This window comes from Streptomyces sp. NRRL F-5135 (assembly GCF_000719775.1).
GTDB lineage: Bacteria > Actinomycetota > Actinomycetes > Streptomycetales > Streptomycetaceae > Streptomyces > Streptomyces hebeiensis.
In genome coordinates this window covers 397,981-513,323 of record NZ_JOHR01000001.1, presented here as the reverse complement: position 1 = coordinate 513,323, position 115,343 = coordinate 397,981, and the positions used below count along the sequence as shown (strand labels likewise).

Here is a 115,343-nt window from a genome sequence, read left to right as displayed (position 1 = left end):
GTCCCGTGGACGACGCGGCCGCCGGGCCCCGGTTCGCGCGTTGGCCCCCGGCGCGAGGCGGGTTCCGGGTCAGCGGTATCCGGCCGCGTCGGCCGGCTTGCCGGCGTCCTGGACCTCGGGGATGTACCGCCAGGCGTCCGGCCGGCTGCCGTCGAGATCGGTGAAGCCGTAGACCTGTGCGAGCCCGCCGCTGGACAGCGACTGACCGTTCCAACGGCTCACCTGAGGGTCCGCGGCCAGGGCCGCGACGGCGCGTCCGACGTAGGACGGTGTCTCGGAGATGCAGAAGTGCGGCTCGCGCTCCAGCGCGGCGCGCCACGTCTGCTCGGTGACACCGAATTGATCCAGCATGATCTCCGAGCGCATCCAGCCGGGGGTCAGTGCCACGGCGGTGGCGCCCCGCGGCCCCAGTTCGTGGCCCAGGACGAAGGCCGTCCGGAGCACCGAGGCCTTGGCGAGATCGTAGAAGTACGAGTTCCGGTAGGTGTCCCGGTTGTATTCGGCGGTTCCGTCGGTCATCTCGACCACCAGGCCGCCCTCGTTGCGCAGCAGGAGGGGCAGGGCGTGATGGCTGGTGATGGCGTGGGTCTCCACCGCGAGCCGGAGCAGCCGCAGTCCCTTGTCGAGGTCGTGCTCCCAGACGGGGAGGTTCCACTCGAAGAGGTTTTCCCCGCCCCAGATGTCGTTGACCAGCACGTCCAACCGGCCCTGCTCGGCCTCGACGCGCTCGACGAGAGCGCGGACCTGGTCGGGGTCCAGGTGGTCGGTCGGCACCGCGATACCGCGGCCTCCCGCCTCGGTCACCAGATCGGCCGTGTCCTCGATCGTCTCGGGACGGTCGTACTCCGACCGCTGCCGCCGGGTGCTCCGGCCGGTGACGTAGACGGTGGCCCCGGCCGCGCCGAGTTCGACCGCGATCCCTCTGCCGGCCCCACGCGTCGCTCCCGCGACGAGAGCGATCCTGCCGTGCAGTGCTGCTGACATGTCCGTCCTTCCGTGTTCACGTGCCGTGCCGTGCCGACACCGCGGTGCCGACGCCCGTGCGGCCGGCGGCGATACGATGCTCGCGCGGAAAGCGGACATCTTCTGTCGGCTTTTCCGAAGGTCTTCGGCGGCCTTCCCGCCCGGGTGTCCCCGCCGGGTACGCGGCACGTCCTCGCGCGTGGACGGCTGACGGTCACGGCGTGGTGGCCAGGTCGAGGCCGGGCGGCGGCAGCAGCGGCCGGGCGGATCCCTCGCCGGTTTTGTGGACGAAGGCCGTACGCAGCCGGTGGTAGGGAGCCCGCGGGTCGAAGAAGATCCGGTGCATGGCGGCGAGTTCCGCGCGGCGGTGGTCGGCCAGCGGCCGGGCCGCCTCGTCCCGCTCCAGCGCCGCTCGCTTCGCCGCGACCCTGCGCGCGAGATCCGGGGCGTGCGCCGACTCGGCGGCCATGCGTTCCACCGTGGCGGCGAAGTTCGGCGGGGACACGGGGAGGACGCGGTCCACGAGCCCGGCGCGGGCGCCCGCGGCCGTACTCACCGGGAGTGCCCGCGCCATGAGTTCCTCGGCGGCCTCCGTCCCGGCACGGCGGGGGAGTGTGTACGTCCAGAACTCCGATCCGTACAGCCCCATCCGCCGGTAGTGCGGGTTCAGGACCGCTCCGGCGCGGCACCAGACCTCGTCGGCCGCCAGGGCGAGCATGGCGCCCCCGGCCGCCGCGTTCCCGGCGAGCGCGGCGACCACCAGCCGGTCCGTCGTACGCAGCACCGCCTCGACGAGGTCGTCCATCGCGTTGATGTTCGCCCAGGACTCGGCGGCCGGATCGGCGGCGGCCTCGATGACGTTGAGGTGGATGCCGTTGGAGAAGAAGTCGCGGGTCCCGCCGAGCACCAGCACCCGGGTGGGCCGCGTCAGCGCGTACCGGTAGGCGGCGAGCAGCCGGCGGCAGTGGTCGGTGCTCATGGCGCCCCCGGGGAAGCCGAAGCGCAGGAGGCCCACGTCGCCGCGTTGCGCGTAGCGGATGTCGGCCCAGGTGCGCCGCCGCTCGGGCAGTTCCAGGGGTGCGGGTTCCTCCGGCACACCGGCGAGCCGGCCGCCCAGCACGGCGGCCGCGGGGAGCCGGTACGTGGCGGGGCCGCCCGGCCGGCGCCGGGGCCGCAGCTCGGGGATCCATACGGCACCGTCGAGCGTGGCCCGGCACACGGCGCCCGTACGCGTCGCCAGCAGCTCTCCCGGGCGTCCGCGCAACTCGTCCTCCGGGTGGCCGCCGTGCAGGAAGAACTCCTCGCCGCACAGCTCGTCCAGCACCCCCGGCCGGGAGTCGGCGCCCCGGAGCCTGCCCAGCACCGCCTCCGTCGTGTCCCTCCGCCAGTCGACGCGCCGGTGCTCCTGCCGGCAGGCGCCGCGCCGTACGACGCCGACCGAGGGATCGTGCTGAGGACGCGGTTTGAAGGAGCCGCTGCCGAAACGCTCCACGGCCAGCAGGACCGCCGCCATCGCCGCGTCGGACGCCTCGTTGCGGTACAGGTCGCTCTTGCCGACCGGGGGTACGTCGAACGGGACGCTCGCCCAGATGTCACCGGCGTCCAACTCGGCCTCCGCCTGGAGGACGGTCACCGCCCAGCGTGTCGCTCCCTCGGCGATGGCCCAGTCCAGCGCGGACGGGCCCCGGTCCCCGGGAGGCCCGGGATGGACGATCAGGCACGTACGGGACGACCACACGTCCTCCGGCAGGGCCGTCCTCAGCATCGGCGCGAGAACCAGGTCGGGCCGCCCCTCGCGCACGGCCTCGCGCACCGCCGTGTCCCCGTGCGCGTCCCCGCGCGCCGCGAGCACCACGTCCACGTGGTGGCCCCGGTCGGACAGCTCGGCGTACACCCGCTGGGACAGGCTGTTGAAGGCGCTGGCGACGAGCAGGACGTCCATGAGGCTCCCTGGGAGGTGAGGGGCGGACCGGGGGAGGAGGCCAGCATCGTGACCCGGGGCCCGGGACGGGTGGAGGAGCCCACCCGGCCCACGCGGGGAATTACGTCGAACGGGCGCCGTGGTCGACGGCACGGGCGCCGGGCGGGGCCGCGCCCCGCCCGGAAGGGGTTCCGTGCCCGGGAAGCGGCTCACCGCGGGCGGAACGCGCGGATCGCACGTCACTCCAACGGCCCGAAAAAACGCGGCACCGGACGAGCGGTGCGAGTGTGAGCCCGAGAGGAACGGGCCACGGACCACGGACCTGTCGGGGCGCCCTCCGCCGGACACACCGTGTCCTCGGCCCCGGGCGTGCGAAGGAGACGTGGATCGTCGCGCTGGGAGGCGAGATGGCGCAGCAGCATCCCCCAGGTGGTCATCTCCTGGGTGGTCCTTTCGGGGAACCGGCTGGGAGCGACCCCCTTCAGGGTGGGGAGAGCCCCCTTCGGAGTGTGGACGGCGGCCCCGTGCACGGTACGGACGCGTTCCACGGTATGGCGGCGGTCGCCGATGCCGTCCTGTACGAGGGCTACCTGCTCTACCCCTATCGCAGGTCCTCGCCGAAGAACCGGGTGCGCTGGCAGTTCGGCGTCCTCACACCCAGGAACTGGGCGGAGGCGGACGGCCCCGTGCCGCCGGGCCTCTCCGGCTCGGTCGATTCCTGGTACCAGCAGACCGAATGCCTCACGCGCGCCGAACCCACCGCCGTCGTACGGGTACGGGTGCGCTACCTGCGGGTGTGGCACAAACGCGTGGAGCGCAGAGACCGCGACGGGCGCCACCACCCGGTGGAGTCGCTGGCGTTGGGAACGGGCACCACCCACCTCACGTTCGACGAGGCGCTGCCGTGCGAGACGGACCTCGTCGTCCCGCTGGCGGACCTGCTGGACGGTGAACGGTCCTTCGCGGTGGGCGCGCCGGCCGGGGAGGAGACGGAGGAGCTTCCGGACCTCGCCGGGCGTGTCGTGCGCCGGTGCGAGCGCGTTGCGGCCAGGACGGTGGTACGGGCCCAGCGCCTCACGGGCCCCGACGGCCTCTGCCGGCTCACCGTTCGTACGGAGAACACCGGAACCGCGGCCGGCCCGACGGTCTCCCGCGAGGAAGCCCTGCGGCAGGCGCTCGTCGCCACTCACACGTTCATCGGCGGAGAGGGGCTGGAGTTCCTCTCGCTGATCGATCCGCCGGAGGGGGCCGAGGAACACGCGCGGGACTGCCGGAACCTGTACACGTTCCCGGTGCTGGCCGGGGCGACGGGCTCCCGCCGTGCCGTGCTCTCGTCGCCGATCATCCTCCCCGACCACCCCCAGGTGGCCCCGGAGAGTCCGGGGGACCTGCACGACGCCGCCGAGATCGACGAGATCCTGACACTGCGCACGCTGCTGCTGACCGACGAGGAGAAGCGCGAGGCGCGGGCCACCGACAGCCGTGCCGCGCGGATCCTGGACCGGGTCGAGGCCATGCCGCCGGAAGTCTTCTCCCGACTGCACGGTGCCATCCGCTCGCTCGGGCCCGCCGGGGCCTCCCGGCCGTCCGCGCCGGAGCCCGCCCCGGAGCGCGGTTCCCTTCCCTGGTGGCGGGAGGGCGGCGACGACGGTTTGTCGCCCTCCACGGACAGCGTGCTGGTCGACGGGGTGCCCGTGGCGGGCGGCAGTCTGGTCAGGCTGTGCCCGCGCGGCCGGGGCGCCGACGCGCAGGACATGTTCCTCGCGGGCCGGACCGCGCGCGTGGCGGCGGTGTTCCACGACGTGGACGGCAGTGTGCACGTCGCCGTCACCCTCGACGACGATCCCGCCGCCGAACTCAACGACTGGTACGGCCGGTTCCGCTACTTCCGGCCCGACGAACTCCGGCCGCCGGCCGCCGGCCCGGACGAGGAGGAGCGCCATGGACGCAGCCGAGCCGTCGAGGCGTGACCACCGCCGACCGGTGACCGGACGTGGCCGGGCCCGTGGTCCGTGAGTCGTCCTCGTGCCCCTCACGGCACCAGCACGCGGCGGGAGCGACCCCGGACACGCCGAGCCGGCGACCCCGGACACCCGCGACCCGCGGTCGGCGCCACCGGACATCCGCGGCAGGCGCCCCCGGACAACCGCGGTCAGCACACCGGGCACCCGGAGCCGGCGCTCCCGGGCCCGGCGGCCGCGGCCCTACGGCCGGCCCAGAGACCGACTACAGCGAAGGCCGAGCACATGAGCATCGAAAGCGGCACCACAGAAGTCAGCCGGGAGCCCGGAGGGGACCAGGAACGGGCCGGCTTCGACGAGATCCATATCCTGTGGATCTCCGAGGGAATGAGCTGCGACGGTGACACCGTCTCCATGACGGCCGCCGGCCAGCCGTCGATCGAGGACGTCGTGCTCGGGCTGATCCCCGGGCTGCCGAAGGTGAACCTTTACAACAAGGTGCTCTCCCCGAGCCTCGGCGGGGAGGACTTCCTCGCCCCGTACCGGGCGGCGGCCCGCGGCGAGCTCACCCCGTTCATCCTCGTCATCGAGGGCTCGATCCCCAACCAGAACATCATCGAGGGCGACGGCTACTGGACGTCGTTCGGCAACGACCCGGACACCGGGGAACCGCTCACCCTCAACTGGTGGATCGACCGGCTCGCCCCCAAGGCCTGGGCGGTGGTGACCGCGGGCACCTGCGCCGCCTACGGCGGCATCCACGCGATGGCCGGCAACCCCACCGGCTCCATGGGCCTGTCCGACTACCTCGGCTGGGACTTCACGTCGCGGGGCGGCCTGCCCGTCGTCAACGTCCCCGGCTGCCCCATCCAGCCGGAGAACTTCATGGAGACCCTGATCTGGGTGCTCCACCACGCCGCGGGCTCGGCGCCGCCGCCCCCGCTCGACCACATGCTGCGCCCGCAGTGGCTGTTCGGGAGGACGGTGCACGAGGGGTGCGACCGAGCCGCGTACTACGAGCAGGCCGACTTCGCCAGGGACTACAACTCGCCCAAGTGCCAGGTCAAGGTCGGCTGCTGGGGACCGGTCGTCAACTGCAACGTGCCCAAGCGGGGCTGGATGGCGGGCCTGGGAGGCTGCCCCAACGTCGGCGGCATCTGCATCGGCTGCACGATGCCCGGCTTCCCCGACACCTTCATGCCCTTCATGGACGAGCCCGCGGGCGGCAGCCTGTCGTCGATCCTGATCAAGCCCTACGGGGCCTTCATCCGGCGCATGCGCGGCATCACCAACATCGCGGTGAACCGGGAACCGAAGTGGCACCACAACAAGCCGGAACTGACCAGTGGCTACGCCCCGTACTGGCGCCCCTCACCGGCGCGCCCGCAGCGAGGAACGAGGTAGGAGCACCATGACGTCAACCGAGGAGCGCACCCGGGCCGGGAAGCGGAAACCCGGGCAGATCGTGGACATGTCCTGGGATCCGATCACCCGGATCATCGGCAACCTCGGCATCTACACGAAGATCGACTTCGCCAACCGCGAGGTGGTCGAGTGCCACAGCACCTCGTCCCTCTTCCGCGGCTACTCGGTCTTCATGAAGGGCAAGGACCCGCGCGACGCCGGCTTCATCACGTCACGCATCTGCGGCATCTGCGGCGACAACCACACCACCTGCTCCGACTACGCCCAGCAGATGGCCTACGGCGTCAAACCGCCGCCGCTCGCCGAACACATCGTCAACCTCGGAGAAGCCGCCGAGTACATGTTCGATCACACGATCTTCCAGGACAACCTGGTGTTCGTGGACTTCTGCGAGGCCATGGTCAAGGCCACCAACCCGGGCCTGCTGGCCACGGCGGAACGCACCGAGGCACCGAACGGGCGGATCCACGGCTACCGGACCATCGCCGACATCATGCGCGCCTTCAACCCCTTCGAGGGCGAGGTGTACAAGCAGGCCCTCAAGGTCAGCCGCGTCACGCGCGAGATGTTCTGCCTGATGGAGGGGCGTCACGTCCATCCCTCCACGCTGTATCCCGGCGGTGTCGGCACCATGCCCGAGCCGACCACGTTCACCGACTACCTCTCCCGGCTGATGAGGGTCCTCGACTTCGTCAAGCGGGCGGTGGCGATGAACGACGACGTCTTCGACTTCTTCTACGACGCCCTGCCGGGCTACGAGGAAGTGGGACGCCGCCGGATCCTGCTGGGCTGCTGGGGGGCGTGGCAGAACCCGGACGTCTGCGACTACCGCTACGAGACGATGAACAGCTGGGGGAAGGCGATGTACGTCACCCCCGGCATCGTCGTGGACGGCGCGCTCGTCACCAACAACCTGGTCGACATCAACCTCGGCCTGCGGATCCTGCTCGGCAGCTCCTACTACGAGGACTGGGTGGCCGAGGAGCCGTTCGTCACCCACGACCCCCTCGGCAACCCCGTCGACATGCGCCACCCGTGGAACCAGACGACGGTTCCGGTGCCGCAGAAGCGAGAGTTCGACGGCAAGTACAGCTGGGTGATGAGCCCTCGCTGGTACGACCGGAACACCGACCAGCACCTCGCGCTGGACACCGGGGGCGGCCCGCTCGCCAGGCTGTGGTCGACGGCGCTGAACGGACTGGTCGAGACCCCGTACATCAAGGCCACCGGGCACAGCGTGCGGATCTCCCTGCCCAAGAGCGAGGAACTGCCGGAGATGACGCTGGAGTGGAAGATCCCGAAGTGGAGCAACACCATCGAACGCGACCGGGCGAGGCCGTACTTCGTCGCCTACGCCGCCGCGATGGCCCTCCAGTTCCTCGAACAGGCCATGGGACTGGTCCGCGCCGGGGACACCAGGGTCTTCCAGGAATTCGAGGTACCGGACGAGGCGATCGGCTGCGGCTTCCACGAAGCGGTCCGCGGCGTCCTCTCGCACCACCTGGTGATCAGGGACAAGAAGATCGCCAACTACCACCCGTACCCGCCGACCCCCTGGAACGCCAGCCCCCGCGACAGCTACGGGACGCCCGGTCCCTACGAGGACGCCGTCCAGGGCCAGCCGATCTTCGAGGAGAACGGCCCCGACGACTTCAAGGGCGTCGACATCATGCGCACCGTCCGCAGCTTCGACCCCTGCCTGCCCTGCGGGGTGCACATGTATCTCGGCAAGGGCAAGTCGGTGCAGGTGTCGCACACACCGACGTACGGAGCGAGTCATGGCTGACGTCGCGCGGCTCGACGACACGGCGGTCGCCGGGCGGCTGGGCCGCGTGGACGAACTGCTCGAACAGCTGGAGGCCGATCCCGGGCCGGCCGCGCGGGCGGCGATCGAGACGGTGCGGGCCCTGACGGAGATCTACGGCGAGGCGCTGGCCCGCGTGCTGGACCACGCGGACCGGCGGCTGGCCGGCCGGCTGGCCGACGACGAACTGCTCGGGCACCTGCTGGTGCTGCACGAGATCCACCCCGACCCCACGGACCGCCGTGTCGCGCGCGCCGTCGACGTACTTCGGCCGGCCGTCCGCGAGCGGGGCGGTGACCTGGAACTGGCCGGGATCGACGGTGGCGTGGCCCGGGTACGGCTGACCACCAAGGGGTGCGGTTCCGCGTCCGCCGGCCTCGAGGAGGCGGTCCGGGAAGCACTGTCTGCCGCCGCCCCCGAGCTGTCGGGAGTGGAACGGGTCAAGGACCCGGCCCGGCCGCCCGCGTTCGTCCCCCTCGACACCCTGACGCGGCGTGTCGCCCCGGCGGCCCCGGCGAAAGAGCCGACATGACCACCGGCGCCCTGGCCCGGGTCCTGCGCGGGTCCGCCGACCACGCGGAGGGCCGGTCGACCGCGCGGACCGATGCCGCCGAACCCTGTGACCTCTGCGGCGCTCCCGTACCGGCCGACCACCGGCATGTGTTCGACGTCGGCCGGCAGGAGATCCTGTGCGCCTGCCGGCCCTGCTCACTGCTCTTCGTCAAGGACGAGGCCGGAGAAGGCCATTACCGGCTGGTGCCCCGGCGACGGGTACGGCTGCCCCCGGTCGACACGAAGGCCCTGGGAGTCCCGGTCGGCCTCGCCTTCTTCGTCCGGCGGCCGGACACCACGGTGACCGCGCACTACCCGAGTCCGGCCGGGGCGACCCGGTGGGAGGCGGATCCACGGGCCTGGCGGGAGGCCGTGGCGCGCTGCCCCCCGCTGGACACCCTGGCGCCCGACGTGGAGGCCCTGCTGGTCAACACCGCGCGCGGCCTCCGGCACCACTGGATCGTCCCGGTCGACGACTGTTTCCGGATGGTCGCCCTCGTACGCCGCCATTGGCGGGGGATGTCCGGGGGAGACCGGGTGTGGCCCGCCCTGGAACGGTTCTTCGGGGAACTCACCGAACAGCGGTAAGGAGTGGAGTGGACGATGAGCGGCATCAGAGTCGGCAAACCCCAGGCGAAGCCCGACACCCCGGCACACGTCCGCGGGATGCGGCAGGGCAACAGGGGCCCGTACCGGCGGCAGCCCGGACACCACATGGACGGCACCGCCGACGCCCGGCGGGCCACCGGCATCCACTGGAAGAAGCACAACGCGGTCGCGAAGACCATGCCGAGCATCCCCCCGGGATGACGGTGCCGTGCCGCCACGCGAACCGGAGCGTGCGGCCGGCCGCACGGAGGGCCGGCCGTACGAAAGGACGACGAGGAGCAGAGGACGAGGAGCGAAGGATGAAGGCCGAACGGGTACTGATGGCACAGGGCGCGCTCGTGGGCGGACTGGCGCTCGCGCTGCTGGTGAAGGAGCTCCCCGGGCTGGTGCGTGAGATCAAGATCTGGCGGATCGTGGGCTTCCGGCCCGGCACCCGCCGCCGGCGGTGACCCCACGGGCGATGACGGCCCGTACACCGACGACATTCCGTACCGGTACCGGGAGCGGTCATGCATGAATTGTCGATCGCGACGGCGATCGTCGACCGCGCGGCCGAGGTCGCGCGCGAGCACGGTGCGGCCGGTGTCTCCTCGGTCACCGTACGGCTGGGCGAACTGGCCGGTGTCGTCCCCGACGCCCTCACCTTCTCCTTCGAGGTGGCGCGCGAGGGCACGGCACTGGCCACGGCCGCGCTCGTCGTCGAGACGGTCACCGCCCGGGCGTACTGCGAGCCGTGCGCGGCCGAGTTCCCGGTCGGGATGCCGCCCCTCTTCTGGTGTCCGCGCTGCGAGCAGCCCTCGACCGCGTTGCGTGGGGGACGCGAACTGGAGGTCGTCCGCGTCGAGTTGCGGGAGGACGCGGGGCCGGCCGCCCACCGGCGGTGAACGCGGCCCCGCTCCGCCCGGAGGCCGCGCGGAGCGGGGCCCGTGCCCGGCGCGCCGGGCGCGCCCTCATCAGGAGGCCGACGCGGGCAGGGAGGCCAGAACCGTCCGGGCGCGCCGGGCCACCGGGGGGAGGAAGACGGACGCGAGGGTGGCCGCCGTGGCCGCGGCGAGGGCGATGGACCAGCCGAACGGGCCCAGCGGGGTGCTGCCGAAGAAGTGGCTGACGCCGGGCGTCTGGATGACCGCGGCGAGCGCCGCCATGGAGCCGGCCGCGGATGCCAGGACGGTGAGACTGCGGCCCCCGACCAGCAGGGTCTGGCCGAGCTGGGTGCCCACCAGCGCGGCGAGGGCGACCGTACGGGCCCGGGCGGGGCGGCCCGTGGCGCGGGCCGCGAGCCACGCGGCGGTGGCGCCGAGGGCGGTGGTCACGGCCCGTACGGTGATCTCGTCCGTGAGGGCGGTGCCGAGCGAGGACTCGGGGCCTTCCTGGAGCAGCCGTTCGGCCGCGTCCTCCCCCGGCGGGCGCAGGGCCACGGCGATGGCGGGCGCGAGGTCCGTGAAGAGGTTGACCAACAGGAGCTGACGGGCCGTCAGGGGCGAGGCGCCGGTGACGGTGGCGCCGAGGACCGTGAAGCCGATCTCACCGAGGTTCCCGCCGAGCAGGATGGCCAGGGCCTGGCGCACGGAGGCCCACATCGCGCGGCCCTCGACCAGCGCCGCCAGGATCGTCTCCAGCCGGTCGTCGGTGACGACGAGGTCCGCGGCGGCGCGGGCGGCCGGGGTGGCGCGGGCGCCGAGGGCGATACCGACGTCCGCGAGCCGGATCGCGGGCGCGTCGTTGGCGCCGTCGCCGGTCATCGCGACCGTACGGCCCAGCCGCTGGAACGCCCTGACCACCCGCACCTTGTGGGTCGGGGTGCCCCGGGCGACCACACCGACATGCGGCAGCAGCTCGTCGAGCGCGTCGTCGTCCAGCGCGTCCAGATCCGCGCCGGTGACGACCCGGCGGCCGTCGACCACGTTCAGTTCCCGGGCGATCGCCTCGGCGGTCTGCGGGTGGTCCCCGGTGATCATCACGATGTGCACGCCGGCCTCGGCCAGCTGCCGCACCGAACGGGCCGCGCCCACGCGGACCTTGTCGCTGAGCAGGAGGAAGCCGAGGAAGTCCAGTCCGCGTGCCGTGTCGTCGGTGAGCGGGCCGCCCTTCCCGCCGCGCGCCTCGGCGACCGCCAGGACCCGGTGGCCCCGGGCGGCCAGCCGCTCGCTCTCGGCGAGGAGCGCGTCCTTGTCCGCGCGGCTCAGGGAACAGCGCTCGACGACCCGCTCGGGGGCGCCCTTGACCGACAGCAGCCACTGCCCGTCGCCGTGGGCCCGAGTGGCGTGGAAGCCGCGACTGGGTTCGAACAGCAGGCCGGCGGTGCGCCGCCAGCCGCGTGCCCCTTCGGTACGGGCCACCCCGGCCCGCTCGGCGCCGGTCGTCACGGCGCGATCGGTGAAGTGCTCCAGTTTGCGGCCGCCGCGCGGCCGGGGGGTGGCCCGCAGCCCGGCCGCCAGCACGGCCCGGTGTCCCGGCCCGAGGCGTTCCGGCGGCCGGGCCTCCGGGTCGCCGTACGCGACCACCCCGGCGAGTTCGATCCGGCCGTGCGTGAGCGTGCCGGTCTTGTCGAAGCACAGCACGTCAGCGCGGCCCGCCGCCTCGATGGTGCGCGGGTCGCGGACCAGCACCCCCACGGCGGACAGCCGTCGGGCGGCGGCGAGTTGGGCCGCGGAAACCAGAAACGGCAGCCCCTCCGGCACGCTCGCCACGGCGAGGCCGACACCCGCGCCGACGGTCTCCTTGACCGGCCGGCCGCGCAGCAGCCCGGCCGCCAGCACCGCGCCCGCCGAGCCCAGGGCGAGGGGCAGGGTGGTCCTCGTGATCCGCGCGAGCCGGTGCTCGACCCCCACCGGGGGCGGCGCGCCCCGGGCCGCGCCGGCGCCCCGTCCGGCCTCGGTGGCCCCGCCGGTGGCCACGACGACCGCGCGGGCCCGGCCGGCGGCCACGGTGGTGCCCTCGTAGAGCATGGACGTACGGTCCGCCACATCGGAGGCGAGCACGGGGTCCACCGTCTTGGCGACCGGCAGGGACTCCCCGGTCAGCGCCGATTCGTCCGCCTCCACACCGTGGGCGTCCAGCAGCCGGCAGTCGGCGGGGACGACATCGCCGGAGGAGACGGCGACGACGTCGCCCACGACCAGGTCCTCGGCCGGGATGACGCGCTCCTCGCCGCGGCGTACCACCCGGGCCCGCACGGCGGAGCGCTCGTGCAGGCGTCGTACCGCCCGGTCGGTGACATGGCGCTGGGTGCCGCCGATGAGCCCGGACAGTCCGGTGACGGCGAGGACGATGGCCGCGTCGAGCACGCCGCCGACCGTCGCGGACAGGGCGGCGCCGCCCACCAGCACCGGCGTGAGCGGATTGGCCAGCTCGGTCGCGACGGCGCGGGGCAGCGAGGTGGGCCGCACGGGACGGTCGCCCGACCGCTCGGAGCGGTCCAGGGCCTCGCGTTCGCTCAATCCGTTCCCGGTGCTGCCCGTTCTGGCCAGGACCGTCTCCGGGGTCATCGCGTGCCAGGGCTGCCGGGACGCCACGCGGGCCGGCGGTCGGCGCAGCAGCTCGGCCGCCGACCAGGCCCCGTAGGCCAGGCCGAGCGCGGCGGACCAGTTGACGGCCGCCAGGCTGCGCACGCCCTGCGTGCCCGTCCGCCCGGCGAGCGTCATCGTGCCGCCGAGGCCCGCGGCGCCCTTGGACAGCCATACGCCACGCCGCGAGACCCGGCGGGCCACCCCGCACGCCTCGACCACGACCACGGCGTCGCCGGGGTCGGCGGTGTGCAGATGGGCACCCCAGGCGGGCTGTCCCTCCGAGCCCGCGATGCCGATGCCGACGTCGGCCGCGTCCAGCGCCACGCGGTCCCGGGAGATCAGCAGCACCCCCGCGCCGTCCTCCTGCCGCTCGCGTACGGACGCGGTGAGCCGCACGCCGCCGGGGACGGTGCCGTCGGCCCCGGTCACCACGGCGGGTGTGCCCTCGCCCGTCACCAGCACCCGCAGTCCGGCCCGCCGGGCGGCGCCCACCAGCGCCTCGGCGGCCTCGTGCGCCTCCGGCACGATGCCGACCACCGCCATCAGCCGTGCCTCACGCGCCAGGCCCAGCACCCGCGCGGCGCCCTCCCGCTCCAGTCGCGCCCGGGCCCGGGCCCCGGTGCGGCCGCGCAGGGAGAGCCGGTCGACCGGGCCGAGGCACCAGCCCTCACCGTCCTCGCCGTCCTCACCGTCCTGGCTGAGCCGTTCGGGGTGCTCCGGGTCGAAGAGGCGGTGGGCGGTGGCCGCGAGCTGCCCCGCGGCGCCGTCCGCGTCGAGCGGGACGAGCGTGGTGAGGACGTACGCTCCGGTGGTCAGCGCGGCGGTGTCGAGGACGACGGTGTCGATCCGGTCGAGCCTGCGCAGTGCCTCCGGGGTGGCGACGAGGGTGCCGCTGTGGGCGAGGGCGCCGCCGAGGGCGCAGGCGAACCCCTCCCGGGCCAGCCAGGGCGCCTTGGGGATGGCCGCGAGCGAGGCGGTCGCCGCGTCGGGCACCCGCCGGGTGACCGCCAGCGCCCCGGCGAAGGTCACACCGGCGAGGACGGCGGCCGTGTCGGCGTACCGCTCGACGGGGCCCGGACGCAGGGGAACCGGCCGCGGTGGCAGGTCCTGGAACTCGGCCCCGGCCAGGTGCGGGGCTCCGGCCAGTTCCGGCTCGGCCGTGGTCCAGGAGGCGCGGTGGGCGTTGAGTTCGGCCGTGCGCATGGCATGCCGTACGACGTCGACCGAGAGGCCCAGGAATCCGCCCGCGCTGCCCTGGGCCGCGGCGTTGAGCGTGGCGAGCACCAAGGCGGTGTTCCGCTCGCCCACCATCCGCGACACCATGCGCCGCAGGCGGGGCTGGGTCTCCACGATGGTGACGAACGAGGCCACTTCGAGGGGCAGGGGAGCGCTCCGGGACACGCGGGCGAGGACCGCCACCGGCAGGGCCATGGCCTGGCTCGCCATGGCCCAGGCGGCCCGGCCGGCCGGTTCCGCCGAGACCGGGTGGGGCGGCAGCGGCCCGCGGGCGGTGTCGTGGGCCTGTTCCGCCGCCTCGACCACGTCGATCAGCGCCTGTACGGTCGCCTCCTCGTCCGCCGGGCCCTCGGTGGCGACGACCACGGCCTCCAGGGCCGCGTTCACCGCCGCCCACCGCACCCCGGGCACCTCGGCAAGCTGTCGCTCCACGTGCTCGGCGAGCTTGACGCCCGACGCGCCCCGCAGGCCCCGTACCGCCAGATGCACCCGTTGGTGGTGGAACATCCGTACCCGCGGGTGGGGACGTGGCGAGAGGGGAGTGATCAAGGCTTCCAGAAGGGTGCCGACGGGTCGTCCGACCGCCCTGAACGCGCCGAGTCCCGGGATTCTCAAGGGCTGACCCTCCACCTTCGGCTGATCGGCCCGGGTGTCGGTGGAGCGGCGGCCGGCGCGGATCGCGCCTCGCCGACGGCCGTCGGCGGCCCGGGGCGCACGGCACGGATATGGTGGAAAAGTAGTATAAAAAGGACAAATCCTCAAGGAGGTGGCCGACATGGCAGACGACACCGCGACCACACGCGGGGGCAAACAGGGCAGTGCGGGCAAGAAGAACACGGCCGGGAACCGGTCCGACGGGGATGGTCTGCGGATGCACACGCTCCACGCGAAGCTGCCCATCCCGTACCTCACCCCCGGCGACGTCACCGCCAACGCGCGCGCCGCCGGATCGAAGCTGGCGCCCCCCATGCCGTCCAAGGCGTCGATGCCGTCGATGCCGCCGCCCAAGCGGCTCGCCTTCTACGGCGGACTCGGTGCCCTCGCGGTCTTCGGGGCCGTCGACTGGCCGGTGGCGTTGGCCATCGGGGCGGCGACCGTGGTCGCCCGCGGCGGCCGGCGTCAGGAGGGGAACGGGGACGGGCGTGCCGCGAAGCGCTCGGAGGAGGGCGGAGCCGCGTCGACGGCGACGTCCCGGCGGCGCGGTGGCGGGGCACGGTCCGGTACCGAGGCCGGCGCGGGCGCGGGGGGCGGCACGAAGACCGCCGCGAAGACCACGGCGAAGACCACCGCGAGGGGCGGCTCCAGGGGTGGGACGGGGAGTGCGGCGACGTCCGGCACGCGGAGCGGCGCGAGGAAGCGGACCGCGAAGGCGTGACAGGGAGGGTGATACCGGCCTCCCGCCCCACCCGGCGGCGCCCCGGGCGGCCCGGCGGCACCGACCGCCGGGCCGCCCCGGGACGGGCTCCGGCGGGACCGCCGTGGTCGGTGGACGGGCCGGCGGATGGGCCGGCCGCGGCCGAAGTGCGGCCGTCAGGCGTACGCCGGGGCGGCGGCGCGTCGTGAGCGCGCGTAATCCGTCCACAGCCGCGTCAGCGCGTGGGTGACGACCGCCTCGATCGCGGCGAGTGCCAGCTTGGTGAGGATCGAGCCGAGAATGGCGGGCATGGGGCGCCCTTTCTGTCCGTGGTGTCCTTTCCTCCCTTTGTGAGCGGAACAGGCTTCCGGGTGGCGGACGACGACCGAACGCCAGGTGAACACGTCATGACGAACGAGTCCGGGAAGGGAGGCGGTGGGTCCACGGGCGCACGGTCCGCCAGGACGCGCCCGCGGGACGAGGGCCGGTCGACGGACCTGGACCCGATGGACCTGGAGGGGGTCGCCGACGAGCTGTACGGGCTGCTGCCGGGCGAGTTCGTCGCGGCCCGCGACGCCCGCGCGGCCCAGGCACGGAAGGCCGGGGGACGTGACCTCGCGGACCGGATCCGGGCACTGCGCCGGCCGACTGTGTCGGCCTGGGCGAGCAACCTCCTCGTACGCGAACGGGCGGACCAGGTCGAGCGGCTGGTCGACCTCGGCCGGGCATTGCGCCACGCCCACCAGGAGCTGGACGGGGAGCGGTTGCGCGAGCTGTCCCGCAGGCGGCACGCCCTGGTGACGGCGCTGGCGAGCCAGGCACGTCAGCTGGCGGCCGACGCGGGGCAGCCGGTGGGCGAGCAGGCGCGACGGGAGGTCGAGACCACGTTGCACGCGGTCCTCGCCGACCAGGACGCGGCCGAGCGCTGGGCGGCGGGGCGGCTGGCCAGGCCGCTCAGCCCGCCGGTCGGCTTCACCGCGGCCCGCGCCGCCGCCCCGGCCCCCACGTCCGGGCCGGTCCCCGCCGGCCGAACCGGCCAAGCCGGCCGAGCCGGCCGGAAGAGCGAGGCGGCCACGGTCGGCGACCTGGACGAGGCGCGCCGGCGACGGGCCGGGCGGCGGCGCGAGGAGCGGCGCCGGGCGGAGTTCGCCCGCGCCCGTGAGGCGGCCCGGGCCGCCGAGCGGGAGGTCACCTCGCTGACCGGCCGACTCCGGCGGGCCGAGGCGGAGCGGGACCGGGCCCAGGCCGCGTGGGAGGAGACCGACCGTCGGGCCGCGGACCTGAGACAGCGGCTCGAGGAGACCGAGGAACAGCGCCGCACCGCGCGGCGGGAGGTGGACGACACCCGCTCCCGCGCGCGGGAGGCCGAGCGCGCGGTACGGGAAGCGCGCCGCACGGCCCGGGACGCGGCGACCGTCGTCGAACGCCTCGCGGCCGACGGCCCCTGAGGTCGTCGCACGCCGCGGCCGGCGCGCCGTACCCGCGCCTACGGCAATGGCCCCCGGCTCGCCGGCTCCAGCACGGGCCGCAGCCCGGCCGGGCGCTCCTCCACCGGCAGATGGTCCACGAAGTGCACGGAACAGCCCAACTCGACCGCTCCGCCGTCCGCCCGCCGGTCGTCCCCCACCATCAGGCAGTCGTGCGGATCCTGGCCGAGCAGCTCGCAGGCCGCGGCGAACAGGCGCGTGTCGGGTTTCTGGACGCCGTGTTCGTAGGAGAGCACGTACGCGTCCACCCAGGTGTCCAGGCCATGGGCCCGGAAGACCGGCCGCAGGTCCCAGCCGATGTTGCTCACGACCGCGACACCGATGCCCTCGCGCCGCAGTGTGCTCAGTACCTCGGCGGCGTCTGCGTACGGACGCCAGGCGTCCGGAGTCATATGGCGCTCGTACAGCGCGTCGTACAGGGCGGGGGAGGGCAGCGGCACCGTCCTGGCCAGCCCGGTGTACGCGGCCCGGTGCCGTTCCGCGCTCTCGTCGCGGGTGGCCCATACCTCGGCCAGGTCCGGCGGCACCTGCTGAGGGGCGGTGCCGCCGGGCAGCGCGCCCGCCACGGCCAGCCGCATCGCGTACCGCCGCACCTCCTCGGGCGGCAGGACGATGCCCGCCTCGTCGAGCACGGCCCGCAGCCAGGATCCGGCGGATTCGATGCGGAAGAGGGTTCCGGAGAAATCGAAGAGCACACCCTTGTAGGTCATGCGTCCGATCCTCGCGAAGTCATCGCGCCCGGGACAAGGCCAGTCGTTCGTACCCGGCCACGGACAGCGCGACCAGCAGGCCGCCGACCAGCCAGCCGCCCAGGACGTCGGAGCCCCAGTGAACGCCCAGCCACATCCGGGTGAACCCCACTCCGACCACCGAGACGACCGCGAGGGTCAGGATCGTGGCCCACGCCCAGCCGGACACACCGTGTCGGCGTACCAGCCACAGCACCAGCCCACAGGTCACGGTCGCCGTCAGCGCGTGACCCGAGGGGAAGGCCGCGAAATGGGCGGAGTCGACCGGGTCGGGCCAGTGCGGCCGCGATCGCCCCACGGCGGACTTCATCGCCTGCGAGACGCCCGCACCCACCGCGCTCGTCACCGCGACCCACAGGGCGAGGAGTCGTTCCCGCCGCAGCCACACCACGACCACCGCGACCGCGGTCAGCGCGCGCATGGTCCAGGGGTCCCAGACCCAGTCGGTGAACACCCGGTTGGCGTGGGTGAGGCCCGGGTCGGCGACCGCCTGCCGGTGCAGCCCGACGGCGACCGTCCGGTCGAAGGAGTACAACGGACCCCACTTCGCCACCACCAGCGCCACCAGCACGGCGGACGCGGCGCCGAGCACGATGGCCGCGCGGGCGGCCGTGACCCGCCGAGGACGGACCGGAGGAGGAGGGGCGGGGGCGGGAGCAGGTGCGGAGTGCATGGGGTCGATCTTCGCCGACGGCGTACGTGCCGGGCCAGGGCGCTCGTGAAAAGAGCGCCGTCCGTCCCGAAGCGCGGGGCCGGCGGCGTCCGGTGCGTCGCGCCGAGGTGGCCGCCAGGAACCGGCGCGAGTCACCGGCGGAGATTCGCCGCCAGGTCTCCGAAGGGCCCAACAGCGTCCGGGGTCATCCGTGCGCGGGCGAGAACGGCCGTGTCGCCGCCGAGAGTGACATCGGCCGCTGCGCGGCGGGCGCTCCTTGACGGGCGAACCTTGCCGGTCGCGGCACTGGACCATGTGCGTCGCGCACGACGAATCGCGTCAGCCAAGTGCGCGCAGCGCCGGGAAGAAAGCCACCAGCAGCGGGATCGCGGGCACCGCGGCCGCGGCGGCCGTCAGGCGCAGCCGACGCCCCGCGGTGAGCCGGGGCACGGGCGACAGCAGCCGATTCACGCGCTGCGGCAGCTGTGCCTGCGGGGTGGTGGCGGGCCCGAACACCCCGCGGTCCTCGTTCAGTTCGACCAGGGCGAGGGCGATCGTCAGTCGGCCGAAGCGGCGGGAGGCCACGTCGTCCGCGGCCAGCTCCACCAGCCGGTGCATCTCGTCGCGGAACGCCGCGAACACCGGCACCTGCGGAAAGCCGTTCGCCAGAGCGCCCGAACAGTGCAACAGCCAGTCGTGCCGAGCGCGCGCGTGACCCTGCTCGTGCGCCAGTACGGCATCGAGCTGACGGCCCTTCAGGCGGCGCAACGCGGCCGTGGTGATGACCAGTTGCGGCGCGGCACCGGCCAGCCACCAGGCGTGGGGACGCTCGCCCTCCAGGACGACCAGCGGCTCGTCGCCTGGCTCCTCGCCGGGCAGGACCGGGGCGCGGACGAGAAGTTCCGCCCGGCGCTGCCGCCGCCTGCGGCGCGCCCGGTGGATCTCGCGGGTGAGCATCGCCGCCGTCCATACACCGCCGCTCGCCAGCAGGACGGCGAGCACGGCCGACCACGGCCCGTGCGCGGTGAGCGCGTACGCCTCCACCACCCCGCGCGGTGCCGGCGCGAAGACATGGCCCCTGACGGCCTGCCAGGCAGCTGCCGCGCTGAACACCATGGAGAGCGCGAAACTCAGCAGCACGGCCGCCACCACGCACTGCCACACCCACAGCGCCACCACGGGCTCTCGGTCCGGCCACTCGGCACGCGACAGAAGCCGCGGGGCGACGACGGCGGCCAGTGCGCCGAGCGACAGCAGCGCCAGGGAGACCATCATGGACGACAGACTATGAGGGTCCTGATCCTCAGGGGTATGCCCTGAACCGTCAAGTGACCTACGACACGTTTCATCCTGGGCGGACGGCGGTCGTCATGCCGGGTGGCGGAGCGTCAGAGGATGAGGAGCATCGCCAGCATGGCGAGCCCCATGGACAGCCGGCAGGCCAGGGCCAGTTCGGCCCGCGCGCCCCACGGGACCCAAGCCGTCCCACCGCCGGTCGCTCCGCCCCGGGCCGTACCGTCATCGGTCACCACGCGGCCGGCGACCGCGCCCCGCGTGATGCCGCCGGGTATGGGAGCACCGGGCGTTCCGCCCCCCGGGCCCACGTCCTCGGGCCCGGCCGGTATCGCCACCGGAAGCAGGTGTGTGCCCGCCCGCAGGACGTAGACCGTGTAGTAGATCAGCAGCACACCGGTGACGAGCGGCGCCCCCGACGGCATGTGTCCCGCCGTCGCGCCGTGCGCCCCGGTGGGCGCCGCGGCCATGGCGCCGGCCATGTAGACCATGGCGAGCGTGCCTATCAGGTGGTGCAGGCGGTGCCCCGAACCGCGCGGGCCGTGACCGAGCGCGTGCAGTGCCGCTCCGCCGAACACCACCGCGTACACCAGCCAGACTTCCCGCGGTGGCGTCAGCACGGCGGCCGGTACCGCCATGACCGCCATACCGAACCCCATCACCGCCTCACCGCCGGCCGTGTCACCCCGTCCGCCCGGGCCAGCGCGCCATCGGAGCAGGCAGTACCCTCCGGACGCCGCGCACAGCGCGACGAGCAGCCAGCCGGCCGCTGTCGGTCCATGCATCGCGCGCCTCCCCGCCCCCGTTCGGATGGTGTCGTGTTTTTCCTGCCCCTGGTGCCCGGTGCGCATACGAGCGCAGAGGGTCACAAGGGGAGCGCGGCGGGCGGACGAAGGGCGCCCATCCGGGCGTGCGCGCCGAGCGGTTAGGCTTCCTCGATCACCCGCGACCGACACGACGGACGCGGGGCACGCGATGCCGCGCGCCACGACCGTGCGCCGCCACGGCCGGGAGACCGCACCGTCGGCGCCGTCGCCACGTGCGCGACGCGACACACCGCGCTACCCGACTACGGAGACCGAGCCCATGGACACCGCGCCGCGCACCGCCGACGACCTCATCTACCGGAACGCCACGGCGGCCGACGCGGAAGCGGTCGTCGCGCTCGTGCAGTCGGCCTACCGGGGCGAGTCCAGCCGGGCGGGCTGGACCACGGAGGCGGACATCCTCGACGGGCAGCGGACCGATCCGCAGGGCGTTCTCGAGGCGATCGAGTCCCCCGGCAGCCGGCTGCTGGCGGTCGAGAGGGACGGCGCGCTCGTCGCCTGCTGCCGGCTTGAACGCCAGGGGGACGCCGCCTACTTCGGCATGTTCGCCGTACGGCCCGGCGCGCAGGGCGCGGGGCTCGGCCGGAAGGTGCTCGCCGAGGCGGAACGAACCGCCCGGGAGAGCTGGGGAGCGCGGGAGATGCGGATGACCGTGATCACGGTGCGAGAGGAGCTGATCGCCTGGTACGAGCGGCGCGGCTACCGCCGTACGGGAGAGGTGTCCCCGTTCCCGTACGGCGACGAGCGCTTCGGCGTCCCGCGCCGCCCGGGCCTGGCCTTCGAGCTGCTGGTCAAGCCCCTCGCGGCCTGATGCGCGCCGCCGCCGGGCCCGGGCCGCTCGCCCTGACCCGCCCGGCCGGCGCCTGACCCGCGTCGGCCCGGTGTCCGACCCGCCCGGCCTGCGCGGGGGCGACGGGACCGGCGGCGGACCGGCCCCCGTTCCGGGCCCCGGTCCGCCGCCGGCGGCGGCTTCAGGCCGACTGCCTGGTCGCGTGCCGGATCTCGGGGAAGTCCGTGGTCACCGCGTCCAATTCGAAGGCCCGCGCCAGCCGCAGGTGATCCGCGGTGTTCACGACCCAGCCGATGATCCCGAGCCCCTCCGCGCGGGCGCGCTCGACGGTCTCCAGGGTCAGCCTGCGGATGTTCAGCGCCAGCCGCTCGGCCCCCACCGCCGTGGCGCGGTCCACCACGTCGGCGCCCCAGCGGCTGGCGATCAGCACGGTCCGTACCCCCGGCACCAGGGACTTGATCTCGGCGACCGCCTCGTCGTGGAACGATGACACCTCCACCCGCTCCACCAGCTCGCGTCGGCGCATCACCTCGGCCAGCGCGCGGGCGGCGGCCACGTCCTTGATCTCCGCCTGGACCGGCGATCCCACGGCGTCCAGGACCTCCTCGAAGACCGGTACGCGCTCGCCCTGCCCCGCGTCCAGCTCGCGCAGCTCGGCGAGCGTCCGGTCGGCGATCGCGCCCGTGCCGTCGGTCGTACGGTCCACGTCCGTGTCGTGCATGACGACGAGAGCGCCGTCCTTGCTCAGGTGCAGGTCCAACTCGATGGCGTCCATACCGACGCGCTCGGCGTGCGCGAAGGAGCGCAGGGTGTTCTCCGGTTCGACACCCATCACTCCGCGATGGCCGATGGTGAGGAAACTCAAGGCGGATCTCACTTCCGTCGACGCTGAATCCCGCCCGGGAGCCTAGTCCCTGACCGCGACGCCCGGCCCGCCCCGCGCCGGAGCCTTCGACAGATGAGGGATACACGTGTCTTCCGGTCGTACGACAGGAAAATCAACGGCAATGGAGGGGTTCGGCAGGAAGATTTCCCCAAGGTGCGCTTGTATAGAAGAACGGACGGCCTATACGGTGCCTTGACGCCAGATTCTCCCGTGGAGGAAGTGACATGACGGACATCCTTGTGCGGCCCGGAGCCGAACCCGGAATACATGACGCCCCACGGGTGGTCGACCACCCGGCCTGGCCGGAGCTCAAGGACGCGGTCGAGGAGATCCGTCCCTGGCAGTCCAAGGACGGCTCGATCGACCTCGCCGCGGACGGCGCGCCCGGGCGCGCCACCGTCGAGGCGGCGCTCGACCGGGTCGTGGCCGCGCTCCGGCGGCTCTCCCCGCTGCTCCCGCACGACGCGGCGTACCACTCCGCGCTGGTGACGGACCTGCGGCGATGGGCGGACGGCGGCTTCGGCGTGCCGGACTTCCTGGACTCGCTGCTCGCGTTCCAGCCCGCGGCGCACCGGGCGGACGGCCGCCAGCACCTCGCCGTCTTCCCCATGTACACGCAGAACGGCAACCCGGACCGCAACCTCGAGGCGGTCGTGGTGCGCATGGTCTGGCCGGAGTGGCTGGCCGAGCTGGAACGCACCCGGTACGACAACCCGCTCTTCTGCGGCATCACCTTCGAGGGTTTCACCGCCGGCTACGACACCAACTCCGCGGTGTTCTTCCCGGAGACGATCGCCGTGCGCGAAGCCCCCGAGCGGTTCAGCTGGGGTGCGATCTTCTGTGACCGGGAGGCCGCCCGCTTCCGCCGGGTCATCGGGGCCGCCGTCGACACGCTCGGACTCGAACTCCCCGACGACATCCGCGAGTTGATCGCCGACCAGGACCGCTGCCAGCAGGCGTTCGTGCTCTGGGACATGGTCCACGACCGCACCCACAGCCACGGCGACCTGCCGTTCGACCCCTTCATGATCAAGCAGCGGCAGCCGTTCTGGATGTACGGACTGGAGGAGCTGCGCTGCGACCTCACGGCGTTCCGTGAGGCCGTGCGGCTGGAGTCGGAGGGCGTCGCGCAGGGCAGGGACGTCCAGTACGCCGTGCTCTTCGACCGCATGTTCCGCTTCCCGGTCACCGGGGAACGGGTGCGCAACTACGACGGCCTCGGCGGCCAGCTCCTGTTCGCCTACCTCCACCAGCACGACGTGGTGCGCTGGACCGACAACACCCTGCGCATCGACTGGGAACGGGCGCCACTGGTCACCCAGCGGCTCTGCGCGGAGATCGAGGACCTCTACCGGGCCGGGATCGACCGTCCCAAGCTCGTCCACTGGTTCGCCGCGTACGACCTGGTCTCCACGTATCTCGCCCCGCACCCCGGCTCCCGCTGGGCCAAGGGTCCCGACGCCCTGGACCTGTCACTGCCGCCCCGTAAGCTCGTCGACGACGTGCTTGCGGACGAGTTTCCGCTCAGCATGTTCTACGAGGCGCTCGCCAAGAAGCTCAGGAAGGTGGTCGCCTCGACCAAGGGCATCACCGCGACAACCACCGATCGAGCGGCCGCGTGAGCGCCCGCGGACGGGAGACGACGGACATGAGCGACAGCGACGGTACGGGGAGCGGGCTGGACGGCGCGGTCGTCGCGGTGGCCGGCGCCGGGGGCCCGGCGGGGCGGGCGACCCTGCTCCGGCTGGCCGAGGCGGGCGCCACCGTCGTCGCCGCGGACGCGGACGCCGCCCGGCTGGCCGAAGCGATCGACGCGACCCGGTCCGCGCACGACGGCGCGGTCGTCATCGGGGACACCGTCGACCTCCTCGACCCCGTCGCGGCGCGGGCCTGGGCGGACAAGGCCGAGAAGGAGCACGGCCGGATCGACGGGCTGGTCCATCTCGTGGGCGGCTGGCGGGGCAGCGCCTCGTTCACCGACACCGACCCCGCGGACTGGTTCCTGCTGGAGAAGCTGCTGGTCCGGACCGTCCAGAACACCTCCCTTGCCTTCCACGACGCCCTGCTGCGCAGCGACCGGGGCCGCTTCGTGCTGGTCAGCGCCGCGGGCGCGACCAGGCCGACGGCGGGCAACGCCGCCTACGCCGCCGCCAAGGCCGCGGCCGAGGCGTGGACGCAGGCACTCGCCGACGCCTTCCGCAGGGAGGGGGGCGAGGAGGGGCCCCGCGCGGCCGCTGCCATCCTGGTGGTCAAGGCACTGGTGCACGACGCGATGCGCGCCGAGCGCCCGAACGCGAAGTTCGCGGGCTTCACGGACGTCAAGGACCTGGCCGAGGCCATCGTCGAGGTCTGGGACCTGCCCGCCCGGCAAGTGAACGGAAACCGACTGTGGCTGACCCCCGAGCCGTGAGGCCCCGCACGACCGACGCGCGCCGCCACCACGACCCCGAGGTACGGGGCTTCGCCAGCGACAACTACGCGGGAGCCCACCCCGAGGTGCTCGCCGCCCTCGCCCTGGCCAACGGCGGCCATCAGGTCGCCTACGGCGAGGACGAGTACACCGACCACCTCCGGCGGATCATGCACAGCCACTTCGGGGCGGATGCCGAGACGTTCCCCGTCTTCAACGGCACCGGCGCCAACGTGGTCGCGCTGCAGGCGCTGACCGACCGCCGGGGCGCGGTCGTCTGCGCCGAGACCGCGCACATCAACGTGGACGAGGGCGGCGCCCCTGAGCGGGTGGCGGGCCTGAAGCTGCTGACCGTACCGACACCCGACGGCAAGCTCACGCCCGAGCTGATCGACCGGCAGGCGTACGGCTGGGACGACGAGCACCGGGCCATGCCGCAGGTCGTGTCGATCACCCAGAGCACCGAACTGGGCACCGTCTACACGCCCGACGAGGTCCGGGCCATCTGCGAGCACGCCCATGAACGCGGGATGAAGGTCCACCTGGACGGTGCCCGGATAGCGAACGCCGCCGCGTCGCTGAACGTTCCGATGCGCGCCTTCACCAACGCCGCCGGTGTCGACGTCCTCTCCTACGGCGGCACGAAGAACGGCATGCTCTTCGGCGAGGCCGTCGTCGTGCTGAACCCCGACGCGGCGCGGGCGATGAAGCATCTGCGCAAGCTGTCCATGCAACTGCCGTCCAAGATGCGGTTCGTCTCCGTCCAGTTGGAGGCGCTGCTGGCGAAGGACCTGTGGCTGCGCAACGCCCGGCACAGCAACGCCATGGCCCAGCGCCTGGCGGCGGGCGTGCGCGCGGTCGACGGCGTGGAGATCCTTCACCCCGTCCAGGCCAACGCGGTCTTCGCGCGACTGCCGCACGACGCGGGTGAGCGTCTCCAGGAGCGGTTCCGCTTCTACTTCTGGGACGAGAAGGCGGGGGACGTGCGCTGGATGTGTGCCTTCGACACGACGGAGGAGGACATCGACGCCTTCGTGCAGGCGCTCAAGGAGGAGATGGCCGCCTGACGCCAGAGACCCGCATGAGTATGCAGCGGACCGGAAATCCATTGGATTTCCGGTCCGCTGTGTTCCTAGGTCTTCCTGCTGGAGGGGCTCGCACCGCTCACGCGGGAAGCGCTCGAGGCGGCGGGCGCCGAGCTCGCGGAGTCGCTCCAGAAGCTGAGCCCCGGGGCGCGGATCACGGTCCACGAGGTGGAGTGAGCCGAGCGCCCCACCGTCGACCGGCTCCCGCCGGGCCCGTGGTACGGGCCCGGCGGGGAGGCGTTTCCGTCGGGCCGGGACCAGGTCCGGGAGGTCTCAGCCCGCCTCGGCCGCGCGTGCCTCGGCCGGCGTGGGTGCCGTACCGCCGAGGTGCGCGGGCACCCACCAGGTGTCGTGGGCGTCCTTCGGCCGTACCGGGTAGGCCCGCTGCGCGGCCTCCAGCAACTCCTGCACCCGCTCGCGCACACGCCGGGTGATCGCCCCCGCGTACTGGTCCGTCGCCGCCTCGATCTGCTCGCCGACCCGGATCGTCACCGGGATGTGCTGGCGCTTGAAGTTGCGCGGACGGCCCTTGGTCCACAGCCGCTGTGTGCCCCACAGGGCCACCGGCACCAGCGGCACACCGGCCTCCTGCGCCAGCCGCGCCGCCCCCGACTTGAAACTCTTGAGGGTGAAGGACGGGGAGATGGTCCCCTCGGGGAACATCCCGACGATCTCTCCGGAGCGCAGTGAGTCCAGCGCCTGCGCGTAGGCGTGTTCGCCCTGCTTGCGGTCCACCGGGATGTGTTTCATCCCGCGCATCAGGGGACCCGACACCTTGTGCCGGAAGACCGACTCCTTGGCCATGAACCGCACCAGGCGCTTGTGCGGGAGGGCGGTGAGTCCGGCGAACACGAAGTCCAGATAGCTGATGTGATTGCTGACGAGCACGGCCCCGCCGGTACGCGGGACGTGCTCGGAACCCTGGGTGTCGATCTTCAGGTCCAGCGCCTTGAACATGGTGCGGGCAGCGCCGATGACCGGCCGATAGACGAGGTCTGCCATCTGGTGGAAACCCTTCTTGTCCCGGGCAGGGTTCTCCCCGCGGAAGTTACGCAGCCGTAGGTCTGCGGCATTGGGCCGATCGTGCCGCATACGAGCCTTCGAGGCCAGCCCCGGTCTGCTCGTACGGCGAGATTCTTGTCACGTCGGCGTGTCCGTCAGCTTACGTTCGCTGACGTCAGGGCGGTACGGCGGGGAATAGTGAGCGCTCCGGCGGGCGCTGGGCGAAGGCGCGAGGCACTGTGACCGCGGACCGGCGGACAGGGAAGGGGACAGGTGGTAGGGGTGGCGTACGAGCGGCACATCAACAACACCGACATCGACACCGGCATCGCCGTCGGACCAGGGGCGGAGCGCGGGCGGAACCGCCCGCCCGACCCGGTTCCGGACGGCAGCGTGGGCGAACGGCGCCGGCTCGGGGCGGCCGAACTCGGTGCCGCGCCGGGGGAGCGGGCCACCCTCGTCCAGTTCTCCACCGCGTTCTGCCAGCCCTGCCGGGCGACCCGGCGCGTCCTCGCAGAGGTGGCCGCCATGGTCCCCGGGGTCGCACACGTCGAACTCGACGCCGAGTCCCGGCTCGACCTCGTCCGGGAACTCGGGATCCGGGCGACGCCCACCGTGCTGGTCCTCGACGCGGCGGGCCGTGTCGTACGGCGCGCCACCGGACAGCCGCGCACGGCGGACGTGATCGCCGCGCTGGGGGAGGCGGTCTGACCCGCTCGGTTTCCCGGGGCCCGCGCGTCGGGCGCGCGCCTGTCCGCTTCCGGCTGCTCGCGTTGGGTAGGTCACAGTGCGAAGCGCTTGCTCAGGGGGAACCATCTGGGTGTACTGACGAGTAATATTTACCGCGGGTGCACCGGTCTTCCGGCCGGAAACCGCCTGACAAGGCGCCTATGCTGCGTGCAACGAGGCAGCCCGGAAATAACGATGCAGTAGGAGAGCCGGCGTGAGCTTGAGGATCGTTGTCTGTGTGAAGTACGTGCCCGACGCCACCGGCGACCGCCATTTCGCCGATGACCTGACTCTGGACCGCGACGATGTCGACGGGCTGCTGTCGGAACTCGACGAGTACGCGGTCGAGCAGGCGCTGCAGATCGCGGCCGAGGCGGACGACGCGGAGACCACGGTGCTGACCGTCGGTCCCGAGGACGCCAAGGACGCGCTGCGCAAGGCGCTGTCCATGGGGGCCGACAAGGCCGTTCACGTCGAGGACGACGACCTGCACGGCACCGATGTCCTGGGCACGTCACTGGTGCTGGCCAAGGCCATCGAGAAGACCGGGTACGACCTGGTGATCTGCGGCATGGCGTCCACCGACGGCACGATGGGTGTGCTGCCCGCGGTGCTCGCCGAGCGGCTCGGCGTCCCGCAGGTCACGCTGCTCTCCGAGGTCTCGGTCGAGGGTGGTGCCGGCGGTACGGTCAAGGGCCGCCGGGACGGCGACAGCGCGAGCGAGAGCCTGGAGGCGTCCCTGCCGGCCGTCGTGTCCGTCACCGACCAGTCCGGCGAGGCCCGTTACCCCTCCTTCAAGGGGATCATGGCGGCCAAGAAGAAGCCGGTGCAGGCCTGGGACCTGGGTGACCTGGAGATCGAGGCGGACGAGGTGGGCCTCGAAGGGGCCTGGACGAAGGTCGACTCCGCCACCGAGCGGCCGGCCCGCACGGCCGGAACGATCGTCAAGGACGAGGGTGAGGGCGGCAAGCAGCTCGCGGGCTTCCTCGCGGAGCGGAAGTTCGTCTGACGACGCGGTCCGACGGGTGCCGTCGGCCCGGCCGGCCCGCTCCCGTCACTCCCACCCTCACGACCACCAGCACCGCAGGAGAGAAGAAGTCCCATGGCTGAAGTCCTCGTCTATGTCGACCACGTGGACGGTGCCGTCCGCAAGCCCACTCTGGAGCTGCTGACCCTGGCCCGTCGCCTCGGCGAGCCCGTCGCGCTCGCCCTCGGGGCGGGCGCCGAGGCGACCGCCCCGGCCCTCGCCGAGCACGGTGCGGTCAAGGTGGTCACGGCCGACGCCCCCGAGTTCGCCGATTACCTCGTCGTGCCCAAGGTGGACGCGGTCCAGGCCGCCTACGAGTCGGTCTCGCCGTCCGCCGTCCTGTTCCCCTCCTCCGGCGAGACCAAGGAGATCGCGGCCCGCCTCGCGGTCCGGATCGGCTCGGGCGTCATCACCGACGCGGTGGACCTCCAGGCCGGTGAGGAGGGCCCGGTCGCCACCCAGTCGGTGTTCGCCGCCGCGTACACCACCACCTCCCGGATCACCAAGGGCACCCCGGTCATCACCGTCAAGCCCAACTCGGCGCCGGTCGAGGCCGCCCCCGCCGCCGGCACCGTGGAGCCGCTGACGGTGGCGTTCGGGGAGCTGGCCACCGGCACGAAGATCATCTCCCGCACGCCGCGCGAGTCGACCGGCCGCCCCGAGCTGACCGAGGCGGCGATCGTGGTCTCCGGCGGCCGCGGTGTGAACGGCGCCGACAACTTCGCGATCATCGAGGCGCTGGCCGACTCGCTCGGCGCGGCCGTCGGCGCCTCGCGCGCCGCGGTCGACGCCGGCTGGTACCCGCACTCCCACCAGGTGGGTCAGACCGGCAAGTCCGTCTCCCCGCAGCTGTACATCGCCTCCGGCATCTCCGGCGCCATCCAGCACCGGGCCGGCATGCAGACCTCGAAGACCATCGTCGCGGTCAACAAGGACGCCGAGGCACCCATCTTCGACCTGGTCGACTACGGCGTCGTCGGCGACCTCTTCGAGGTCGTTCCGCAGCTGACCGAGGAGATCAAGGCCCGCAAGGGCTAGCCGGACGGCGGTACGAGTGGTACGGGCCCGGGGTCGCGCGGCGAAAACACCGCACGCCCCCGGGCCCGCCCCGTATCCAGGGCCCCTCCTGGAGGCGCCCGGTCCTCATTGACGGGGAACGAACACCGCTGCTTGACTTCCGCCGCCGGCGGAGCGCCGCTTCCGTGCGGCGGAAACGAGGAGGCCCGGGATGGGACAGCGGGAGACGGTGACGACCAGCCTCACCGACCGGGTCGACGCGGAGATCGGCGCCCTGCTCGCGCCGGTCGACGCCGAACTCGCCCGCCGTTACCCGGGCGATCCCGGCACCCGTCGGCCCGTCCACACGGTCTACGTCCCGGCCGACGTCTTCCACGCCGGCACCATCCGCTCATGGGGCGACCAGGCGCTCGCCGCGCTCGACGAACACGCCCCGGACGCCGCCACGCTGGCCCGGGTGCTCGGCCTGCCCGACGAACTGGCGGGTCCGGTGTACGAACGCGTCCGGGACAAACTCGGCCGCGAGCCCGTCGAGGACCTCCGGATCGACTTCGAGGACGGCTACGGCGCGCGGTCGGACGACGAGGAGGACGAAGCCGCCGCCCGCGCCGCGCGCCTGGTCCGTGAGGCGTACGACGGCGGCACGGCGGCGCCGTACACGGGCATCCGCGCCAAGTGTCTGGAGGCCGCCGTACGGAGCCGGGCCATCCGGACCCTCGACATCTTCCTCAGCGGGCTGGTACGGGCCGGCGGCCTGCCCGACGGGCTCGTGCTCACCCTGCCCAAGGTCACCTACGCCGAGCAGGTCGCCGCGATGGCCCGGCTGGCCGGGGAGTTCGAAAGGGCGCTCGGACTGGCGGCCGGGCGGATCGGCTTCGAGATCCAGATCGAGACCAGCCAGGCGATCCTCGCCGCGGACGGCACCGCCACGGTGGCCCGGATGATCGACGCGGCCGGCGGCCGGGCCACCGGCCTGCATTACGGCACCTTCGACTACAGCGCCTCCCTCGGGGTCGGCGCCGCGCAGCAGGCGAGCGACCACCCGGCCGCCGACCACGCCAAGGCCGTCATGCAGGTCGCCGCCGCCGGCACGGGCGTCCGCGTCAGCGACGGCTCCACCAACGTCCTGCCCGTCGGCCCGACCGCCCAGGTGCACGAGGCGTGGCGGCTGCACTACGGCCTCACCCGGCGCGCCCTCGCCCGCGCCTACTACCAGGGCTGGGACATGCACCCGGGCCACCTGCCCATCCGGTACGCGGCCGTCTACGCCTTCTACCGCGAGGGCCTGCGCCCCGCCGCCGCACGGCTCACCGCCTATGTCGCCAAGGCGGGCGGTGCCGTTCTGGACGAGCCCGCCACGGCGGCGGCGCTCAGTGGTCACCTGCTGCGCGGACTCGACTGCGGCGCGCTCGACCCGGACGAGGTCACCCGGCTCACCGGCCTCACCCGCGCCGACCTGGAAGGTTTCACGAACCCGGCGGCCCGGCACCGACCGGCGTACGGCGTCGCGCCGCACGGCTCCCGTCGGGGCGGAGACCCGAGACCCTAACCGTCCGCCGGCGGCGGGATCTCCCCGGAGCCCCGGGCGATCAGCCGCGTCGGCAGCACCACCCGTGACGGCGCGTCGGCCGCCCCGTCGAGCCGGTGGAAGAGCCGTTCCGCCGCCGTGCGCCCGAGGGCGGCCGCGTCCTGGGCGATCACCGTGACCCCCGGGTCCAGGAGGTCGGCCAGTTCGATGTCGTCGAAGCCGACCAGGGCGACGGGGCGGTGATGGGCCGCCAGGACCCGTACCGCCGTCACCGTCACCCGGTTGTTCCCCGCGAAGATCGCCGTGACCGGCTCGGGGGCGGCGAGCATGGCGGTGACGGCCTCCCGGACGCGGTCGGGGGCGGTCGTACCGAGGGACACCCACGCGTCGTCGATGGCGAGCTCCGCCTCGGCCATCGCCGTGCGGTAGCCGCGCAGCCGCTCGCTCGCCGTGTGGATCCGGGGCAGGTCACCGACGAAGCCGATACGGCGGTGCCCGTGCGCTATCAGGTGCGCGGTGCCCGAACGGGCGCCGCCGAAGCTGTCGGAGAGCACCGCGTCCGCGTCGATCCGGCCGGCCGGGCGGTCCACGAAGACCGTCGCCACCCCCGCCTTGATCTCCGGTTCCAGATAGCGGTGGTCGCAGCCGGCCGGGATCACGATCAGCCCGTCCACCCGGCGCGCGCACAGGGCGAGGGCCAACTCCTGCTCGCGGTCCGGGTCCTCGGCGCTGGAGCCGTTGATGAGCAGTGCGCCGTGGGCCCGGGCCACCTCCTCCACCGCTCGGTTCAGCGGACCGTAGAACGGGTCTGCGAGGTCCTCCAGGACCAGGCCGATGCTCGCCGTACGCCCCTTGCGCAGCACGCGCGCCGAATCGTTGCGGCGGAATCCGAGCGCGTCGATGGCCTCCTGCACCCGGCGCTCGGTGTCGGGGGTGACGCCCTGTTCTCCGTTGACGACTCGGGAGACCGTCTTGAGCCCCACCCCGGCCCGCGCGGCCACGTCCTTCATCGTGGGGCGGGTGCCGTAACGGGGCTCGGGTCGGCGGGCGGTGTCTGCCACGGTGCGCAATCCTCGTCGTCGCTCGGAGATAGGGGCGCCGTGGTGTGCCATGGGACTTGCCATACACGGCGATGGCGTTGAGCATAGGCCCTGGACAACGTTGTCACCGAGGGGAGGGCGTACCGCCGGACCGGAGGTTCACTCACCTTCCTGTAGGTCCGGACCATCCCCTGTCCGTGCGGGGAGACATCATCTTCTGTTGTCCGTCATGTCCGGCCGTCGACTGCCGGCCGTCGGAGCCCCGCCCGGGACCGGCGGCCGCCGTCGCGTCCCCGCCTCTGCCCACCGACCCCTACCCGTGGAGACCCGAAACCGATGCATACCGACACCGTTGCCGCACTCGACATCGGCGGCACCAAGATCGCCGGCGCGTTGGTGGACGGCAGCGGCAGGATTCTTGTCCGTGCCCAGCGGCCGACTCCCGCGCAGGAGGACGGTGAGGCGGTGATGCGCGCGGTGACGGAGGTCGTCGCCGAGGTCTCGGCGTCCCCGCTCTGGCCGTCGGCCACGGCGCTCGGCATCGGCAGCGCGGGGCCCGTGAACGCCCTGGCCGGTACGGTCAGCCCCGTCAACGTGCCCGGGTGGCGCGGATTCCCGCTCGTGGAGCGGGTACGGTCGGCCACCGGCGGACTGCCGGTGACGCTGGTCGGCGACGGTGTCGCGATCGCCGCGGCGGAACACTGGCAGGGCGCGGCCCGCGGGTACGACAACGCCCTGTGCATGGTGGTCTCCACCGGTGTCGGCGGAGGACTCGTCCTGAACGGGAAGGTGTATCCCGGCCCGACCGGCAACGCGGGCCACATCGGCCACATCAGTGTCGACCTGGACGGAGATCTGTGCCCGTGCGGTGGCCGGGGGTGCGTGGAGCGCATCGCCAGCGGACCCAATATCGCCCGCAGGGCACGGGAGGGCGGTTGGGTGCCGGGACCGGACGGTGACACCTCGGCCGCCGCGGTGGCCGCCGCCGCGCGGGCGGGCCATCCGGTCGCCGTCGCGTCCTTCGAGCGGGCCGCGCAGGCGCTGGCCGCCGGGATCGCGGCGACGGCGACCCTGGTCGAGGTGGGCATCGTGGTCGTCGGCGGGGGTGTCGCGGGCGCGGGCGAGGTGCTCTTCGCCCCCCTGCGCCGGTCGCTCCAGGACTACGCCGCGCTCTCGTTCGTCCGACGGCTCACGGTCGCGCCGGCGCTGACCGGCGCCGACGCGGGACTGGTGGGCGCCGCGGCGGCGGCCTCGGCGGCGCTCCGGGACCGGGACCGGGACGGCCGGGCCGCGGCGGTCGGCGGCTGAGGGGTCCTCGCACTGTGCCCGTCCGGACCACGTGACCTGATCGGACGCTCATGGGGCGAGGACGCCTGAGCCGGGGGCGGGCCCGCCGGGGGCCGGGCTCACCGGTGGCGCCCGGCCGGGGCCCGTCGACAGCGCGCACGCCGTCCGCGTGGCGGCAGGCGGGATCCGGTGCGGTGGCCGGCGAGGTGTGCGCCGTCGCGGCGCGCCCTTCGCCGGACGCCCCGGCCGACCGGCCCTACGCGGGCGAGTCCGTCGCCTGCCGCACCACGACGACGAGGAACAGGTCCGCGTCCAGGTCCATCACCACCTCGGCCGGCGTCCCCTCCGCCCGCCGGGCCCGTGCGAACTCCTCCGCCGGCCAACTGCCGCGCGGTCCGCCCGCGGGAAATCTCTCCAACACCGTCCTGCCCATGAGGCACCCCCCCTTGTCGTGGTCCAGGGTCCAGCGTCCGACGATTTCCCGGCGCCGGTGTGACGGCCCGGCGCGGGCATCGGTTCGTACAGTGGACGCTTTGCCGGCATCAGGATGACCTCGAACCGGCCACAGCTCGGCCACAGCCGGCTGGCCGCTCAGGCGCCCTGATCCGAACAGGGGTTTCCGTGGCAGGGTGTTGCGGGCAGTCCACTGGGGGCTATGGAAGAGGGGGAACCGTGATCGTCTGGATCAACGGTGCGTTCGGGGCCGGCAAGACCAGCACCGCGCGCGAACTGATCGACCTGATCCCGAACTGCACGCTCTACGATCCGGAGCTGATCGGCGCGGAAGTGGCGAGACTGCTGCCGCAGAAGCGGCTCGCGGAAGTGAGCGACTATCAGGATCTGCCGATCTGGCGGCGCCTTGTGGTGGACACGGCGGCGGCACTGCTGGCCGAGGTGGGCGGGGCGCTGGTCGTCCCCATGACTCTGCTGCGGCAGGAGTACCGGGACGAGATCTTCGGCGGCCTCGCGGCGCGCCGCATCCCGGTCACACATGTGCTGCTGACAACAGACGAAACGATACTGCGTGGACGGATAGCCGCCCGTGAGGATGTCGAGGAGGGGGCGGAGACGAACGTACGCGGCCGGCAGTGGTGTTACGAGCACATCGAACCCTACCGGGCGGCGCTCGGCTGGCTCACGGCGGACGCCCACGTCATCGACAACACCGCCCTCACCGCACGGGAGACGGCGGCCCTGCTCGCGACGGCCGTCCGGTCCGGCGCGGCCCGCGTCAGCGACATCGTCCAGACACCCGAGCCGACCTCCGAGACGCTCGCCGCCGGCGTGCTGCTCTTCGACGAGGAGGACCGGGTGCTGCTGGTCGATCCCACGTACAAGCCCGGCTGGGAGTTCCCGGGCGGGGTGGTGGAGGCCGGGGAAGCACCGGCCCGCGCGGGGATCCGCGAGGTCGCGGAGGAGATCGGCATAGAACTCAGCCAGGTCCCGCGGCTGCTGGTGGTGGACTGGGAAGTGCCGCGCCCGCCCGGATACGGCGGCCTGCGCCTGCTCTTCGACGGCGGCAGGCTGCCCGCGCGGCTGGTGGAGCAGCTGCTGCTGCCGGGCCAGGAGCTACGGGGCTGGCGCTTCGTCGCCGAGGAGGAGGCCGCGGGGCTGCTGCCGCCCGTACGGTACGAGCGGCTGCGCTGGGCCCTGCGCGCGCGGGAGCGCGGGACGGTCCTCAATCTGGAGGACGGCGTCCCGGTCGGCTGACCAGGACGCCACGGACGGGGCGGGGGCGGGACCGCGGAGGTCCCGCGGCCCGCGCCCGAGGTGCCCTGTACGGCGTCCGAGGTGCCGTGTACCGGGTCCGAGGTGCCGTGTACCGGGTCCGAGGCGCCGTGTACCTCGGCGGGACCGCGGCCGGGCGCCTCAGTCCCGCCCGGCGCCCGCGTAGTTGACCAGGAAGTGGGCCTCGGCCACCGCCAGCCGCCGAAGCTCGTCGGGCGAGACGCTCTCGTTCACGGCGTGGATCCGGGCCTCCGGCTCGCTGAGCCCGATCAGCAGGATCTCCGCCCGCGGGTACAGCGAGGCCAGGGTGTTGCACAGCGGGATGGAACCGCCCTGGCCCGCGACCTGCATCTCCTGTCCGGGGTAGGCCACCCTCATGGCGTCCGCCATCGCGGCGTACGCCGGGCCCGTGGTGTCCGCCCGGAACGGCTGTCCCTCGCCGACCTGTTCGACCCGCACCCGCGCGCCCCACGGCGTGTGCCGCTCGATGTGCGCCGTCAGCAGTTCGGTCGCCGCGCCCGCGTCCTGGCCCGGCGGTACGCGCAGACTGATCAGGGCCCGCGCGCTCGCCTGGACGGACGGGGTGGCCCCCACCACCGGCGGGGCGTCGATGCCGAGGACGGTGACGGCGGGCCGGGCCCAGATCCGGTCGGCGACCGAGCCGTGGCCGATGAGGCCGACCCCGTCGAGGACCTCGGCGTCCCGGCGGAAGTCGTCCTCCGCGTAGTCGAGGCCGTCCCACTCGGCGTCCGCGGCCAGTCCGTCCACCGTGGTGGACCCGTCCGCCGCGCGCAGCGAGTCGAGCACCCGGATGAGCGCGGCGAGCGCGTCGGGGGCCGCCCCGCCGAACTGGCCGGAGTGCAGGTTGCCCGCCAGCGTGTCCACCTCGACGCGCACCATGGTCATGCCGCGCAGGGTGGCCGTGACCGTCGGCAGGCCGGTCCGGAAGTTGCCCGCGTCCCCGACGACGACCGCGTCGGCGGCCAGCAGGTCCGGACGCGCCTCCGCGTACCGTTCCAGTCCGCCGGTGCCCTGCTCCTCCGAGCCCTCGGCGATGATTTTGACGCTCACCGGCACGCCGCCGTTCGCCTTCAGGGCGCGCAGGGCGAGCAGGTGCATCACGAGGCCGCCCTTGCAGTCGGCGGCGCCGCGCCCGTACCAGCGGCCGTCCCGCTCGGTCAGTTCGAACGGAGGCGTCAGCCAGGCGTTCTCGTCCAGCGGCGGCTGCACGTCGTAGTGCGCGTAGAGGAGCACCGTCGGCGCGCCCTCGGGGCCCGGCAGCAGACCGTAGACGGACTGGGTGCCGTCCGGGGTGTCGAGGAGCGCGACGTCCTGGAACCCCTCGGCGCGCAGCGCGTCGGCCACCCAGGCCGCGGCGGCCTCGCACTCGCCGCGGGGGAACACCGCGGGATCCGCCACCGACCGGAACGCGACCAGTTCCGTCAGCTCCGCGCGGGCGCGGGGCATCAGGGACGCCACGGTCTCGGCGATCGGATTCGCGGTCATGGGCACGCTCCTCGTGGGTATGACGTCATGTCGATCAGGCGTACGTCGAAGGCGTGGTCGATCCTCCCACAGTGGGTTCGCCGGTCCCGCGCCGTAGGATGCCGTTCGACAGCAGGGGCCACCGTCGGGATCAGGAGCAGAAGCACATCGTGAGCAGCGAGAACGCAGACGCCACAAGCGGGCACGACGAGTCGGTGTGGGATGTCGTCGTGGTCGGGGCGGGACCGGCGGGAGCCTCCGCGGCATACGCGGCGGCGGTCACGGGGCGAAAGGTACTGCTGCTGGAGAAAGCCGAGTTGCCCCGGTACAAGACCTGTGGGGGCGGGATCATCGGCCCCTCGCGCGACGCGCTGCCTCCGGGCTTCGAGCTGCCGTTCAGGGACCGGGTGCACGCGGTGACGTTCTCCATGAACGGCAGGCTGACCCGGACGCGCAGGTCCAAGCGCATGCTCTTCGGGCTCGTCAACCGCCCGGAGTTCGACGCGAGTCTCGTGGAGCACGCGCGGAAGGCGGGCGCCGTGCTCCGTACGGGCGTGACCGTCTCGCGCGTGGAACAGCACGGCCCGGCCGTGCCCGACCGCCGTACGGTCGCCGTCCTCCTCGCGGACGGCGGGACGGTCCTCGCCCGGGCCGTCGTCGGCGCGGACGGCAGCGCGAGCCGCATAGGCGCGCACGTCGGCGTGAAGACGGACCAGGTCGACCTGGGGCTGGAGGCGGAGATCCCGGTGCCGCCGACGGTGGCGGAGGACTGGGCGGGCCGGGTGCTCATAGACTGGGGTCCGCTGCCCGGGAGTTACGGCTGGGTGTTCCCGAAGGGGGACACGCTCACCGTCGGGGTGATCTCGGCGCGCGGCGAGGGCGCGGCGACGAAGCGGTATCTGGAGGACTTCATCGCACGGCTCGGGCTCGCCGGATTCGAACCGGCGGTCTCGTCGGGGCATCTGACGCGCTGCCGCAGTGACGACTCGCCGCTGTCCCGCGGCCGGGTGCTGGTCTGCGGCGACGCGGCGGGGCTGCTGGAGCCGTGGACGCGGGAGGGAATCTCCTTCGCCCTGCGGTCCGGGCGGCTCGCGGGGGAGTGGGCCGTACGGATCGCGGAGTCGCACGACGCCGTGGACGCCCGCCGCCAGGCGCTGAACTACGCGTTCGCCATCAAGGCCGGCCTCGGCGTGGAGATGGGCGTCGGCCGTCGGATGCTCGCGATCTTCGAGCGCCGGCCCGGCGTGATACACGCGGCGATCACGGGCCTGCGGCCCGCGTGGAACGCGTTCGCGGACATCACGCGCGGCTCGACCTCGCTGGCCGGCCTGGTCCGCACCCACCCGTTGGCACGGCGCGCGCTGGACCTCCTGGACCGCAAGCAGGCGGGGCGGACCGACGCCGACGGCGCCTTGGACACGGACCCGGACGCGGCACCCCGCGAACCGGGCGTGCGGGAGGACGGTGTGCCGTCCTGACGGCCTGTCCGGACCCCGCGGGCGGGTCGGGAGGCGGCTCGACGCCCAGGCGCCTGTACGGAGCCCGGCGGCCGGGAGGACCGGCCGCGGTGCACGGGGCCGGTCAGGTGACACGGGCCGGGCCCCGGTCCGGGGGCGCCGGAGCGGACGATGTTGGTCCGGTGGGCCTCCGCCGGGCCGCGGTCCGTCCGTGCCCCGGAGCGCCCCGCCGTCCCCGTGCCTACGAGCCGGAGCCGGTACGGCCGGGCTGTTCCGACCGGCCCGACGGCCGCGGAAAGCGCCACAGCACCCGAACGACGCGCACCACGAAGGCGACGCCCGCGGCGACCGCCGCCACGCGCGGTGCGAGGTCCGGCAGACCGAGGTACCAGGCCGTCACGGCACCCAGCGCGAACACGGCGCCCGCCAGGACGAGTCCTGTGACCAGGGCGAAGACGATCTCGACGGTGACCGCGTCCCGTACGGCGGCGCTCCGGGTGCTCTGTGGGCGTAAGTCCATGATGGGAGTCTGCCGCGCGGCCCGCACCCCGGGCAAGGACAGCGGCGCCCCCGGCGGACCATGGGAGACTCGCCCCCATGAACGGCAGGGAAACCACCACTCGGACGAGGCTGGAGAGGGGCCGTGGCGCGCTGGGCCCGGCACTTGAACTGGTGCACACGGGCCGGGCGCCCACCCGTGCCGTGCTGACGGCGGAGCTCGGGGTCACCCGCGCCACCGCCGGTGCCGTCGCCGCCGAGTTGGAGGCCCTCGGCCTGATCCGGGTCGACCACCGGCCGGCCTCGGCGGCCGGATCCCAGGGCAGGCCCTCGCACCGGCTCTCGGTTGACGACTCCGGGCCGGTCGCGCTGGCCGCCCAGGTCCACGCGGACGGCTTCCGTGCCGCCCTCGTCGGGCTCGGCGGCCGGATCGTCGCCACCGCGCACGGGAGCGGCACGGCCTCCGCCGACCCCGCGCAAGTCCTCGGGGAGGTCGTGGAGACCGGCGCGGGGCTGCTGTGGGAGACCGGGCGGCGCTGTGTCGGCGCCGGCCTCGCCGTCCCCTCGGCGGTCGCCGAGCCGGAGGGCACCGCCCTCAACCCGCTCCATGTGGCCTGGCCGGTCGGCGCTCCCGTGCGGGAGGTCTTCGCCCGGCTGGTGCGGGACGCGGGCATCGACGGCCCCGCGTTCACCGCGAACGACGTCAATCTCGCCGCTCTCGCCGAGCACCGGCACGGCGCCGGCCAGGGCGCCCGGCATCTGCTCTGCGTCGCCACCGGACACCGGGGCGTGGGCGGCGCGCTCGTGCTCGACGGCCGTCTGCACACCGGGAGTTCCGGCCTCGCCCTCGAAGTGGGCCACCTCACCGTCAACCCCGAGGGCAGGCCCTGCCACTGCGGCAGCAAGGGCTGCCTCGACGTCGAGGCCGACCCGTACGCCTTTCTGACCGCGGCGGGCCGCGCCCCGGGACCCGAGGTCTCGCTGCTCCAGCAGGCGCGCGATCTGCTGCGCAACGAACGCTCCGAGGCGGGCGTGCGCAGGGCCACCGAGGAACTGATCGACCGGCTCGGCCTGGGGCTCGCCGGTCTGGTCAACATCCTCAACCCCGACCGCATCATCCTCGGCGGTCTCCACCGGGAACTGCTCGACGCCGATCCGGAGCGGCTGCACGCCGTCGTCGCCGAGCGGAGTCTGTGGGGGCGCAGTGGCAGCGTGCCCGTCCTGCCCTGCACGCTCGATCACAACAGTCTGGTGGGCGCGGCCGAACTCGCCTGGCAGCCGGTCCTGGACGACCCCCTGGGCGCGCTGGCTCCCGTGTGACCACCGCGTGTGCCGGGGGCGGGTTCTCAGACGACCACGGCCGCGCGCACCGAGGCGTGTGCGTGCTCCCCCGCGAGCGGGCCGAACGCCGCCCCCGGGAAGGGCCCGTCGGTCGTCGCGCCGTAGACCGTGCGCGACGCCAGGGACAGGGCGCCCGGTGGCGCCGGAAGAGTGAACCATATGCTCTTGCCCGTCTCGCCCCGGGCGCGTATGCCCCAGCTCTCGCTCACCGCCGCGATCAGCGCGAGACCCCGGCCGCAGGTGTCGAACAGACGGGCGTCCTTGATGGCGGGGACCCGGGGGTCGCGGTCGCTGACGGAGACCATGAGCCGTTCGAGCAGGAGCTCGATGTCGACCGTGCACGTCTTGTCCGGCTGCGCGTGCCGGTGGACATTGGTGAGCAACTCGGTGACACCGAGTGCCGCTGGGTCGATCAAGGCGTCGAGACGCCAGTACCGCAACTGCGCGGAGATGATTCTGCGAACCTGGCCGATCCGCGACGGCAGGGCCTGGAGCTCCACCGTGCAGTGCCTGCTGTGCTGGCTGATCACGGCTGCGACTCCCCGGATGAGGTGGGAAGAAGACTTGAGAGGATGACCTGGCGGCGGACGTGCCCGCCGAATCCCCGCCCGGACGGGGCCCGGGCCCGATGGACCGGTCGTAGCGTCACGGTCGATACACCCTGAGTGAGACGGAACCAGCGTGACCCAGCCGGCCGGGCGCCGCAACTCGCGCCTGGCCGCCGCGGGCCACCACGGCCGTCCCGGCACGGCACCGGCCGGGCGCGTGACCTGCGGTGTGCCGCCCGGTGCGCGCCGTCCGGTCAGGTGTGCCGTCCGGTCAGGTGTGCCGTCCGGTCAGGTGTGCCGTGCCCGGCTCACCGTCTCCATGAAACGTCCGGCCAGCGTCGCCGCGTCGGACAGTCGCCCCTTCTCGCTCATCGTCAGCCGGTAACGCCTCCCGTTGACGGTGGCGACCGTGCTGCCGCGCCCCGCGAACCACGGTTTCGCGGCTCGGACGGCCCGCAGCGGAGCACTGTCGATGACCCTCCCGTAGCTGGTCAGCAGGGCCAGCCTGCCGTCCTGGATCAGTACCTGGCCCGCTTTGGTCAGCGAGCGTGGCCACCGCTCTATCCGAACACCGCGCGCGCTGAACTCCGGTTCCGCCATGGCTGTTCCGCCCCCTGTCGTTCAGGCCCCTGATGGCAGTGTGCACAAGTATCCGCCCCCGCACCAGAGTGCCCTCACGGTGGGGGCGGGAAGGCATCCCTATGGAAACCCAAAGCAGTCGTTTGCGCAGGTGGTACGGATAGCGTGACCTGTGGCCGACGGTAGTGGCGTGGTGATGACACGGGTGATGACACGGCGCTTCGTCGACCGGGCACGGCTGAGGTGTTGACGAGGGAGGGTGGGTGTGACGCGTATGACACGACCGGAGAGACACGAAGGATCCGCGCACAACAGGGAATCCGTACAAGGAAAACACAACGGCTCCGCACCGGACGGCGTCCCACGGGCGGGATCCGTGGTGGAGACCGTCGACGTCGACCGCAGCGACCCCGCTTACCGCGCCTGGCTCAAGGAAGCCGTCCGCAAGGTGCATGCCGACGCCAACCGCTCGGCGGACACCCACATGCTGCTCTTCCCCCTGCCCGAGGAGTGGGGCATCGACCTGTACCTCAAGGACGAGTCGACACATCCCACCGGCAGCCTCAAACACCGGCTCGCGCGCTCGCTCTTCCTCTACGGCCTGTGCAACGGCTGGATCCGGCCCGGCAAGCCGGTCATCGAGGCGTCCAGCGGATCCACCGCCGTCTCCGAGGCGTATTTCGCGCAGCTGATCGGGGTGCCGTTCATCGCGGTCATGCCCCGGAGCACCAGCGCCGAGAAGTGCCGGCTGATCCAGTTCCACGGCGCCCAATGCCACTTCGTGGACGACGCCCGACAGCTGTACGAGGAATCGGCCCGGCTCGCGGAGCGGACCGGCGGTCACTACATGGACCAGTTCACCTACGCCGAGCGCGCCACCGACTGGCGGGGGAACAACAACATCGCCGAGTCCATCTACCAGCAGCTGCGTCTGGAGCGCTATCCGGAACCCGCGTGGATCGTCGCCACCGCCGGTACGGGCGGCACCTCCGCGACCATCGCGCGCTACGTCCATTACATGCAGTACGACACCCGGGTCTGTGTCCCGGACCCGGAGAACTCCTGTTTCTTCGACGGCTGGACCCGGCACGACCCACTGGCCCACAGCGAGCGCGGCTCCCGGATCGAGGGCATCGGCCGGCCCCGGATGGAGCCCAGCTTCGTCCCCGGCGCCATCGACCGGATGATGAAGGTGCCCGACGCGGCGAGCGTCGCCGCCGTACGCGCCCTGGAGCGGGCCATCGGCCGCAAGGCGGGCGGGTCCACCGGAACGGGCCTGTGGAGCGCCCTGCGCATCGTGGCGGAGATGGTCGCGGCCGGGCGTACCGGCAGTGTGGTCACACTGATCTGCGACCCGGGCGACCGCTATCTCGACAAGTACTACTCGGACGAGTGGCTCGCCTCCCAGGGGCTGGACATCGCTCCGTACACGGCGACGCTGGAGCGGTTCCTGACGCGCGGCGTCTGGCCCGACTGACCGGGCGGACGGTGTCAGTCGCCGACCGCGCGCGACGTGCCGCCTCCGGCGAGGCGCGCCGTCAGTGTCACCGTGCCGTCCCCGTAGCGGGCGCCGCCGCCCCGCCGGCTCAGGACGAGCGCGGCGGCCGTCGTCAGGTCCGCCGCGTCGGTACGGGCCAGGTCCGGCGCCGGTGCGCCGTCCGTCGGGCCGGGCCGCGGTTCGGCGTACCGGGCGGCCCGCTGCCCGTCGTGCGGGGGCGTCAGCCGCGCAGCAGCCCGTCCACCGCCCGGCCGAACACGAGCCGTCCCGCCCGCGCCGTCAGTGCGTCGAGCGCCCCGGGCAACGGGCGGACCCGTAGCTCCTCCTCCCAGCGAACCCGGGTGACGCCGTGTTCCTCGTCGCGCCGTACGCGGATCTCGGCCCAGCCGAGCACGGTCCGGCCACGCTTCTCCAGCCGGCAGCGGCCGGGGGTGCCCGGGGTCGGCGGGTGCCAGTGGACGACCTCCATCGGGTCGTCGACCGCGACCGGGCCGAGCCCGCTGCGGGCGACGAGGACCGTGCCCACGCGCGTGGGGCCCGGGGGCGTGACGGAGATACGCGTCAGCGGCACCCGGTCGCCCTGGGCCCGCCAGTCGGTGAGCCGCCGCCACGCCTCGGCGGCGGACAACCGGGTGGTGCGGTCGATCCGGAACACGGTCACCCCGCGATCGTAGGCCGGGGCCCCGCACCTTCGCCCACCGGGCACGGGACGGCACCCGCGCGCCGTCCACCGGACCCGCCCGGCCCGCCCGCTCAGTCCCGCTCGGCCGGCGGCGGGTCACCCGGCTCGCCCGCCACCACCAGGCGCGGCAGGTGTTCCGCGATCACCTCGCGGTCCTCCCGGGCCAGTCCCGCGTCCGTCACCAGCGTGTCGACCTGGTCCAGCCTCGCGAAGGAACTCAGTCCCACCGTCCCCCACTTGGTGTGATCGGCCACCACCACCAGGCGGCGGGCCGACGACACGAACCCGCGGTTGGTCTCCGCCTCCGCGAGGTTCGGGGTGGACAGACCCGCCTCGACCGAGATGCCGTGCACCCCGAGGAAGACCACGTCGAAGTGGAGCGACCGGATCGCCTGGTCGGCCACCGGCCCCACCAGCGAGTCCGAAGGGGTGCGCACCCCGCCCGTCAGCACCACCATCGCGGCGCCCGGATGCCGGGCCCCCGCGCCGCCGCTCTGCTGCGCCAGGTGGAACACGTCGGCGACGCGCGTCGAGTTCGTCACCACCGTCAGATCCGGTACGTCCAGCAGATGGTGTGCCAACGCGTAGGTCGTGGTGCCGCCGGACAGCGCGATGGCGCTGCCCGGCACGGCCATCGCCGCCGCCGCCCGCGCGATGTCCTCCTTGGCGCTCAGCTCCAGCCCCGACTTCGCCTCGAACCCGGGTTCGTGCGTGCTCGCCTCGGCCACCGGCACCGCGCCGCCGTGCACCTTCTCGATGACGCCCTGCCGGGCCAGCGCGTCCAGGTCCCTGCGCACCGTCATGTCGGAGACGTTGAGCTTGCGCGTCAGGTCGTTGACCCGGGCCCCGCCGTGCCGGCGCACCTCGTCGAGGATCAGGGAGCGGCGCTGCTCCGCGAGCAGGTTGTGGTTGTCGCTCACCGCCGCTCCCGTCCCACCGTGTTGTCGTCCACCCGTTGTCCACCCGTCGTCCGTGCCCGGCCCGTACGCGCGCGTGACGCCACGCCGTACGGCCACCCGGCAACCCCGTGCACCGTGCCCGTACCGTCGCACGCCCGCTGCCGCCCGTCGTGCCCGGCGGGCGGCGGATGTCCGATCGTCACGGGTTCCCCATCCTCCCACGGGCTTTGATCACATGCCGCGGGGTTGGCGGACCCGGCCGACGGGGAGATGGTGTCTGGGACAGCGGCGCGGCCCTCCCGCGCCGGCGGATCCGGCCCAGCGTGAGAGCGAGTCCCGACGTGCCCCCTGACACCCAGCGGCCGCGCAGCGGCGGAGCCGCACTCGAACTGCTCGTGCACGGCGTCGGCGGTGCCACCCCGCAGGAGATGCTCGACGATCCGCGGACGGTACGGGTCACCGGCGACAGGACGGCCGCGGTCTACCGGCGGGCCGACGACGCCGACGCGGAGCGCCACCCCGAGCGGTACGGCGAGCGGCCGATCCCCGAGGCGTACTGCTGGTCCAATCTGACCTCCGGCAACGGCTCACGCGCCCTGTGGCTGCTCCTGCTGCCCTTCATGGTCGTCAACCTCGCCCACTGGATGCGGCCCGCCACCACGGGCCTCGGCAGGTCCCAGCGGCTGTACGGCGTACTGGTCCGGCTGGTGGCGCTGACCCTGACCGTGACTCTGACCGCCGCGGCCTGCGAGGTGGCGCTGGACCTGACGGCGTGGCAGTGCGCGGGTTCGCCGCGCTGTGTCGAGGGCCGGTCCTGGCTCGGCTTCCTCGCCCCGGAGGGGCACGGCTGGTGGTCGCAGCCCGGGCGGCGCCTCGCGCTCGCCGCGGTGGTGCCCGTCGCGCTGGTGACCCTGCTGTGGTACCTGTCCAACCGCACCTGGAGCGCGTACGAGGCCCAGCGCCCGCTCACGGACGACGACACCCCGGGAACAGGCACGGACACCGACACGAACGCCGAGACGGACACGGCGGGGAACGCCGGTGCGCACGCCGTCCCCGCCACCGGCGCGGGAGACGACGACAGCGGGCCCGGCGAGGACGCGGAGGGAGCCGACGGGGACCGGCACCGGGAGCGGGGGCCCGGGATCACCGGGGCCGGACGCCGTGTCACCGTCCGTCCCGCGCTCGGCCGTCCCGGCTTCTGGTACGGACGCCGGCTGGTCGCCAGGCTGCGTGCCGCGCACACCGCCGCGGGTTTCCTCACCGTCGCCGGGGCCCTCACCGCCGCGGCAGTCGACCACGACCGGCGCCTCGGGGGCGCCACGGCGCAGTCCGCGGGCGGGCTGCTCCAGGCGGCGATCGCGGTCTGCGCGGGCGTGGTGGTCTGGGTGGTGTGCAGCAGGGGCCGCAGCGAGCGCAGACGCGACGCAGGTCTCGACCGGATCCTGGTCACCTGGCTGCCGGCCGGCTCGCTCGTCCTGCTCGGCCTGGCCGCCTGCTACGCCGCCTGGTCCCGCCCCGGCTGGGTCTCCGCCGGCGCGCTGCCCGGCAATCTGACCTTCCGGTGGATAACGCTGGCCCAGCTCGCCCTGGTCGTCTCGCTCGCCGTCACCGCCCACGCGCTGCACCGCCGCTCCCGGCACCCGAGGGTGGCGATGCGCGGCCTCGGCGGGCCCGCCGTCGCGATGCTCGCCTGCGGCCTGGGCGGGGTGATGACCGGCGGGGTCGCCCAGCGCGTCGCCGACTGGCTCGACAAGGACGCCACGCCCGGCACGGGCGACGGCGCGATCGTGGGCCCGCCGGTGCTGCTGAGCTGGCAGGCGGCCGTGATCCCGGTACTCCTGGTGCTGCTGCTCGTACCGGTCGTGCTGCTCCTCGCGCGGACCCGGCGGGTCACCCGTCTGCTGGCCCCGCTGGTCGAAGCGGAGTACCGGCCCGTCGAACTCGGCGAGGGGGCGAGCACCCCCGGGGGCCCGAGGGGCCGGCGGGCGGCGTCCGACGGCCTGCGGACCCGGCAGATCGCCGGTGCCAGGGCCAGGGCGGGACTCACCGACTTCGCCCCCCGCCTCGTCGCCGTACTCTCCGGGACCGCCCTGCTGCTCGGCGCCGCCGCCGTCCTCGGTTCCTGGGCGAGCGGGGAGGTGCCGGGACAGGCCGCGGACAGCACCGACTCCTCCCTCGTGCAGTCCGTCGCCGACACCGCCCAGGCGCTGGGCTCCTGGCTGGTCGGCCTCGGTTTCATACTGTTCGTCACCTGGGGCCGCCGCGCCTACCGGGACGCTTCGGCCCGCCGCACCATCGGCATACTCTGGGACGTAGGTACGTTCTGGCCGCGTGCGGCCCACCCCTTCGCGCCCCCGTGTTACGCCGAACGAGCCGTTCCCGACCTCACCTGGCGGATCGCCTCCTGGACCCGCCGCACCGGCGGCCGGCTCGTCCTCTCCGGCCACTCCCAGGGCAGCGTGCTGGCCGCCGCCGCCGTGTGGCAGCTGCCGGACGCGACCCGCCACCGGGTGGCGCTGCTGACCTATGGTTCGCCGTTGGAACGGCTGTACGGCCGCTGGTTCCCCGCCTACTTCGGAGCCGCGCACCTGTCCGCCCTCAGCCGCGAACTGCACTGCTGGCGCAATCTGTGGCGCGACACCGACCCGATCGGCGGGCCGGTCCTGGTCCCCGCCGAGGGGGACCGCCCCGAGGTGGACCGCGGACCGCTGCTGGATCCGCTCGCCTACGGGCGTACGGCCGACCACCCGTTGCCCGAACCGATCCTCGGGCACTCCGACTACCAGGCGGACCCGGTCTTCGCCGAGGAGCGGACCGAGCTGCTGGACCAGCTGCCGCCGCCCCTGCTGCCCCAGCAGCGCCACGAGGGCTCCCGGCCGGGAACCGAGGCGGCCGGGCCGGTGGCGCCAGGACCGGCGGGGGCCGCGCCGACGACGGCCGTATCGGCGACGGTCACCGCCGGGGCGGGCGAGGGACGTGCGGAGCCCGCGGAGCCGCACGGGGACTCCCAGGGCCACGGCACCCGGCGCACGCCGGGCACTCAGGACACGCCGGGGAGGAGTCAGGGCAGCTCGGGCAGGTCGTCCGCGTAGAGCAGCGTCAGATCGTCCGTGCTGGTGAGCGGCAGCTGGGCCACCCGCCCGGCGTGCCGCTCCACCATCGACTCGAACGTCTGGCGCGCGGTGCGGCCATTGCCGAAGGCCGGACCCTTGGGCAGGGCCGTGAAGTACTTCAACAGCGCCTCGCCCGTGCCCTCCGCCAGCCGGTACTCATGTTCCTCGGACTGCTGCTCCACGATCCGCAGCAGCTCCTCGGGCACGTAGTCGCTGAAGGTGATCGTCCGTGAGAACCGGGAGGCCACGCCCGGGTTGACGGTGAGGAAGCGCTCCATCTCGGCGGTGTAGCCCGCGACGATCACCACCACCGCGTCCCGGTGGTCCTCCATCAGTTTCACCAGCGTGTCGATGGCCTCCTTGCCGAAGTCGCGCCCGGAGTCCTCGGGGGACAGCGCGTACGCCTCGTCGATGAAGAGCACCCCGCCACGCGCCCGGTCGAACGCCTCCTGGGTGCGGATCGCGGTCGAGCCGATGTGCTCGCCGACCAGATCCACCCGGGACACCTCGACGAGGTGCCCGCGCTCCAGCACCTCGAGGGAGTGCAGGATCTCGCCGTACAGCCGCGCGACCGTCGTCTTTCCGGTCCCGGGGTTGCCCGTGAACACCAGGTGGCGGCGGACGGACGCGGCCTTGAGCCCCGCCTCCTTGCGCCGGCGGCCCACCTCGATCATGTCGGTGAGCGCCCGGACCTCCCGCTTCACGCTCTCCAGCCCCACCAGCGCGTCCAGTTCGGAAAGGACCTCGTCCGAGGCGCGCGCGGGCCGGTCGGGGACGCTCTCGGGCGCCGGGGCCGCCGTGGCGGCGGACCGGGCCGGAACACCGCCGAGCAGCCCCGGCGACGACTGGGTCGCCGTCAGCACGGACGGCGGTTCCGGGACCGGCGGGGTCAGCACACCGCTCTCGTCGCTGGTGCAGTCCTCGGCGGTCGGGCCGTCCTCGGGGAACTCGTACCCGCCGCGCGCACAGCGCTCCGTGCGGCAGCGGGTGAGCGTCGTACGGCAGCCGTCCATCACATGGAAGCCGTAGCCGCCGCTGCCCGTCACCCGGCAGTGGTGGAAGGATCCCCGGCCCTCGGCGGAGACGTAGAAGCCGGCCTCGGCGGGCGAGGTGACCGTGCACCGCTCGATGGTCGGGTCGGCGCCCTTGGTGACGATGACGCCGGTCTGGACGGTGTCGATCGTGCAGGAGTTGAGCGTCCCGCCGCTGCCGTGGTCACGGAACCAGGCCCCCGTGGACACATCCTTGATCCGGCAGTCGTCCAGCTGCGCGGTGGCGCCGTCGCTCACCGACACCGCCGTGTTGCGCACCGACGACAGATCGCTGTCGACCACGTCCACCCGGGACCCGCGGTCGAGCACGAACAGCGCGTCCGGCACGTCCCGCACCCGGCAGGAGTCGAGCACGGCGGTGGCGCCGTCGCTGACCCAGACGGCCGGATAGTCGCCCGTGCTGTCGTGGATCTCGCACTGGTTGGCGTCCACGCGGGTCCCCGGATCCCAGACCGAGAGCCCGTTGCGGCCGAAGTGCCGGACCGTGGAGCGGGTCAGGGTGAGGACCGAACGCGAGCGCAGGTCGACCGCGTTCTCCGGGATGTCGTGGATGTCGCAGTCGGAGAGCGTGAGCACCGCGTCGGTGTCCAGGGTTATCCCGTCGGCCGAGGTGCGGTGCACGGAGGAGTCCGTGAGGTGGGCCGAGCCCCGCGAGGCGATCTGCACGCCGGTGCCCTTGATCTCGTACACCTCGCAGCCGATCGCCTCCAGGCCGCTGCCCTCGCCGGTCACCGACAGGCCCGCGCCCGAGGCGTGGTGGATCCGGCAGCGCTCCAGACGCGGATGCGCGCCGCCGCGCACCGAGACGCCGGCCTGCCCCGCCGCGAGCACCTCGCACTCCTCGAACACCCCGCCCGACCCGTCGAGCACGCCGATGCCCACGCCCGCCGGATTGTCGACGGAGCAGCGCCGGACGGTGGGGCGGGCGGCCCCCCGCACCTCCAGGCCGGCCGCCGAACGGGTCACGATCCGCAGGTTGGACAGCTCGGGCGCGCCGTCCTCGACGAGCAGCGCGGGGGCCGCCGTGTCCTGGCCCTCCACATGGAGGTCCTGGACCGTGGCGGAGGCCCGCACGGTCAGCGGGACCCCGTCCAGGGGCGCCAGGCGGACCGAGCCCGCCGCCCCGTCCGGGCCGCGCAGCGTGACCGCGCGCGTGACCACCAGATTCTCCCGGTAGGTGCCCGGGGCGATGGTCAGGATGTCACCGTCACCGGCCGCCTCCAGCGCCGCGGCGAGGGAGGCGTACTCGCCCGTGCGGCGCCGCCAACGCGATGTACCGGTGTGTGTCACCTGGACCGTGCCCTGTGCCATGGCGCTGTTGTGCCCCCACCTCGTGCGTGTGCGCGACCGCGGATACGTCCGCGCGTGCCCTGCCGTCCCGGGTGCCGGCCCCGGCCCCCGGCCGCAAGAGCGAGACCGGTCGGCACCACCGTAGCGCGCGCCACACCGCGAAGTTGACGCGAGAGGGAGGACTGCTCGGATACGTCCCGGACTGATCTGTGCAGATGGCGGGAGTGGTGGCGGCCGGCGCGCGTCGGAACCCGGCCGGACCGCCCGCGCGGCGTCAACTGCCGGTGCCGGTACGCCCCCAGTCGGGCCCGACCTGGGCCCACGCCTGGTCGAGCCGCCTGTACCGCCGCTGGACGAGCCGCCATACGACCAGCCGCCGGCCGCCCTCGATCACTCCCGAGGCCAGGAGCACGGTTCCGATTCCGGCCATGACGGCGTGGAAACGGGCCGACGAGACGTTCATCGGCGCGCGCACCGGCCGGCCCTGCGGGTCGGTCCAGAGCGTGAACCTGTCACCGGCGCGCGGCGTGTACAGCGGAGCGGAGACCTGGCCGGTGCGCGCGCCGCCGTCGGGCGCGCGCCAGGAGGCGTGCACGCGGACGCCCGAGCCGGGCTCCGCGGGCGACTCCGTGTCGTACGCGGTGAAGCGCGGCTTCGCGTCGCGGCCGACGACCACGGCGGTCGTACGGTGGCGCTGCTCGTGCTGCTCCCGTACGGTCTTGCGCAGCGTGGCGTCCGCCAGGTTCCCGGAGACCAGGCCGGCGGCCGGGGCGCCGAGCACGAGCAGCAGGAGCGCCGTCAGGGCGGCCCACGCCTCCGCGAGATCGGTTCCTCTGTACAGAGGGTTGTGCCGCCAACGCCAGAGCCCCACGATGGTCCGCAACGTTCCGAACCCCCTTCCGTCTCCCCATGTCCCCATGTCTGCGGTGGCCCGGAGTGGCGCCGCGCACGCGCCGGGCGCAGGACCCCTCACTGCTGCTTCGTGTTTCCCGTAAGGGGCGTGATAACACAGGGCGGACGGGGGCGCACGGAGCACGCCTCGGTGCACGCTCAGTCCAGGACAGTCACCGGATCGCCGGTCCGCAGCGTGCCCGTGGCCTCGGGGACGAGGTTCTGTCCGAAGAGCAACTTGCCGCCGAACCGGCGGTAGCGGCCGAGCGTGCGCAACGGTTCCTTGCCGCGCTCCGCCGTGGCCTGGTCGGTGGTGGTGATGACACACCGACCGCAGGGTTTGGTGACCCGGAAGGTGATGTCCCCGACGGCGATCCGCTGCCAGTCGTCCTCCGCCCAGGGGGCCGTGCCCGTCACCACGAGATTCGGCCGGAACCGGTCCATGGGCAGGGGACCCTCGTCAGGGTGGTCACCCTGTGCGACGAGGGAGTTGAGGGCGTCGAGCGAGGCCGTGGTGGTGACCAGGAGGGGGAAGCCGTCCGCGAAGCTCACCGTTTCGCCGGGGCGCGCGTAGAGCGGGTTCACGGGGCGGCGCCGGGCCGGGTCGTCGAGGTGGACGAGCCGGACGTCCAGGCCGAGGAACGCGCTGAGCCGTCGGTCGACGCCGCCCTCGTCCTCCGCACCGCCGAAGCCGTCCGTGCCGTTCGCGGCGCCGCCGGTGCCGTCCGTGCCGTTGCCGCCGTCCGCACCGCGCGTACGCTCCGTACCGTCCGTGCCGGTGACACACATGCCGTCCGGGCCCGACGGGCGCGCGGTGACGGGTACCGCCTCCACCTTGGTGCCGAAGATGTCCACCACGACCGTGCCGCCGTCGACGCCGGCTCCGGACGGGCGCGCGTCCACGGGGGACGGAACGGCGACCGTGAGCGGGGCGAGGCCGGGCACGTGCAGCCGGATCCCGCCGTCCGGCAGCGTGTGCGCGACGATCAGCGCCAGTCGTGGCTGCTGGCGCTGTGTGACCACCCTCCCCGTGTCGTCCACCAGTGTCCAACGCCGGTCCCCGGCCAGGCCCCACGGTTCCACCACGGCGCTGTCCCGCGTGACGCCGGCCATCGACTTGACCGGGTAGAGCCGCAGGGAGTGCAGAGAGGAACGGGGTGGCTTCGGCATGCGGCCATCATCTCAGCCGGTACCGGCCACCCGCAGGTCAGTACCCCCGGCTCTGGTACGGCCGGTTGTACGGATCGTCGTACTGAGCGGGCGCCGGCGGGCGGGGAGCCACGGGCCGCATCGCCTCGTACCCCGTCCCCGGCGGCACCGGGCGCTGCGGCTGCGGCTGAGGGTGCGGCTGCGCCTGTATCGGGCCCGGCGCCTGCGGCTGCGCGGGGCCCGGGTAGCCGTACCCGCGCGGCGCGGACTGCTGCGGGATGTACGGCGCGGGCGCCTGCTGGAGCGGCGTCGGCGCGGGCGTCGGCGCCGACTGCGGCTGATATCCGCTGTAGGCGCCGGAGGGCTGTGAAGGAGCCGCCGGCAGCGCGGGCAGCGCCGCCGGCAGAGCCGGCAGATAGCTGTTGCCCGAGTCATAGGCGGAAGGCACTCGGATCGGCGCGATCTGAGGCGTGCCCCGCTCCGCGACCAGGGAGTCGTAGATGGGGGTGTCCGGGAACGACGGCGCGGTGTAGTAACCGCCGCCGTAGGGGGCGCGGGGGGAGGTCATAGGACATAAGTTAAGCCCTCCCGTGGTTCGTTGGGGAGTCCGAACAGGGGGTTGTTTCGGCTCTTGTGGGTGACTTCGGATCCTCAATGCGAGCGAACATGGGAAAAACGGTCGCCCGGCGGCGTTCTGATCGTGTAAAGGGCAAGGTGGCGTGGGGTTACCGGCGGGTCTCGGCACGGGGCACTAGCGTGTCGGGACGGAGAACACCGGGCATCCCGACGTGATGAGGGGGGCGAGCATGTCCATGCTTAAAGGAGCCAATCTTCCGGTGCCTGCGGCGGCCGTCCGCGTGGAATTGGGATGGCGCACGGGGCCGGGGGTCCCGGACGTCGACGCGTCGGCGCTGCTGCTCGTGTCCGGAAAGGTCCGTGACGACGAGGACTTCGTCTTTTACAACCAGCCCGCCCACCCCTCCGGAGCGGTACGCCTCGACGGAAAACGGGTGGTGACCGGCGGCGGAGGCGTGGACGGGGGCGCGCGGGCGGGCACGGGCGCCGTGGTGGACACCCTCCGCGTCGACCTCGCGCGCGTCGAGCCCGCCGTCGAGCGGATCGTCCTGGCCGCCTCGGCCGACGGGGGTGACTTCGGCCGGGTGCCCGGGCTCTACGTACGGGTACTGGACGCGGCGTCCGGAGCGGAGATCGCGCGGTACGACAGCCGGGACGCCACCGTCGAGACCGCCTTCCTCCTCGGTGAGCTCTACCGGCGCCAGGGCGCGTGGAAGTTCCGCGCGGTGGGCCAGGGGTACGACAGCGGACTCGCGGGCCTGGCGACGGACTTCGGGATCGCGGTGGACGAGCCGCGACAGCATCCGAAGCCGACGCCGACGCCGACGCCGACGCCGACGACTCCGGCCCCGGCATCGGCCGCAGCCCCGGAACCGACGGTTCCGGCCGCGCCGAGCGCCACGTCCGTACCGTCCGCTCCGCCGGTCTCGTCCGCTCCGTCGGCTCCACCGGCACCTGCCGTACCACCGGCCCCGCCCGCTCCCGGTGCCTTTCCGGCCCCCGCTCCCGCTTCCGCACCCGTGCGTCTCACCAAGGTGACGCTGACGAAGGACACACCGTCCGTCTCCCTGAGCGAACAGGGTGGCACCTCGGGCACCATGCGGGTGAACCTCAACTGGCGGGTCCGTCAGCAGTCCAAGGGCTGGGCGGCCAAACTCGGCAGGTCCGTCGCGTCCCGCAGCGATCTCGATCTCGACCTCTGCGCGCTCTACGAACTCTCCGACGGACGCAAGGGAGTCGTGCAGGCACTCGGCAACGCCTTCGGCGCCGTCGACCGGCCGCCCTACATCCTTCTCGACGGCGACGACCGCAGCGGCACGTCCAGCGGCGGCGAGAACCTCACCATCAATCTCGACCACAAGGACCGGCTGCGGCGGATCGTCATTTTCGTGACGATCTACGAAGGCGCGCGGAGTTTCGCCGACCTCGACGCGACGGTCACACTCGAACCGCGGCTCGGCGCCCCGATCGAGTTCTCGCTCGGCGAATGCACGGTGCCGTCCACGGTCTGCGCGCTCGCGCTGATCACCCACACCGGCGCGGACCTCGTCGTGCAGCGGGAAGCACGCTTCCTCGTCCCCCGGCGCGGGGTCAGTCCGCAGCGGACCGTCGATCACGCCTACGGCTGGGGCATGAACTGGACGCCCGGCCGGAAGTGACCGGGTGCCGGGTGCCGGGTGTCAGGTGTCAGGAGTCAGCGGTCCGGGGCCGTCTCGGGGCGGGGGTACGTGCGTCCCTTCCAGGCCGCGCCCGCCCCCCGGTAGTGCCGTACCGCCGAATCGACCGTCATCAGCAGATAGAGCAGCGCCGTGAACGGCAGCAGCGGCGCGAGCCACACCGACTGCCGGTAATACCGCAGCATGGGCAGGTACGTCGCCGTCATGACCGCCCAGGCGGCCAGGCCCAGCCACCCCGCCGCCGTGTCCCCGGTCACCGCGGCCACGCACACGGCGACGGGCGGCACCAGATAGACCAGCGCCAGTGCCAGCACCGCGCCCGCCAGCAGCAGCGGATTGTGCCGGAGTTGGGCGTAGGCGCTACGGGCCACCATCCGCCACAGGTCGGCGAGGCGGGGATAAGGGCGCACGCTGTCCACCCGCTCCGCGAGCCCCAGCCAGATCCGGCCCCCGGACCGCCGTACCGCCCGGGCCAGCGCGACGTCGTCGATCACGGCGTGGCGGATCGACTCGGGCACCCGGGCCCGCTCGGCGGCCCCGTCGCGCAGCAGGACACAGCCGCCCGCGGCCGCCGCCGTGCGAGCGCCCGGACGGTTGATCCGGCGGAACGGGTAGAGCTGGGCGAAGAAGTACACGAACGCCGGCACGACGAGCTTCTCCCACGTGCTCCGCACGCGCAGCCGTGCCATCTGCGAGACGAGGTCGAGCCCGTGCGACTCGGCGGCGGCCACCAACACCCGCAGACTGTCCGGCTCGTGCGCGATGTCGGCGTCGGTCAGCAGGAGGTACGCGGGGTCGTCGGCGCGTGCCAGCGCGATGCCGTGGCGCAGCGCCCACAGTTTGCCGGTCCAGCCGGGTCCGGGCTCGCCGGGGGAGGTCACCGTCAGCGGCAGCCCGCCGTACCGCGCGGCCAGTTCGCGGGCCAGCGCGCCCGTGCCGTCCGTACTGCCGTCGTCCACCAGGAAGACCTCGGCCCTGCCGGGATACACCTGCGCGAGGAGGGAGGGCAGGCTCTTGGCCAGCACCGCCGCCTCGTCCCGCGCGGGGACGACGACGGCGACGGAGGGCCACCGTTCCGGGTCGTCGGCGTCGTGTGCGGGGGCGTGGCCGTGATCATCGGCATACTCGATGTCGCGGGGCAGACCCTCACGGGTGTACCCACCGCCGGGGCCCGGGCCGCCTCCCGCGGCGTCCGGGCCGCTCGCGTCGGTGTACGAGCCGGTGACCCTCGGCGTACGGCCGGAGCCGGATCCCGTGCGCGGTCCGGGTCCCGGGGAACGGTTCCCGGCCTCGTCGGACGGCGGAAGCCGCTGGTCCGTACGCCAGAAGAAGCCCTGGCCCAGCGACAGCCAGCCCCATGCGGCCAGTGAACCTACGGCGATCCAGGCAATGGCGCTCATTCGTCGCAGTCTGCCCCACATCGTGGGGACCGCACACGCTCGACTATGGTGACCGAGTGAAGATCGCGCTCATGGACTCCGGCATCGGCCTGCTCCCGGCGGCACGCGCGGTGCGCCGGCTTCGGCCCGACGCCGATCTCGTGCTCTCCTCGGACCCCGACGGAATGCCCTGGGGGCCGCGTACCCCGGCCGACCTCACGGAGCGCGCGCTCGTGGTCGCCCGGGCCGCGGCCGAGCACCGGCCGGACGCCCTGATCGTCGCGTGCAACACCGCGTCCGTGCACGCGCTGCCCACGCTCCGGGCCGAACTGGAGCCGGACCTGCCGGTCATCGGGACGGTCCCGGCCATCAAACCGGCGGCGACCGGGGGCGGCCCGTTCGCGATCTGGGCGACCCCGGCCACCACCGGCAGCCCCTACCAGCGCGACCTGATCCGCCGCTTCGCCTCCTCCGTGGCCGTCACCGAGGTGCCCTGTCCCGGCCTGGCGGACGCGGTGCAGCACGTCGACGAGGAGGCGATCGACCGCGCGGTGGCCACGGCCGCCGCGCTGACCCCCCGTGACGTCAGGGCCGTCGTGCTGGGCTGCACCCACTACGAGCTGGTCGCCGAACGCGTCCGGGCCGCCGTCCAGCGGCCGGGCGGGCCCACGGTGGTCCTGTACGGATCGGCGGGCGCGGTCGCCGCGCAGGCGATGCGCCGGGCGGGGGACCGGTCGGCCCCCGGCGCCGCGGGCGTCCCGGGCACGCCGGTCGCGCCGGTGGCCCCGGCCGTCCCGGGCGTCGCCGCCGTTGCACGGGTCCCGGACGGTGCACCGGACGGGCTCCCGGGCGTCCCCGGGACGGCGGGGCTCCTGGACGTCCCGGACGTCCCCGAGGCGCCGACGGGGATCCTGGGCGTCCCCGGCGGGCGGCTCACCGTCCTGCTCAGCGGGCGTGAGTCCACGCTTCCGGAAGAGGCGCTGGCGTACGTGGAAGGGCGGCAGCTCGCCGCCGTCAGCCGGGTGCGCTGACCACCGTCCGCACCGGGCCCACGGGCCGGCGGGGTGGTTCCGGCCGCCCTCCGAGCGGCCTGTCGCCGACGCGGAATCTGAGTACGCTGCATGACATGAGGGAGCACCCCCGGAACGAGGGCCACCCCACAGAGGCCCTGCCCGAGACCTGGACCGGCCGCGCGAGCAACCGAGTGCAGTGGCTGCTGGCGGCCGTGGGCGCGGCGTGTGTCGCGCTCGGGGTCGAGCTGGCCGTCGATTCCAACTGGACCTCCGGTTCAGCCGCCCTGCTGATGTCCGTCGTCGGCTGTGTGGCGGCGGGGCTGCTGATCCTCTTCGGGACCCTGGCGTTCGTCCACGTGGCGGTCAGACTCGACGGCGACTGCGTGGAGGTGCGCTGCGGCCACATGGGCGTGCCACGCCGCCGCATCCAGCTCGCCCACGTGGTGGACGCCGTCTTCGTGCCCCGGGTCACCCCGCGCCAGTGGGGTGGCTGGGGCTACCGCTGGCGCCCGGAGAAGGGCACGGCCGTGGTGGTGCGCCGGGGCGAGGCGCTGGTCCTCAAGCTGGGCGACGGCATGGATTTCACGGTGACCGTGGACGACGCGGAGTCGGCGGTACGGATCATCCGCAACCGTCTGAACCCGCTGCCCGACGCGGACACGGCGAACGCCTGACCGCGCGCCCGCGCCGCCGCACGACGACCGTCCGCCGCCCCTGCGTCCGCGACCGTCCGCCCGCCGCCTCCCCCTCCGACGAGGGCCCGCTCCCGTCGGACTCGTCCGGTCGGCTCACCCGACCGGCCCATAGCCCCCGGACGGCGCCCGTCCGGGGCAATGCCGGGGCGGGCCGGGGACGTACGCCCGGCTCCCGCGCTCCCGCGCCTCCCGGGGGCCGCCGTAGACTCCCCGGGTGAGCGCCACGATCAGCACCGTCGAGACCCCTCCGCCCGCCCCGTCTCCCCGCGGCGGCCGGACGCCGCTGCGGTGGCTCGCCAGGCCCGGCGCGGCGGTGCTGTCGGGACTCCTGCTCTACGTGAGCTTCCCGCCCCGCACCCTGTGGTGGCTGGCTCTGCCGGGCTTCGCCCTGCTCGCCTGGAGCCTGTACGGCCGCCGGCTCCGCGCCGGGCTGGGCCTCGGCTACCTCGCGGGGCTGGGGTTCCTGCTGCCGCTCCTGGTCTGGACCGGTGTGGAGGTCGGCTCCGGCCCCTGGCTCGCGCTGGCCGCGGTCGAGGCGCTGTTCGTCGGCGTCGCCGGCCTCGGGATCGCCGCCGTGAGCCGGCTGCCCGCCTGGCCCGTCTGGGCCGCGGCGGTCTGGATCCTCGGTGAGGCGGTCCGGGCCCGGGTGCCGTTCGGCGGCTTCCCCTGGGGAAAGATCGCCTTCGGTCAGGCCGACGGCGTCTTCCTGCCGCTCGCCGCGCTCGGCGGTACCCCGGTGCTCGGCTTCGGTGTCGTCCTGTGCGGCTTCGGGCTCTACGAGGCGGTGCGCCGGGCCCTCGCGTACCGCGCGACCCGTCGGCTGCCGCGCCGGGCCGCGACCGTCGCCGCGGTCACCGTCCTCGCCCCCGTCGTCACGGCCGTCGCGGCCCTTCCGCTCGTGAGCGACTCCGCCGAGAACGGCACCGCGACCGTGGCCGCCGTACAGGGCAACGTGCCCAGGGCCGGTCTGGAGTTCAACGCGCAGCGGCGCGCCGTCCTCGACAACCACGTCCGCAGGACGCTCCAGCTCGCCGCCGACGTGAAGGCCGGCAAGGAGCCACGGCCCGACTTCGTGCTGTGGCCCGAGAACTCCTCCGACATCGACCCGTATCGCAACGCCGACGCCCGGCTGGTGATCGACCAGGCGGTCGGGGCGATCGGCGTCCCCGTCTCCGTCGGTGCCGTCGTCACCCCCGAGAACGGGCCGATGTTCAACCGGCAGATCCTGTGGGACCCGAAGCTCGGCCCGACCGCCACGTACGACAAGCGGCAGATCCAGCCCTTCGGGGAGTTCCTGCCGCTGCGCTCGGTCGTGCGGAAGATCAGCCCGGGCTACGCGGAGATGGTGCGGCGCGACTTCAGCCGGGGGACCACGACCGGTGTCTTCGACATCAAGGGCACGAAGGTCGGGATCGCCACCTGCTACGAGGCCGCCTTCGACGGGGCCGTGCGGGACACCGTGGCCGACGGCGCCCAGCTGCTGTCCGTACCCAGCAACAACGCGACCTTCGACCGCAGCGAGATGACCTACCAGCAGCTGGCGATGTCGCGGGTACGGGCCGTCGAACACAGCAGGACCGTGGTCGTCCCCGTCACCAGCGGGGTGAGCGCGATCATCCAGCCGGACGGCAGGATCACCGAGAAGACGGGCATGTTCACACCCGGGGCGCTCGTGGCCGCGGTGCCGCTGCGCTCCTCCCTGACCCCCGCCACCCGGCTCGGTGTGCTGCCCGAGGCGGCGCTGGTCGCGGTCGCCGTCGGCGGGCTCGGCCGGGTGGCGTTCCGTTCCGTACGGGAGCGGCGGCGGTCGCGGCCGGCGGCGGTCTGACCGCGCTGTTCGGCCGCGGGTCGGCGCAGCCGCCGCGTCCGGCCGTACGGTCGGCTCCCGGTGGGGCGGCGCCGTCGGCTGACGGACACCGAACCCGCGAGCGGCGGCCGGGCCGTCTCCGCGACAGCCGGTCCGCGGGCCGGTGCCGGAGGGCCGGTGGCGGCGGTCGGCGGTCCCGGTCAGGAGGGCGCGGCCGTGGAGTCCGTGCTCTCGCGGACGATCAGCTCGGGCGTCAGCAGCACATGTTCCGGTGTGCCCCGCGGATCCTTGATCCGGGCCAGCAGCAGCCGGGTGCAGACCTGGCCGACCTCCGTGAGCGGCTGGCGGAGACTGGTCAGGCTCGGTGTGAGCAGCGCGGCCGCGGAGGAGTCGTCGAACCCGACGACCGCGACGTCCCGGCCGGGGGTGCGTCCGGTGTCCCGCAGCGCCCGGTAGCAGCCGAGGGCGAGGGTGTCGCTGGCCGCCACCACGGCCGTCACCCCCGCGGTGAGGTGCGGGCCCACGGCCTCCCGCGCGGCCTCGACGTCGTCCCGCGAGGACGCTCGCAGGCCGCGCGCGGACAGTCCGTGCCGGCGCATCGCCTCGCGCCAGCCCTGTGCCCGGTCGTCGCCGACACCGGAGCCCCGGGGCCAGCCCAGGAAGGCGATCTTCCGGTGACCGAGGGCGACGAGATGGCCGACGGCGGCGGCCGTTCCGTGCGCGCCGTCGACATCCACCCAGTCCCCGGCCTCCCGGTTCGACCACGGCCGGCCGAAGGCGACGAAGGGTATGCCGCGCCTGCGCAGCCAGTCGGGGCGGCGATCGCCCCGGTGGGTGTTGCTCAGCACGAACGCGTCCACGGACCGTTCGCGTAACAACTCGGCGTACGTGTCGGTCTCGTCGTCCGCGTCGCCCGGCGCGGCGAACAGCAGGATCCGGTAACCCGCCCGGTGCGCGGAGTCGGAGAAGGCGTGCAGGAAGCGTTCCATCACCGGACCGGAGACCCCGTCGGGCGTCGGCTGGACGCCGTAGCCGATGAGCCGGCTGGACCGGGAGCGCAGCGAGCGCGCGGCCTGGTGCGGCCGGTAGTCCAGCTCCTCGATCGCCCTGCGCACGCGCTCCAGGGTCCGGGGCGCAAGCAACTCGGGCGAGTTGAGCGCGTTGGACACCGTCTGCGGGGACACGCCGGCCCGCTGGGCGACCACCGCGAGCGTGGCCGGCCCCTCCTGGCGCGCCCTGCCGCGCCCGCCGCCCGGCGTGGTGTCACGTGGCATCAGCTCGCCCCCGCTCCCGGTCGGCCGTCCGCCACCGGCTCACCGTGCGAGGTGTGGGCCGGGTGCGATGCGTGTGACACGTGCGCGGTGCGCGCGCCGGGTGCCCGGGGGCCGTCGGCCGGCCCGCCGTGGCCGTCCGCGCCCGGGTCGAACCAGGTCGGCCCGTCGCCCATGGCCTGTTTGATGCGGAACAGCGAGAACTCGCTGAGCGGGGGAAGGGCGTCCAGCGGGAACCAGCCGACGTCCGTCGACTCCTCGTCGTTGACCCGGGCCTCGCCGCCGGTGGCCCGGCAGCGGAAACACACGTCCACGAACTGGCAACGGTCCTCGTTGGGGTACTGGACCGGTTCCAGTGTCTGGACGAGCACGACGCGCTCCACCACGCAGTGGACGGCCGTCTCCTCGTACACCTCCCGTACGGCGGTGACCCCGGGCTGCTCGCCCGGTTCGGTGATGCCGCCGATCAGGGACCACTCGCCGGTGTCGGCGCGGCGTGCCAGGAGGACCCGGTGGTCGTCGTCGAGCACGACGGCGCTCACCCCGGGCAGGAAGAGCAGTTGGTGGCCCGCGGAGGCCCGGATGGCACGGATGAAGTCGGGCGTTGACATGCTCCGACCCTATCGGGCGGGTGGATCGGCCTCGCACCCGTTATGTTCCCGGGCGGCGGGCGCGCGGCGGCCGGCCGGTGGCCTGTGCGATGGAACCGATGACCTGTGCGACCGGGGCCGTCGCCGGCGGCTGTGATCCCGGCACGCAATGGTCGGCTTCACACCAAAGTCAACGGAAAACGTTCATCGCTCCGGCGGTGTCCCGGGGCGGGGCAGAATGCCGTCAGGCGGTTCTCCGCGCGGGGGCGCGGGAGCGCTCTCGCCCGTACGCACACCCGGTTCCGCGTCCGGCGGAACGGCGAAGACCCAAGGCGGTTCGCATGTCATCCACCGGCCCGCACGGCGCCGGCGCCCGCACCACCCGCTCCGCCGCCACCAGTTGTCCCGGCACCTCCCCGGCCATCCGTTCTTCTGTCACCCGGCCCCGTGTCGCGCTCGTCACCGGGGCCAACAAGGGGATCGGGCGCGCCGTCGCACGACAGCTCGGCGAGCGCGGCATGCGGGTCTATCTGGGCGCCCGGGACGAGGAGCGCGGCCGGGCGGCCGAGCGCGAGCTGCGGAAGGGCGGCCTCGACGCGCGGTGCCTACGCCTCGACGTCACCGACGAGCCCACCGTCGGCCTGGCGGCGAAGCGCATCGAGGAGGAGAGCGGCAGGCTCGACGTCCTGGTGAACAACGCCGGGGTCGGCAGCTCGTCGCACGTGCCCAGCCGTACCTCCGCCGACGAGATCCGGCAGACCTTCGAGACCAATGTCTTCGGCGTCGTCACGGTCATCAACGCGCTGCTGCCGCTCCTGCGCCGCTCGGACGCGGGCCGCATCGTGAACATCAGCAGCACGCTCGGATCGCTCACCGCCCTGGCGGACGACCGCGACCCCACCGGCGCTCTCCCGCCCGGCTCCCTCCCGCTGCCGACCGGTTACAGCACCTCGAAGGCGGCGCTGAACGCGCTGACCGTTCTGTACGCGAGAGAGCTGCACGAGGACGGGATCCTGGTCAACGCGGCCTGTCCCGGTTTCGTGGCGACCGACATCAACGGGAGGCAGGGGCACCTGACGCCGGATCAGGGCGCCCGGATCCCGGTGCTGCTGGCCACCCTCCCCGAAGGGGGCCGCACCGCCACGTTCATCGGCTCGGACGGTAGCCCGGCGGGGGTGGAACTGCCCTGGTGACCCGGGCCGCCGGGGCCCGCCCTCGCCCTCGCCGGGCACCGGGCGGGCGGGCCGTGCCGACTGGATCAGCCGCATCAGCCGCATCGGCGGGGCCGGCCGGACCGGCCGGAGCCCTCGGGGCGCTCACGGCAGGAGCGACAGTTTCTTGACGAGCTTGTCCACCCGGTTGCGCGGGCCCACCACACTGACCGCGTAGTAGCCGATCTCCGCCGCCGGCTTGGCGGCAATCCGCGCCAGGTACTCGTCGTAGACCCGGGTCAGCTGGGCGTCCGCCGGCATGTCGGCGACGTGCACGCCGGGCGAGGCCGCGGCCTTCTCCCGCAGCTCGGAGAGCTGGGCGGTGCTCGCGCCGAGGATCGTGCAGCCCGCCCAGGGCAGCCCCGGGTGCGCGGCGCCCCGGGCGTCCACGGCGTCCGGGCCCAGCAGCCCCGTGACCGCCGAGCCCGTGGCCGTCGCGGCGCAGACCGCGGCGTTCACGGCCCGTCCGGCGGGCAGCGACGCGTCGACGGCGATCACCCACTTCAGCCGGGCCGACCGGGTCGGTTCACCGGTTCTGATCTCCTCCGGCAGGAATCCCGTCGTCTCGTCCGCCCCGCCGTCCCCCGGGGGCAGGCTCCCGGACGCGGGGCTCCCGGACATGGTGCTCCCGGACGTGATGGCCGTCATGGTGCGCTCCTCATTTCGTGCGGTTTCAGGCGTGCACGCTAATCGTCCATCCGCTAGCGTTGCAATCAAGCCGTACTTCATACGGAGAAAGGGTGGATCGGGTGGCTCTGGACGAACTTGATACGGCCATCATCAGGGAATTGCAGGCGGACGCACGGCGCACCAACCGGGACATCGCGGCGGCGGTCGGCGTCTCCCCGACGACCGCGCTGGACCGCACCCGCTCGCTGCGCGAGCGAGGTGTGATCAAGGGGGCGCTCCTCGATGTGGACCTGGCCGCGCTGGGCCGGCCGGTCCAGGCGCTGATCGCGGTCCGGGTCCGCCCGCCCACACGGCGGGCCATCGAGGGCTTCCGGGAGTGGGTGCGGGCACTGCCCGAGACGCTCGGCGTGTTCGTCACCTCCGGTGCGGAGGACTTCCTCATCCATGTCGCCGTGCCGGACAACAACGCCCTCTACGAGTTCGTGATCGACAGGCTGACCGCACGCGAGGAACTGGCCGATGTGCGCACGTCGGTCATCTACGAGCACCTGCGCAACGACCGCATGCCGCCCCACCGGCCGACGTGATCGTCGGCCGGTGGGGCGGGGCGGGTGCCGGACCCCGTACGCGGGCCCGGCGGCGGGGGCTTTCCGTCGCGACGCCGGGGCGACACCGGCTCCGTATACCGAAGGCGTGCGACGAGCGGCCTGGAACGTTTCAATCCCGGCCGGGCGTACGGGGTGCCCGGCCGGGGACCGATCGGGCGGTCGCACACCTGGGGCGGTGACGTACGGGCCGAAATGACCACCGTGCGGGGCCTTGGCCCCGGCGCCCTCCTTCGGTACTGTCCCCCGACAGCCGTGAAACGTTTTACTTCCTGTTTGTCCCCGCGTCCACCCCTCCACTTGCCCCGTCACCCGCCCCGGCTCCCGCCCCCTCCTCGGCCCCGCTCGCTCCGCCCGGTTCCTCCGACACTGCCGTGCCGTACCGCGGTCCGGGGCCGTCCGCCCCGGCAGACGTACCCGTGACACGAAGGATGGTCGTGCCGTGATCTCTCCCGAGCTGCACGCGTTGTTCCGCGATCCGCCCCGTGACTTCGGCCCCACACCGCTGTGGTGGTGGTCGGGCGCGAAGGTCACCCGGGAGCGGCTCGCCTGGCAGATGCGGAAGTTCACCGAGGGCGGTGTCCACAACCTCGTGGTGATCAACCTCGCGCCCGCGGGGCCGAGCTTCGGGGCCCGGGCCGACGACCCCGCCTGGTTCGGCGAGGAGTGGTGGGCGCGGTTCACCGACGCCTGCGAGATCGCCCAGGAACTCGGTACGCGGCTGTGGTTCTACGACCAGCTCGGCTTCTCCGGCGCCAACGTCCAGGGCGGGATCACCCACCGCCATCCCGAGGCGGCCGGGCAGGCGCTGCGTTCGCGCCGCGGTGTCGTCGGCGCGGGACGCGTCGCACTCCTCGGTACGGAGACCCTGGTCGGCGCCTACCGCGCGAACGGTGAACGCCTCGCGACGACGGCGCCGGACCGGGTCGGGGCGGCGGACGGCACCGAGGTACGGATCGTCACCGCGGTTCCGACGGCCTTCGACTACCTCGACGCACGCGCCGCCGGCCTGCTGCTGCGGACCGTCCACCACGAGTTCGACCGTCGCGTCCCGCGGTACCTCGGCAATGTGATCGCCGGGAGCTTCCAGGACGAACTGCCGGGCACCAACTCCTGGACGCGCCGCTTCCCCGAGGAGTTCGCCGCCCGGCGCGGGTACGACCTGCTGGACCATCTGCCCGCGCTCTTCGGCGACGACGGCACGCTCCGTACCGACGGCCTGCACCACGCCGCGAAGGTACGGACCGACTACTACGCCGTCCGCACCGAACTCACCGAGGAAGCCCTCTTCCGGCCGCTCGCCGCCTGGCACGACGAGCGCGGCATGCTCCTCGGCGCGGACCAGAGCAACCCGGCGCGGGCCGGGTTCCCGACCCAGGCCACCCAGATCTACACCGACTACTTCCGCACCCACCGCTGGTACAGCGCCGCCGGCAGCGACCACGAGGGCGATGCGAAGATCCATTCCTCCATGGCCCACCTCTACGGCCATGACCGGGTCTGGATCGAGGCGTTCCACTCCTCCGGCTGGGGCGGCACGCTGGAGGACACCTATGACTGGCTGCTGCCCTTCCTGCGCAGCGGCGCCAACCTCTACAATCCGCACGCCAGTTACTTCGGCACGGCCGGCGGCTGGTTCGAGTGGGCACCACCGTCCACCGACTGGCGCCAGCCCTACTGGAAGCAGTACCCGGCCTTCTCCCGGGCGGTCGCCCGGATCGCCTCCGTCATGTCGTGGGGCACCTACAGCGCCGAGGTCGCCGTGCTGCACCCGACCACCACCGCCCAGGCCCTGCTTCCGCTGGACGTTCCCGTCGCACACTTCGGGGACGGGCAGCTCGGCGCCGGCCACACCGAACTCGACCTGGCCCAACGGCACTATCTGGAGCTGTGCGGCACCAACAACTGGTTCGCCACCCGGCTCGGAGCCCTGGACCGGGCGCGGGTGTCGTTCGACGTCATCGACGACGCCTCCGTGCAGCGCGCCGAGGCGGTGGACGGCGCGCTGCGGGTGCGTGACCTCGGCTACTCGGTGGTGCTGCTGCCGTCGGCGAGCGTCCTGGAGGAGGACACCGCGCGCCGGCTCCGCGCGCTGCTCGACAGCGGCGGGCGGGTCGTCGTCGTGGGGCGCGCGCCCTCGTACGCGGCCGGCGTGCGCGGTGACGACGCGTCGGTCGCGGCCCTGGTGGCGCACCCGCGCCTGGAGTACGCCGATGACGCGGAGGCGGCGGCGAAGGCGGTGGGCGACGCGGCCGGACACGCGACGGGTGACGTACCGCTGCTGGTACGGCGCAAGGGGGCCGAGGGCGCGGCCTTCGTCACCGGCGCGTTCCCGAACGCCTCCGCGTACCCGCTGCGCGAGGGGGCCTGGCTCTGGGAGGACTACGACTTCGACCCCGCCCGGTACGCGACGGTCTCCTCGGTGCGGGTGAACGCGGTGGTCGCCGAGGCGGAGGTGTGGAACCCGGCCACCGGCGCGCGGGAGGCGGCACCGGTGACCGTCCGCGGGGGGACCTCCACCATCACGGTCCCCCTGCGCGGCGCACCGGCCGCGATCGTCGTATGGCGGGAGGAACCGCCGGAGGGGCCGGGAGAGGAAACGGCACAGAAGGCGCCGGGCCGGGGAGGGACGGCGGGGGCGCGGCATCGGGGGTACGCGGCGGCGGGCACGCCGCGTACCCCCGATGCCCCCCGGGCCCGGGCGGTCCCGCACGCCGGGCCGGACGCGTACGCCGAGGCGCGGGACGTCTCGGTCACCGACCTCTCCACGGGCTGGCGCGGGCGCCTGGTGCCCACGATGGACAACACCTGGGGCGACCTGGCGCTCCCCGCCGGCGCCCCGGTCGACGCCGTACCGCTGTGGACCCTGCGGTGGGCGGAGGGCAAGGACGTGGAGGGCGGCGTCGGGGAGCCGGCCGGGACGGTCCGGGCGACGTACGGGAACCGGGTCCGTGTCCTCGGCCCCGTGGCGGCCGAGCGGGCCCCCGCACCGCTCGACGGCGACGAGGCCGACGCCGTACTCGCCGGTGCGCGTCCGCTGGTGCCCGCCCGGGAGGCATGGGCGACCTCGCTCCACTCCACCTCCCGGGGCATCCTCGATCCGGGGCACGGCGCGCTCGGCAACAAGGGCATGGTGGACGAGGAGTTCGTACGGGTCGCGGCGCCGGGCGAGGGAGCCGTCGTCCGGGTCCGCGCCGTCGTGGAGACCGACCGTCTCGGACCGGCCGACCTGGTCCTCGGATCGCCCGCGGCGAAGCGGTGGTGGTGGAACGGCCGGGAACTGCTCCCGGGCGGCGACTATCTCGCCACCGCCCGGATCGAGGTGCGCCGGCCGCGCAATGTCCTCGAGTACGAACTGGCCGACCCCGAACTCGCGGCCGCCGCGGCGACCACGCGCCGGAGCGCCACCCTGGGCAGCTTCTTCTGCCTGGCCCCGCCCGGCGGCTTCGCGCCGCGCCCGCAGTTCATGCGCCTGCCCGGCACGGAGCGCGCGGACGGCCGGGTCACCTACCGGGGGAGGCTGGCCCTGGACCGGGACGCGCTCGAGGCGGTGCTGGTCGTGGGTGCCGCCACCGGCGTCACCGTCACCCTCGACGGGGCGGTGGTGGCACGGCAGGAGAAGGTCGAGTACTACGAGTCCAGTTGGGGCGCGCAGCCGATGTACTTCCGCCACGTCCTGCCTCTCACCGCCGGGGAACACGTCGTGGAGGTCGTCGCCGACAGCGTACGGGCCGACGACGTGGTCTTCGTCGACCTCGTCGCCCGTACGGACGCCCCGCCCGGGACCGGCGGCGGCGCGACGGCGCTCGTCAGCGGTGCCGGGTGGGAGGTGGAGACGGCCGGCCGACGCGGCCGGACCGTCGAACACCGGGGCCGCTGGGCCGAGACGCAGTCCTCCTACGCCGCCGTGCGGCCGCATCCGCTGTCCGGCACCGAGTGGCTGACGGGCGCGCCCGTCCTCGGCACCCGGGTGGACACCGTGCGGACCACCGACGACGTCGTCCCGGCGGCACAGCGCTTCCGGATCACCCTGCCGGTGGGGGCCGTGTCGGTGGACCTGCCGCTCGCGCTGCCCGCCACGGTCCGTCTCGACGGGGTGGCCCAGCCGGTCACGGACGGCGTTCTCGACTTCGGCGGGCCCCTGGAGGCCCGCGCGGAACTCGATGTCGTCACCGAGCCGACGGCCGTGCTGCGCGGCGGTTCGGCCTGGTCGGGGCCGGTGAGCGTACGTACGGCCGAGACCGGGTTCCCGCTCGGCGACTGGCGCGCGTGCCTGGGCCTGGCCGGCTGGAGCGGCGGCGTGGTCCACTCCCGGATGCTCCGGGTGCCGGCCGGGCCCGACCCGGTGCTCGACCTGGGACGGGTGCGCGGGAGTGTCGAGGTGACCGTCGACGGCGAGCCGGCCGGCGAGGCGTTCTGCGCCCCGTACCGGTTCCTCCTGCGCGGCACGGCAGGCCGGACGGTACGGCTGGAGGTGACCGTCTACAACACACTGGCGCCCTTCCTGCACGAGACCACCCCCACCGCCTGGACGTTCCCCTCGCAGCTCGTCTCCGGGCTGCTGGGCCCGGTGACACTGCGCACGCCGCGGGCGGCGGAATGAGCGGGCGCGACGCGACGCCGTACACGGCACGCGGCGCCCCGCACACTCACCGCACCCCCGCGTCCGTCACCTCCCACACTCACGGCACCACCACAGGAGCACACGCACGACGAACCCACTCAAGGAGTCTGAATGCCGGACAAGTCAACGGCCCTGGCCAGGCTGCTGCCGCCCGCGCGGCGGCGCAGGACCCGCGTCGGTCTCGTGGCGGGCGGACTGGGCACCTACTGGCCTCAGTTCCCCGGCCTGCTGCCCCAGTTGAAGGAGTCGACGCGCTATGTCTCGCGTCGCTTCGAGGAGATGGACGCCGATGTCACCGACGTCGGATTCATCTCGGACGAGCGGGAAGGCGCCGCGGCGGCCGAGACGCTGCGGCGGGCGGACTGCGATCTGATCGTCATGTTCCTGACGACCTATCTGACCTCGTCGATGGTCCTCCCCATCGCCCAGCGCTCGAACACGCCGGTCCTCGTGATCGACCTCCAGCCGACGGAGAAGATGAGCCACGCGGACTTCGACACCGGCGCCTGGCTGGCGTACTGCGGCCAGTGCCCCGTGCCCGAGGTCGGCAACGTCTTCCGCCGCGCCGGGATCCCCTTCCGCTCGGTCTCGGGCCATCTGCGCCAGGAGTCGGCCTGGGAGCGCATCGGCCGGTGGATCCGCGCGGCCCACGTACGCGCAGCGCTGCGGCACGCCCGGCACGGACTGATGGGCCACCTCTACCCGGGCATGCTGGACGTCTCCACCGACCTCACGCTGCTGCCCGCCACCTTCGGCTCGCACGTCGAGGTCCTGGAGTTCGACGACCTGCGCCACCGCGTGGAGAAGGTCACGGACGACGAGACGGCGGAACGAGTGAAGGTCGCGCGGGAGATCTTCACCCTGGACGACACGGTCGTGGACGACGACTTCTCCTGGGGCGCGAAGGTCTCCGTGGCGCTCGACCGGCTCGTGGACGACTTCGCGCTGGACTCGCTGGCGTACTACCACCGCGGCCTGGACGGTGAGCAGCACGAGCGGCTGGGCGCGGGCATGATCCTGGGCGCCTCGCTGCTGACGGCGCGCGGGGTGCCCGCGGCGGGGGAGTACGAGCTGCGCACCAGCGTCGCCCAGCTGGTCACCCAGGCGGCCGGGGCGGGCGGGTCCTTCACGGAGATCCAGGCGCTCAACTTCGAGGACGGCGTGGTCGAGATGGGCCATGACGGGCCGGCCCACCTCGCGGTGAGCGCGCGGGAGCCGCTGCTGCGCGGGCTGGGCGTCTACCACGGCAAGCGGGGCTGGGGCGTCAGTGTCGAGTTCGACGTGCGGCACGGGCCGGTCACGCTGCTCGGGCTCGGACAGGACCGCGACGGAACCCTCTCCCTCGTCGCCTCCGAGGGCACGGTCGTCCCCGGACCGCTGCTGGAGATCGGCAACACCACCAGCCGGGTCGACTTCGGGCGCGACCCGGGCCTGTGGGTCGACGAGTGGAGCGCGACCGGGGTGGGGCACCACTGGTCGCTCTCGCTCGGCCACGGGGCGGGCGACTACCGGGCCGCCGCGAGCCTGCTCGGTATCGACTACCGGGAAGTGTGACGGGAGCCGACGGGAGTCGACGGGAGTCACCGGAGCACAACCGGGGTGCTCCCGCCCGGCGCCCACCGTGAGCCCTCGCGCACCACCGTCTCGAATTATTGACGAACCGTCCGGAAATGGCCGGTCAACCGTCGAGAACATACCCGGCGTCCATTCCGGTGCGATGCGCCCACGGAAATGACACATCGCGTCCGGTCGCCTACGACGGGGCATTCGGCCAGCCCCGGCGGGGCATTCGGTGAATGACGTCGCGCGGCCTGTGAACAATCTCCACACCGGTTACCTGGGGGCCACATTCCCGCCCGGCCCGCCGCCCCCTCCGCGGAAGCGTCGGTGTAATGGGCGGGAATGTCGCTTTCCCCGTGGAAGCCGGGCCCAGCCAGCCGATATTCACTCTCGCGAACGCGTGAAGATGGTGTCACCACTTCGTGGACGCGGGGGCACGCCACGTCATTTCCGCGTCACGACGCATCGCGACCGGTGCTCTTCCGAGTTGGCGGCATGATGCGTCCGCGTGCTTTGATCCTTCGCATCGCGGCAGTCGCACCGACAGTCCTCGGAATTCCCCGGGGGCGGCCGGCGCGTCGGAACCGCCGTGGTGACCGAGAGATATCCGAGATATCAGCGCGAAGGGAAACACACATGTCCTTCACCCCCCAGGTCGAGACCCAGGAAATCGCCGACAGCGAGCTGGACAACGTCTCCGGCGGTCTCGTCGACGGCGTCGTCGGCGGCGTCGTGAACACCGTTGACGGCATCGTCCCGGTCTCGGGCGTCGTGGGCACCGTCACCAACACCGCCGGTGGCGTCGTGGGTCTGGCCACGGGCACGGTCGCCGCTCTCTGATCCGGCCGTGTGCCGCTGAGCGGCACGCCCACGTGTGGTGACGACGGTGCGGTCCGACGGTTCCCCGACCGACAGGCCGTACCGGGTGCCCCGGTTCCGCTCCGGTTCCGGGGCACACCGCCGCCCACGTCCTCGACGCCCGGAAAGAATGTCGTGCAGTTCCGTCAACAGGCGCTCTCCAAGCTCCAGTCACCCGAGGAGATCGACCTGCCGGTGCGTTTCGCCCGGCCCCAGGGGTGGCTCGTCCTGGCCGTCACACTCGTCGTGATGGCCGCCGCCGGCGTGTGGGCGGTGACCGGCTCCCTCTCCTCCACCGTCGGCGCGGCCGGCGTCCTCACCCACGCGCAGGGCAGCTACGTCCTCCAGAGCCCGGTCGCGGGCCAGGTCACCGACGTCCTCGTCGACGAAGGCCGGTCCGTCTCGGCCGGGACGCCGCTGCTGAAGGTCCGTACCGACCGGGGAGCCACCGCCGTACGCGCCCTCGCCCCGGGCCGGGTGACGACCCTCGCCGTCACGCTCGGCTCCGTGGTCACGCCCGGCGCGGACGTGGCCGCCATCGAGCGCGTCAAAAACCCCGATGACCCCCTGATGGCGATGCTCTACCTGCCCGCCAGCAGCGGGGCCGCCGTCCCCGTCGGCGCCTCCGTCGACCTCACCGTCCAGTCGGTGCCGGCCGAGCGGTACGGCCTGCTGCGCGGCCGGGTGAAGTCCGTCGGCCGGACCGCCAGGACCGACCGGCAGATCGGGGCGTTCCTCGGGGACAGCCGACTCGGCGAGCAGTTCGCCGAGAACGGTCCGCCGATCCCCGTCCTGGTCACCCTGGACCGCTCCGCCGCCACCCCCTCCGGCCTGGCCTGGTCGTCCTCGCAGGGCCCGCCGTACGAGGTCGCCTCCATGACGCTCGCCTCGGGCTCCGTCCACCTGGCCGAACAGCGTCCGATCGATTGGCTGCTTCCGTGACCCCACCGCACAGATCCACGCCCCGGCGCGAGCGGCCCGGGGCCGCGCCCGGGGCCGCGGGCCACGGCAGGTCCAGGGCCGCCCGGCGGCCCAGGTCCACCCGGCACAAGCGGGTCCGTACCCCCTCCATCCTCCAGATGGAGGCCGTCGAGTGCGGCGCCGCCTCACTGGGCATGGTCCTCGCCCACTACGGACTGCACGTACCGCTCGAAGAACTGCGCATCACCTGCGGGGTCTCCCGGGACGGATCCCGTGCCAGCAATCTGCTCAAGGCCGCTCGCCGGTACGGGCTGAGCGCCAAGGGCATGCAGATGGAGCCGGCCGCGCTCGCCGAGGTGGCGCCGCCCGCCATCCTGTTCTGGGAGTTCAACCACTACGTCGTCTACGACGGCATGAGCCGTCGGCCGGGCCGCCGGGGCGTGTACGTCAACGACCCGGGCAAGGGCCGCCGCTTCGTTCCGGAGGAGGACTTCGACACCAGCTTCACCGGGGTCGTCCTCGTCCTCGAACCGTCGGAGAACTTCCGCGCGGGCGGCAGCAAACCCGGCGTGCTCGGGACCGTCCCGGCCAGGCTGCGCGGTACGGCGGGCACCCTGCTGGCCGCGTTCCTCGCCAGCGTGCTGCTCGTCGTGGTGGGCGCCGCGGTGCCCGCGCTCAGCCGGACGTACATCGACATGTTCGTGGTCGGCGGGCAGAGCTCCCTGCTGGCACCGCTGTTCGCCGCCATGGCCACCCTGGTGGTGCTGACGGCGACGCTCACCGGCCTCCAGCAGGCGAACCTGCTGCGCGGCCGCATCATCTCGGCCACGCTCACGAGCGCCCGCTTCTTCCGCCATCTGCTGCGGCTGCCCGTCACCTTCTTCGCCCAGCGCAGCCCCGCCGACCTCGTCCAACGACTCCAGTCCAACGACACGGTCGCCGAGACCCTGGCCCGGGACCTGGCCGCCGCCGGGGTGGACGGAGTGGTGGTGCTCCTCTACGCCGTCCTGCTGTGGACGTACGATCCCCAGCTCACGGTCGTGGGCGTGCTGATCGCGCTGCTCAACGTGGTCGCGATGCGGATCGTCATACGGCTGCGGGCCGCCCACACCCAGAAGCTGCGCGCGGACGCCGCCCGGCTGACGAACACCGCCTACACCGGTCTGCAGCTGATCGAGACGATGAAGGCCACCGGCGGCGAGAACGGCTACTTCCGCCGCTGGGCGGGCCAGCACGCCACCACACTGGAGGACCAGCAGCGGCTCGGCGTGCCGACCGCGGCCCTCGGTGTCGTCGCGCCGGCCCTCGCCACACTCAACAGCGCGCTGATCCTGTGGATCGGCGGACTGCGCGCCGTCGAGGGCCATCTCTCCATCGGTCTCCTCGTCGCCTTCCAGGCCCTCGTCACCCGTTTCACGGCGCCGATCACCCGGCTGAACGGAGTGGTGGGCCGGATCCAGGACTTCGCCGCCGACGTGGCCCGGCTGAAGGACGTGGAGAGCTTTCCGGCCGACGAGCTGTACACCCGGCCCGAGCCGGCGGCCCGTACCCGCCGGCTCGACGGCCGGGTGGAGCTGGTGGACATCACCTTCGGCTACAGCCCGCTGGACGCGCCGCTGCTCAAGGACTTCTCCCTGACCGTCGCGCCGGGCCGCCAGGTCGCGCTCGTTGGCGGCTCCGGCAGCGGGAAGTCCACCGTCTCCCGGCTGCTCTCCGGCCTGTACCGGCCGTGGGAGGGGACGATCCGGATCGACGGACAGCGCCTGGAGGACATCCCCCGGGGCGCCCTGGCCGCCTCGGTGTCCTTCGTCGACCAGGATGTCTTCCTCTTCGAGGGAACGGTCCGGGACAACGTCGCGCTGTGGGACCCGTCGGTGCCGGACGAGGCCGTGGTCGCGGCCCTGCGGGACGCCGCCCTCTACGACGAGGTGATCGCGCGCCGGCCCGAGGGCATCCACGGCCGGGTGGAGCAGGACGGCCGCAACTTCTCCGGCGGGCAGCGGCAGCGTCTGGAGATCGCGCGGGCGCTCGTGCGGCGGCCGAGCATCCTGGTGCTCGACGAGGTGACCAGCGCCCTGGACGCGCGCACCGAGCAGCTCGTCATCTCCAACCTGCGCCGACGGGGCTGCGCGTGCGTCGTGATCGCGCACCGGCTGAGCACCGTACGGGACAGCGACGAGATCGTGGTGCTCGACCACGGCTCGATCGTGGAGCGGGGGACCCACGACGACCTGGTCGCCGCCGGTGGCGCGTACGCCGCACTGGTCAAGGAGACATGAGGTGACCTTCCCCCAGCCCCGGCCCCAGCCGGAGTCCCAGCCTCGGCACCGGCCCGCCGCCGAGTCCGCGCCACCGTCGCCGGCCGCCGCCGGGCCCGGCGCACCGGCGTCGGGCGACCCGGTGATCCATGCCCTCGGCGGACTCGGCGCCCCCGCCCGGCCCGCGGGCGCGGGCAGCGTGGAGCTGGAGGGCCCCCAGGTGCTGTGGCTCGTCGAGGCCGGGGCGCTGGACCTGTTCGCCGTGGACGCCGGCCGGCAGGGACACTGGCACTTCCTCGGCCGGCTGGAGGCGGGCGCGCTGCTGCTCGGCCCGGTGGCGGGCCCGCTCCACACCCTGGTCGGCAAACCGTCCCCGGAATGCGGGCTGCGCCGGATCCCGCTGCGCGAGCTGCACCCCACGGCGTACCAGGGGCCGTACGACTACGGCCAGGGCCATGCCCAGGGGGACCAGGGCGCGTACGGGTACGCGTACGCCGACCCTCGCGGGCCCGGTGGCGCCCACGGAACCGACGGCTCGCACGGGTCCGGGCGGGCGTACGCCGCCGGGCCGTCCGCGTACGACCCGGTCCACGCGGGCGACCCGTACGCGAGCGGGAGCGAGCCCCCGCCGACCCCCCTGGAGCACGCCTTCGCCCTCGGCACCGCCCGCGGGCTGGGCGTCCTGTTCGAGGCACCCCTCGACGGCCGCCCCGGCGGCGACGAGGGCATGGCCGACGACGACGTCCTGTGGATGCCCGTCCCGCCGGGCGGCGTGCGGTACGGCGCCGAGTACGACGCGGACGCGGCGGGCGACCTGCTGGTCGACGGCGCGATGTGGCAGCGGATGGTCAACCAGCAGTACCGGCTGCTGTCCGCGGTGGACCGCTGGATCGAACAGCTCGAGCGCGCCCACGAGGACCGCACCGCCGCCGGCATCCGGGCGGGCGAGACGGTACGCGCCCGCGCGGACCAGGCGCTGATCGCCTCCATGGGCCGGCCCACCCGCTCGGGCCGCGCCACCGAGGGCGGGCCCGGGACCGGCGACGACACCGTGTTCGCCGTCTGCCGGCTGGTCGCCCGAGAGGCCGGGATCACACTGCGCGAGCCGTCCAGGAGCGACCCGGCGGACGAGCGCACCGACCCGGTCGAGCGGGTCGCCGACGCCGCGCGCGTGCGGACCCGCGCCGTACGGCTCGACGGGCGCTGGTGGCGGACGGACACCGGCCCGTTGGTCGGTCACCGGGCCAAGTCCGGGGCGCCGGTGGCCCTGCTGTGGCGGCGCGGCCGGTACGAGGCCGTGAACCCGGTCTCCGGTCTGCGGCTGCGGATCGGCGAGGACAACGCCGGGGAACTCGCGCCCCGAGCCGTGATGTTCTACCGGCCCCTGCCCGACCGGCCCCTGACGCTCGGCCGGCTGATGTGGTTCAGCCTGCGCGGCGGCCGTACGGACCTGCGCAATCTGGTCCTGAGCGGGCTGGTGACGGTCGGCCTCGGCGCGCTGGTGCCCATCGCCACCGGCCGGGTGCTCGGCGTGTTCGTACCGGCCGCGCGGACGGACCTGATCGCGCAGATCTGCCTGGCGGTGATGGCCACCGCCGTCGTGACCGCGGTCTTCACGCTGTTCCAGAACCTCACCCTCCTCCGGCTGGAGGGCCGCGTCGAGAGCGCGCTCCAGCCCGCCGTGTGGGACCGGCTGCTGCGGCTGCCGACGTCGTTCTTCACCGAGCGCTCCACCGGGGAACTGGCCAGTGCGGCGATGGGCGTCAGCTCCATCCGGCGGCTGCTCTCCGGGACCGGCCCGGTCGCCGTCCAGGCGGGCACGCTCGGCGCGGTGAACCTCGGTCTGCTGCTGTTCCTCAGCGTGCCGCTGGCGCTGGCGGCGCTCGCCATGCTGACCGTCATCGCGGCCGTGTTCCTTGCCCTCGGACTGTGGCAGGTGCGGTGGCAGAGACGGCTGGTGGAGCTGGACCACAAGCTCAACAACCAGGCGTTCCAGACGCTGCGCGGACTGCCCAAGCTGCGGGTCGCGGCGGCGGAGAGCTTCGCGTACGCGGCCTGGGCCGGCGAGTTCGCCCGCTCCCGCGAACTGCACCGGCGGGCGGGCCGGATCAGGAACCTGACCACGGTGCTGGACGCCGTCTACCTGCCGCTCTGCTCGCTCATCATGTTCATGCTGCTGGCGGGGCCGGCCCGGGGCAGCATGGCGGCCGGCTCCTTCCTCACCTTCCACACCGCCGTGACGATGCTGCTGACCGCGGTCACCCAGCTGACCGGCGCGTTCGTGTCGGCCGCGGCGGCACTGCCGATGTTCGAGCAGCTCCGGCCGGTCCTGGACGCGGCCCCGGAGGTCCCCGCGGCCCGGGCCAGGCCCGGCGCCCTGACCGGGGCGATCGAAGCCCGGAAGCTGTCCTTCCGCTACGCCGCCGACGGGCCGCTGGTGCTGGACGACGTCTCGCTGGAGGTACGGCCGGGCGAGTTCGTGGCGGTCGTGGGCCCCAGCGGCTGCGGCAAGTCCACCCTGCTGCGGCTGCTCATCGGCTTCGACGAGCCGGCCTCGGGCAGCGTGCTCTACGACGGCCAGGACCTGGCCGCCCTGGACCAGGCGGCCGTGCGCCGCCAGTGCGGGGTCGTCCTGCAGAACGCCCAGCCGCTCACCGGGTCCGTCCTGGACTGCATCCGCGGCGCCGAGCCCTTCACCCCCGAGGAGGCCATGGCGGCGGCCGAGATGGCCGGACTGGCCGAGGACATCAAGCGCATGCCGATGGGGCTGCACACGATGATCTCCGGCGGGAGCGCGATCTCCGGCGGACAGCGGCAGCGTCTGATGATCGCCCAGGCGCTGATCCGCCGCCCGCGCATCCTCTTCTTCGACGAGGCCACCAGCGCGCTGGACAACGCGACCCAACGCGTCGTGACCGAGAGCACGCGCGCGCTGAACGCCAGTCGCCTGGTGATCGCCCACCGGCTCTCCACGGTCATGGACGCGGACCGGGTGATCGTCATGGACCAGGGGCGCGTGGTGGAACAGGGCCCGCCGGCCGCGCTGCTGGCCGAGGAGGGCGGCCACCTGCGGGAGCTGGTACGGCGTCAGATGACCTAGTGCCGCGTCAGCCCAGGTTTGCCCGGTAGCGAGGCGTCCTGGTGCGGTCAGCCGCAAGGCGCCGAATCGGCCTCGTAGTGGGCCTACTCGGTCGGTTCGGCAACGCCGCGGATGGCCGTGCCAGGGCGGCGAGCGGGGCAAACCTTGGCTGACGCGGCACTAGAGGCCACGGCCGAGGCCGGCTCGGTGCCGGACGGTCGGGGCGGTCCGTGGCGAGCCGGCAACCCTTCGCCCGTCGGCGGCGACTGTCCGATGACAGCCGCCACGCGCACCCGCGCCCCGCTCTCGAGGGAGATACGGCATGGACACCTCATCGCACCACCGGTCAGGAACCGCCGCGCGGTCCCGACGCGGGACCCTGCCGGCGTACGGCGTCGTCCTGACCCTCGCCGTCTGCGCCGGTCCCGTCGGCGGGACCGCCTTCGGCGCCACCGCCCCGGGCGGAGCCGCCGGGCCGACGGGTCCGCGCACCGCGGCGGCCACGACGCTCACCGTGGCCAAGAACGGCACCGGCCAGTACACGACCGTCCAGGCGGCGGTGAACGCCGTCCCCGCGAACAACCCCTCCCGCGTCATCATCTCCATCGCCCCCGGCACCTACCGGGAACTCGTCAAGATCCCGTCGAACAAGCCGCATGTGACGCTCCAGGGCTCGGGAGCGAGCCGCAAGGACACCGTCATCGTCTACAACAACTCCGCCGGCACCCCCAAGCCCGACGGGTCCGGCACCTACGGCACCAGCGGCAGCGCCACGGTCGCGGCCGAGGCGGACGACTTCCAGGCGCGCAACCTCAGCATCACCAACGACTTCGACGAGTCGACCGCCACCGGCGGCGCCCAGGCCGTCGCGCTGCGCACCGCGGCAGACAGGGTGTTCCTCGACGGCGTCATCGTCACCGGCGACCAGGACACACTGCTGCTCGACTCCGCGGCCAAGAGCGCGCTCGGCCGGGTCTATGTCACCAACTCCTACGTCATCGGGAACGTCGACTTCATCTTCGGCCGCGCCACCGCCGTGATCGACAAGTCGGTGATCACCCTGAGGAAGCGCTCGGACGGCAGCTCGGCCGGCTATGTCCTCGCACCCAGCACGGCCGCCGACCGCAAGGGCTTCCTCGTCATCAACTCCACGGTCAACGGCGACGTCTCCAACGCCAGTCACTACCTCGGCCGCAACTGGCACGCGGGCGGCGACGCCGCGCTCGACCCCCAGGCCACCGTGCGCAACACGAATCTGAGCGCCGCCGTCAAGACCACGCCGTGGACGGACATGGGGGGCTTCTCCTGGAAGGACGACCGGTTCGCCGAGTACCGGAACACGGGCCCGGGCGCGGGCCCTGCGAGCGCCAACCGCCCGCAGCTCACCGACGCCCAGGCCGCGGACCAGGAGATCGGCGACTGGCTGGCGGGCTGGACACCCAGCGCGTCCTGAGAGGCCCGGCTTCGCGCACGAGCACCGGCGCCCCGTAGTGACAGGCCCCCTCAGCCGGGGAGGCTGTCGCGGTAGGCGTGCGGGCTCGCGCCGGTGACCCGGCGGAACACCCGGCTGAAGTAGGCCCGGTCCTGGAACCCCACCGACCGGGCCACGCTGTGGACGCTGTCACCGCTCAGCCGGAGCCGGTCGCCCGCCCGCCGGACGCGCAGCCGGATGAGGTACTCCCACACCGTCACCCCGTAACTCCGGTGGAAGAGCCGGCCCAGGTGGTCGGCGCTGACGCCGGCGGCCTCGGCGACCTGCCAGCGTGAGATCCGGTGCCGGTAGTGCTCGTAGAGGAAGACCAGCGCGGTGTGCACCGGCGCGCGGGAGCGGTCCCGGCCGGCCGGCCGCTCCCGCGCCATCCGGCCCAGCAGCGCGGCCGCCTCCTCGTGGCCGAGCACCGTGTGGTCCAGCAGGAGCAGCGCCCGGTGCGGCTCGGCGCGGCGGGCGTCGGCGGCGCTGAACCCCCGGTCGCCGAGCACGACGACGGGGCAGGGCGGGCGGCCGTTGCCGTGGTCCATGTGATCGACGACGTCGAGCGCGTGCATGTCCGGGAGCGTGCGCTCCAGCAGGATCAGCGCGGGTGTCTCCTCGGCCACCAGGCCCAGCGCCGTCGTGCCGTCGGGCGCGATCCGCAGCGGGTGGTCGGGCAGGGCGGCCGCCGCCAGCCGCACGCAGGCCTTGCGGTACCGCTCGGTCGTGGCGGCGGCGATCACGGGCCGGGCCGGGCCGCCGGGGCGCAGCGCCCGCAACGCCCGTGACAGGTCCGGCCCCTCCGCACCGAACAGCAGGAACGGCGTGTGCCGCAGTCGGGGGTCGTCGTGCAGCCGCTGTACGCACGGCCACTCGTCGGGCCCGGCCGAGCCCGCGTCCCAGGCGACGGCCGCGGGCTGCGCGTCGGCCACCAGGGCGTCGAGGTCGTCGTCCGCCGTCGGCCGGCACAGCAGCAGCCCGTGCTGGTCGGCGAGGTCACGCAGTGCGGGTGCCGGTGGTCCCGGGGCGACGACCAGGAGGCGGTCGCCGGGCCGCGCCGCCGGTCCGGGCCGGCCGTCGGGAGTGGGCAGCGGCAGATCCAGATCGAGCGTCAGACGGCCGGGGGAGCGGTCCACCGCCAGCGAACCGCCGTGCAGCATCGCCAGCCGCTGGGCCGTGGCCAGGGCGATCTCCGCCGCGCGGGCGCCGGGGGAGTCGGCGCCACGGCCCTGACCGGGCGGCCGGGGCGCGGCGAGCGCCGCGGACGCGGCGGAGGCGGACCTGCGAGGCCGGGCGTTGGACGCACGCGGCGAGTTCTCGGTCGCGCGGGACGAGCCGACCGTGATCCGGACCGACGCCGGGCCCGGCCGCGCCGCGAGCGTGAGGCTGCCGTCGGCCCCGGCCTGAAAGGCGGCGGCGGACAGGAGGTTGCCGACGAGCCGGCCCAGCCGGGCGCCGTCGACCGGGACCGAGGGCAGCCGGTCGGGCAGGTCGAGCGTCCACGCGTCACCGCCGGTGCGGCCGTCCGCCGCCGTACGGAAGGCCCGGGCCAGCAGCGGGGCCGGGTCCTCCAGACGACGGGACGGCTCCAGGTCGTCGGCCTCGGACCGCGACAGGTCGAGCAGGTTGTCGATCAGGTGCAGCAGGTGCGCGGCGTCCTGGCCGGCCAGCCCGAACGCCCCGCCGGACGCCGCGCCCGGGTGCCGGAGCAGTGCCTCCACGGGCGTGCGCAGTTCCTGGGTGACATGGCCGAGCAGGCGGGTCTTGAACCGGCTGGCCTGCTCCGCCGCGTCCCGTGCGCGCCGTACCTCGTCGAAGAGTCGAACGCCCTTCAGCGCGGCGCTGATCTGATCGCCGAGCGCGCGGTAGACGGCGCCCGCGCGTTCGGCCTCCGGGGCGGTCCTCGCGTCGAAGACGGCGAAGCCGAGGTGGTCGTCCCCGATGTGGAGCGGTTCCAGTACGAGGGCGAAACGTTCCGTGTCCGGCAGCAGCCGGTCGGGGAGCAGCAGAGCGGCGGGAAAGGTGGCGTTCGGCGCCGCGTCACCGCCGCTCCCGGCGCGCTCGGCGCCGCTGAGCAGCACCCGTGCCAGGCCCTGTACCGGCGGCGGGTCCGGACGGCGCTCCCCCTCCTCGTACAGCACCACCCGGCAGCGCGGCATGCCGGCGGTGTCCGCATGGCGCTCCAGCACATCACCGAGCGTCTCGGTGTCCACGACGGTCGTCAGGGCCGTGCCCAGCTCCAACAGCCGCTGGGAGAGCTGCCCTTGGGACCAGCGCTCGTACTCCAGCAGCCGGTGTGCCTTCTCGGCCACCATCAGCCGCGCCTGTCCCAGGAGCAGGGCGCCGTACCGGCCGCGGTCCGGCGGCAGGGCGGCGAGGACACGCCCGCGCAGCCGCTCCAGCGCCCGGTCCCACGCCGCCACGTCCTCCGGGGTACGGACATGGGCCCCCAACAGCCGCTCCAGCAAAGGCAGGAACGTCCCCACAGGCCCGGACCCGGACCCGGCTCCGGACCCGGACCCGGACCCGGCTCCGGACCCGGACCCGGACCCGGCTCCGGACCCGGACCCGGACCCGGCCGGCCCCACCGGTGCGGCCGGCCCGACCGGTCCGCTGGCTCCGGTGTCGTCGGACGCGGCGGTCCCTCCGGGGTCCGCGGCACCGGTGTTCGTGGCCCCGGCGTCGGCGGTGTCGGCGTGGAAGGCGGCGGCGAGCCGGTCGCCGGCGTGCGGCAGCAGCGTGAAGGGGCCCACGTTCCCGGCGGCCCCGGGGCCCGTGGCTTCCACGGCCTCCCGGCCGGCATGGGCCACCAGTGGTGAGTGGCAGCCGCAGGACCGGCGTACCACCAGGGCCCCCGGCACCGCCGTACGGTCCGGCGGACGGGTCCCCCGCAACCGGGCGACCAGCGTGTCCACGGCGAGCGCGCCCAGTTCCGCGAAGGGGAGCGCGACCGAGGTCAGCGGCGGGTCGGACAGCCGGGCCTCGGGCGAGTCGTTGAAGCCGACCACGGAGACGTCCTCCGGGACGCGGATCCCACGAGCGGTCAGAACACGCAGCGCGTCCGCCGCCAGCACATCGCTGCCGGCGACCACGGCGTCGAAGTCGATACCGGGGACCAGCCCCCGGGCCTCGGTCAGCACCCGCATGGCCGCCGCCCCGGCACCCGCGGTGAAGTCGACCGCGGCGCAGGTCAGGGCGCGGTCGTACGGAACGCGCAAGCGTCCCAGCGCCTCGACGCACGCACGGTGGCGCTCCTGGGAGACCGGATTGGCCAACGGGCCGCGAATGCAGGCCACCCGTCGGCGCCCGTGGTGTTCCACGAGGTGCCGGACCGCGTCCCGCACCCCCGCGTACGAATCGACGGTCAGCGTGTCCTGACCACCGCTCAGTGGCTGGTTGAGGCTGACGACGGGCAGATGGGCCAGTCGGCGCGTCAGGCGGTCCGCGCGCTCGCTCCCGGCCGGCAGCCCCAGTGTGGAACTCCAGCACACGACACCGTCCAGCCGCGCCGGGCCGACCAGTTCGTACAGCGCGCTGCGGGGCACGTCACCGTGGCGCAGGGGGCCGCCGGGAAAGCAGACCAGGTTCACGTCGGCGCGTTCGGCGGCCCTGAGCGCGCCCGACCAGAGGGTGGCGCCGACTCCCAGGTGGATGTTGGCGGTGACCAGCCCGATCGTCGGCCGCCGTGCCCCGCGCCGGCCGCTCTGTTCCCCTCCGGCCCGTTCCCGGCCGGGCTGTCCCCGTCCGGCCCGTTCCCGCCCGGTCCGCCCAGGCGCGGGCAGGTCCGCGGGCGGGAGCCGTCCGGGGTGGCGCGTCGCACGGTACGCCGGGTCGTCCGCCATGCAGGAGCCTCGCTCACCGGGGAGGGGCCGTCCGCCGCCGGCCGCGTCGGTGTGGTCGGCGCCGGAAGCGTACTCGCCGGAACCGTAGACGAGCGAGGAGGCCGGGGCAAGACCGGTGGCGTGGGGGATCCACCGGTCCGGCCCCGGCCGGGTACACGGGTGTGCGGGGATCGGGTCAGATCTTGCCGACGCCCGCGCCCGCCGTGACGGACGCCTTCACACCGGACGCGCTCTCCGCGGTGTAGCCGTACGGGATCGCGGCCACGCTGCCGCCGGTCTGGCCGGCCGTGGAGTTGACGAAGTGGTTGTTGCGCGCCACCAGCGAGCCGGGGTCGGAGGACCCCTCGCCGAGGTGGTAGGTGTCGTCCACGTTCTCGAAGTAGTTGCCCTCGACGAGGACGCCCGCCTGTTCCGTGGAGGCGACGCCGTACGCACCGATGTTGCTGAAGTAGTTGTTCAGCACGTGCACCGGGTTGCCGAAGCGCACCCGGGGGTTGCGCTGGGTCGTACCGTCGAACCAGTTGTGGTCGTACGTCACCTTGAGCTTGCCGCTGTCCTCGGACGCGTTATTGTCCGAGTGGCCGAGCAGCATGTTCTTGTCCTGGTTGTGCATCCGGTTCCAGGAGACCGTGACGTTCGTGGCGCCGTGCTTGATGTCGATGCCGCCGTCCTTGGCGTTGGAGACGTCGTTGTGGTCGACCCAGACCCTGGTGGAGCCGTCCACGTTGACCGCGTCGTCGTTCGAGCCGGTGAACGTCAGGTTCTGGATGATCACATTGCTGACCCTGCGGACGTTGAGCCCGCTGCCCGTGATCCTGCCGGCGGTGCCCGCGCCGACGACGGTCTTGTTCGCGGCCACCCGCACCATCTCGCTCAGCGAGATGGTGCCGTTCACCCGGACCACCAGGGCGCCCTCGCGCTGTACCGCCTCGGTGAACTGGGCCGCGTTCGTCACGGTGACGGTGGAGCCTCCGGCGCCGCCGGTGGTCCCGGCACCGAATCCGATCGGGCCCGCGGCGGCTCGCGGACCGTCCAGTGGCGCGGGGGCGGCGCCGGCGGCCGTGGTCCCGGTGAGCGCCAGGGCGACGGCGGCCGCCGCCGCGACGAGGGAGAAGGTGTACGGTGCGCTCGTCCTGCGCATGGGTGTTCTCCGTCCGTGGGGTTTGGAGAGCGGGTTGCTGGTGTGCACCGATGCCGCGCGGCAGGCATGAGGCGAGGCTAGAACGATCCCCGTGGACGATGACGCCGCCTGTGTGGACTATCCCGCGCGGGCGGCGGCGACTGTCGCACCACCGCCGGACGCACCGCGCCGCGGGTGCGGGACCCGCGCGGCGCGTGACACCGGGCGGGGCACCGGCGTGACACCGGTGCCCCGCGTGCCTCCGGACCGGAGGCCTACGCCGTCGGGGCGGCGGCCTCCGCACGCCGGCCGGCCCCGACACGGCGCAGCCCCGTCGCGAGTGCGGCGACGGCGAGGGCGAACGCCACCAGCAGGGCGCTGACCCACACCGGCGAGCGGTAACCGAACCCGGCCGAGATGGCGAGGCCGCCGAGCCAGGGGCCGGCCGCCGCGCCCACGTTGAGCGCGGCGGTCGCGCAGGCCCCGGCGAGTGTCGGCGCCCCGGTCGCCTCGTACAGCGCCCGCGCGATCAGCGTGGACCCGACGGCGAACGAGAGCGTGCCCTGGACGAGCACCAGCACGAGCGCCGTCACGGGGTTCTGGGCGGTCACCGCGAACACGCCCCAGCCGACGAGCAGGGCGGTGCCGCCGCCCACCAGGAGCGGCAGCGGCCGGGTGTCGGCGAACCGGCCGCCGAGGGTGACGCCGAGGAACGACCCGATCCCGAACAGCGCCAGCACGGCGGGGACCCAGGCGTGGCCGATCCCGGAGACCGAGGTGACCAACGGGGCGAGATACGTGAACGTGCAGAAAGTCGCGCCGTTGACGAGGGCACCGAGCACCAGGGTCACCACCAGCCGCGTGGAGCGCAGGGCCCTCAACTCCGCGCGGGCACCGGTGCCTCCGGCCGACCGGGGTGTCCCGGCCGGCTCAGCGGCGGGCCCGGGTGCCACGGCCGGCCCGGGTGTCCCGGCCGCGCCGGTCGCCGGTCGCGTACCGTCCGCGTGGGCCGCGTCGCCGGGGACCGACCGGACGATGGCCACGACGGCGGGCAGGGACACGGCGGCCACGGCCCAGAAGGCGGACCGCCACCCCCACCACTGCCCCAGCAACGCCCCGGCCGGAACCCCCGCCACGCACGCCGCGGTCACCCCGCCGAGCAGGATGGACGTGGCACGCCCCGTGGCGCGCGGTCCGGCCAGCGCGCTCGCGGTCGCCAGGGCCACGGCCAGGAACCCCGCGTTGGCCAGCGCGGCCACGACCCGGGTGGCCAGCAGGACGGGGAAGCTGGTGGTGACGGCACCGACGACATGGACGAGCAGGAAGACGACCAGGAACACGAGCAGCGCCCGCCGCCGCGACCAGCGCAGGCCGACCACCGCCATCAGCGGCGCGCCGACGATCATTCCCACGGCGAACGCCGAGGTCAGCGCGCCCGCCGCCGGAACGGACACCTGGAGGTCGCGCGCGATGTCCGGCACCAGACCGGACAGCATGAATTCGGATGTTCCCTGGGCGAAGACGGCCAGGGCGAGGACGTACAGAACGAGAGGCACAACAAGACTCCACAACCACATCAGGGCTGGATCGACGCGGCGGCGACGAGCCACGGCGGTGCCCCTGCCGGCGCGCGGGAGCGACGGATCCCGAAGGCACGTGAGGGCTCAACGGGGAGGGTGACCGGGGCCCGTGCGACCGCACGGGGAAGGCCTGCCGGTGTCACGCACGGCGACAGCACGGTCGAGGCCGGACACAGTCCGAGAACGCCGATCCGATGGCAACGGTCGCGAACGCGGCGCCACCCGGGCCCGGAGGAGGCTGTGGGGAGCGCTGCTGCTACGACGCGACGACGAGGTCAGCCACCGGACGGGCCGGTGGTTAGTGCCGCGTCAGCCCAGGTTTGCCCCGCTCACCGCCCTGGCACGGCCATCCGCGGTGTTGCCGAACCGACCGAGTAGGCCCACTACGAGGTCGATTCGGCGCCTTGCGGCTGACCGCACCAGGACGCCTCGCTATCGGGCAAACCTGGGCTGACGCGGCACTAGAGTCTTGATGCCTCGGGACTGGACACGCGCGACAGCGTAGCGGCGCGGGGACCGGAGCACCAATCCGTACCGCTCACGCCGTACGGGATGCGATCACCGGGGGTTGGGCGTCCGATGGAGTGAGGAGGTGGCCTGTCCATGGCGCGTCCCCTGTGGAACGGAGTGCTGTCCTTCGGGCTGGTCAGCCTGCCCGTGCGGCTCTACTCCGCCACCGAGAGCCATACCGTGCGCTTTCACCAGCTCCAGCGTGGCACCTCGGACCGGGTCCGCAACCGGCGGGTGAACGAGCGCACCGGGGAAGAGGTCCCCCTGGACGAGATCGTCAAGGGTCTCGACGCGGGGGACGAGTACGTGCTGGTCGAGCCCGACGAGCTGGACGACATCGCCCCGGGGCGCTCCAGGGCGCTGGAGATCGGCGAGTTCGTCGACCTGGACCAGGTGGACCCGATCTTCTTCGACCGCACCTACTACCTCGGCCCACGGGGCGAGGAGTACGCCAAGGTCTACGCGCTGCTGCGGGAGGCCCTGGAGCGGTCGAACAAGGCGGGCATCGCGACCTTCGTCATGCGCAGCCGCGAGTACCTGGTCGCGGTGCGCGCCGAGGGGGACGTCCTCGCCCTGCACACCCTGCACTGGGCGGACGAGGTACGCGATCCCGCCAGTGAGGTGGGCGATCTGCCGGAAGGGCGGAAGGCGGTCTCCGGCCAGGAGAGGGAGATGGCGCTGCGACTGGTGGAGACCATGACCACCGACTGGGATCCCGGCGCGTACCACGACACCTACCAGGAACGGGTACGCCGGCTGGTCGAGGCCAAGCGGTCCGGCGAGACGGTGGAGAAGGCCGAGGAGCCGCCCGAGTCCACCAACGTCGTGGACCTGATGAGCGCGCTGCGCGCGAGCGTCGACTCCGCGCGCTCCTCACGGGGTGCGGGGACGTCAGGCAGCGGACGGACGAGGAGGCGGGCGGACGGGCGCCCGGCCGGGCAAGGGGAGAAGCACGAGGCCGAGCCGCCGAAGCGACAGGCGGAGAAGCGGGCGAAGAACGCCGGGGAAGGGGAAGGGGAAGGGGAAGGGGACGGCCGTCGCCGGGGCGGACGGACGGCGAAGCGGCGGCCTGAGCCGCTCGCGGACCTCAGCAAGACGGAGCTGTACCGGCGCGCCACGGAAGCGGGCGTGCCGGGCCGTTCCTCGATGACCCGCCAGGAACTCCTCGAGGCGCTCTCGGCCGGGGAACCCGCCACGGCTTCGCGGCGCGCACGACGTACGGCGAAGGCGTCGTGAGCGAGTGCCCGCCCCGCGCGCTGCCGTCGCCGACCGCCGGACCCGCGGCCACCACGGCCCGGCGGTCAGCGGCGTGCCGACGCCGCGGCTCAGCGGCCCAGCGCCTTGGAGAGCTGCTGCTTGTTCATCGACGAACGGCCTTCGACACCACGCCGCTTCGCCTCCTCGTACAACTGGTCCTTGGTCGGCCCCTGCGCGCCGCGGTGCGAGCGCTGGCCACCGCGCTCGGAGGCGGACTTGGGATCCCGCACGGAGGTCCTGCTCGCCGACTTGGACTCCCCGGCCCGTGCCCGCTCCTTGTTCACGGTGCGCGCGGCGATCTCCTTCGCCCGGCCGGTGGAGGTGCCGCGCTTCTCGGCACCCTCCTTGATGTGTTCGTACTGTCGCTCCCGTTTCGAACTGGAACCTCGCGGCATGGCGCTACTCCTTCGTCGGGCTCCGCCCGTTCGGGGCCGAGCGCGTGGCGTGGACAACCGGTGACAACGGTGCGCCTACCCACCGGCCCGCCGCTCTCACATCAGCCGCCGGTTCCACTGCACGCCCCCCGGCCGCGGTACGCGACACGGCATGCGCCGTACGGGGCAAAAACGGGCCGTGGCGCCCCGCCGCTCACCCGGTGTCGGCCACGCGCTCCCGGGGCAGGCGCGTCAGTGACAACGGAGAGAACGAAAAAGAACGCGGGAACGCGGGAACGCGGAAGAAAACGGGAGGAGATCCGTCAGATGCCGACCGCACGCACGATCATGAGCCCCGGAACCGAATGCGTCGCCGAGGCCGTCACCATCGGGGCCGACGACGACGCCGACGAGATATTCGCGACCATGGCCCGGCACCGGGTGCGCCGGCTCCCGGTCATCGACGGGCACAGCCTCATCGGCATGGTCACCCTGGCCGACGTCGCCCGGGCGATGCCGGACCCGCAGACCGGTGACCTGCTGGAGGCCCTCTCGACCGACTGAACTCGTCACCCGGGTCCGTCCGCCCCGCCCGAGCAGCGGGCCGGGGACGGGAAGGACAGGGGCAGGAAGGAGCAGTCCCATGAGCGCGCGAGGTATCGACCACGTCGGTGTGACGGTCCCCGACCTGGACGCCGCCACCACCTTCTTCGCCCATGTCCTGGGCGCCGAGCCGCTCTACGACACACTGCCGCGCGGGCAGGGACCGAGGTCCGGCCCCGCTCTGGAGCGCCGCACGGGGGTCCCCGGGGGGACCCGGCAGATCGCGGTCCGCATGCTGCGGCTGCGCGACGGCCCCGGTCTGGAGCTGTTCGAGTTCGACGGTCCGCGCCAGGGGGCCGCGGTGGTGCCGAGCGATCTCGGCTGGCAGCACGTCGCCTGCTACGTGGACGACCTCGACGCGGCCCTGCAGGCCGTGGAGAGCGCCGGCGGCACGATCCTGGACGAGCCGGCGGAGCTGCCGGGGCCCGAATCGGGGCCGAACAACCTGTTCGCGTACTGCCGCACCCCCTGGGGCAGCACCCTGGAGCTGCTGACCTACCCCGATCCGCAGCCCTACGAGGACGACACCGAACTGCGCCGCTGGTGTCCCGCCCCGTAGCCTCGAGCCACCTCGGTGGATCGAGGCTCGGCCACCAACGCGCCCCGGCCCGGGGATCCGCGAGGGGGCAGGACCACATGAAGTCCGCACTCATCGTCATCGACATGATCAACACCTACGATCACCCCGACGCGGATCAGCTCATGCGTTCGGTGAGGAAGGCGCTGCCGTCCGTGGTGCGCCTCCTGGAACGGGCCCGTGCCGCGCGAGTGCCCGTCATCTACGTCAACGACAACTTCGGCGAGTGGCGTTCGCACCACGGCGAGATCCTGGACACCGCGCTCTCCGGCCCCCACGCCGACCTGGTCGAGCCCGTCCGGCCGGACGGCGACTCGCTGTTCGTCGTGAAGGCCCGGCACTCGATCTTCTACGAGACACCGCTCTCGTACCTGCTGGCGCAGCTGGGCACCGAGCGCGTGATCCTGTGCGGGCAGGTCACCGAGCAGTGTGTGCTCTACTCGGCACTCGACGCGCACGTCAGACACCTGACGGTGACCGTCCCCGAGGACGCCGTCGCCCATATCCACGACGATCTCGCGCGGGCCGCGCTGCGGATGATGCGGCGGAACATGGACGCCGAGATCTGCCCCGCCGAACGCGTCGCGTTCACCTGAGCCCTCCGTCGATCCCTCCGTCCCGGCGAACGGTGGGACGCCCGGGCGGACGCCGCGCCCACGACGGACACGACCCTCGTCCACGACCCCGCACCACCGCACCGGCGTGCGTCCGGGACCTCGCGGTGACCGCGCCGTAGTGTGACTCACCCGACGGGCCCCTCCGATGCCCCTCCCACTCTTTCGCACGCCCCTTACGGAGGAACGATGCGCGGCACACGGCTGCGAACCCGCGGGGAGGCCCTGGTGTGGCTGGTCCTCCTGTTCGCCGTGAACGCGGTCTTCATCAGCGACATCACCTGGCTCGAACTGGCCGTCGGCGCCGTGGGCGCGCTGCTCGGCGCCGTCTGCGCACCGCTCGTGCGCGGGGCGGCCGGGGCCCGGCCGGGCGGCTGGGCGCGCGGACCGCGCACCGTACGGGCCTGGCCCCTCGCCCTGCTCGTGGAGACCGGCCGGCTGGCGCTGACGGTGGTACGGGCCCGGGGCGGCGAGAGCCGCGCGGGCGAGTTCCGGACCCTGCGGCTGGGCCCGGGCACCGGGGCGGCCTGGGCCGGGGTGGCGCTGTCGGCCACCCCGGGTGCGTACGTGGTCGACGTGGTCCGCGAGGAGACGGACGGCGACCGGCCCGACCAGGAGGAGCGGTTGCTGCGCGTGCACCGGATGACCGGCGGCCGGTCGGCGCTGGAGCGGGCGCTCGGCGCCGAGGACGTCCGGTGAACACCTGGCTGACGGCCACCGCCGCGCTGCTGACCCTCGGGCTCGGCCCCTGCCTGTGGGTGGCGGCCCGGGGCCCGGGGCATCGCAGGCTCCCCGGTGCGAACCTCGCGACCACGCTGGTGGCGGTCGTCTTCCTGCTGCTGGCGCAGGGCTTCGGGCGGAGTTCGTACACCGACATGGCGCTGGCGCTCGCGGTGCTCGGACCGACCGGGACGCTCGTCTTCACCCGGTTCCTCGGCGCGGGGCCGGAGCCGGCGTCGGAGCCGGAGCCGGAGCCGGACCGCCCGCGACGGGAGGACGGCGCCGCGCGATGACTCCCCGCCAACTGCTCGCGCTCGTCCTGCTCGTCGCCGGTGTCGCGGCGCTGCTGCTGGCGGCCGTGGCCCTGGTGGCGCTGCCCGCGCCGTACCAGCGGCTGCACGCGCTCTCCCCGGCCTCCTCGCTCGGGGCGCCGCTGACCGCCCTGGCCGTGGCGGTGGCGACCGGGCCGGGGCGGGCCGCCGTCAAGGTCCTGGTGATCGGCCTCCTGCTGGCCGTGGGCGGCGCCGTCACCACCATGGCGGTGGCACGCGCCACCGTCAGGTCCGAGGGCCACGGGGGCCACGGGGACCGAGGGGGTCCTGAAGGGCGCGAAAGGCGCGGAGAGAAGTGAGGCGTCCGTCATGACCGGTGTCGATTTCCTGATCGCCGTGGCGCTGCTGTGGGTGGTCGTGGCCGCGACCGTGACCGCGCTCTCCCGTGATCCGGTGCGCCAGGCGGTGACGCTGGCGTTTCTCGGCCTGGCGCTGTCCCTGCTGTTCGCCCTGCTCCAGGCGCCCGACGTGGCGCTCTCCCAACTCGCCGTGGGCTCCGCCCTCACCCCGCTGCTGATCCTGCTGACGGTCCGCCGGGTCCGGCGGCGCCGGTGAACCGCACCGCCCGCACCGCTGTGTTCGTGCTGTCGGCGGCGGTCGTCGCGGGCTTCTACGCCGCCGCGTGCACCGGGCTGCCGCGCTTCGGCTCCTCGGCCCACCCCTACGGTGCCCGGGCCGTGGCCGCCGCGCTCGCGCACCGGACGGCCAACGTGGTCTCCTCGGTCAACTTCGACCTGCGGGCCTTCGACACGCTGGGGGAGGAGTCGATCCTCTACGCCACCGTGCTGCGTGCCACGGTGCTGCTGCGCCTCGCCCGGGACGAAGGCGGCCAGGACCGGCCGCGGGGGCCGGCGCCCGGGGGCCGGCGCCCGGGGGCCCGGCGTCCGTCCAGACGTCCATCCGGCTGTTCGGTGCCGTCCTGCTGCCCGTCGCGCTGCTCACCGGGTGCTACATCGTCGCCCATGGCCAGCTCAGCCCGGGCGGGGGCTTACAGGGCGGTCTGGCCCTCGCGGGACTGCCGCCGTTCGGCACGGCGCTGGGCAAGGCCCTGTCCGAACAGGCCGCGGGGGAGTGGGCCGGGTGGCTGCCCGCCGTGTTCGTCGTCGTCTCCGCGGTCACCGGCGGCGCCGTGCTCAGAGCGGCGCTGCGGGTCTTCCGGGGCGCGGGGCCCGTGCCGGCGGACCGGCCGGGAGAGCCGGAGACCGGGGGCGGGGGCGAGCAGTCCGAGGTGCGTGGGCCGGTGCGGGTGCTGCCCCGCCCGATGCTGGTGGTGCCCGCGCTGCTGCTGCTCGGCAGCCTGTGCGTCGGACTGCTGCCCGGGGCGGCGGCCTCGCTCGCGGACGCCGCCCCGCTGTTCACCGACCACGAGGGCTACCGCGCGGCCACCTTCGCCGGGGAAGAGGCGGAACGTACCGGTGCGGCGGGCGTCGTGACCGTGCCCGGTGCCGGGCCCCCGCCGCACCACGCCTGGGACACGATGGGCGTGCTGCTCGGCCTGCTCTCGGCCGTCTCGGCCGCCGCCCTCGCCGCCGGGGCGGTGTGGGGCACGCGCCTGGACGGCGGCGGGGCGCGCACGGCCCGTACGGTGGCGGCGGCCGTGAGCCGGTCCGTCGTGGTGCCGCTGCGGCGGCTGCACTCCGGGCTGCTCGGGGACTACGTCACCTGGTTCGCCGTGGGCGTCGCCGTGCTGCTGGTCGCCGTCACCGTCCAGACCTGACCCGCACACCCGGGGCCCCGCGGCTCCGGCGGTGTGCGGGTCAGGGGGCGTCAGGAGCGGGCCAGCGTGGCGACCTCGGCGGCCGTGAGCGTCCTCCCGTAGACCCGGAAGTCGTCGACCGCGCCCCTCAGATACGGGTCCGGGTACTGCGACCTGCCGATCCAGGAGGACCTCATGGTGTTGCCGAAGTGCCGCGGCTCGACGGTGATCCCGGTCCTGCGGCCCGCCTCCGCGCCGTCCACGTACAGCACCGCCGTACCGCCGCCGTACGCCACGGCGACATGGGTCCACCGGCCGGTCGCCAGGGCGGGGGCGTCGACGCGCGCCTCCGCGCCGCCGCCGCCCGCCGTCACGGCGAACCGCAGGGTGCCCGAGTCACTGCGCGGGGTCAGGAACAGATTGGCGGTCACCCCCGTCCCGAAGTCGAAGATCCGGCTCCAGGCCGCCGGCTGCCCGTCCAGCCTGACCCAGGTCGCCACCGAGTACGCGGATGCGCCCGCGAGCACGTTGTCCGCCACGACCACATGCCCGTCGGTGCCGTTCAGCGCCACGGCCCCGGCGGTGCGGCCCGCCGTCCAGGAGGCGCCGCCGGCCAGGCGCGCCGTCTTCCCGTTGCCGGTGGCGTCCGCGGCCGCCGTGCCCGTGGACTCGTCGAAGCGGTACCACGCGGCGAAGGCCGGCGGCGGTGGCGGTGGCGTGCCCGTCAGCCAGTAGACGTGGTAGCGCTGGTGGTGCACGCGGGCGATCGGCAGCAGGGAGACCGTGGCCCCGCCGGCGCTCGCCGTGAACCGCATCGGCGCGTCGGCGGTCTTGCGCACCGACGCGGCGTCCAGCCGGGGCATCGACGTGCCGGCGCTGTTCCCGTACGCGCCGGCCAGCACGACCGGCCCGTACAGCACGGCCTGGACGTCCGGGTCGTCCGGCGTCGGCTCGATCGTCACGCGCATCGGCAGCACCACCTCGACCTGGTCGCCGGTGCGCCAGGTGCGCTCGACGGTGAACCAGCCGCCCGGGGCCGGGGTGCCCGGCGCCGGCGCCCCGTTGACCCGGACCGAGGGACCCGAGGTCCAGGAGGGGATACGGATCTGGAGGCGGTGGGCGGCCCCGCCCGCGACCACGGACAGGGTGGTGCCCGCCCCGTCGGGGAAGGTGGTGGTCTGCCGCCAGGTGATGCCCTTCTCGCGCCAGGCCACCTCGGACGGGATGAAGAGGTTGACCAGCAGCCGGTCCGCGTCGTGCGTGTAGACCGTGTCCGCGAACTTCGCGTGGGTCTCCATGCCGGAGCCGTGGTCGCAGGAGAAGTTGTCGTAGTCCGTGGAGTACATGTTCGGGTCGGTGCCCATGAAGGACGGCTGCTGCTTGAACGACCCGGGCGCGAGTCCGGTGTAGTAGATGTTGAAGCCGTGCGCGGAACCGGGGTCCTGTTCGCCGAGCATCTGGTTGAACAGCGTGCGCTCGTAGTATTCGAGGAGTTCCGTGCGCTCGGGGGCGTGGAAGTGCAGCAGCCGGGTCAGCTTCAGCATGTTGTAGCTGTTGCAGTTCTCGCAGCAGTTGTTGCTGAGCTGCGCCGCGATGGCGTCCGGCTCGTGGAACGCCTCACCGTTGCTGTTCCCGCCGATGACATACGTGTGGTGCTCGGTGACGATGCGCCAGAAGTTCTCGGCGATGGTGCGGTAGCGGTCGGGCAGGCCCTCCTCCCACAGCCGCATCGCGCCCACCGCCTTGGGGATCTGGGTGTTGGCGTGCAGCCCGGCCAGCCGGTCCTCCCCGCGGGCCAGCGGGTCGAACACCTTTGCGTGGGTGAAGCGTTCGGCGACCTGGAGCCAGGTCGCGTCGCCGGTGACCGCGTGCAGGTCGGCCAGTACGTCGTTCATCCCGCCGAACTCGGTCTCCAGCACCCGTTGCATCTGGGCCGGTGACAGCCGCGCGGTACGCCGGTCCACCCAGGCGGCCTGGGCGAGGACGACGTCGAGTGCCTGGCTGTTGCCCGCCAGCCGGTACTGGTCGACGAGGCCGGCCATGATCTTGTGAATCGTGTAGTACGGCGCCCAGACCCCCGTCCCGGCCTCCAGCCGGTCGAAGAAATTCTCGGGGAACGCCGAGAGATAGCCCTGGCCGAACCCCGCCCGCGGCGAGCGCGCCTGGCACTCGGCGAGCGCGGCCACCAGCCGGTTCCCCTTGTCGCGCAGCGCGCTCTCACCGGTGTTGGCGTATGTGAGGGCCAGGCCGGAGAGCAGGTGGCCGGTGCTGTGCCCGCGCAGTTCGGTGGTGGGCGACTCCCAGCCGCCGCAGGGCGCGGCGCCGCTCGCCAGCCCGACGTTCAGCCGGAAGGTGTGCAGCAGCCTGTCGAGGTCGACGAAGCGCAGGTAGGCCGTGTTGCGCGACTGGTTGTCCTTGAACGCGCTCGCCAGCAGGGTCACCGCGCCGAGGGGGAAGGGCTGGACGGCGGGGGCCGCGGCCCGCGCCGCCTCGCCGCCCCGTGTGTGCGGTCCGGTGGGCGGTCCGCCGGCCGGCGCCGGTGCCGCGCTCGCGGTGGTGTCGCCCGCCGCCACCAGCGCGGCGGCCGTGGCCCCGCCGGCGGCGGTCGTGAGGAAGTGCCGTCTGTCGAGTGGTCTGGTCATAGCCGGATCTCCGCATGTCGAGGGCCGGTGGGCCCGAGGTGTCCCGTCACCATGAAGTGTTCGGTATGTCGAACGTTGTGCGACATGCTGTGCGCTCCCACGCTACTGGCGCCCCAAGGGAAGTCAATGGACCCTGCGCGGGGCCGAGTTGCGGAGTCCCGGGCCGGGCGGTCGACGCTATTGACTACCTGTCAGTAACGGGCGCAGTGTGGTCGCCATGTCATGGAGTGAGGCGGCGGGGTTACGGATCACGGGGCGGGGCGCGCGGCGGCGAGGGCGCCCGGGACGGCGCGGGGGCCCGAGGCGGCGCGGGCGCGGCGCCCTGCTCGGCGCGGTCGGTCTGCTCCTCGCCACGGTCGTGCTCGGCGGCCCCCCGGCCCGCGCCGCGGACGGCGATCCGCAGTGGTTCGACGGCCGGACGGCCACCGAAGTGAGCGTGGACGACGGCCGGTTCACCGACGGACACGGCCGTGAGGTGGTCCTGCGCGGATTCAACGTCTCCGGCGAGACCAAACTGGAGGAGAACGGCGGCCTGCCCTTCGCCGACGCGGCCGACGCCCGCACCTCCGCCACCGCCATCCGCGCCCTGACCGGGGGCAACGCCGTCCGCTTCCTGCTCTCCTGGGCGCACGCCGAGCCCGCGCCCGGCGTGCTCGACACCGCCTACCTCGACCGGGCCACCGAGCAGATCAAGGCCCTGCTGGCCGCCGGGCTGCGGGTGTTCCCCGACTTCCACCAGGACCTCTACTCACGCCACCTGTTCGACGAGGACAGCTGGTACACCGGCGACGGCGCGCCCCGCTGGGCGGTCGAGGCCGGCGGGTATCCCGACGAGTCCTGTGGCATCTGCGTCCTGTGGGGCCAGAACATCACCCAGAACCAGGCGGTCAAGAGCGCCACCCGGGACTTCTGGGCCAACCGGGTCCTCACCGTTCCCACGTCCTCCGGCCCGGTCTCCGTACCCGTCCGGGACGCCTTCCTCGACACCGCGCAGAAGACGATGGAACACCTGGCCCGCGATCTCGACGCGGACGAGTTCGCGGGCGTCGTCGGCTTCGACCCGTACAACGAGCCCTACGCGGGCGAGTACGCGAGCGGACAGGACAGCCGCGCGTGGGAACGGGACGTCCTGTGGCCCTTCTACGAGGAGTTCCGGGCCCGGATGGACGCCGCTGGCTGGCGCGACAAGCCCGTGTTCGTGGAGCCCAACATGTTCTGGAACGCCAACCTCGACTTCGCCCGGCAGCCTGGCGGCCTCCTCGACGCGGGCGCCGTCGGCGACGACTACGTCTTCAACACCCACTTCTACGACCAGAAGGCCATCTCGGGCATCTTCATGTGGGGCAAGGCGCAGGACGGCCGGTACGCCACCGACTTCGCGGCGGTGCGTGACCGCGCGGCGGCCCTGGCCGCCCCCGGCATCGTCAGCGAGTTCGGCCACCCGCTCAGCGGCACCACCGCCGACAAGGCCCCCTCGGTGCTGAAGGCCATGTACCAGGCGCTCGACTCCCGGCTGCCGGGCGCCGCCTGGTGGTCCGCGGCGGCGCGGTCGGGCCCCGTCCTGTCGGGCACCCAATGGCAGTGGGACCTCTACAGCGGCCGTCACCGTGAGGCGATGAACGGCAACCCCGGCAAAATTCTCACGGACGGGGACGCCTGGAACGACGAGGACCTCTCCTCCGTCGCACTCGACGCGTCCGGCAAGGCCGTCCTGCGCCAGGACGCCCGGCTGCTCGACCGCCTCTACCCCACCGCCGTCGCCGGCCGCGCCCTCGCCTTCACATATGAGGACCGGTCCCGCGACGGCACCTCGGTCATGAGCTGGAACCGCGTTCCGGAAGGGATGCCCAACACCGCGCGGCTGGTGGGCTCCGGGCGCTACGGCGTGATCGTCTGGCGCTCCGAGGGCGCCACGCGGGCGCCGACCGAGCTGCACCTGCCGAGCGGTTTCGACCCGGCCGCCACCACCGTCGTCTCCGACCTCGGCGCCGTGACCGGCCTGCCCGCGTACACCGCGCAGGGGCAGACGGCCGGCCATCCCGTCGCCCGGGCCGCCGAGCGGGGCGGCCCGGGCGCGCACCGGCTGCTGCTGTCCGCCCCGGCGGCGGCCGACGGGCCCGGGACCCTCCACTACGCACTCGTCGCGGACGGCACCACGTCCCCGAGCGCGGAGCTGCGCGCCGCGGCGGGGCGTGAACTCGCCGCGTGGGCGGCGTCCTCGGCCTTCCCGGCGGCGGGCTGACCGGGGGCCCGGTAGGGAGTGGAGATGAGCGCAGTTGAAACGAATATCCACTTAGCTTAGGCTTCCCTAAGCCGCTGTTGACCGGTGTCGCACGGCTGCCTGTGCCCCATGGCCGCAATACGCCGCATCACACAGAGGAATCCGATGTCCACCTGGTCCACCCGAGTGCGCCGCCGCACGCTCACCCTCTCGGCGGCCGCCGCCGCGCTCACCCTCGTCCTCGGCGGTTGCTCGTCGGGAGGATCCGACGAGGGGAAGTCCTCCGGCGGTGCGGCGAAGAGCGGTGGCGGTGCCTTCCCGGTCACGATCAAGAGCTCGCTCGGCGAGGCGAGGATCAGCGAACAGCCCGAACGGATCGTCACCCTCGGGCAGGGCTCGGCCGAGACCGCCATCGCGCTCGGTCACACGCCCGTGGGCATCGAGGAGTACGCGTGGGGGAGCGACAAGACCGGCTACCTGCCCTGGATCCACGAGGCGGTGAAGAAGTCCGGCGACGAACTGCCCGAGCAGTTCGCGGGCGGTGAGGACATCGACTTCGAGGCCATCACGGAACTCGCCCCCGACGTGATCCTCGCCCCCTGGTCGGGCATCACGCAGAAGCAGTACGACATCCTCTCCGACATCGCCCCGACGGTCGCCTACCCCGGGCTGGCCTGGAGCACCAACTGGGACGAGCAGATCGAGATCATCGCCAAGGCACTGGGCAAGCCGGCCGAGGCCAGGACCCTCATCTCGCGGATCGAGAAGCAGCTCGCCGACGCCGCCGCGACCCGCCCCGCGTACAAGGGCGTCTCGTTCTCGTACATCTATACCTCGGGGCCCGGCACGCTCGGGGTCTTCCTGCCCGAGGAGCAGCGGGTCGAGATGGTCTCCTCGCTCGGGCTCACCGTCGACCCGGTCGCCAAGACGTTCAAGGAGACCAAGGGCACCGACTCGGCGCTCATCGGCCTGGAGAACGCCGAGAAGCTCTCCGGCAGTGACGTGATCTTCACCTTCTACACCGACGCCAAGACCCGCGAGGAGATCGAGGCGCAGCCGCTGTACGCGGCGATACCCGCCGTCAAGCGCGGTGCCGTCGTCGCGAGCGACGACACCTCCTTCGTCACCGCGTCGTCGATCATCAACCCCCTCACCGTCCCCTGGGTCGTCGAACGCTATCTGCCACTGATCGACAAGGCCGTGGCCAAGGCCGGTGGCTCGGCGGGCGCCACGTCCTGACACCGCGTGGCGTCCCCGCACGTGCCGGGCCCGACGCGCCTGGTACGCCGCACGTACCGGGCCCGGGCGGCCCGGCGCCGGGCGACCCGTGACAGGCCCACCCGCCGGACAGCGACCATCAGGACCCCATGACCACCACCGACTCAGCCGTCCGCCCGGGCGGTGCCGGTACGTCCCGGCGTACCGGCACCGCTCGGCGGGTGTACGTCCTCCTCGCCGGGCTCGCCGTCCTGGCGTGCGCCGTCGTCGCCAGTGTGATGTTCGGCAGCAGGACCACTTCCTTCGGCGATGTCGTGGACGTGTTCTCCGGCGCCGCCGACCCGTACGTCGCCACCGTCGTCGAGAGCCGCTACCCGAGGACGGCGCTCGGCCTGCTGGCCGGGCTCTGCCTCGCCGTCGCGGGCACGCTCATGCAAGGGGTGACCCGTAACCCGCTGGCCGACCCCGGGCTGCTCGGCATCAACGCGGGCGCCTCCGCGAGCATTGTCGCCGCCACCGCGTTCCTCGGGGCCTCCGGCGCCACCGCCACGTTGTGGTGGGCGCTGCCCGGGGCGCTGGTCGCGGGGGTGCTCGTGCACGCCATCGGATCGGCGGGGGCCGGCCGGAGCATGGTCAGGCTGGTGCTCGCCGGGGCGGTGCTCTCCGCCGTGCTGATGGCGTTCATCCAGGCCGTGACCCTCAGCAGGCCCAAGGTCTTCGACAGCTACCGGTACTGGGTCGTCGGGGCCCTCGGCGGCCGGGACTTCGACGTGTTCTGGTCGGTCCTGCCCTTCGCCGCCGTCGGGTTCGCGCTCGGCGCGCTGGTCGCGCCCGGCCTCAACGCGCTCGCGCTCGGGGACGATTCCGCGACCGCGCTCGGCGCCCGTCCGGCCCTGGTGCGCGGCGGCGGTCTGTTCGCCGCCACGCTGCTGAGCGCGGCGGCCACGGCGGCGGTCGGCCCGATCGCCTTCGTCGGACTGGCCGTCCCCCATGTCGTACGGGCCCTCGTCGGCACCGACTTCCGGACCCAGGTCGCGTTCTCCGCCGTCGCGGGCCCGGCCCTGCTGCTGCTCGCGGACGTCGTGGGCCGCGTCGTGCTGCGGCCGCAGGAGCTGATGGTGGGCGTGGTCACCGCGTTCGTGGGCGCCCCCGCGCTCCTGTACGCCGTACGGAGGATGAAGGGAACGGCGGGATGAAGCACACCATCCGTACCGCGGATCCGCGCGACACCTCACCCGCGTCGCACGGCACACCGAACGGCATACGGAACGGCACCTCGAACGACGCGCCGGACCCGGCGCGCCGACCGTCCCGGCGGACCCGCCCCACCGGCGCGCCACGCGGCTTCCTCGTCATCGGGCGGACCGTCGCGCTCCCGGTCCGGCGGATCTCCGTCGTCACGGCGCTCCTCGTCGTGCTCCTGACCCTCGCCGCCGCGGTCGCGACGCTCTCCCTCGGCCGGATCGGGGTCCCGCTCGCCGACCTGCCGGGCGCCCTCACGGGCGGCGCACGGGGCACGGACGTCTTCGTCCTCGAACGGCTGCGCGGGCCACGCCTCGTGGTCGCCGCGGGGACGGGCGCGGCGCTCGGGCTGTCGGGCGCGCTCTTCCAGTCCGTGACCCGTAACCCCCTCGGGAGCCCGGACGTGATCGGCCTGGGCGCCGGAGCGGGCGCCGGCGCGGCGGTCGTCGCGCTGCTGCTGCCGGGCACCCTGCCGGTGCCCGTCGGCGCGCTCGCGGGGGCGGCCGCCGCCATGGCGCTGGTGTACGTCTCGACGGGTGCCGGGTTCCGCAACGGCGGACGCCTCGTGGTGGCCGGTATCGGAGTCGCCGCCATCGGGACGGCGGTCACGCAGTACGTGGTCTACGCCGTGGAGCGGGACAAGGCCACCGTCCTGACCGCCTACGTCAACGGCAGCCTCGCGGCGCGGTCCTGGAGCGACGCCGGTGTCATCTGGCTGGTGCTGCTGGCCGCGGTCCCCTGCACGGCCCTGATCGCACGGCGCCTGGACATCGGTGAGATGGGCGACGACCTCGCCGAGGGACTCGGCGCCCGTCCCAGGAGCACCAAGTCCCTCGCCGTCACCCTGGCGATCGTGCTCTCCGCGGCGGCCGTCAGCGTCGCGGGGCCCATCGCGTTCATCTCGCTGACCGCACCGCAGATCGCCAAGCGCCTCACGCGCGGCTCCGGCCCCCAGCTGACGCAGGCCACCCTCGTCGGCGCGCTGCTGCTGGTGTCGGCGGACCTCGCGGCCCAGCAACTGCCCCTGTTCGAGGACCTCCCCGTGGGCATCTACACGATGGCCCTCGGCGGCGGCTATCTCGGCTGGCTCCTGATCCGCGAGTGGCGCCGGGGCGTGCTCTGAGCCGTGGCGCCCGGTGCCGGGCGGCCCGTGGCGCGGCGGGTCCGGTGGACCGCGGCCGGGCCGGGCCGTACCAGGGCCGAACGGCCATGGTGAGGCCGAACGGCCCTAGTGCGTGGCCGCGTCGCGCGCGTTGACTGTGTGGTGCACCGCGGGCTGTCCGACGGACAGCCCCGGGAACGGCCCGCGGTGCACCAGCCGGACACACCGCCGAACGGTGTCCGGGACCACAGCGGGGCGCCGGGCGCGGGCCCATGTCGACCAGGAGGGCGAGCCGGTGATAGCGGCCGTAGGACACGGTGATCTGACCATCGGCACAATGGAGTTGGTGGAGGCCGAACTGCGGTCGCGGCTGGCACGCTTCACGGGCGAGGCGGGGCTCGTGCGCGCCGGTGCGGGGCTGCCCCTCACGTTCGCGCGGGCCGTGCGCACCGCCGGGCGGGAGCTGACCGTCCTGCTCCCCTCCCAGGGGTCCGTACCCGCCGTGCTGCCCCTTCGGGACCGGGCCGCCGCCGGCGAACTGATCGTGTTGGCACGGCAGGTGCGGCTGCTCCCCTTCGACCCGGAGGACCGGAACTCCTGCGTGGGAGCGGACGAACAGGTGGTGCGCGTGTGCCGTACGGTGCTCGCGGTGTGGGACGGATCGCCGTCCGACGGCTCGGACGCCACCGCGCACCTGGTCGCCTACGCCCGCGCCCATGGCATCCCCGTCGACATCGTCTGGCCCGAGGGCGCGGCCCGCACCGGCGGTCCCGGCCGCGGCCGCCCCGGCCAACCGGCCCGCCCCGCGCCGCGCCCCGGCACTGGCGGCCGGCCCACCCTCGCGGGAGGTCGGCGCTGACCTCGGCGGCGTCCGCCATCCGCCCCGCCGCCTGACGCCCGGCGGCTGCCGCTTTCCGTGCCCCTGCCCGGCCCGGTGCCGGTGCCGGGCAGGGGGTCAGGTGAGGTTCTTCTCGAGGGCGGTCAGGTAGCTGCGGATGAAGTGGTCGCGCATACCGTCACTGGCCGGTGCGAGGACATCGGCGGTCAGTCCCCTGGCATGGTCGGCGAGCCCGCCGAGCAGGGACATCGACTCGTGGACCCCGCCCCGGGAGTCGATGTGGCGCAGGGCGTTGACGTGGGTGTGGGCGGGCTCCGGCGGAAGGTGGGGGACGACGTCGTTGTTGTTGACGAAGCGGTACATCCGGTCCTTGAAACCCTTGTTGTAGGCCTTGGCCAGGGTCGTGTCGCAGGTGCGGGGCCGGCCGTAGGTGTAGACGCCGTCGGCTGCGAGCCGCGGGTCCTCGAGGTACATGCGCGCTCCGGCGAGCATCGCGAGGGCGCCGCCGAGGCTGTGGCCGGTGAACCAGACGCTCTGCCCGTCGGTGCGCAGGCCGGCGAGCCGGCGCGCACGCCGCCACGTGCCTGCGCGGCCCGTCGGCCGCCCGTCACGGTCCGGTGACGAGCATGACGATCAGGACGAGAACGAGCAGGCCCACGTAGGCGGCCGAGTGGAGCCGGTCGGGGACCCGTGTGGCGGCCCGCCTGACCAGGGCGACGGTCGGCAGCGATCCGCTGAGCAGCGCGGCGCATGCCACGAGATCGATGTAGCCGACGCGGCCCGGGAGTGCCTGGGCGGCGGGAGCGAGCGCGTAGACGATGCTTCCCGCGACGGCGACGGGGACGCTGAGCGCGTTCGCCAGCGCGGTCGTGGTGGCCATGGGCAGCCCGCGCCGGCGCAGCAACGGGACCGTCATGACGCTGCCGCCGACGCCCAGGCCGGCGGCCACTGTGCCGATGCCGACACCGCCGAACGTCGTTGTGATCCGGCCGAGCGGGCGCGGTTCCCCGCCGTCGGTGGCGGTGAGGAACCCCTCGCGCAGCAGGCTGTCCGCGATGGCGATCAGCAGGTACACGACGAACAGGGCGTGCAGCAGGGCGCCGCTGAGCCAGGTGGCCGCGAGCGAGCCGATCGCCGCGCCCAGCAGCACGAAACCGGCCAGGGGCCACAGGTAGTCCCGGCGCGGCCGGCCGGAACGGCGGCGCCCCGACGCGGCGGTCACCGCGTTCACGGCCATGACCGCCGTCGACGTCGCCACGGCCACATGCATGGCGTCGGCGCCGTCGTCCTGACCCGTCGCGATCAGGAACCCGTGGACGACGGGGATGGTGACGAAGCCGCCGCCGAAGCCGAACAGCACCGTCGTGACGCCGGTCAGGCAGCCGAACAGGAGAAGAGTGAGAAACGCGGTCAGCACGGTGGACACGCTAGGAACCGGAGCCGCTGGCGGGCAATCGACTGTTCGACAGCTACTTACTCGTACGCGACAGCGGGGCGTAGAGTCGGAAGGTGCGCAACATCCCCGTCGACGAGGTGGACGGCCTGGACAGAGCGGTGCTCGCCATCGGTACCGACTACCCGTACGAGCATCTGCTCCCCCTCCACGAGCACCGCCGTGCCCAGGTCCTCTACGCCGCGACCGGTGTGATGCGGGTCGAGACGGCGGACGGTGCTTGGACCGTGCCCACGGCACGCGCGGTCCTGATCCCGCCGCGCACCCGCCACCAGGTCACCATGACGGGGGTCAGCACCCGGAGCCTGTACATCGAGCCCGGGGCCGCGCCCTGGTTCCCCGGTCGCTGCCGGGTGGTGGACGTCTCCGCGCTGCTGCGGGCGCTGATCCTCGACGCCGTCGACATGGCCCCCCGCTATCCCGCGCACGGCCGGGACGCGACCGTCGTCGAGCTGATCCTTCACGAGCTGCGGAATCTGACACCGCTCCCGCTCGACCTGCCGCTGCCCGCCGCCCCGGAGCTCCGGCGGCTGTGCGACGCGTTCCTGCGGGCCCCCGACATCCATGACCCGCCCGCCCGCTGGGCGGCCGCCCTGAACGTCAGCGAGCGCACACTCGGCCGCCTGTTCCGGCGCGGAACCGGCCTGAGCTTCGCCCAGTGGCGGCAGCGGGCGTGCGTCTTGAGGTCGGTGCACGAGCTGGCCGCCGGCGTGCCGGTGACCCGGGTCGCGGGAGCACTCGGGTACGAGAACCCCGCCGCGTTCACGGTGGCCTTCCGGAGTCTGCTGGGCCGTGCCCCGTCCGCGTACCGGGCCGAGCACCGCGCCACGCCGGAGGAGGAGCGGCCCACCCGGCCGGACGGTCGGCCGCCGGGGCCCGCCCGCGCGTAGGGCCGGTCGGTCCCGGTGAGGGCCTGTCCGGCCCTAGGGGCCCGGCCCGGCGCCCCGTGATCATCGTTGTGCCGGGAAGAGCTGGACCATGTCCCCCGCATTCCCCAGCTCTTCCCGGCACGTTCGACAGTCGTGAGAGGCGGAGGGTACGGGCCGGTGGACAACGCACGAGCGAAGGGGCAGCCGACTCGACCGGAGCGGGAGCCCGAGGCGGGACCCGGACCGGAGTCCGGGCGGGAGGCCGAACAGGAGTCCCCGGCGGGACCACGGGCCGAGTCCGGGCCGGGACCCGCGGCGAGGCCCGGCCCGAGCGCGGGGGACGCGGCGCTTGCGCACCGCGCCCGTCGGCATGTCGTCGTGGACTGGCTGACCACCACCGACCACAAGCGGATCGGGACGCTCTACCTGGTGTCCGCGTTGTTCTTCTTCCTGATCGGCGGTGTGCTGGCGCTGGTGATGCGCGCCGAACTGGCCCGGCCCGGTACCCAGATCGTCTCCAACGAGCAGTTCAACCAGGCGTTCACCATGCATGGTTCGATCATGCTGCTGCTCTTCGCGATGCCGCTGTTCACCGGATTCGCCAACTGGATCATGCCGCTTCAGATCGGGGCGCCCGATGTGGCCTTCCCCCGGCTGAACGCGCTCGCCTACTGGCTGTTCCTGTTCGGTTCGCTGATCGCCGCCGGTGGTTTCCTCACCCCGCAGGGCGCCGCCGATTTCGGCTGGTTCCTCTACGCGCCGCTCTCGGACGCCGTCCACTCGCCGGGCGTGGGCTCCGACATGTGGATCATGGGTGTGGCCCTGTCGGGCTTCGGCTCCATCCTCGGCGCGGTCAACTTCATCACCACGATCGTCTGCATGCGAGCCCCCGGCATGACGATGTTCCGAATGCCGGTCTTCACCTGGAACGTGCTGCTGACCGGCGTACTGATCCTGCTCGTCTTCCCGGTGCTCGCCGCCGCCCTCTTCGCGCTGGAGTGCGACCGGAAGTTCGGTTCACACATCTTCGACGCGGCGAACGGCGGCGCCCTGCTGTGGCAGCACCTGTTCTGGTTCTTCGGCCACCCCGAGGTCTACGTGCTGGCCCTGCCGTTCTTCGGCATCGTCTCCGAGATCATCCCGGTCTTCTCCCGCAAGCCGATGTTCGGTTACATCGGCCTGGTGGGCGCGACGATCGCGATCGCCGGCCTCTCCGTGACGGTGTGGGCCCACCACATGTACACGACGGGCGGTGTGCTGCTGCCGTTCTTCTCCTTCATGACCTTCCTGATCGCCGTGCCGACGGGGGTGAAGTTCTTCAACTGGATCGGCACGATGTGGAAGGGCTCGCTGTCCTTCGAGACGCCCATGCTCTGGGCGACGGGCTTCCTGCTCACCTTCGTCTTCGGCGGCCTCACGGGCGTCATCCTGGCCGCGCCCCCGCTGGACTTCCACGTGTCCGACACGTACTTCGTGGTCGCGCACTTCCACTACACGCTCTTCGGCACGGTGGTGTACGCGATGTTCGCCGGATTCCACTTCTGGTGGCCCAAGTTCACCGGGAGGATGCTCGACGAACGCCTGGGCAAGATCACCTTCTGGACGCTCACCGCAGGCTTCCACCTGACCTTCCTCGTCCAGCACTGGCTGGGCGCGCAGGGCATGCCCCGCCGGTACGCGGACTACCTCGCCGCCGACGGCTTCACCACCTTGAACACCGTGTCCACGGTGGGTTCGTTCCTGCTCGGCCTGGCCCTGCTCCCGTTCTTCTACAACGTCTGGAAGACCGCGCACTACGGGAAGAGGGTCACCGTCGACGACCCGTGGGGCTACGGCCGCTCCCTGGAGTGGGCGACGTCGTGTCCGCCGCCCCGGCACAACTTCGTCGCCCTGCCCCGTATCCGCAGCGAGTCCCCGGCCTTCGACCTGCGTCATCCCGAGTTCGCCGAGCTGGAGGCGGCGGCGCGGGCCGCGGTCCCCACGCCGCGCGCCTGATGCGCGCGCCTGGTCCGCGCGCCTCGAACCGCCTCCGATCGCCACCGACCGCTTCCGGCCGACCGGGCGGAAGCATGAAGGGAAAACATCATGTCGCACGGTGTTCCGGCCCTGGGGATCGCCCTGCTGTGCGGCGCCGGCTGTGTCTGGTACGTGCCGGCCGTCGCCGACCTGCGCGCGGGGGCGGACCGGCCGGTCTCCCGGCGGCTGGGCGCCGCGGCCGTGCTGACGGGGTGGGGTACCGCGGCCCTGGCCGTACCGCTGCTGCTCCTGGCCACCGCCCGGGGCACGGCCGTCCTGGCGGCGGCCGGTGCCCTGGCGACCCTGGCGCTGGCGGTGTGCTCGGCGGTACGGCGCCGGAACGAGCAGCGCGAGGCGGCCGACCGCTGGGCCCTGCTCCGAGGGGAGCGCGGGCCGTGTGGCGCGACGGAGGCGGCCGCGGGCCGTCCCGACGACGGCCGACGGGCGGAGCGCGCCTTCCTCGCCTGGCTCGTACCGGGCCTGGTGCTGGCGCCCTGCGCGGGCGTGGCCGTCCTCGTCACGGGCGGTGCCCTCACCGCACAGCGGATCGCCGTCGCGGCCGGGGCGGCGACGGTGGTCGAAGCGCTGTTCCTGACGACGGCGGCCATTCGCGCGGGTGCCGCCGCGCGGTGAGATCACCCCGTGACGCGGACGGCGGTACGGGGGCGGCCGACGCCCACGACCGGGCGTCCCGGTCGCCCCACCGGGACGCCCCCGGGCCTCCGTGGCCGCTCTCGGACGGCCCTCATCCGTCCGCCGGCAGGCCCTCCTGAGCGGCCGACGGCATGGCGGCCCGCTCGGCCGACCGCGCCCGGTACGCCATCCAGGCCGCCACCAGCGCTCCCGACACGTTGTGCCAGACCGAGAACACCGCGGCGGGCAGGGCGGCCAGCGGGCTGAAGTGGGCGGTGGCCAGGGAGGCGGCGAGGCCCGAGTTCTGCATGCCGACCTCGAAGGCCATCGCCCGGCTCGCGGGCGCGCCGAGCCGCGCCAGCTTCCCGGCGCCGTAACCGAGGGCCAGCCCCAGACCGTTGTGCAGCACCACGGCGACGAACACGAGCAGCGCGGCCGACCGGATCGCGCTCGCGCTGCCGGCGACCACGACCGCCACGATCACCGCGATCGTGGCCGCCGACAGCCAGGGCAGCGCGCCCATCACCCGGTCCAGGTACCGTCCCGCCAGCAGCCGGACCGCCAGCCCCGCGAGCACCGGCAGCAGCACGGTCTTGAGGATGTCCGCCACCATCGAGCCCGCGTCCACCGGCAGGAACTCGCCCGCCAGCAGCAGTGTGAGCGGCGGTGTCACCACCGGGGCGAGAACGGTGGAGACGGTCGCGACCGAGACCGACAGCGCGACGTCGCCGCGCGCCAGGTAGGTCACCACGTTGGACGCCGTACCGCTCGGCGCACAGCCGACCAGGATCACCCCCGCCGCCAGCTGGGGCGGGAGCCCCAGCGCGTTGGCGATCAGCCAGCCCAGCCCGGGCATGATCACATAGTGCGCGACCAGCCCCAGCCCGACCGCCCACGGCCGCCTGGCGACGCCCTGGAAGTCCTGCGGCGTCATCGTCAGCCCCATGCAGAACATGACCACGCCCAGGAGGTACGGCACCGAGACCGACCAGCTCGCGAAGGTGCCCGGGGTCAGCAGCCCGAGGACGCCCGCGACGAGTACCAGGACCGGGAAGACGGTGACGGCACGCCGGGCCGCACGGTCAGCGGGGTCCGGCGCGGTGGGAGCGGAAACGGTGGGGGGCTTCTGTTCTGATGACACGGCGCGATGGAACGCCTCGCGATGCCGTCGCGCAACACCGTCTCGTCATCTGGTCCCTCCCGCTCACGCCGGGTCACGGCGTAACGCGGAGGGTCACGGCTCGGTACGGGAGGGCCCCGGCCGGTCATGGCGGCCCGGAGCGCGGTGACGCCGCCCGGTGTCCACCGGGCGGCGTCACGGTCGTGCGTGGTGGGCCGACGGGGCGTCACCGGTGTGACGCCCCGTCGACGGTGTGGGTGTGGGTGTTACGGGACGATCTTCAGGAGCTTGTTCGGCGAGCCGGTGCCCGGGCTGGTCACCACGCCCGAGGTGGCGCCGTTCACCAGGGCCGCCCCGACCTGGGCCGGGGTCGCGCTCGTGTGGCCCGCGAGGTAGACCGCCGCCGCGCCCGCGACGTGCGGGGTGGCCATCGAGGTGCCCGAGATGGTGTTGGTGGCCGAGTCGGAGGAGTACCAGGCACTGGTGATGGAGCTGCCCGGGGCGAACAGGTCCACCACCGAGCCGTAGTTGGAGTAGCTCGCGCGGGCGTCGGTGCTGGTCGTCGCCCCGACGGTGATGGCCGAGGCGACCCGGGCCGGCGAGTAGTTCGCGGCGTTGGCACTGGAGTTGCCCGCCGCGATGGCGTAGGTCACCCCGCTGTTGATGGAGTTCTGCACGGCCGTGTCCAGCGCGGTGCTGGCGCCGCCGCCCAGGGAGACGTTGGCGACGGAGGGCCCGCTGTGGTTCGCGGTCACCCAGTCGATGCCCGCGACGACCTGGGCCGTGGTGCCCGAGCCGGAGTTGTTGAGGACCCGCACGGCCACGATCTTGGCGCTCTTGGCCACGCCGTACGAGGAGCCGGCGATGTTGGCCGCGACATGGGTGCCGTGGCCGTTGCCGTCCTGCGCGGTGGTGTCGCCGTCGACGGCGTCGTAACCGTACGAGGCCCGGCCGCCGAAGTCCTGGTGGCTGATGCGGACCCCGGTGTCGATGACGTAGACCGTCGCTCCGGAGCCGGCGCTGTCGGGGTAGGTGTACCGGGAGTCCAGCGGGAGCGACGCCTGGTCGATCCGGTCCAGCCCCCAGGACGGCGGGTTCGTCTGGGTGCCCAGCGCGTGGACCGTACGGTCCTGGACGACCTGGTCCACCGCGGGGTCGGCGGCGAGCCGCGCGGCCTGGGCGGCCGAGAGGCGCACGGCGTATCCGTTGAGGGCGGCCGTATACGTTCTCTCGATCTTCGCGCCGTACTCGGAGACGACCTCCCGGCCGGAGGCCGAGGCGGCCTTGAGGCCGGTGTTCTTCTTGAGCGTGACGATGTAGCTGCCCGGCACGGCGTCCTTGGCCTGGGCGTCGATGACCGTGCCGACGGCGGGCGCGGCCTGGGCGGGAGCGGCGACGGCCGCGAGGGCGGCGGTCGCCGCGAAGGCGGTGAGCGCGGCTGCTATCCGCGTCGTGGTGGTACGGGTCGATGCCATGCTGAGGGGTCCTCCTCATCGGGGCGCGCCAGGGTGCGTGCGCGACAGGGGCGGCATGCCGCAGGCATGCGCGGGGCGGTCCGGACGGGGTCGTGTGACCGCCTGTGAAAAACCATCGCCGAGGAGTGAGAGGCGGAACAAGGAGGACTGACGGATTGTCACCTTCCTGACATGGTCATGCAATAAGCTGATCGTACTGATGCGGGCAACCCGCCCCACCTCGCCAGGTCCCGGACATCTCGCCACGTCCCTTGTGCGAAGCGGGAGTTGACGACGGCAGGCACACACGGCGGAGGGGCCTCGAGGCGCACGCGCTCCTCGAGGCCCCTCCGTCCCGTGCCGTCGGCCCGCGAAGACCGGCCGGACCGGTCCGCACCACGGCCCGCCCGCCCGGCGTCCAGCCGGTGGTGTTCCCCCGCTCAGGAGACGTCGGCGCCGTGTTCCACCGTCACCGGGTCGAAGGTGATACGGGTCCACTCACCGTCCCGCGCCCATTTCACCTCGACCACCTCACCGCGCACCCGGGTCTCGCTCACGGCGTCCGCCGGCGGGGCGGCCCGGGGCCCGGCCGTGAGCGACGCGAGCGCCACGAAGAACGCCGTCCCCTCCGCGCCGCCCGTCAGCCGGGGCACCACCGCCCAGGGCGTGAACGCCGTGCCCTGTGGCGCCCGTCGCTCGTCCGCGTCCTGCCAGCCGTACAGCCCGTGCAGCGCCGACCGCGTGTCCTCGCCGGGCCCGGTCGCCCAGCCCGACTGCCACACCCGCGCGCCGGGCGGCGCGCCCACCACCCGGTGCGCGCGCAGCTCGTACCCGCCCCGGACCACCGTGACGCTGTCCACCCGCAGCCCCGGCACCATCGGGGCGCCGGAGGAGAACACCGGCCGGTGCCAGGAGGCGGCCCAGCCCCAGCCGTCCCCGTGCCCCGCCCCCAGCGGGTGGATGCGGCGGCGTCCGCTGACCGCGCCCGCGACCTCCACAGCCAGCTGGTTGTCCGCGACGTTCGCCGCGGACGTCGGACCGGTCCGGGTGGAGTAGGCCATCCGGCTGTACAGCGGGTCGTCCGGTATCCCCGACTCGCCCTCGTGCGGCCGGACATGGTCGCTGCCGTGGTTGTGCAGCCGTACGATCCCGTCCGCCGCGGTGGACTGGACGAGCAGCCCCGCGGCGGGCAGCGCGAGCACCCGGTCGGCCCCCTCGACGGGTGCCGGCTTCTCCGGGGCCCGCCACAGCGGATGCGCCTCGGGCGCGAGGAGCGCCACGAACGCCTTGGACGCCCAGTACGGCGAGGCCGGGCCCGAGTAGGTCTGGAGCGTGGCGTCGTGCGGACCGTGCCAGCCGAGGTTCAGCAGCCCGTCCGTGCCCGTCGCTCCCCGGTCGGTGAAGTAGCGCAGCGCGCCGCTGATCAGCCGGCGCGAGACACCGGGGGCGAGCGGGGTGTGGCCCGTCACGGCGCCCAGCGCGACGGCCGCGCCCGCCGCGAACCGGTAGGTGAGCGAGCGGCCGAAGTGGATCGGCGCGCCGTCCGCGCCGAACAGCAGCGAGAAGCTCTCCAGGTGCTCGCGCAGCCGGGGACCGTACACGCCGTAGCGGTCCGGGCCGTCGTGGTCCGGACCGCTGCCGTCCCGGTCGTCGGCCAGGCCGGCCGGACGCGTACCACCGGCGCCGGCGTCACCGTCCTCACGGGCCGCCAGATACGCGTCCAGGACCGGATAGAGGTGCAGTGCCCAGCCGTTGTAGTGGTCGAAGGCGCGCCCGTCGCCGTCGGTGTACCAGCCCTGTCCCCGGTACCAGCCCTCCAGCAGGCCGGTCGCCCGCTCCCGTGCCCGGGCCGTCTCGTCGTCGCCGCGCCCCACCGACTCCAGGAACCCGGCCACCGAGTAGGGGAACAGGTACCAGTTGTTGGGCGCCGGGGTGTGCCGCAGGGCGCCGCGCAGCCACTCCTCGGCCCGGTCCTGGACGCCGGCGTCCAGCCGGTCCCACAGCCATCGCCGGGTCAGCCGCAGCCCGAGCGCGACCGACGCGGACTCGACCATGGGCTGGCCCTGCACATGGTGGTCGAGGATCAGCGGCCAGGACTCGGTGTCGTCGCGGCCGGGCGTACGGGTGCCGGCCGCGAGCCCGTCCGCGTACCGCTCCAGCCAGCCGTGCGGGTCCTTCCCGTCCGCGCCCGCGACCCGGAACGCGGCGGCGAGGAACGTCCGGGCATAGCCCTCCAGACCGTCCGAGCGCACGCCCGAACGGGACGGCCTGCCCGGCAGGTCGAGCAGGGCGCGGCCCGGCGTCGCCCACTGCCAGGCGGCGCTCAGCAGCCCGTCGGCGGCGGCCTCCCAGTGGTCCCGGGTGTAGCCGGTGTACGGGCTGTGCGCGCGGTCCTCGCCCGGGAGCACGAGGGGCACGGGCGCCGGGCCCGCGCGGCCCGTCCCGGCGGCGGCGCCCGGACCGGCGGGACCGGCCGCGGTGGCGGTGGCGGCGGGCGGATTCGTACGGGGTGCGGTCATGCGAGGAATGCCAGCCTTTCGCGTCGTACGGGATGGGCGAAGCCGTCACCCGCGGCCCAGCGGGTGACCTCGGCGACGGCCAGTTCCGCCAGCCGCCGCAGTTCGTTGCCCTGCGACCCGGCGAGATGCGGGGTGATGACGGCGTTCTCACACTCCCACAGCGGATGGTCCGGAGGCAGGGTCTCCGGATCAGTGACGTCGAGGATCGCTCGAATCCGTTCCTTCCGGACGACGTCGGTGAGGGCGTCCTGGTCGACGACCGCGCCCCGCGCGGTGTTGATGAGCACACTGTCCTGCCGCATGGCGGCGAGCAGGTCACGGCTGACCAGTCCGGTGGTGGCGGGCAGCAGCGGGGTGTGGACGCTCACCACGTCGCTGCCGGCGAAGAGTTCACCGATCTCCACCTGACGGACACCGAGCGCGGCGGCCTCCTCGGCGGAGACGTACGGGTCGTACAGGGCCACGTCCAGGTCGTACGGGCGCAGCAGTTCGATCACCCGCCGCCCGATCAGCGAGGCGGACAGGATGCCCACGGTCCTGCCGTAGTTGCCCACCACGTCGGGGAGGCGCAGCCAGGGCTCACGGCGGCGCGCGGTCCTGTAGTCGCGGGCCCGTTCCAGGGCCCGCTTGCCGGACAGCAGGATCATCGCGACGGTGTACTCGGCCACCGGCAGCGCGTTGGCGGCGGCGGCCGAGGAGACCGCGATGCCGCGTTCCCAACAGGCCTCGGTGACATGGCCGCGTACCGTCCCCGCGGTGTGGACGATCGCGCGCAGCCGGGGCGCCGCCGCCAGGACCTCCTCGTCCAGCGGCGGGCAGCCCCAGCCCGTGACCAGCAGTTCGGCGCCGGCCAGGGCCGCACGCGCCCGGTCCGTGCCGAAGTCGTCGAGGACGGGTGGCGGCATGAGGTCGCACACCGCGCCGAGGGCGGCCAGGGTGTCGGGACGCAGGACCGCGGCCCCGGCGTCCGGGGACATGGCGAGGGCGGCCCGGGGGCGGGAGCGTGCTGTTGCTGCGGTAGCCATGAATCTCCTGGGTTTCCTGATGCTCCTGATGGGGGTGGGTGTGGCTCCGATGGCCTGTCAGGTGGGCGGTCCGCTGCTCGGGTGGTTCGCTATTTGACGGCGCCCGCGGTGAGTCCGGACCGCCAGAACCGCTGGAGCAGCGTGAAGGCGAGGATCAGCGGCACCACCGCGAGCAGCGAACCCGTGATCACCACCGGGTAGTACTCGGGGGAGACCCTCGCGGCACTGTTCCAGGCGTACAGGCCGAGGCTGACCGGATACAGGTCCTGGTCGGACAGCATCACCATGGGCAGGAAGAAGTTGTTCCAGATGGTCGTGAGTTGGAAGAGGAAGACGGTGACGAGCCCGGGGCCGAGCATCCGCAGGGACACCCGCACATACGTCGTCAGCTCGCCGGCCCCGTCCACCCGCGCCGCTTCCAGCACCTCGTCGGGTACGTACCCCTGGCTGAAGATCCGGCCCAGATAGACCCCGAACGGATTGAACAGGACCGGTATGAAGACCGCCCAGAAGGTGTTGACCAGGCCGACGCCCGACGCCATCAGGTACAGGGGCAGCGCGAGCACGGTCTGCGGCACCATCACGGCCGCCAGCACCAGCCCGAACAGCTTCTCCTTGTGCCGGAAGTGGTACTTGTCGAAGGCGTACCCGCAGGCGATGCTCACCAGCGCCCCGATCGCCGCGCCGAGGACGGCGTACAGCAGGCTGTTGGCGTACCACCGGCTGAAGAGCCCGCCGTCCATCGCGACCACGTCCCGCAGGTTCTGCGCGAAGGAGAAGTCGCTCAGCGACAGCAGGTCGCTGCGGAAGAGCGCGTCCCGGTTCTTGGTGGCGGCCAGCACCAGCCACATGACCGGCAGCAGGGTGTAGAGCACCGAGAGGCCGACGACGAGATTGACGACGGCGCGGCCCAGCAGGTGCGGGCGCCTCGGCGGGGCGGTACGGGGAGCGGTCAGCGCGCTCATCGGGCTGCCTCCTCGGCGCTGTTCGCGCGGTTGGTCCAGCGGGTGACGCCGTAGGAGAGGGCGACGGTGAGGATCAGCAGAATGACCGAGGCGGCCGCCGCCAGACCGTAGTTGTTCCGGGTGAACGCCGCGTCGTAGATGTACATGCTCGGTGAGAACCGCGCGTTGATCATCGGCGAGGACTGGCTCAGCAGCACCGGCTCGGTGAACAGCTGGAGCGCGAAGATCAGGGTGAACATCGCGACCATTACGATCGAGGAGCTCACCAGCGGAGTCTTGACCTGGAGCGCGGTACGGACCGGACCCGCGCCGTCGACGACCGACGCCTCGATGACCTCGCGCGGCACCGCCTGGAGCGCGGCGTAGAAGATGACCATGTTGTAGCCGAGGTTGCTCCACAGCGCGATGTTGACGATGGAGGGCAGGACGGTGTGCACGCCGAGGAAGTCGATGGTGATGTCGGCCTTGGCGAACAGCTCGATGACCGGGCTGATGCCGGGGGTGTAGAGGTAGAGCCAGATGAGGGCGGCGATGATGCCCGGCACGGCGTGCGGCAGGAACAGCCCGAGCTGGGCCCAGGAGCGCAGCCGCACCACCCCGGAGTCCAGCAGGAGCGCCAGGGCCAGCGCGCCGATCACCATCAGCGGGATGTAGACCACGCAGTACAGGACCACGGTGCCGAGGCTGCCGAGGAAGGTCGGGTCGGTCAGGACGGCCGCGTAACTGCGCAGGCCGACGAAGACCGTGCGCTCCGGGCCGAAACCGAGTCCCGGCTGGTCGTCACCGAAGAAGCTCAGCCACACGGCCGTGCCGACCGGTATCAGGAAGACCGTGACGAGGAGGACGTAGAACGGGGTCATCAGGGTGGCGGCCGCGGCGAGTTCGCGGCGCCGGGCGGAGGCGCGGGTGGCGGTACGGCCACCGGGGGAGGAGGCGCCCCCCGCGCGGATGGAGCCGAAGACGCGGCGTGTCGTCTCCGGCGGCGTGGTCGTGTCCTCGGAGACGGGGAGAGGGCCGGCCAGAGGCCTGCTCACGGGTTGGCTCATGGGGTGTCACCTGCCTTTCGGCTGCGGGGGACGCGGGGACGGCGAGGAGGGGGCCGCGCGGGTCATGTGCTGTGCTCCGTGGTGGCGAGGCCCAGTGCCCTCAGGTCGGGCATGGTGCCCTTCTGGGCCTCGCGCACCGCGTCGAGCAGCGAGCCCTGGCCGCCGCTCGCCCGCGCGAAGTTGTCCTGCATGACCTTCTGGGTGGCGCTGCTGCGCGGCCCCCAGATCCAGCCGTCCCGGACCTTGTGCGCCTCCTGCTCGAAGAGCGTGTAGATGTCCTGGCCGCCGTAGTACGACCGGTCGAACGCCTCCCGGCCGATGTCGACGAGCTCCGGCGCGGCCGGGTACTGGCTGCTGGCGCCGCTGGAGAGCCGGGCCCGCAGCGCGTCCGGGTGCGAGACCTGCCATTCGATGAACTCCATGGCCGCCTCCGGGTGCTTGCTGTCCTTGGTGACGGCGAAGGTGGAGCCACCGTGCGTGCCGACGGCGGGCCGGGCGGGGTCCCACTGGGGGAGCGGCGCGATCGACCACTGGCCCTTCTGCCCGGGGCGCGCGTTCATCTGGGCTCCCGCGTCCCAGGCACCGCTGAGCCGGGTGAGGACGAGCCCGTTCGCGATCTGAGCGTCGGCCTGCGTGCTTTCCACGGCGTTCATGTGGACCAGGCGCCGGTCGACCAGCCTCTGCCAGTACGCCGCGACCTTGCGGGTGGGCGCGTCGGCGAGCGAGACGTTCCAGGCGCCGCCCGCGGTGTCGAACCACTGCGCGCCCGCCTGCCAGGAGTACGCGGCGAACTGGGTGAAGCCGTCCGTCGGGAAGAGGGCCAGCCGTCGGCCCGCGCCTTCGCGCCGGACGGTCTCCGCCGTCTCCTCGAACTCCTCCCAGGTGCGTGGCACATCGAGTCCGTACCGCCGGAAGAGGTCCTTGCGGTAGTGCATCACCATCGGCTCGATGTCCAGCGGCACGCTGAACACCCGCTTCTCGAACGTGGTCAGCCCGAGCGCCTGCGGCAGCAGCCTGGCGCGCAGCCGGTCGCTCAGCAGTCCGGTGATGTCCCGGGCGACGCCGTCGATGGCGTAGGCCGGGACCTGCGGGTATTCGATGGTGGCGACGTCCGGCGCGTTGCCCGCGCGGGCGGCGTTGCTGAGCTTGACGTAACCGCCCTGGGTACCCGAGGGGACCTGCTGGTAGTCGACCTGCACCCGGTCATGGGTCTTGTTGAACGCGTCCACCACTTCCTGGCTGCCCCGCAGGGCCGACCAGAAGGTGATGTGGGTGGCTTTTCGGCTGGTTGTGCTGGTCTTGCTGGTGCTGCTCGACCCCCCGCCCCCGCTGCAGGCGCTGAGCGCTCCTGCCAGCGGTAGCGCGGCGATCGTGGCCAGCACGGATCGACGGCTCTGTCGACCAGGCATGGGCGCCTCCCGCGGCTCCGGTTCGAGACACGGGCATCCTGATCGGCTGATCGGAAGCGGTCAATAGATCGCTCAGAAGAAAATTGAAACGGTCAAACGCTCACTTCCCGGCGGGAGTTGTCCCGGCCGGCGGCGGGACCGGCGGCGCGTCGGCGGCAGGGCGTCGCGGCCCTGTCCGGGATATCGGAAGGTACTGGTCAGGCGGTCGGCGGAGAGACGACGGGAGGTGCCCTCCGCGCCGCTTCCGCCTGCTGCGCCGCCTGTGCCGTTCGTGTCGCTCACGTGGCTTGCGCGGCGTCCGCGGCGCGTGGCGGCAGGGCGGCCTCGCCCGCCTCCGGCTCTCCCGCCCCCGTTGCCCCGGCCTCCGCCGCCCCCGCACCCGGGCACACCGCCGGACCCGTCGAACCCCTGACCTTGAACTCCGGCAGCAGCTCGATCCGGCGCACCGGACCCGGCGCGCCGGCCGGCCGGGCGAGCCGGTGCAGCAGCAGTTCCGCCGCCGCCCGGCCGATCTCCGCCTTCGGCGGTGAGACGGCGGTCAGCGGAGGACTGCCGAGTCCCGCGATCACATCGTCGTAGGCCACCACCGAGCAGTCGCGCGGCACCCGCACCCCGTCCTCCACGAGCCGCTGCACCAGCATCAGCGCGTCCACGTCGCCGTGCATCACCGCGCCCGTCGCGCCGCGCTCGCGCAGCAGCGCGGCCAGGTCGAGCGGTGCGCGGTCGTGCGCGGCACGGGAGGACCGGGCCGCCGTCGACGCGCCCC

At 73.5% G+C, this 115,343-nt stretch carries 91 protein-coding genes and 6 pseudogenes (1 of these 97 running past the window's edge); 56 read left to right on the top strand and 41 right to left on the bottom strand.

Annotated features, from left to right (window positions below; genetic code table 11):
- Positions 1–69: 69 nt before the first annotated feature.
- Together IG02_RS0102275 and IG02_RS0102270 are read right to left on the bottom strand one after the other, a co-directional pair.
- Positions 70–984: an SDR family oxidoreductase gene (locus tag IG02_RS0102275; protein ID WP_030741015.1), complete on the bottom strand. Its 915-nt coding sequence runs from the start codon at positions 982–984 to the stop codon at positions 70–72.
- A gap of 193 nt (positions 985–1,177) precedes the next feature.
- Complete coding sequence (locus tag IG02_RS0102270) at positions 1,178–2,905, bottom strand: enoyl-CoA hydratase-related protein (protein WP_030741012.1); 1,728 nt, start codon at positions 2,903–2,905, stop codon at positions 1,178–1,180.
- 530 nt (positions 2,906–3,435) lie between these two features.
- On the opposite strand from IG02_RS0102270, the gene IG02_RS0102260 reads away from it, so the two are divergent.
- The 8 genes from IG02_RS0102260 to hypA all read left to right on the top strand — a co-directional run bounded on the left by IG02_RS0102260 (position 3,436) and on the right by hypA (position 10,119).
- Positions 3,436–4,854, top strand: coding sequence for a hypothetical protein (locus tag IG02_RS0102260; protein WP_078854174.1), 1,419 nt, complete (start codon positions 3,436–3,438; stop codon positions 4,852–4,854).
- A 276-nt stretch (positions 4,855–5,130) separates the two neighbouring features.
- Entirely contained in the window at positions 5,131–6,249 is a 1,119-nt protein-coding gene (locus tag IG02_RS0102255; protein ID WP_030741006.1) for a hydrogenase expression protein HypE, read from the top strand.
- Between the two features lie 7 nt (positions 6,250–6,256).
- The gene (locus tag IG02_RS0102250; protein ID WP_030741005.1) at positions 6,257–8,056 is read left to right on the top strand and encodes a nickel-dependent hydrogenase large subunit; all 1,800 of its coding nucleotides are present in this window, start codon (positions 6,257–6,259) and stop codon (positions 8,054–8,056) included.
- A complete protein-coding gene (locus tag IG02_RS0102245; protein ID WP_030741004.1) occupies positions 8,049–8,606 on the top strand; it encodes a NifU family protein in 558 nt (185 codons plus the stop codon). Before IG02_RS0102250 ends, IG02_RS0102245 begins: the two co-directional genes overlap by 8 nt.
- Positions 8,603–9,214 carry a DUF5947 family protein gene (locus IG02_RS0102240; protein ID WP_030741002.1) on the top strand — a complete coding sequence of 204 codons (612 nt, stop codon included), beginning with the start codon at positions 8,603–8,605 and terminating at the stop codon, positions 9,212–9,214. The genes IG02_RS0102245 and IG02_RS0102240 overlap by 4 nt, the downstream gene beginning before the upstream one ends.
- Positions 9,215–9,229: 15 nt before the next feature.
- Positions 9,230–9,436 (top strand): hypothetical protein, encoded by a 207-nt coding sequence (locus IG02_RS0102235; RefSeq protein ID WP_030740999.1) that lies wholly within the window; start codon positions 9,230–9,232, stop codon positions 9,434–9,436.
- A 98-nt stretch (positions 9,437–9,534) separates the two neighbouring features.
- Positions 9,535–9,684 carry a hypothetical protein gene (locus IG02_RS42015; RefSeq protein WP_199813936.1) on the top strand — a complete coding sequence of 50 codons (150 nt, stop codon included), beginning with the start codon at positions 9,535–9,537 and terminating at the stop codon, positions 9,682–9,684.
- Between the two features lie 60 nt (positions 9,685–9,744).
- Positions 9,745–10,119, top strand: coding sequence for a hydrogenase maturation nickel metallochaperone HypA (gene hypA, locus IG02_RS0102225; protein WP_030740997.1), 375 nt, complete (start codon positions 9,745–9,747; stop codon positions 10,117–10,119).
- Between the two features lie 69 nt (positions 10,120–10,188).
- Here hypA and IG02_RS43385 read toward each other — a convergent pair whose 3' ends face one another.
- Complete coding sequence (locus IG02_RS43385) at positions 10,189–14,529, bottom strand: HAD-IC family P-type ATPase (protein ID WP_158712222.1); 4,341 nt, start codon at positions 14,527–14,529, stop codon at positions 10,189–10,191.
- A gap of 226 nt (positions 14,530–14,755) precedes the next feature.
- Here IG02_RS43385 and IG02_RS38155 point away from each other — a divergent pair, with 226 nt between their 5' ends.
- On the top strand, positions 14,756–15,355 hold the full coding sequence (locus tag IG02_RS38155) for a hypothetical protein (protein ID WP_037801809.1): 600 nt from the start codon (positions 14,756–14,758) through the stop codon (positions 15,353–15,355).
- Between the two features lie 155 nt (positions 15,356–15,510).
- On the opposite strand, the gene IG02_RS43380 is transcribed toward IG02_RS38155, so the two are convergent.
- On the bottom strand, positions 15,511–15,645 hold the full coding sequence (locus tag IG02_RS43380) for a hypothetical protein (RefSeq protein WP_267958481.1): 135 nt from the start codon (positions 15,643–15,645) through the stop codon (positions 15,511–15,513).
- Between the two features lie 96 nt (positions 15,646–15,741).
- Here IG02_RS43380 and IG02_RS0102205 point away from each other — a divergent pair, with 96 nt between their 5' ends.
- Positions 15,742–16,782: a hypothetical protein gene (locus tag IG02_RS0102205; protein ID WP_234314572.1), complete on the top strand. Its 1,041-nt coding sequence runs from the start codon at positions 15,742–15,744 to the stop codon at positions 16,780–16,782.
- Positions 16,783–16,820: 38 nt separating this feature from the next.
- Here the strand turns inward: IG02_RS0102205 and IG02_RS0102200 are convergent, their stop codons facing one another.
- The 4 genes from IG02_RS0102200 to IG02_RS0102185 form a co-directional block, all read right to left on the bottom strand.
- Positions 16,821–17,531, bottom strand: a complete 711-nt coding sequence (locus tag IG02_RS0102200; protein ID WP_030740989.1) for an HAD family hydrolase — start codon at positions 17,529–17,531, stop codon at positions 16,821–16,823.
- 19 nt (positions 17,532–17,550) lie between these two features.
- The gene (locus IG02_RS0102195; RefSeq protein WP_030740987.1) at positions 17,551–18,243 is read right to left on the bottom strand and encodes a phosphatase PAP2 family protein; all 693 of its coding nucleotides are present in this window, start codon (positions 18,241–18,243) and stop codon (positions 17,551–17,553) included.
- Positions 18,244–18,561: 318 nt separating this feature from the next.
- On the bottom strand, positions 18,562–19,497 hold the full coding sequence (locus tag IG02_RS0102190) for a M56 family metallopeptidase (protein ID WP_030740984.1): 936 nt from the start codon (positions 19,495–19,497) through the stop codon (positions 18,562–18,564).
- 113 nt (positions 19,498–19,610) lie between these two features.
- On the bottom strand, positions 19,611–20,300 hold the full coding sequence (locus IG02_RS0102185) for a DUF5134 domain-containing protein (RefSeq protein WP_030740981.1): 690 nt from the start codon (positions 20,298–20,300) through the stop codon (positions 19,611–19,613).
- A gap of 301 nt (positions 20,301–20,601) precedes the next feature.
- Here IG02_RS0102185 and IG02_RS0102180 point away from each other — a divergent pair, with 301 nt between their 5' ends.
- The gene (locus IG02_RS0102180; protein WP_030740977.1) at positions 20,602–21,153 is read left to right on the top strand and encodes a GNAT family N-acetyltransferase; all 552 of its coding nucleotides are present in this window, start codon (positions 20,602–20,604) and stop codon (positions 21,151–21,153) included.
- Positions 21,154–21,313: 160 nt separating this feature from the next.
- Here IG02_RS0102180 and IG02_RS0102175 read toward each other — a convergent pair whose 3' ends face one another.
- On the bottom strand, positions 21,314–21,997 hold the full coding sequence (locus IG02_RS0102175; protein WP_078854109.1) for a glycerophosphodiester phosphodiesterase: 684 nt from the start codon (positions 21,995–21,997) through the stop codon (positions 21,314–21,316).
- Positions 21,998–22,242: 245 nt separating this feature from the next.
- On the opposite strand from IG02_RS0102175, the gene IG02_RS0102170 reads away from it, so the two are divergent.
- The 4 genes and pseudogenes from IG02_RS0102170 to IG02_RS42445 all read left to right on the top strand — a co-directional run.
- Complete coding sequence (locus IG02_RS0102170; protein WP_030740972.1) at positions 22,243–23,640, top strand: DUF6421 family protein; 1,398 nt, start codon at positions 22,243–22,245, stop codon at positions 23,638–23,640.
- A 26-nt stretch (positions 23,641–23,666) separates the two neighbouring features.
- Positions 23,667–24,428, top strand: a complete 762-nt coding sequence (locus IG02_RS0102165; protein ID WP_030740969.1) for an SDR family NAD(P)-dependent oxidoreductase — start codon at positions 23,667–23,669, stop codon at positions 24,426–24,428.
- Positions 24,407–25,495, top strand: coding sequence for a threonine aldolase family protein (locus IG02_RS0102160; protein WP_030740966.1), 1,089 nt, complete (start codon positions 24,407–24,409; stop codon positions 25,493–25,495). Before IG02_RS0102165 ends, IG02_RS0102160 begins: the two co-directional genes overlap by 22 nt.
- Before the next feature lie 69 nt (positions 25,496–25,564).
- Positions 25,565–25,690 (top strand): annotated as a pseudogene (locus IG02_RS42445) (cytoplasmic protein); the annotation flags it as partial.
- Between the two features lie 96 nt (positions 25,691–25,786).
- Here the strand turns inward: IG02_RS42445 and IG02_RS0102155 are convergent.
- Positions 25,787–26,515, bottom strand: coding sequence for a lysophospholipid acyltransferase family protein (locus IG02_RS0102155; protein WP_030740964.1), 729 nt, complete (start codon positions 26,513–26,515; stop codon positions 25,787–25,789).
- Positions 26,516–26,908: 393 nt separating this feature from the next.
- Here IG02_RS0102155 and IG02_RS0102150 point away from each other — a divergent pair, with 393 nt between their 5' ends.
- The 4 genes from IG02_RS0102150 to IG02_RS0102135 all read left to right on the top strand — a co-directional run bounded on the left by IG02_RS0102150 (position 26,909) and on the right by IG02_RS0102135 (position 30,837).
- Positions 26,909–27,226, top strand: a complete 318-nt coding sequence (locus IG02_RS0102150; protein ID WP_030740962.1) for a TlpA family protein disulfide reductase — start codon at positions 26,909–26,911, stop codon at positions 27,224–27,226.
- Positions 27,227–27,458: 232 nt separating this feature from the next.
- Positions 27,459–28,253: an electron transfer flavoprotein subunit beta/FixA family protein gene (locus tag IG02_RS0102145; RefSeq protein ID WP_030740960.1), complete on the top strand. Its 795-nt coding sequence runs from the start codon at positions 27,459–27,461 to the stop codon at positions 28,251–28,253.
- Positions 28,254–28,346: 93 nt separating this feature from the next.
- Positions 28,347–29,309, top strand: coding sequence for an electron transfer flavoprotein subunit alpha/FixB family protein (locus IG02_RS0102140; RefSeq protein WP_030740957.1), 963 nt, complete (start codon positions 28,347–28,349; stop codon positions 29,307–29,309).
- Between the two features lie 190 nt (positions 29,310–29,499).
- Entirely contained in the window at positions 29,500–30,837 is a 1,338-nt protein-coding gene (locus tag IG02_RS0102135) for a DUF6986 family protein (protein WP_078854108.1), read from the top strand.
- Here IG02_RS0102135 and IG02_RS0102130 read toward each other — a convergent pair.
- The gene (locus IG02_RS0102130) at positions 30,834–31,877 is read right to left on the bottom strand and encodes a LacI family DNA-binding transcriptional regulator (RefSeq protein ID WP_030740951.1); all 1,044 of its coding nucleotides are present in this window, start codon (positions 31,875–31,877) and stop codon (positions 30,834–30,836) included. The genes IG02_RS0102135 and IG02_RS0102130 overlap by 4 nt on opposite strands.
- Before the next feature lie 315 nt (positions 31,878–32,192).
- On the opposite strand from IG02_RS0102130, the gene IG02_RS0102125 reads away from it, so the two are divergent.
- Positions 32,193–33,164, top strand: coding sequence for an ROK family protein (locus tag IG02_RS0102125; protein WP_030740948.1), 972 nt, complete (start codon positions 32,193–32,195; stop codon positions 33,162–33,164).
- A 235-nt stretch (positions 33,165–33,399) separates the two neighbouring features.
- Here IG02_RS0102125 and IG02_RS40280 read toward each other — a convergent pair whose 3' ends face one another.
- Positions 33,400–33,576 (bottom strand): hypothetical protein, encoded by a 177-nt coding sequence (locus IG02_RS40280; RefSeq protein ID WP_107055501.1) that lies wholly within the window; start codon positions 33,574–33,576, stop codon positions 33,400–33,402.
- 239 nt (positions 33,577–33,815) lie between these two features.
- Here IG02_RS40280 and IG02_RS0102115 point away from each other — a divergent pair, with 239 nt between their 5' ends.
- The gene (locus tag IG02_RS0102115) at positions 33,816–34,853 is read left to right on the top strand and encodes an NUDIX hydrolase (RefSeq protein WP_030740947.1); all 1,038 of its coding nucleotides are present in this window, start codon (positions 33,816–33,818) and stop codon (positions 34,851–34,853) included.
- A gap of 159 nt (positions 34,854–35,012) precedes the next feature.
- Here IG02_RS0102115 and IG02_RS0102110 read toward each other — a convergent pair whose 3' ends face one another.
- Positions 35,013–36,377 carry a dipeptidase gene (locus IG02_RS0102110; protein WP_030740945.1) on the bottom strand — a complete coding sequence of 455 codons (1,365 nt, stop codon included), beginning with the start codon at positions 36,375–36,377 and terminating at the stop codon, positions 35,013–35,015.
- A 149-nt stretch (positions 36,378–36,526) separates the two neighbouring features.
- On the opposite strand from IG02_RS0102110, the gene IG02_RS0102105 reads away from it, so the two are divergent.
- Complete coding sequence (locus IG02_RS0102105; RefSeq protein WP_324604713.1) at positions 36,527–37,834, top strand: geranylgeranyl reductase family protein; 1,308 nt, start codon at positions 36,527–36,529, stop codon at positions 37,832–37,834.
- Between the two features lie 220 nt (positions 37,835–38,054).
- Here IG02_RS0102105 and IG02_RS0102100 read toward each other — a convergent pair whose 3' ends face one another.
- Complete coding sequence (locus IG02_RS0102100; RefSeq protein ID WP_030740937.1) at positions 38,055–38,333, bottom strand: DUF6332 family protein; 279 nt, start codon at positions 38,331–38,333, stop codon at positions 38,055–38,057.
- Positions 38,334–38,410: 77 nt separating this feature from the next.
- Here IG02_RS0102100 and IG02_RS0102095 point away from each other — a divergent pair, with 77 nt between their 5' ends.
- On the top strand, positions 38,411–39,631 hold the full coding sequence (locus IG02_RS0102095) for an ROK family protein (RefSeq protein ID WP_030740934.1): 1,221 nt from the start codon (positions 38,411–38,413) through the stop codon (positions 39,629–39,631).
- A gap of 26 nt (positions 39,632–39,657) precedes the next feature.
- Here the strand turns inward: IG02_RS0102095 and IG02_RS0102090 are convergent, their stop codons facing one another.
- Together IG02_RS0102090 and IG02_RS0102085 are read right to left on the bottom strand one after the other, a co-directional pair.
- Positions 39,658–40,182 (bottom strand): ATP-binding protein, encoded by a 525-nt coding sequence (locus IG02_RS0102090; protein WP_030740930.1) that lies wholly within the window; start codon positions 40,180–40,182, stop codon positions 39,658–39,660.
- 306 nt (positions 40,183–40,488) lie between these two features.
- Positions 40,489–40,800 (bottom strand): hypothetical protein, encoded by a 312-nt coding sequence (locus IG02_RS0102085; protein ID WP_030740927.1) that lies wholly within the window; start codon positions 40,798–40,800, stop codon positions 40,489–40,491.
- A 355-nt stretch (positions 40,801–41,155) separates the two neighbouring features.
- On the opposite strand from IG02_RS0102085, the gene IG02_RS0102080 reads away from it, so the two are divergent.
- Positions 41,156–42,256, top strand: coding sequence for a PLP-dependent cysteine synthase family protein (locus IG02_RS0102080; RefSeq protein WP_030740924.1), 1,101 nt, complete (start codon positions 41,156–41,158; stop codon positions 42,254–42,256).
- A gap of 241 nt (positions 42,257–42,497) precedes the next feature.
- Here the strand turns inward: IG02_RS0102080 and IG02_RS0102075 are convergent, their stop codons facing one another.
- Both IG02_RS0102075 and IG02_RS0102070 read right to left on the bottom strand, forming a co-directional pair.
- The gene (locus IG02_RS0102075) at positions 42,498–42,938 is read right to left on the bottom strand and encodes a hypothetical protein (RefSeq protein WP_030740921.1); all 441 of its coding nucleotides are present in this window, start codon (positions 42,936–42,938) and stop codon (positions 42,498–42,500) included.
- Positions 42,939–43,030: 92 nt separating this feature from the next.
- Positions 43,031–43,879: a DeoR/GlpR family DNA-binding transcription regulator gene (locus IG02_RS0102070; RefSeq protein ID WP_030740918.1), complete on the bottom strand. Its 849-nt coding sequence runs from the start codon at positions 43,877–43,879 to the stop codon at positions 43,031–43,033.
- A gap of 320 nt (positions 43,880–44,199) precedes the next feature.
- Here IG02_RS0102070 and IG02_RS0102065 point away from each other — a divergent pair, with 320 nt between their 5' ends.
- The gene (locus IG02_RS0102065; RefSeq protein ID WP_063756710.1) at positions 44,200–46,953 is read left to right on the top strand and encodes a hypothetical protein; all 2,754 of its coding nucleotides are present in this window, start codon (positions 44,200–44,202) and stop codon (positions 46,951–46,953) included.
- On the opposite strand, the gene IG02_RS0102060 is transcribed toward IG02_RS0102065, so the two are convergent.
- From IG02_RS0102060 to IG02_RS0102045, 4 genes are all read right to left on the bottom strand, one after another.
- Positions 46,923–49,337 (bottom strand): right-handed parallel beta-helix repeat-containing protein, encoded by a 2,415-nt coding sequence (locus tag IG02_RS0102060; protein ID WP_030740912.1) that lies wholly within the window; start codon positions 49,335–49,337, stop codon positions 46,923–46,925. The two genes, IG02_RS0102065 and IG02_RS0102060, sit on opposite strands and share 31 nt — an antisense overlap.
- A gap of 253 nt (positions 49,338–49,590) precedes the next feature.
- Positions 49,591–50,199 (bottom strand): hypothetical protein, encoded by a 609-nt coding sequence (locus IG02_RS0102055; protein ID WP_030740909.1) that lies wholly within the window; start codon positions 50,197–50,199, stop codon positions 49,591–49,593.
- Positions 50,200–50,366: 167 nt separating this feature from the next.
- Complete coding sequence (locus IG02_RS42440) at positions 50,367–51,377, bottom strand: MOSC domain-containing protein (protein ID WP_030740906.1); 1,011 nt, start codon at positions 51,375–51,377, stop codon at positions 50,367–50,369.
- 37 nt (positions 51,378–51,414) lie between these two features.
- The gene (locus IG02_RS0102045; protein WP_030740903.1) at positions 51,415–51,924 is read right to left on the bottom strand and encodes a DUF6643 family protein; all 510 of its coding nucleotides are present in this window, start codon (positions 51,922–51,924) and stop codon (positions 51,415–51,417) included.
- A 238-nt stretch (positions 51,925–52,162) separates the two neighbouring features.
- On the opposite strand from IG02_RS0102045, the gene IG02_RS0102040 reads away from it, so the two are divergent.
- The gene (locus tag IG02_RS0102040) at positions 52,163–53,590 is read left to right on the top strand and encodes a TerD family protein (RefSeq protein ID WP_234314570.1); all 1,428 of its coding nucleotides are present in this window, start codon (positions 52,163–52,165) and stop codon (positions 53,588–53,590) included.
- Positions 53,591–53,625: 35 nt separating this feature from the next.
- On the opposite strand, the gene IG02_RS0102035 is transcribed toward IG02_RS0102040, so the two are convergent.
- Positions 53,626–55,008 carry a glycosyltransferase gene (locus IG02_RS0102035; protein WP_234314569.1) on the bottom strand — a complete coding sequence of 461 codons (1,383 nt, stop codon included), beginning with the start codon at positions 55,006–55,008 and terminating at the stop codon, positions 53,626–53,628.
- Positions 55,009–55,064: 56 nt separating this feature from the next.
- Between IG02_RS0102035 and IG02_RS0102030 the strand changes: the two genes are divergently transcribed.
- The 3 genes from IG02_RS0102030 (at position 55,065) to lnt (ending at position 58,523) form a co-directional block, all read left to right on the top strand.
- Complete coding sequence (locus IG02_RS0102030) at positions 55,065–56,018, top strand: glutamate racemase (RefSeq protein ID WP_030740896.1); 954 nt, start codon at positions 55,065–55,067, stop codon at positions 56,016–56,018.
- A gap of 95 nt (positions 56,019–56,113) precedes the next feature.
- Positions 56,114–56,674, top strand: coding sequence for a hypothetical protein (locus IG02_RS0102025; protein WP_030740893.1), 561 nt, complete (start codon positions 56,114–56,116; stop codon positions 56,672–56,674).
- Between the two features lie 235 nt (positions 56,675–56,909).
- Positions 56,910–58,523: an apolipoprotein N-acyltransferase gene (gene lnt / locus IG02_RS0102020; protein ID WP_030740890.1), complete on the top strand. Its 1,614-nt coding sequence runs from the start codon at positions 56,910–56,912 to the stop codon at positions 58,521–58,523.
- Positions 58,524–58,702: 179 nt separating this feature from the next.
- Here the strand turns inward: lnt and IG02_RS0102015 are convergent, their stop codons facing one another.
- Together IG02_RS0102015 and IG02_RS0102010 are read right to left on the bottom strand one after the other, a co-directional pair.
- Positions 58,703–59,776 (bottom strand): LacI family DNA-binding transcriptional regulator, encoded by a 1,074-nt coding sequence (locus tag IG02_RS0102015; RefSeq protein ID WP_030740886.1) that lies wholly within the window; start codon positions 59,774–59,776, stop codon positions 58,703–58,705.
- A gap of 143 nt (positions 59,777–59,919) precedes the next feature.
- Positions 59,920–60,384: pseudogene (locus IG02_RS0102010) on the bottom strand (NUDIX hydrolase); the annotation flags it as partial.
- A gap of 401 nt (positions 60,385–60,785) precedes the next feature.
- Here IG02_RS0102010 and IG02_RS0102005 point away from each other — a divergent pair.
- Positions 60,786–61,556: an SDR family oxidoreductase gene (locus IG02_RS0102005; RefSeq protein WP_030740880.1), complete on the top strand. Its 771-nt coding sequence runs from the start codon at positions 60,786–60,788 to the stop codon at positions 61,554–61,556.
- A gap of 123 nt (positions 61,557–61,679) precedes the next feature.
- Here IG02_RS0102005 and IG02_RS0102000 read toward each other — a convergent pair whose 3' ends face one another.
- Positions 61,680–62,222: a DUF2000 domain-containing protein gene (locus IG02_RS0102000; RefSeq protein WP_234314568.1), complete on the bottom strand. Its 543-nt coding sequence runs from the start codon at positions 62,220–62,222 to the stop codon at positions 61,680–61,682.
- A gap of 101 nt (positions 62,223–62,323) precedes the next feature.
- Between IG02_RS0102000 and IG02_RS0101995 the strand changes: the two genes are divergently transcribed.
- From IG02_RS0101995 to IG02_RS0101955, 8 genes and pseudogenes are all read left to right on the top strand, one after another.
- A complete protein-coding gene (locus IG02_RS0101995; RefSeq protein ID WP_420707699.1) occupies positions 62,324–62,791 on the top strand; it encodes an Lrp/AsnC family transcriptional regulator in 468 nt (155 codons plus the stop codon).
- 460 nt (positions 62,792–63,251) lie between these two features.
- A complete protein-coding gene (locus tag IG02_RS35830) occupies positions 63,252–67,412 on the top strand; it encodes a glycosyl hydrolase (RefSeq protein ID WP_037801805.1) in 4,161 nt (1,386 codons plus the stop codon).
- Positions 67,413–67,544: 132 nt separating this feature from the next.
- A complete protein-coding gene (locus IG02_RS0101980; RefSeq protein WP_030740872.1) occupies positions 67,545–68,987 on the top strand; it encodes an L-fucose/L-arabinose isomerase family protein in 1,443 nt (480 codons plus the stop codon).
- A gap of 642 nt (positions 68,988–69,629) precedes the next feature.
- Entirely contained in the window at positions 69,630–69,833 is a 204-nt protein-coding gene (locus tag IG02_RS0101975; protein ID WP_030740870.1) for a hypothetical protein, read from the top strand.
- 153 nt (positions 69,834–69,986) lie between these two features.
- Positions 69,987–70,793, top strand: a complete 807-nt coding sequence (locus IG02_RS0101970; RefSeq protein ID WP_030740869.1) for an HlyD family efflux transporter periplasmic adaptor subunit — start codon at positions 69,987–69,989, stop codon at positions 70,791–70,793.
- Positions 70,790–73,051, top strand: coding sequence for an NHLP family bacteriocin export ABC transporter peptidase/permease/ATPase subunit (locus IG02_RS0101965; RefSeq protein WP_078854104.1), 2,262 nt, complete (start codon positions 70,790–70,792; stop codon positions 73,049–73,051). Before IG02_RS0101970 ends, IG02_RS0101965 begins: the two co-directional genes overlap by 4 nt.
- Positions 73,052–73,172: 121 nt before the next feature.
- Positions 73,173–76,130: an NHLP bacteriocin export ABC transporter permease/ATPase subunit gene (locus IG02_RS0101960; RefSeq protein WP_051764405.1), complete on the top strand. Its 2,958-nt coding sequence runs from the start codon at positions 73,173–73,175 to the stop codon at positions 76,128–76,130.
- A gap of 466 nt (positions 76,131–76,596) precedes the next feature.
- Positions 76,597–77,562, top strand: a pseudogene (locus IG02_RS0101955) (pectinesterase family protein); the annotation flags it as partial.
- Between the two features lie 50 nt (positions 77,563–77,612).
- Here the strand turns inward: IG02_RS0101955 and IG02_RS37590 are convergent.
- The 3 genes from IG02_RS37590 to IG02_RS0101940 all read right to left on the bottom strand — a co-directional run bounded on the left by IG02_RS37590 (position 77,613) and on the right by IG02_RS0101940 (position 84,098).
- A complete protein-coding gene (locus tag IG02_RS37590) occupies positions 77,613–81,422 on the bottom strand; it encodes a substrate-binding domain-containing protein (RefSeq protein ID WP_030740864.1) in 3,810 nt (1,269 codons plus the stop codon).
- Positions 81,423–81,597: 175 nt separating this feature from the next.
- Positions 81,598–82,563 carry a pectate lyase family protein gene (locus tag IG02_RS0101945; protein ID WP_030740862.1) on the bottom strand — a complete coding sequence of 322 codons (966 nt, stop codon included), beginning with the start codon at positions 82,561–82,563 and terminating at the stop codon, positions 81,598–81,600.
- A gap of 254 nt (positions 82,564–82,817) precedes the next feature.
- The gene (locus IG02_RS0101940; protein ID WP_030740859.1) at positions 82,818–84,098 is read right to left on the bottom strand and encodes an MFS transporter; all 1,281 of its coding nucleotides are present in this window, start codon (positions 84,096–84,098) and stop codon (positions 82,818–82,820) included.
- 627 nt (positions 84,099–84,725) lie between these two features.
- Between IG02_RS0101940 and IG02_RS0101935 the strand changes: the two genes are divergently transcribed.
- Positions 84,726–85,868, top strand: a complete 1,143-nt coding sequence (locus IG02_RS0101935) for a Ku protein (protein WP_030740856.1) — start codon at positions 84,726–84,728, stop codon at positions 85,866–85,868.
- A gap of 89 nt (positions 85,869–85,957) precedes the next feature.
- On the opposite strand, the gene IG02_RS0101930 is transcribed toward IG02_RS0101935, so the two are convergent.
- Positions 85,958–86,284, bottom strand: a complete 327-nt coding sequence (locus IG02_RS0101930; protein ID WP_030740853.1) for a hypothetical protein — start codon at positions 86,282–86,284, stop codon at positions 85,958–85,960.
- 354 nt (positions 86,285–86,638) lie between these two features.
- On the opposite strand from IG02_RS0101930, the pseudogene IG02_RS0101925 reads away from it, so the two are divergent.
- The 9 genes and pseudogenes from IG02_RS0101925 to IG02_RS42430 all read left to right on the top strand — a co-directional run.
- Positions 86,639–86,827: pseudogene (locus tag IG02_RS0101925) on the top strand (CBS domain-containing protein); the annotation flags it as partial.
- Between the two features lie 79 nt (positions 86,828–86,906).
- Positions 86,907–87,425: a VOC family protein gene (locus IG02_RS0101920; protein WP_030740847.1), complete on the top strand. Its 519-nt coding sequence runs from the start codon at positions 86,907–86,909 to the stop codon at positions 87,423–87,425.
- Between the two features lie 77 nt (positions 87,426–87,502).
- Positions 87,503–88,039 carry an isochorismatase family cysteine hydrolase gene (locus tag IG02_RS0101915; RefSeq protein WP_030740844.1) on the top strand — a complete coding sequence of 179 codons (537 nt, stop codon included), beginning with the start codon at positions 87,503–87,505 and terminating at the stop codon, positions 88,037–88,039.
- A 207-nt stretch (positions 88,040–88,246) separates the two neighbouring features.
- Positions 88,247–88,756: a hypothetical protein gene (locus IG02_RS0101910; RefSeq protein ID WP_030740841.1), complete on the top strand. Its 510-nt coding sequence runs from the start codon at positions 88,247–88,249 to the stop codon at positions 88,754–88,756.
- Positions 88,753–89,070, top strand: coding sequence for a monovalent cation/H+ antiporter complex subunit F (locus tag IG02_RS0101905; protein WP_051764310.1), 318 nt, complete (start codon positions 88,753–88,755; stop codon positions 89,068–89,070). The genes IG02_RS0101910 and IG02_RS0101905 overlap by 4 nt, the downstream gene beginning before the upstream one ends.
- Positions 89,067–89,408, top strand: coding sequence for a cation:proton antiporter (locus IG02_RS0101900; RefSeq protein ID WP_051764308.1), 342 nt, complete (start codon positions 89,067–89,069; stop codon positions 89,406–89,408). The genes IG02_RS0101905 and IG02_RS0101900 overlap by 4 nt, the downstream gene beginning before the upstream one ends.
- A gap of 10 nt (positions 89,409–89,418) precedes the next feature.
- The gene (locus tag IG02_RS0101895; protein WP_030740832.1) at positions 89,419–89,664 is read left to right on the top strand and encodes a hydrogenase subunit MbhD domain-containing protein; all 246 of its coding nucleotides are present in this window, start codon (positions 89,419–89,421) and stop codon (positions 89,662–89,664) included.
- 67 nt (positions 89,665–89,731) lie between these two features.
- Positions 89,732–90,175: pseudogene (locus IG02_RS42435) on the top strand (MnhB domain-containing protein); the annotation flags it as partial.
- Between the two features lie 27 nt (positions 90,176–90,202).
- Positions 90,203–90,826 carry a hypothetical protein gene (locus IG02_RS42430; RefSeq protein WP_030740829.1) on the top strand — a complete coding sequence of 208 codons (624 nt, stop codon included), beginning with the start codon at positions 90,203–90,205 and terminating at the stop codon, positions 90,824–90,826.
- Between the two features lie 50 nt (positions 90,827–90,876).
- Here the strand turns inward: IG02_RS42430 and IG02_RS0101885 are convergent, their stop codons facing one another.
- Entirely contained in the window at positions 90,877–93,447 is a 2,571-nt protein-coding gene (locus tag IG02_RS0101885) for a beta-L-arabinofuranosidase domain-containing protein (RefSeq protein WP_030740826.1), read from the bottom strand.
- A gap of 217 nt (positions 93,448–93,664) precedes the next feature.
- Here IG02_RS0101885 and IG02_RS0101880 point away from each other — a divergent pair, with 217 nt between their 5' ends.
- From IG02_RS0101880 to IG02_RS0101860, 5 genes are all read left to right on the top strand, one after another.
- The gene (locus IG02_RS0101880; RefSeq protein ID WP_078854168.1) at positions 93,665–95,689 is read left to right on the top strand and encodes a cellulase family glycosylhydrolase; all 2,025 of its coding nucleotides are present in this window, start codon (positions 93,665–93,667) and stop codon (positions 95,687–95,689) included.
- 144 nt (positions 95,690–95,833) lie between these two features.
- On the top strand, positions 95,834–96,907 hold the full coding sequence (locus tag IG02_RS0101875) for an iron-siderophore ABC transporter substrate-binding protein (protein ID WP_030740821.1): 1,074 nt from the start codon (positions 95,834–95,836) through the stop codon (positions 96,905–96,907).
- Positions 96,908–97,035: 128 nt separating this feature from the next.
- Positions 97,036–98,082, top strand: a complete 1,047-nt coding sequence (locus IG02_RS0101870) for a FecCD family ABC transporter permease (protein ID WP_030740819.1) — start codon at positions 97,036–97,038, stop codon at positions 98,080–98,082.
- Positions 98,079–99,251: a FecCD family ABC transporter permease gene (locus tag IG02_RS0101865; protein WP_078854101.1), complete on the top strand. Its 1,173-nt coding sequence runs from the start codon at positions 98,079–98,081 to the stop codon at positions 99,249–99,251. The genes IG02_RS0101870 and IG02_RS0101865 overlap by 4 nt, the downstream gene beginning before the upstream one ends.
- A 274-nt stretch (positions 99,252–99,525) precedes the next feature.
- The gene (locus IG02_RS0101860; protein ID WP_051764307.1) at positions 99,526–100,089 is read left to right on the top strand and encodes a hypothetical protein; all 564 of its coding nucleotides are present in this window, start codon (positions 99,526–99,528) and stop codon (positions 100,087–100,089) included.
- A 96-nt stretch (positions 100,090–100,185) separates the two neighbouring features.
- On the opposite strand, the pseudogene IG02_RS0101855 reads toward IG02_RS0101860, so the two are convergent.
- A pseudogene (locus IG02_RS0101855) lies at positions 100,186–100,629 on the bottom strand (lipase family protein); the annotation flags it as partial.
- Positions 100,630–100,675: 46 nt separating this feature from the next.
- Complete coding sequence (locus tag IG02_RS0101850; protein WP_324604712.1) at positions 100,676–101,494, bottom strand: sulfite exporter TauE/SafE family protein; 819 nt, start codon at positions 101,492–101,494, stop codon at positions 100,676–100,678.
- A gap of 83 nt (positions 101,495–101,577) precedes the next feature.
- Here IG02_RS0101850 and IG02_RS0101845 point away from each other — a divergent pair, with 83 nt between their 5' ends.
- The 3 genes from IG02_RS0101845 to IG02_RS42010 all read left to right on the top strand — a co-directional run bounded on the left by IG02_RS0101845 (position 101,578) and on the right by IG02_RS42010 (position 105,039).
- The gene (locus tag IG02_RS0101845) at positions 101,578–102,411 is read left to right on the top strand and encodes an AraC family transcriptional regulator (RefSeq protein WP_051764305.1); all 834 of its coding nucleotides are present in this window, start codon (positions 101,578–101,580) and stop codon (positions 102,409–102,411) included.
- Between the two features lie 156 nt (positions 102,412–102,567).
- On the top strand, positions 102,568–104,385 hold the full coding sequence (gene ctaD / locus IG02_RS0101840; protein ID WP_078854099.1) for a cytochrome c oxidase subunit I: 1,818 nt from the start codon (positions 102,568–102,570) through the stop codon (positions 104,383–104,385).
- A 90-nt stretch (positions 104,386–104,475) separates the two neighbouring features.
- Complete coding sequence (locus IG02_RS42010) at positions 104,476–105,039, top strand: hypothetical protein (protein ID WP_063756708.1); 564 nt, start codon at positions 104,476–104,478, stop codon at positions 105,037–105,039.
- Positions 105,040–105,151: 112 nt separating this feature from the next.
- On the opposite strand, the gene IG02_RS0101830 is transcribed toward IG02_RS42010, so the two are convergent.
- The 8 genes from IG02_RS0101830 to IG02_RS0101795 all read right to left on the bottom strand — a co-directional run.
- The gene (locus tag IG02_RS0101830) at positions 105,152–106,180 is read right to left on the bottom strand and encodes a bile acid:sodium symporter family protein (protein ID WP_051764303.1); all 1,029 of its coding nucleotides are present in this window, start codon (positions 106,178–106,180) and stop codon (positions 105,152–105,154) included.
- A 245-nt stretch (positions 106,181–106,425) separates the two neighbouring features.
- Complete coding sequence (locus IG02_RS0101825) at positions 106,426–107,634, bottom strand: S8 family peptidase (protein WP_030740798.1); 1,209 nt, start codon at positions 107,632–107,634, stop codon at positions 106,426–106,428.
- Positions 107,635–108,053: 419 nt separating this feature from the next.
- Positions 108,054–110,132 carry a DUF2264 domain-containing protein gene (locus IG02_RS0101820; RefSeq protein ID WP_078854098.1) on the bottom strand — a complete coding sequence of 693 codons (2,079 nt, stop codon included), beginning with the start codon at positions 110,130–110,132 and terminating at the stop codon, positions 108,054–108,056.
- Entirely contained in the window at positions 110,129–111,157 is a 1,029-nt protein-coding gene (locus tag IG02_RS0101815) for a hydroxyacid dehydrogenase (protein WP_030740792.1), read from the bottom strand. Before IG02_RS0101815 ends, IG02_RS0101820 begins: the two co-directional genes overlap by 4 nt.
- 89 nt (positions 111,158–111,246) lie before the next feature.
- Positions 111,247–112,122: a carbohydrate ABC transporter permease gene (locus IG02_RS0101810; protein ID WP_030740789.1), complete on the bottom strand. Its 876-nt coding sequence runs from the start codon at positions 112,120–112,122 to the stop codon at positions 111,247–111,249.
- Complete coding sequence (locus IG02_RS0101805; RefSeq protein ID WP_030740787.1) at positions 112,119–113,168, bottom strand: carbohydrate ABC transporter permease; 1,050 nt, start codon at positions 113,166–113,168, stop codon at positions 112,119–112,121. The genes IG02_RS0101810 and IG02_RS0101805 overlap by 4 nt, the downstream gene beginning before the upstream one ends.
- A 62-nt stretch (positions 113,169–113,230) precedes the next feature.
- On the bottom strand, positions 113,231–114,577 hold the full coding sequence (locus IG02_RS0101800; RefSeq protein ID WP_030740783.1) for an ABC transporter substrate-binding protein: 1,347 nt from the start codon (positions 114,575–114,577) through the stop codon (positions 113,231–113,233).
- Between the two features lie 278 nt (positions 114,578–114,855).
- A protein-coding gene (locus IG02_RS0101795) for a substrate-binding domain-containing protein (protein ID WP_078854167.1) crosses the window boundary here: on the bottom strand, positions 114,856–115,343 show its final stretch. It continues 808 nt past the right edge of the window; 488 of the gene's 1,296 nt are visible here — the last part of the coding sequence; its start codon lies beyond the right edge, outside the window — the gene reads right to left on this strand; the stop codon is at positions 114,856–114,858.

Bases quoted from the DNA above. Each gene is read 5' to 3' on its own strand.
- IG02_RS0102275 (WP_030741015.1), bottom strand. From the start codon at position 984: ATGTCAGCAGCACTGCACGGCAGGATCGCTCTCGTCGCGGGAGCGACG.
- IG02_RS0102270 (WP_030741012.1), bottom strand. From the start codon at position 2,905: ATGGACGTCCTGCTCGTCGCCAGCGCCTTCAACAGCCTGTCCCAGCGG.
- IG02_RS0102260 (WP_078854174.1), top strand. From the start codon at position 3,436: ATGGCGGCGGTCGCCGATGCCGTCCTGTACGAGGGCTACCTGCTCTAC.
- IG02_RS0102255 (WP_030741006.1), top strand. From the start codon at position 5,131: ATGAGCATCGAAAGCGGCACCACAGAAGTCAGCCGGGAGCCCGGAGGG.
- IG02_RS0102250 (WP_030741005.1), top strand. From the start codon at position 6,257: ATGACGTCAACCGAGGAGCGCACCCGGGCCGGGAAGCGGAAACCCGGG.
- IG02_RS0102245 (WP_030741004.1), top strand. From the start codon at position 8,049: ATGGCTGACGTCGCGCGGCTCGACGACACGGCGGTCGCCGGGCGGCTG.
- IG02_RS0102240 (WP_030741002.1), top strand. From the start codon at position 8,603: ATGACCACCGGCGCCCTGGCCCGGGTCCTGCGCGGGTCCGCCGACCAC.
- IG02_RS0102235 (WP_030740999.1), top strand. From the start codon at position 9,230: ATGAGCGGCATCAGAGTCGGCAAACCCCAGGCGAAGCCCGACACCCCG.
- IG02_RS42015 (WP_199813936.1), top strand. From the start codon at position 9,535: ATGAAGGCCGAACGGGTACTGATGGCACAGGGCGCGCTCGTGGGCGGA.
- hypA (WP_030740997.1), top strand. From the start codon at position 9,745: ATGCATGAATTGTCGATCGCGACGGCGATCGTCGACCGCGCGGCCGAG.
- IG02_RS38155 (WP_037801809.1), top strand. From the start codon at position 14,756: ATGGCAGACGACACCGCGACCACACGCGGGGGCAAACAGGGCAGTGCG.
- IG02_RS43380 (WP_267958481.1), bottom strand. From the start codon at position 15,645: ATGCCCGCCATTCTCGGCTCGATCCTCACCAAGCTGGCACTCGCCGCG.
- IG02_RS0102205 (WP_234314572.1), top strand. From the start codon at position 15,742: ATGACGAACGAGTCCGGGAAGGGAGGCGGTGGGTCCACGGGCGCACGG.
- IG02_RS0102200 (WP_030740989.1), bottom strand. From the start codon at position 17,531: ATGACCTACAAGGGTGTGCTCTTCGATTTCTCCGGAACCCTCTTCCGC.
- IG02_RS0102195 (WP_030740987.1), bottom strand. From the start codon at position 18,243: ATGCACTCCGCACCTGCTCCCGCCCCCGCCCCTCCTCCTCCGGTCCGT.
- IG02_RS0102190 (WP_030740984.1), bottom strand. From the start codon at position 19,497: ATGATGGTCTCCCTGGCGCTGCTGTCGCTCGGCGCACTGGCCGCCGTC.
- IG02_RS0102185 (WP_030740981.1), bottom strand. From the start codon at position 20,300: ATGCATGGACCGACAGCGGCCGGCTGGCTGCTCGTCGCGCTGTGCGCG.
- IG02_RS0102180 (WP_030740977.1), top strand. From the start codon at position 20,602: ATGGACACCGCGCCGCGCACCGCCGACGACCTCATCTACCGGAACGCC.
- IG02_RS0102170 (WP_030740972.1), top strand. From the start codon at position 22,243: ATGACGGACATCCTTGTGCGGCCCGGAGCCGAACCCGGAATACATGAC.
- IG02_RS0102165 (WP_030740969.1), top strand. From the start codon at position 23,667: ATGAGCGACAGCGACGGTACGGGGAGCGGGCTGGACGGCGCGGTCGTC.
- IG02_RS0102155 (WP_030740964.1), bottom strand. From the start codon at position 26,515: ATGGCAGACCTCGTCTATCGGCCGGTCATCGGCGCTGCCCGCACCATG.
- IG02_RS0102140 (WP_030740957.1), top strand. From the start codon at position 28,347: ATGGCTGAAGTCCTCGTCTATGTCGACCACGTGGACGGTGCCGTCCGC.
- IG02_RS0102135 (WP_078854108.1), top strand. From the start codon at position 29,500: ATGGGACAGCGGGAGACGGTGACGACCAGCCTCACCGACCGGGTCGAC.
- IG02_RS0102125 (WP_030740948.1), top strand. From the start codon at position 32,193: ATGCATACCGACACCGTTGCCGCACTCGACATCGGCGGCACCAAGATC.
- IG02_RS40280 (WP_107055501.1), bottom strand. From the start codon at position 33,576: ATGGGCAGGACGGTGTTGGAGAGATTTCCCGCGGGCGGACCGCGCGGC.
- IG02_RS0102110 (WP_030740945.1), bottom strand. From the start codon at position 36,377: ATGACCGCGAATCCGATCGCCGAGACCGTGGCGTCCCTGATGCCCCGC.
- IG02_RS0102100 (WP_030740937.1), bottom strand. From the start codon at position 38,333: ATGGACTTACGCCCACAGAGCACCCGGAGCGCCGCCGTACGGGACGCG.
- IG02_RS0102095 (WP_030740934.1), top strand. From the start codon at position 38,411: ATGAACGGCAGGGAAACCACCACTCGGACGAGGCTGGAGAGGGGCCGT.
- IG02_RS0102085 (WP_030740927.1), bottom strand. From the start codon at position 40,800: ATGGCGGAACCGGAGTTCAGCGCGCGCGGTGTTCGGATAGAGCGGTGG.
- IG02_RS0102060 (WP_030740912.1), bottom strand. From the start codon at position 49,337: ATGGCACAGGGCACGGTCCAGGTGACACACACCGGTACATCGCGTTGG.
- IG02_RS42440 (WP_030740906.1), bottom strand. From the start codon at position 51,377: ATGCCGAAGCCACCCCGTTCCTCTCTGCACTCCCTGCGGCTCTACCCG.
- IG02_RS0102045 (WP_030740903.1), bottom strand. From the start codon at position 51,924: ATGACCTCCCCCCGCGCCCCCTACGGCGGCGGTTACTACACCGCGCCG.
- IG02_RS0102040 (WP_234314570.1), top strand. From the start codon at position 52,163: ATGTCCATGCTTAAAGGAGCCAATCTTCCGGTGCCTGCGGCGGCCGTC.
- IG02_RS0102035 (WP_234314569.1), bottom strand. From the start codon at position 55,008: ATGAGCGCCATTGCCTGGATCGCCGTAGGTTCACTGGCCGCATGGGGC.
- IG02_RS0102025 (WP_030740893.1), top strand. From the start codon at position 56,114: ATGAGGGAGCACCCCCGGAACGAGGGCCACCCCACAGAGGCCCTGCCC.
- IG02_RS0102015 (WP_030740886.1), bottom strand. From the start codon at position 59,776: ATGCCACGTGACACCACGCCGGGCGGCGGGCGCGGCAGGGCGCGCCAG.
- IG02_RS0102000 (WP_234314568.1), bottom strand. From the start codon at position 62,222: ATGACGGCCATCACGTCCGGGAGCACCATGTCCGGGAGCCCCGCGTCC.
- IG02_RS0101980 (WP_030740872.1), top strand. From the start codon at position 67,545: ATGCCGGACAAGTCAACGGCCCTGGCCAGGCTGCTGCCGCCCGCGCGG.
- IG02_RS0101975 (WP_030740870.1), top strand. From the start codon at position 69,630: ATGTCCTTCACCCCCCAGGTCGAGACCCAGGAAATCGCCGACAGCGAG.
- IG02_RS37590 (WP_030740864.1), bottom strand. From the start codon at position 81,422: ATGGCGGACGACCCGGCGTACCGTGCGACGCGCCACCCCGGACGGCTC.
- IG02_RS0101945 (WP_030740862.1), bottom strand. From the start codon at position 82,563: ATGCGCAGGACGAGCGCACCGTACACCTTCTCCCTCGTCGCGGCGGCG.
- IG02_RS0101935 (WP_030740856.1), top strand. From the start codon at position 84,726: ATGGCGCGTCCCCTGTGGAACGGAGTGCTGTCCTTCGGGCTGGTCAGC.
- IG02_RS0101930 (WP_030740853.1), bottom strand. From the start codon at position 86,284: ATGCCGCGAGGTTCCAGTTCGAAACGGGAGCGACAGTACGAACACATC.
- IG02_RS0101920 (WP_030740847.1), top strand. From the start codon at position 86,907: ATGAGCGCGCGAGGTATCGACCACGTCGGTGTGACGGTCCCCGACCTG.
- IG02_RS0101915 (WP_030740844.1), top strand. From the start codon at position 87,503: ATGAAGTCCGCACTCATCGTCATCGACATGATCAACACCTACGATCAC.
- IG02_RS0101910 (WP_030740841.1), top strand. From the start codon at position 88,247: ATGCGCGGCACACGGCTGCGAACCCGCGGGGAGGCCCTGGTGTGGCTG.
- IG02_RS0101900 (WP_051764308.1), top strand. From the start codon at position 89,067: ATGACTCCCCGCCAACTGCTCGCGCTCGTCCTGCTCGTCGCCGGTGTC.
- IG02_RS0101895 (WP_030740832.1), top strand. From the start codon at position 89,419: ATGACCGGTGTCGATTTCCTGATCGCCGTGGCGCTGCTGTGGGTGGTC.
- IG02_RS0101885 (WP_030740826.1), bottom strand. From the start codon at position 93,447: ATGACCAGACCACTCGACAGACGGCACTTCCTCACGACCGCCGCCGGC.
- IG02_RS0101880 (WP_078854168.1), top strand. From the start codon at position 93,665: ATGTCATGGAGTGAGGCGGCGGGGTTACGGATCACGGGGCGGGGCGCG.
- IG02_RS0101875 (WP_030740821.1), top strand. From the start codon at position 95,834: ATGTCCACCTGGTCCACCCGAGTGCGCCGCCGCACGCTCACCCTCTCG.
- IG02_RS0101870 (WP_030740819.1), top strand. From the start codon at position 97,036: ATGACCACCACCGACTCAGCCGTCCGCCCGGGCGGTGCCGGTACGTCC.
- IG02_RS0101865 (WP_078854101.1), top strand. From the start codon at position 98,079: ATGAAGCACACCATCCGTACCGCGGATCCGCGCGACACCTCACCCGCG.
- IG02_RS42010 (WP_063756708.1), top strand. From the start codon at position 104,476: ATGTCGCACGGTGTTCCGGCCCTGGGGATCGCCCTGCTGTGCGGCGCC.
- IG02_RS0101825 (WP_030740798.1), bottom strand. From the start codon at position 107,634: ATGGCATCGACCCGTACCACCACGACGCGGATAGCAGCCGCGCTCACC.
- IG02_RS0101820 (WP_078854098.1), bottom strand. From the start codon at position 110,132: ATGACCGCACCCCGTACGAATCCGCCCGCCGCCACCGCCACCGCGGCC.
- IG02_RS0101815 (WP_030740792.1), bottom strand. From the start codon at position 111,157: ATGGCTACCGCAGCAACAGCACGCTCCCGCCCCCGGGCCGCCCTCGCC.
- IG02_RS0101810 (WP_030740789.1), bottom strand. From the start codon at position 112,122: ATGAGCGCGCTGACCGCTCCCCGTACCGCCCCGCCGAGGCGCCCGCAC.
- IG02_RS0101805 (WP_030740787.1), bottom strand. From the start codon at position 113,168: ATGAGCCAACCCGTGAGCAGGCCTCTGGCCGGCCCTCTCCCCGTCTCC.
- IG02_RS0101800 (WP_030740783.1), bottom strand. From the start codon at position 114,577: ATGCCTGGTCGACAGAGCCGTCGATCCGTGCTGGCCACGATCGCCGCG.